Genomic DNA, 115,343 nt, shown 5'->3' with positions numbered 1-115,343 from the left:
GTATCGGGTGATGTAGTCGCGCATCCAGATCTTGATCACGTGCAGGGCTCCGACTTTTTGCACGGGGTCCGCGGCGTGGGGGTCAATGCCAATTCGGCGCATGTGCTGGCCGCTCAGATTGACCATGAAGGCGCCGCCGACGAGGCCCATAGCGAGGATCAGCCGCTCGGCCGAGAGGCCCTCAGCGAGAGCCTTGTCGACCGCAGCCAGCATGGCAGCGTCTGAGTTGAGTGCTCCGAGATGGGTGATGAGGTCGAGCGCTTCCCGAAGCTCGTGTGCTGCGACGGTTGAGCGGTCATCCATGTGAGTCGAGACTACGCCGTGCCGCAGTATTGCAGAGTGTCCCGGAGCGCCGGTTCGGCGCGAGCCTCGGTGAGCGCGTAGGCGCGGATGGTATAGCCGAGCACGTTCTGCGCTCTTTGTTAACCGAACTGACGGATGAGACCGCGTCGCTCAGTTGGACCAACAAGACCAAGCGCTGACTCGATGTCGCACGGGTTGTCCGGATTGTCGAGGATCACGCGACCGTCGACGTGGTCAAGAGCTGCGACGTACCCGTTGAAGGCACCGCCTGGACCCGGCAGTCGTTCTTGAGGCTGGAAGTGCCAATCGGTGTTGGCGACCGTATGGCTGATGTCTTCCCTACGGTTAGGGAGACTGTGTTCGATCATTCCTGAACTATAGATCGTCCGTTCGCTCTCGGGTATCTCTTCCCGGTCGTTACAAGCTAAATCGCACGGACAGACCTCCGACTGTTGGGGCCGGCTGGTCGTTGCCGTGGAGGACTCTCAGGGCGATTTCGCCGTCGTCGCGGAGCCGGAACACTGCGACACCCATTCGTCAGAATCTCCAGGTATGAACGCACCGTGGATCTTGGCTGCATCGACCCCGATCGCTCTGGGTGCCGCGTGGCTTCTGTACCAGCTTGCGGACTTCGAGTCGAAGTCGCTTCGAGTCGTCCATGTCACGCGCCGATGGGCCGCCAGGGTGCTCCTGTTGATCGGACTGCTGTGCCCGCCTGCCGCGACCGCGGCGTTTCTCTGGATCGTCAAACAGGAACAAGATCGAATCATGGTGATCGTCGATCCGATGCTTGAGCACTTGCGCCCGACGACGACTCCGGCCCCGTAGGCAGTTGTCACCTAACGCCGGTTCGTCAGCACCCCACAGCGGGGCGAACGTTCCTGGACACGGCACTAGTCGCTTCCGAAGAGTCCGTCGAAGCGATCGCGGACGTTGCCCGGGAGTTCCTTGAAGAAGTCGACGACCTCGTCGGCCACATCGGCGACCACGTCGAGCACCTCGCTGCCGATGTCCAGGTCGTCGAACTGCGTGTCGAGTTCGCCGAGGTCGGGCAGTTCGACGTCGGCGAGCTCGCTCAGATCGATGTCGGTGACATCGAAGCCACCTGGCAAGCCGACGTCGGTGGGGTCGACGCCGCCCATGTCGATGGCACCGAAGTCGATGTCGGAGAGATCGAACGCGCCGAGGTCGATGGCACCGAAGTCGTCGGCGCTCGGGAGGAGGTCGGCGCACGCAGAGGTGGCGTCGTCGACGACGTCGGATGTGGTGTCGCTGGATCCGGAGAACACGTCGGGAAGCAGTTCGAGGATGCACCGGCCGACGTCGGCGAGGCTGTCGCCGACCGTCGACGCGATCTCGCCGACGGTGTCGGCGACCTCATCGCTCGACGGGATGATGCCCTCGCCGTCATCTCGCTGTTCGGTGGCGTCGAGGGCCGAGGCGTTGGAGGTGAGTTGGATGACCTCGCCCGACGACCGGTTGGACGCCGCCTCGTCCAGCGCCTGCGCCCGGGTGTACGGGATGGCGTCGAGCGAGCCGTCGAGCGCTGCGGCATCACCGAGCTGGGAGCCGACGACCGCTGCGCTGGTCAGACCGACCGCAGCGACGAGGGCGAGTCCGACTCGAAGCCGGATGGTGCTGGCTCGCGTGGTGATGTTCGGTGTGGTGTTCTGGTGTCGGTTGGCGTCGGTCATGGGGGAGTCCTTCCGCACGCAACACAGCGTGACATAAGTACAACCAGGACGCTCCGCGCTTCATTCCGGTCGCGGAATCGTCGAGGACGGGTCGCATGACGCTGCCGACTGCTCCCTCAGCCGCGGCGGGGACCGGTCGATGTCTCGTCAGCCGAGCGGGTAGTCGGGAACGACGACGTCGATGCCGGTCCGGCCTCGTTCGTTCAACCCGGTGAGCAGCCCGATCGACATGGCGATGTCGGTACTGGCCGGCACGCTGAACAGGTCGGGGTGACTGGCCATGACGATCGAATCGGGGACGAGCGCTGGACGATGCTGCGACCTGACGAGCTCTGCTCGCAACGCCTCGACGGCGTCGAGATCGTCGAGCTGGACGACCTCGCGGATGCTGTGGTGGATGCCGCCGTCGATCCGGAACGTCGACCGTTCGAAGTCGATGGCACCCGACGGCAGCAGTTGCAGGAACTGCAGGCGGTGTTGCTCGCCTCGTCGCGTGGCGACCGCGTCGAACCAGTGACCGTTCGAGATCGTGAAACCGCGAAGGTCGTCGGCGAGGGCCGTCGAGACGAAGATCCCGTTCGCCTGGAGGTAGCCGGCTGACAGCACGTCGGTCGGCTCGGCAGCGTCGTCGAGCGCGAACAGGTCGAGCCGGAGCGAGTCGGGGAGGGGCTCCCGCCAGCGTCGGGCGTAGCCACGGTCGCTGTAGATCGACTTCTGGGGCGGGTCGTGAAAGCCGTGCAGCTGTGGATGCGCCCCGGTGACCGCAGGATCGGAGCTCGGGCGGACGAGCACGTAGCCGGCGCCGTGCCACCGCTCCTCGTCGCCGAGGCGAACGTGGCCGAGCAGGTCGACGACGAACCGGCCGGGCTGCAGCTCGCCGGCCACGAGGGCGACGCGCACCGGTCCGGTCGAGGTGGTCGCGTCACCGGTCGACACGGGCAGCCCGGCACTGCTGCGAAGACCGGCGGCGTCGTCGGCGTCGTGGTCGGCGCTGGCCTGGAGATGGGGTTCGAGCCCGGCGAGGACCGCGTCGCTCACCTCTGCACGCCGGAGCGGCCGCAACTCGGTGAGCGCGACGGTCACGTGCTCGCCGTCGATCGGCACCTCGATCGATGCGATCGACGACTGGTCGTCGGTGTCGGCGAGTCGGAGGCGGCTCGGTCGCATCGAGTCGGTCAGTTGTTGTTCGGTGCGAGCAGCTCAAGCACGCGATCGTCGAGCACGCGTTCGCCGCCGGGAGCGACCGGTTGCACGCACACGTGCGTGGCGCCGGCGTCGTAGTGGGCCTGCACCCCCGCCTTCACGCGTTCGTCGTCGCCCCACACGAACACGGCGTCGATGAAGCGCTGGTCGCGGTGTTCGATCTCGTCTTCGGTGAAGCCGAGTCGCTTCCAGTTGTTGCGATAGTTCGGCAGGTTGGCGTAGATCGACAGCTGTGCGAGTGCCGCTTCTCGAGCGAGACCGGCGTCGGTCGTGAGACACACCTTCTGCTCGACGCACAACAGGGCATCGGGCCCGAGGAGCTCACGGGCCATCGCGGTGTGCTCGGGTGTGCTCCAGTACGGGTGTGCCCCGTCGGCGGCGCTCTCGGAGAGCTCGATCATCTTCGGACCGAGCGCGGCGAGCACGACCGGTACCGGGTCGCTCGGTGCCTGGCCGGCGAAGGGTTGCGCGTCCATGGCGGCGAGGTACTCGCGCATCTTCGTGAGCGGCTTCGAGTAGTCGAGCCCGCGGAGCCCCGCCACCATCGGACCGTGGCTGACGCCGAGGCCGAGCATGAAGCGGCCACCGGTCTGCTCGCCGAGCGTGTTCGCGACCTGCTTCATCGGGCCGGGGTGCCGGTGGAAGATGTTGGCGATGCCGGTGGCGAAGTTGAGCGTCGTGGTCTGCGATCCGAGCCACGCGATGTGGGCGAACGGGTCGCGGCCGACCGTGTCGGGAAGCCAGAGGGTCGAGTAGCCGAGGGACTCGACTCGTCCGGCGAACTCGGCGGCTTCGCCGGCTGCCATGCCGTCGGTGAAGTACCAGAGTCCGGTGGTGGTCAGGTCGTCGCGAACGCTCATGGGAAGTGAACGTAGACCAGCTCGGCGCTCGGCCCCGTGCCGACCTCCGAGAAGTCGCGGATCGGCTTCCGTCGGTCGCTCAGCGATCGAACCAGTTGCCCGACACGATCTCGACGAGGTCGAGGCCCCCGCCGTACTCGTACGCCCAGGCTGTCGTGCCGGTGCCGGTGATGACCGACACCCGGTGGTAGCGGCCACCCACCGTGTCCTCGACCTCGTCGAGATGGGCGAGCGCATCGGCGAGCGACGCCTCGTCGAGGGTGTACGTGCGGCCGACGATGGTGCCGCCGGGTGCGGCGTGGTCACCGAAGATCGCGGCCGGGTAGTCGAGGCCGGTGTCGAACACTCGCCCGGTCACCGTGTCGGCGACACCGTCGTCGACGACGAACGGTTCGAGGTGATGCCACCTCACGTCGCCAGGCTGCAGTGTGCCGTACACGAACAGGCGGGTGATGACCTCGCCTGACATGGACGGTTCGACCTGCTCGTGTCGGATCGACGTCACCGGCGGCTACTCCGCGTCGGCGGGTTCGTCAGCCGTCTTGTCGGCGGCGATCTGACGTTGCAGTGACGGTGCGGCGAGCCCGATGACATCACCCTCTGTCGGCAACGGGTCGTTGCGGCAGATGAAGGCCATGCGACCTTCGGTCACGCGGGCGAGGGGGATGAAGAGCTGTTCGTCGAGCGCGGTGTTCATGGTCGGCCCGGCGGGAGCACCGACGACCTTCCAGCCCTGCCGCGACCGCTCGTCGAGCGTGGCGTAGGTGAGTCCGTCGATGCCGATGATCCGCCCGAGGTACTCGTCGGGCACGGCCGACTGGCCGCTGCGCCGCTTGCCGGGCGCCAACTGGAACACCTCACGTCGGCCGAACGCCCGAGCGAACCGACCGGTGGCGAGCGCGTTGACCTCGTCGTTGGAGGTGAGCGCGAGCATTCGGCCGATGCCGCGCAGGTCGAGATCGTGCGTGGCTTCCTCGGCGAGCACACTCATACGTCGCGCGGTCAGGCCACCGGCGATGGCGCGGGTGACGTTGTACGGGTCGGTGTCGATGAGCAGCGTCTTGACGTCACGCTCCTTGAGTTCGAGTGCGAGCCCACGGCCGATCGAGTGCGAGCCGGCGATCAGCACGCCGTCGGCCTGCGCCTCGGCGAGACCGAGCAAGCGAGCAGCCGGACCTGCCAGGAAGCCGTAGACCACGATCGTGCCGATGATGACGAGGAAGACGATCGGCACGATCTTCTCGGAGTCGGCGACCCCCTCTTCCTCGAGTCGGAGCGCGAAGATCGCCGACACGGCGGCGGCGACGATGCCGCGAGGGGCCATGGTCGTGAGGAAGGCTCGTTCTCGCCACGTGAGCGATGTGCGAACGGTCGACACGAGCACGGTGAGCGGCCGGGCGATCAACACGAGCACCGCGAGGAACAGCAGCGACGGAACGAGCACGTCGCGCAGCGCGTCGGCTTCGATGCGAGCGGCGAGCAGGATGAACAACGCCGAGATGAGCAGCGTGCGGAGGCTCTCGTTGAACTCGAGGACCTGTCGGATCGTCGAACTGTCTCGGCGGGCGAGGTAGATGCCGAGCACGGTGACGGCGAGCAGCCCGGACTCTTCCTGGATCTCGTTGGCGGCGACGAAGCTGGCGACCACGAACGCGAACGTGACCGGCACGGCCAACTGGTCGGGGATCAAGAACCGCTGCAACGCCTGGTCGAGGACGAAGGCGGCAGCGAGACCGAAGCCGATGCCGGCGAGCAGTGTGAGTCCGACCGTGCCGAGCAGGCTGAGGACGGCCTCGCCGGCCTCGTCGGCGAGCACCAGTTCGAACGCCACCAGTGCGCCGGTGGCGCCGATCGGGTCGATGAGCACGCCTTCGGCGCGCAGGATCGGACCGGTGGTGCCGGCGGGTCTGACGAAGCGGAGAAGCGGCCCGACGACGGTGGGGCCGGTCACCACGAGCACCGCACCGAGCACGATCGCCGCCTCGTTGGAGATCTCGAAGATCGTCCGGGCGCTGTACCACCCGACGACGAAGGTGATGACCGCGCCGATCGTGATGAGCCGCCGCACCGCGGTGCCCGTGTTGCGGAGCTCGCGCGGCGGGAGGTCGAGACCGCCTTCGAAGAGGATCAGGGCAACGGCGAGCGACACGATCGGGAACAGCGTGTCGCCGAGCAGGTCGTCGGGGTCGAGCACCCCGGTGACCGGGCCGAGCACGAGTCCGGCGATGAGCAGCGCGATGATCGACGGCAACTGCGTGCGCCAAGCGAGCCACTGAGCGAACATGCCCGCTCCGACGATGACAGCGAGCGTCGGGCCGACGGCTGACTCGCCAGCGGCGATGAGCGACAGGGGATTCATACGAGTACCTCCGCCATTCGGGAGGACTTTACAGCCTTGCTGGCGTAGGTGTCGCGTGGCGTGTCAGTCTCCCGCCGAAAGTTCACAGGTCGGGGCGTTCCGAGATCGTTCATTCGCACTTCGTAGGGTCTGGCCCATGAGCTCACGCATCGATCGCGTCACCTTCACGGGCAGCCAGGGCGACCAGTTGGCCGCTCGCCTCGATCTCCCGGCGGGGCCGCCCAAGGCGTTCGCGTTGTTCGCCCACTGTTTCACCTGCGGAAAGGACCTCCGCTCGGTCGGGCGCCTCGCGGTGGCGCTCACCGATGCCGGTTTCGGTGTGCTGCGCTTCGACTTCACCGGGCTGGGGAGCAGCGACGGCGAGTTCGCGAACACGAACTTCAAGTCGAACACCGATGATCTCCTCGCCGCGGTCGGCTGGCTGCGCGAGCACCACCGAGCGCCCCAGGTCCTCGTCGGGCACTCGCTCGGCGGTGCGGCGGTGCTGCACGTCGCCGGCGAGGTCGACGAGGTGCGCGCCGTGGTCACGATCGGCGCTCCGGCCGACACCGAACACCTCGTCGGTCTACTCGACGGGTCGTTGGACGACCTGGCGGAGCGAGGCGAAGCAGAGGTCGACGTGGCGGGACGAAAGTTCACCGTCCGACAGCAGTTCCTCGACGATCTCACCAGGCACGACATCTCGCAGAAGGTGGGGGCGATGCGCAAGCCCCTCCTCGTCCTGCATTCACCGATCGACAACGTCGTCGGCGTCGAGAACGCTGCCGAGATCTTCCAGGCCGCCCGGCACCCGAAGAGCTTCGTGTCGCTCGACGGCGCCGACCACCTGCTGTCCGACCCGCTCGACGCCGAGTTCGCGGCAGCGTCGATCGCCGCGTTCGCGACTCGCTACGTCGAGGATCAGAGCGGTGCCCTCGACGCTCCGGCGGCGACCAACGCGGTGGTGGTGGCCGAGACCTCGCAGGGCCCGTTCCTCAACCATGTCGTCGTCGGTCGCCACCGCCTGCTCGCCGACGAGCCCACGTCGATCGGCGGGTTCGACGCCGGCCCGGCACCGTACGACTTCCTCGGAGCGGCACTGGGGGCTTGCACGTCGATGACGCTGCGCATGTACGCCGACCGCAAGAAGCTGCCGCTCGATCGCGTGTCGGTGGAGGTGAGCCACGACAAGGTGCACGCCGACGACTGTGTCGAATGTGCCGAGAACGAACACCTCGTCGGGCGCACCGGCATGATCGACCGGTTCGAACGAGCGATCGTGCTGGAGGGCGCCGATCTGAGCGACGACGACCGCAAGCGACTGCTGCTCATCGCCGACAAGTGTCCGGTGCATCGCACCCTCGAAGCCAGCAGCGTTATCGCGACCCACCTCGCCACCTGACGCGGCGTCGTCGGTTCGCTCGCCGGGGCGGAGGCGTCCGGAAACAGCGGAAGATGGTCGACGCGATGGCCGGAGCCGGTCGGTGCGGTCAGGCGCGGATCGGCAGGTCGAACTCGGGGCCGAGGTCGTCGAGCGTTCCGCGAGCGAGGCGCACGCGCGCCGCGTTGAGTTCGGCGCACATCAGCGTGGTGATGGCGACGAGGCTGAGCCACGTGACGATGCCGAGCACGAGGGCGAACTGCCCGTAGGTGTCGCCGGCGTTCTCGGTGATGTTCTTCACGATGGTGGTGCCGAAGTGTTGGAGCAGCGTGAAGACTGTGCCGGCGATGAGGGCACCAGGCCACACGTCGCGCCACGTCGGCGACGCCGAGGTGAGGAACCGGTACATCGCCCCGATGACGACGATGTTGATGACCACGGTGCCGGCGATCAGTGCGACGTTGCCGATGATGGGAAGACCCGCCGCGTTGACGATCGTGGCGACCACGATCGAGCCGATCTGCGCTCCGCCGAGGAAGAGGATGCCGAGCAGCGCCCGCCCGCGCAGCACCGGCAGGCCGGCGCGGTCGTCGACGTCGACCTCCCACGTGTCGTCGAGCGCTCCCTGGAGGCCGACGAACGCCTTGGTCGATGACCACAGCGCGCTCAACAGCCCGATGACGAGCGCCCAGACGTTGCCGCTGATGGTGCCTTCGGCCAGGTCGGCGCCGAGGCCCGGGATGTCTTTGAGTGCGCCGTTGACGAGGCGCTCACGCAGTTCGTCGTTGTCTTCGAGGACGAAGCCGAGGATCGTCGTCACGGCGAGGAGCAGCGGGAAGATCGACAGGAACGCGAAGAACGCGAGCAGCGAGGCGTTGCGCCCCGAGAGGTGTCGCCGCCAACCGTCCATCATCTCGGCGAAGACGTCGAAGGGCCGCCAACGTTCACGAAGGGCCATCACTCGATCGCTCGTGGTCCACGCCATGATCAGTTCGTACCCGATCCGAGGCCACTCGTGCCAACCGACGTGCCATCTGTCTGCACGCCGGTGTGGTCGCCGGCGAGGTCGGTGCCGGGTTCGTCGACCAGATTCCAGTCGACCGGATCGCGTCCGAGTTCGGCGAGGAGTGCGTTGGCTCGACTGAACGGGCGGCTCTCGAAGAACCCGTTGCGCGCGGACAGCGGTGACGGGTGAGCCGACTCGATGATGCGATGTCGGCGCGTGTCGATCCGCGCAGCTTTGCGCCGAGCGTGGTTGCCCCACAGCACGAAGACCACCGGGTCGGCGGTGTCGTTGACGACGTCGATGACCTGGTCGGTGAAGGTCTCCCACCCCTTGCCCGAGTGCGAGCCCGCCTGCCCCGCACGAACGGTCAACGACGTGTTCAACAACAGCACGCCTTGCCGGGCCCATCGCTCGAGGTTGCCGTGCGCGGGGACGGGCAGTCCGAGGTCGGCGTGCAGTTCTTTGTGGATGTTGCGCAGCGACGGGGGGATCCGGACGCCGTGACGCACCGAGAACGCGAGCCCGTGGGCCTGCTGTGGGCCGTGGTACGGGTCTTGACCGATGATGACGACCTTCGTCTCGGCGTGCGGCGTGAGACGCAGCGCGGTGAACACGTCGTCGTGTGGCGGATACACGGTGTGTTCACGCCGCTCGGTCGCGACGAACGCCTGGAGTTCGGCCCAGTACGGCTTGTCGAACTCGCTGCGGAGCAGAGGGTTCCAGTCGGTCGTCGTCATGACGAGGCCATTGAACCACGATCGCATGACGGTGGCATCGCGCTTGTCGCCTGTCCGCGCGGTGCCGGGTGGGTCATCGCCCTAGGGTGGAAGTGTGTTCGACGACCTGCCCCGCGCTCCGCTGGCCACGCTGCCGACGCCTCTCGAAACCGCTGCACCGATGCCGAATTCGGCGGCGCGTCTCTGGGTGAAACGCGACGATCTGACCGGACTCGGAGGCGGTGGCAACAAGGCCCGCAAACTCGAATTCCTGTGCGGCGACGCGCTGGAAGCCGGTGCGCGGTCGCTCATCACGGTCGGCGCAGCACAGTCGAATCACTGTCGCATGACCGCAGCGGCCGGTGCGCGTCTCGGACTCGAGGTGCACCTGATCCTGTCGGGTGATGCACCCGAACCGCCGGGTACCGAGACGGGCAATCAACTGCTGTCGAAGATGTTCGGCGCCCAGATGCACTACACGGGCGCGGCCGAGAGTCACTGGGGCCAACTCGAGATCGCTCGCGAAGCGCTGACCGATCAACTCGCCGGGGAAGGACTCGCGCCGTACTCGATCCCCATCGGTGGGAGCACCGCCGTCGGTGGCCTCGGCTACGCGGCCGCGTTCGTCGAACTGATCGACCAGTGTGAAGCAGCAGACCGGATGCCGTCGGCGATCGTGTTCACGTCGTCGAGCGGTGGCACGCACGCCGGGCTCCTCGCCGGGCGTGCCGCACTCATCGCCTCGGGTCGCCTCACGGCCGACACCGCTCCCGACGTCGTGGCGATCGGTGTCGCCAAGGGCGTCGTGATGGGGCTTCCCGACATCGCCGAACTCGCCGACGGCGTGCTCGATCTGATGGGCGTGGCCGCACGGGTCGATCCGAACGACATCGAGGTCGACGGCCGCTGGATCGGCGACGACTATGCCGTGCCGACCGCCGCCGGCGACGCCGCGGTCGAGTGGGCGGCAATGGCCAACGGGCTCCTCGTCGACCGCACCTACTCCGGCAAGGGCCTGTCGGGGCTGCTCGGACTCGCAGCCGAGGGACGCTGGAGCGCCGACGACGACGTCGTGTTCATCCACACCGGTGGTTGGCCGGCACTGTTCGCCTGAGCCGCGAGCCCGGCCGGGTGCGGCGGCTCGACGAAACGAATAGCGTGGTGCCATGAGCGACGAGATTCTCGACGTTGACCTGTTGGCCTTCGAGCAGGGGAGCGGTGCACAGCGCCGAGCCGTGGTCGACGGTGTCACCCGCAGCCTGGCAACCGGCTTCGTCTACACGAGCCACGACGTCCCCGACGACCTGCTCGACACGGCCTACGGCCTGTTGAGGGAGTTCTTCGAGAAGACACCCGACGAGAAGCAGATCGCCGCAGCTCCCGGTTCGAACGGGCAGACCGGGTACACCGGTCTCCTCGTCGAGACGGCGGCGTCGAGCGACAAGCCCGACTGGAAGGAGATGCTCAACTGGGCGACACCGATCGCCTCCGGTCATCCCCTCAAGCGGAACTATCCGGGCTCGTACCCCGACCAGGTCGTTCCCGAAGCCGTCGTCCCCGGCATCACCGAGGTCCTCTACCGCTTCCACGACACCATCGCCGATCTCCAGCGGCGGTTCCTGCGGGTCATCGCCGAGGGCATCGGATGCCACGAGACGTTCTTCGACGACATGGTCAAAGACGGACCGACCCTCACGCGGGCCATCCGCTACCCGGCGATGAGCGAGCTCGACGTGGCGCTCGGCGCCGACGGCGAGCCGGGCCATGTGTGGGCGGCCGCGCACGCCGACATCAACCTCATTACCGCCCTCCCCCGCTCGACGGCTCCCGGCTTGCAGGTGCAGGTCAACGACGAATGGGTCGACGCGATCCCGCCCGACGACGGCGTCATCATCAACACCGGGCTCATGCTCGAACGTCTCACCAACGGCACGATCCCGAGCGGGTGGCACCGTGTGGTGGCCGCTCCGGGCTACGAAGGTGAGCGCTACAGCGTGGTGCAGTTCTGCCACCCGCGTCCGTGGACGGTGCTCGCCCCGGTTCCGACGTGCTGCACGCCCGAGTCGCCGCAGCGCTACTCGGCGATCACCGCCGCCGATGCGCTCGACGAGGTGCTCTACGAGATCAACCTTGTCGAAGCAGCCCGCCGGGTGCAGTGAGGTCGTCCTGCAGCGCGAGTTGCACCCACACCTCGGTCGGCAACTCGACCGGCGTGAACCAGTGAGCGTGACCCACATCGGTGCCGTCGGCACCGGGGCCGTGCGCTGACGCCGGAGTGAAACCGCAACCCTCGTTCGGGTTGACCATCGCGGCCCAGCCGCTGGCGGTGACCTGACCGGTCGAGGTGATGATCCACTCGGAGTCGATCTCGTCGTCGTCGTCGGTCGTCTCGATCGTGACCGGCTCGTGGCCGCTGCCGTTCGGCGGCACCGACCACTGGCCGATGGTGACCGCGCAGCTCTGACGGAACAGCGCGTCGATCATCGGGCCGAACGCATCGATGGGGTTGCCGGCGAGGTCGATCATCGTGAGGCGGATGTGCGGTGCGACCGCGTCGGGGTCGATGACGACGGTCGAGTCGGTGGGCACATCGGCGCGCACGCCGACCGGAAGCGGGTCGGTGTCGCCCATGAACCCGATGATCTGGCCGGCCCGGACCTGCTTGCCGACCTCGGCCAGCGCCGTGAGCCGGAGATGATCGGGGGCGTTGTCGTCGTCGGTGCCGGGGTTGTCGTCGTTGAAGCCGGCGTAGACGTAGCTGATGCCGTCGACGTCGGTGATCGTGACCGAGATCGGAGTGTCGGTGCCCGGCTCGTCGACCACGCTGGTGACGATGCCGTCGGCGACGGCCATGACCGGTTGGAGCTTGACGCCGAACACGATGCCGGGCGCCTGCTCGGTGCAGAGTCCAGCCGCTTCGATGTCGGCTCGGCTCGGTCCGGCGAGTTCTTGACCGTCTCGGCCTTCGACGTCGGCGACTTCGATCTGCTCGGCATCGTCGCACTCGGGGACGGCGGCACGTGACGGACCGAGCACCGGGTACGCGATGGCCGGGATGTCGCCGGTCGGTTCGGGAACGAGCGGTGCCATGCCGGCCTGGCTCTGGGCTTGCTGACCGGTGAGGAGCGGTTCGACGGGCTGGCCCGAGATGAACGCGAAGACACCGAGCCAGCGGGTCTGGTACTCGCGGATGGTGAGGACGTTGCCCGCCGAGGGCAGCGGCACCACGTCCATGCGCCACGGCTCGTACGCGGCGGCGGGCAGGTACCACATGACGGGAATCATCGAGACGTCGTTGTTCCACTGCTCGAGGAACTTGTTGACGTCGAGCGCGGCCCGCTCGTCTTGGATCTCGGGCGGCGCGAGGTAGGCGTGGGCGTACCCCGCGTAGTTGTTCCACGTCGAGCCGATGAACTGATACGCACCGGACGCGTTGCCCTTGTTCGGAGGCAGCGTGTAGATGCCACGAGATTCGAGGTAGCGGATCGTGGCCAGGATGTGCTGGATCTGCTCGGGGTAGACCGTGACACCGCGAGCGGTGGGCGGCACGGTCGTGGCGACCGGTGGGACCGTCGTGGTGGTCGTGGTGCTGGTGGTGGCCACCGGCGGCTCGGTCGTCGTGGTGGTCGTGGTCGTGACCTTGGGGTCGACGACCGGCGGCTCGGTGGTGGCCGGCGCCGTGGTCGTCGTGGTGGTGCTGGTGGTCGTGGTGGTGCTGGTCGTCGTGGTGGTCGTGGTCGACGGCACGGTCGTGGTGGTGGTCGCGGGTTTCGGCACCGTCGTCGTGGTGGTCTCGGGGGCCGCGTCGTCGACGCCGTCGGCGCCGTCGTCAGCGGCCGCGACGAGCGGAATGGCGATGATCGACGAGATCACGGTGGCGGCGGCCACCGTCCAGACGCGCCAAGCAGACGGTGCACGGGAACCTGCGAGGGTCGGAGCGTCGTGGCGGGTCGACATGGTGAATCACAGGGGTATCGGCGCGTTCGGCCCCGAAGTAGAGCCCAAATTCATCCCATCCCTCGTCACAGCGTAGACCAGCGGTGCGGTTCGAACCGAGCGCTCATCCGCTGGTGAGCCGTACATCCAGCGCTACCGTCGTGTCGATGACCGATCATGGCGACGTCGACGCTGGTGGCATCGACCCGAATCGTCCCGACGCCTCCACCGCAGCGGGGGCTGCCGAACACCCGGTGAGCGACAGCGGGCCGCAGAAGCCCCGGACCGATGTGGTCCTCGCGATCGACATCGGTGGCACCAAGTTCGCCGCAGGACTGGTGACCGCCCGCGGCGAGTTGATCGACCGAACCCGAGTCGAGGTCGAGAAGAACGCGCTGCCCGAAGCCCACTTCGACAGCCTCACCGGCATCGTCCGTCAGCTCATGACGCGAGCGCGAGAGCAGCATCACGCACGTATCCGAGCCGTCGGGGTCGGTTCGGCCGGGCCCATCGCACGCAACGTCGAATCGGTGTCGCCGGTCAACATCCCGGCGTGGCGCGAGTTCCCGCTCCGCGCTCGACTCGACGACCTCACGGGGCACGCGGTGTACGGCGACCTCGACGCCAAAGCGCTCGCACTGGCCGAAGGATGGCTCGGCGCCGCACAGGGACACCCGAACTTCTGCGCGATGACCGTGTCGACCGGGGTCGGCGGCGGCATCGTGCTCGACGGCGAACTCCTCGACGGCATGACGGGCAACGCCGGACACATCGGTCACGTCATCGTCGAGCCCAACGGACGCCGTTGCGGATGCGGCGCCCAAGGCTGCCTCGAGGCCGAGGCATCGGGGCTGGCCATCGAAGCGATCACCGGTCGTCCTCCGACCGAACCGACCTACGAGATCATGCAACGCACTGGCACGCTCGTCGGTCGCGCCGCCGCATCGGTCTGCAACTCGCTCGACCTGTCGCTCGTCGTGGTCGGCGGTTCGGTTGCGCTCGGCTTCGCCGCCACCTTCTTCCACGCTGCGCAGGTGTCGCTCGACGAGCACTGCAAACTCACCTACAGCCGCGGTGCACGCATCACGCCGTCGCGGCTCGCCGACTCGGGCCCGCTCATCGGTGCCGGCGCCGTCGGTTGGCGCGGCTTACGGAGAGCGCGCCGCGGGTTGTAGTTTCGGCCGATGGCCCTCATCACGGCATCACACCTCGACCGACAGCACGACGCCGCCGTCATCGACGAGTGGGGAACCACGACGTGGGGCGAACTCGACGACCGCGTCAACCGGCTGATCCATCACCTCCGGAACGCCGGCGTACAACCCGACGACCGCGTCGCGTTGCTCGCCGGCAACCGACGTGAGATCGAAGAGGTCTACCTCGCTTGCTCTCACTCCGGCTTCCACTGCGTACCGATCAACTGGCACTTCGCCGCCGACGAGGTGGCCTACGTGCTCGCCGACTCCGGCGCCACGGCCCTGATCGTGGCGAGCGAATTCGAAGCGCTCGCCGGCGCGGCGCTCGACATCGAACCCGACACGGCGACCACCACCAGACTCGTCATGAGGTCGCTCGACGGTGCCGTCGAGCCCGCCGCGCCCGATCGTACGACACACCGGCTCTCGAGTTACGACGACGCGCTCGCCGCCTCCGACCCGTCCGAACCCGACGGGCAGATGCTCGGCGGTGTGATGTTCTACACGTCCGGCACGACCGGGCGACCCAAGGGCGTCCGGAGCACCAGCTTCCAGATCAACACGCCCGTCGAAGTGCTCCAGTTGATGGCCGGGTCGATGGACAGCCTCGGCATCCCACAGAACGGGCGCACCCTCTTGTGCGGCCCGCAGTACCACTCCGCACAGTGGGCCTACAGCTACCTGCCGCTCATCGCCGGCGTCTCGGTCGTCATGCAGGCGAAGTTCATTCCCGAGCAGACCCTCGCCATGATCGACGAGTACCAGATCACCAACATCCACCTCGTCCCCACGCAGTTCGTCCGTCTGCTCCGAGTCGACGACGCCGCCAAGGAACGCTTCGACGGCAGTTCGCTCGTGGTCGCCGTCCACGGCGCCGCTCCGTGCGCCCCCGAGGTCAAGCGCCAGATGATCGAATGGTGGGGCCCCAAGATCATCGAGTACTACGGCGCCACCGAAGGCGGCATCGTGTCGATGATCAGCGCCGACGAATGGCTCGAACGACCCGGCTCCGTCGGCAAGCCGTCGGAGATGGTCGACGTCAAGATCGTCAACGCGGCAGGCGACGTCGCCGGGCCCAACGAGGAAGGCGTCATCCACGTCAAGAGCGCCATCGGCCAGGACTTCGAGTACCTCAACTCGCCCGAGAAGACCGCCGAAGCGCACACCGAGCCCGGCTACATGACCATGGGCGACATCGGATACATCGACGACGCCGGCTACCTCTTCCTCTCCGACCGCAAGATCGACATGATCATCTCCGGCGGGGTCAACATCTATCCCGCCGAGATCGAAGCGGTACTCGTCACCCACCCGCAGGTGCTCGACGTCGCCGTCTTCGGCGTCCCCAACACCGAGTTCGGCGAAGAGGTCAAAGCCACCGTGCAGCTCGCCGACGGCGTCGACTGGTCCCCCGAGCTCGAAGCCGAACTCGTCGCGATCAGCCGCGAGCACCTCGCCGGCTACAAGCAACCCAAGAGCTTCGACGTGATCGACGTGATGCCCCGCAGCGCCGCCGGCAAGCTGCTCAAGCGCGAACTCCGAGCCCCGTTCTGGGAAGGCAGCGGCCGCAAGATCTGACACTCCGCTCCCGTCACGAGCCCGCTCCGAACACGACGACGCCGGAGAGCGACGAGCATCGCAAACCGCGCTGCGGCGCACAGCAACCGCGATGGAGTCGCGGAACGGCCGCCGGGATGGAATGATGGGGGCATGACGAAGATCAGGTCTCGCGACTCCCGAATGATCCAAGACCGTCGCGGCCAGGGTGGCGGCGGCCGTTCGGGCGGCGGCGGACTCGGAGACCTGCTCGGCGGTGCGCTCAGCGGCGGTGGCGGTGGAGGAGGCGGCCTCGGCGACATCCTCGGTGGCGCGCTCGGCGGAAACCGCGGCGGCCGCTCGGGCGGCGGCGGCCTCAAGCTCGGCGGCGGCGTCATCGGCATCGTCGTGCTGCTCGCCACCCTCTTCCTCCCCAAGCTGCTCGGCGGAGCCTCGGGCACCGCCGCAGGCCTGGGAGGAACATCAGCCCCATCGAGCCAGTCGACCGGTGGCGACGACGACACGTGCAGCAGCGAAGCCGAACAGATCCTGTGCGGCGCCACGATCGACGTCCAGGAGTACTGGATCGAGCAGTACCCCGAGTCGTTCCAAGGCCTCGAATACCCGGTGACCCAGACCGTCTTCTTCTCCGGATTCACCAACACCGGATGCGGACAGGCATCGTCACAGACCGGACCGTTCTACTGTCCGGCCGACAACCTCGTGTACTTCGACCTCGACTTCCTCGCCAAGCTCCAAGCCGACTTCGGCGCCGAAGGCGACCTCGCCGCGCAGTACATCGTCGCCCACGAATACGGCCACCACATCCAGAACGCGCTCGGCATCAACGCCGAGATGCACCGCAAACAGCAGCAGGATCCCCGCAACAAGAACGCCTACTCGGTCGCCCTCGAACTGCAAGCCGACTGCCTCGCCGGCGCATGGGCCAACGACGCGAACGCCCGCAACCAGTTCGACTCCAGCTCCGAGATCGAAGAAGCGCTCAACGCCGCCAACGCCGTCGGCGACGACACGATCCAACAGGCGACGCAAGGACGCGTCGACCCCGAGTCGTGGACACACGGATCAGGCGAACAGCGGATGCGCTGGTTCAACGTCGGCTACAACACCGGCGACCCGAACCAGTGCGACACCTTCAGCGACCCCTTCAATCTGTGATGATTGTCAGCGGCTCGCCGCAAGCTCTCTGCTGAGCACGTCTGGTCGCCGCTGACCCCAGGCTTGGTCGCTGGCGCTCCCGGCGCCGGGCGCGTAGCGGTTCGTTGCTCGGCGCTGCCGCAGCTCGATGTTTGTCGGTGATTCTTCGTAACGATCATCGGCGGCTCCGCAACGATTATCGGCGGCTCTCCGCTGGCTTGCTGCTGGGTGGGTCTGGTCGCCGCCGATCCCAGGCTTGGTCGCTGGCGCTCCCGGCGCCGGGCGCGCAGCGGTTCGTTGCTCGGCGCTGCCGCAGCTCGATGATTGTCGGTGATTCTTCGTAGCGATCATCGGCGGCTCCGCAACGATTATCGGCGGCTCTCCGCTGGCTTGCTGCTGGGTGGGTCTGGCCGCCGCCGATCCCAGGCTTGGTCGCTGGCGCTCCCGGCGCCGGGCCGCGATGATTGTCGGCGGCTCGCCGCTGGTTCTTTGTGGGTAGGTCTTGTCGCTGCTGATCCTGGGTTTGGTCGCTGGGGCTCTCGTCGCCGGGCGCACGTGCGCGTCGTGGGGGTGCTGACGTGGGTTCGCGGTCTGGCAGTACATTCGTCGTGTGACGGTTCGGCTCTCGGTACGTACGGCGATCTGGCGAAGTCAGATCGCCCGGTTCGCCGCATCGATCGACGGTCTCGTCCCCGTCGTCAAAGGCAACGGCTACGGCTTCGGACGACGCCACCTCGCCGACATCGCCGCCGAGTTCAGCGACACCATCGCCGTCGGCACCGTGCACGAACTCGCCGACCTGCCCGACGACCTCGACGTCGTCGTCCTCACCCCGACGCTCACCGCACCTGCCGACGCGACGCCGATCCTCACCGTCGGCCGATCCGAACACATCGCTGCGCTGAGCGGATGGGCCGGACGCGTCATCGTCAAACTCGGCACCGAACTCCGTCGATACGGCGGCGACCTCGCGGTCGTCGACGAGGCCCGCGCCGCCGGGCTCGACGTCATCGGCGTCGCGATGCACCCCCCGATCGCCGGGACCGACGACCAGCGCGTCGAGCAGATCACGACCGCGCTCACCGGAGTCGACCCCGCCCTCGAGGTCTGGGTCAGCCACCTCGCACGAGACGCATACGCCGCGCTGCCCGACTCACACCGCTACCGACTGCGCGTCGGTACCGCGCTCTGGCACGGCGACAAGTCGGCGCTGCACCTCGGTGCCGACGTGCTCAACGTGCGCGCTGTCGAAGCCGGGCAGCCGGCCGGCTATCAGCAAGGGACGGTGCCGGCGTCAGGGCATCTCGTGATGATCGGAGCGGGCACCGCCAACGGGGTCACGCCGCTCGCCGACGGGCGCAGCCCGTTTCACTTCGGACGAACGCGCATGGCCCTGCACGAACCTCCGCACATGCACAGCTCGATGGCCTTCGTTCCCGACGGCGAGCCGCTGCCGGCGATCGGTGACTGGGTCGACGTGCAGCGACCGCTGCACATGACCGCCATCGACGAGTACCGCTGGCTGTGACATGACCGCATCGACGGTCGACCGGGCATCGCCTCCATCGGAGAGCATCGAACGGCTTCCCGGACCCGACGTCGTCCGCGCGTGCGCGCTGATCGGTGTGGTCGTGATGAACTATCACGGCTACCTGATGATCCGCGGCGGCGATCCCGGCACGGGATGGGCAGTCGACCTGTTCAACCCGTGGACCGGCCCGATGGCGACCCGATTCGCCGCAACGTTCGTGCTCATGGCCGGCGTGGGCGTGACCCTCCTGACCCGTCGAGCTGTCGCCGACGGCAGCGCCGACGTCATCCGTGACATGCGATGGCGACTCGTCCGGCGAGGGCTGGTGCTCTACCTCCTCGGTCAACTGCTCGACGTGATCTGGTCGGGCACGATCATCCTCTACTACGGCGCCATGTTCGTCATCGCCGCGCTCCTGTTCACGCTCGCGACGCGATGGGTGGTGGCCGTCGGGGTCGCCGCCGCGCTGGCCGGTTGGGGCATCAACACCTGGGCGCTGCAACGACGCATCGATGGCGAGTCGGTGAGTTGGCTGACCGATCCGGGCGACGATTCGATCCGCCGCTTCGCGTTCGATCTCGCGATCAACGGAACCCATCCACTGCTTCCGTGGCTCGTGTTCTTCTGCGCGGGCATCGTGCTCGGACGACTTCTCGGCGTCGAGCAACTCGACCTGTTGACGATCGGCGTGGGACTCGTGTTGTTCGCCGGCGCCTGGCTGATCGAGACGAGAGCGTCGACGCCGTTCCAGTCGGTGGTGTTGTCGACCGACCCGTTCGACCGCGGCATCGTCTACGCCGCGAGCGCGCTCGGCACGGCACTCGTCGCGTTCGGTGCGATCTCGTGGCTTGTCGCGCGCCTCGGCGGAGCGCTCGGTCCGCTGCGGCGAGCCGGCCAGATGACGTTGACGATCTACATCGCCCACATCCTCGTGTTCAACCTGCTCGTCGACTGGCTCGACTGGATCGAACCGGCCGGCCTCGGTACCGCCCTGACGTTCTCGGTGGCGTTCTGGGTCGTCGCCATCGCGGCGGCAGCGGAGTGGCACCGTCGCTTCGGTCGCGGGCCAGCCGAGCGCGTGTACCGCCATCTCGGCGGCTGAAACCGGTCGCATTCCGCCGACACCGCGGGCGAAACCTCAAACCCGACCAACTGGATCGGGAATTGCGCTCGTAGCGTGGAGGTTGTGCACCACGTGCGGAACTTCTTCAGCTTTCCCGATCCGGTGAACGAGACCTCGGCCCGGCTCGTGGCCGCGGGCGTGGTCGCTCAAGCAGTGCTCTTCCTGGTGCTCCGGGAGGGATGGTTGTTGGTGCCGCTGGCCTACGGATTCGCTGCTCGCGTGCTCACCGGGCCGACGATGTCGCCGCTCGGTCAACTCTCGGTTCGCGTCGTCACACCGCTCGTCGAACGGCGTTTCGGCGTCACGTCGAGGCGAGTGCCCGGCCCGCCGAAGCGGTTCGCCCAGCTCATCGGGCTCGGCTTCTCCGCAGCGGCCGCGATCGCCTGGTTCGCCGGGGCTCCGGTCGTCACCTACGTGCTGCTCGCCGGGCTCGTCGTCGCAGCATCGCTCGAAGCGTTCGCCGCCATCTGCATGGGTTGCATCGTCTACTCGGCGATCTGGGGATGCGACGACTGCGACGACATCAGCGAGCGCCTTGCCGCCGCGGTGAGTCGCGCTCGCGAACCCGTCACGGTCGACTGATCGTCGCGGCGCTCGACGTCGACCGTCGACCGTCGAGCGTTCGAGTCAGATCGGTGTCGGGTCGATCGGTCGCCAGGCTTCGATCTCGTGGACGAGGTCGGCGACGAAGTCGTTGATGAACCGTTCGCCTTCGTTGCCCGATGCCCCTTCGGGGTCGCCGAGCACGCCGGAGGTGCTGACGTTCATCACGCCGTGCGCACGGAGCGCCGGGAGGAGTTGGTCGAGTGGTGTGTCCGGCCCCGCCGTCGCCCGTTCGAGGCGAACGAGTCCCGGGTCGATCGCCAGCATCAGTGAGGTCTCGATGCGTCCGGCGTGCAGGTCGGGTGGGCCGCCGTCGGTGCGCTTCGGCCAACGCGGCGACCACGACAACACCGGCCGACGCTCGTACGTGAGCGTCGCGACCGCCTGTTTCAACGCCGCGTGATTGCCGCCGTGACCGTTGACGAAGACGATGCCGGCTGCCCAATCTGCGCTCCGACCGAGCTCGATCGCCACCTGTGACATGACCTCGGTGCCGATCGACAGCGTGCCCGCGAAGCCCGCATGTTCTCCGGACGCGCTCACCGAGATGGTCGGGCCGAGCATCAGCCCGTCGGTGCGATGAATCGCTCGACCCGCGATCTCCTCGGCGATCAGCGTGTCGGTGTTGAGCGGGAGGTGTGGACCGTGTTGCTCGGTCGACCCGACCGGGATGAGCACGATGGGCGACAGCGTGCCGTCGTCTCCGGCCATCACCGTCGCCGCTTGTCGAACCTCGCCCGAGGTGGCCTCGCCCAATCGCATCGGTGCCAGTCTTGCAGCCAGACCGGCATTCGGGTCGTGTGCACCGCGTTGCCGCCGACGTCACGGCCTCGGCGTGGACCGCGTCGGGCATTCGGACGAGCGACGGCCCGTCCGTAGACTGCGGTCGTGGAGAATCCCTGGTTCAACCCCTGGTTCGAGTCGATCGCCGTGGCGCAGAAGCGCGCCAAGCGGCGCCTGCCGAAGTCGGTGTACGGCGCGCTGATCGCCGGATCCGAGCGCGGACTGACCATGAACGACAACATGTCGGCCTTCGACGAACTCGGTGTCCGGCCGGTCACCGCCGGTCAGTCGGCGAGCCGCGACATGGCAACCGAGGTGATGGGCCAGCCGATCTCGATGCCCGTCCTGATCTCGCCGACCGGCGTGCAAGCCGTGCATCCCGACGGCGAAGTCGCCGTCGCTCGGGCGGCCGCCGCCCGGGGCGTGGCGATGGGGCTGAGCTCGTTCGCATCGAAGCCGATGGCCGAAGTGATCGACGCCAACCCGCAGACGTTCTTCCAGATCTACTGGGCGGGAGGGCGCGACGAGATGGTCGCTCGCCTCGCGCGTGCCAAGGAAGCCGGAGCCGTCGGCGCGATCCTCACGCTCGACTGGTCGTTCGTCCACAGCCGTGACTGGGGCAGCCCGCCGATTCCGGCGAGCATCGACCTGATGACCATGCTTCGGCACGGTCCCGAAGTCGCGCTGCGTCCGCGTTGGCTCCTCGACTGGGTCCGATCCGGTGCACTGCCGGCCCTCGGCGTGCCGAACTTCCCGACCGATCCGAGTGCTCCGGTGCCCGGCTTCTTCGAGGCGTACGGCGTCTGGATGGGCACGCCGCCGCCGACGTGGGACGACATCGCCTGGCTGCGCGAGCAGTGGGATGGTCCGTTCATGGTGAAGGGCATCGCCCGCGCCGACGAAGCCCGCCGAGCGGTCGACGCCGGTGCCACCGCGATCTCCGTGTCGACGCACGGCGGCAACAACCTCGACGGTGCCCCGGCTCCGATTCGCGTGCTGCCCGAAGTGGTCGCCGCGGTCGGCGATCAGGTCGAAGTGCTGATGGACGGTGGCATCCGTCGCGGGAGCGACGTGGTGAAGGCGGTCGCGCTCGGGGCGAAGGCCGTGCTGATCGGACGTGCCTACCTGTGGGGCCTCGCAGCCAACGGGCAGGCGGGTGTCGAGAACGTGCTCGACGTGTTGCGGATGGGCATCGACTCGTACCTGCTCGGCATGGGCAAGTCGTCGATCGCCGAGCTCTCGCCCGACGACCTCGTCATCCCCGACGACTTCAGCCCGCCCCCCGCCGACTGACCGAGCCCCACCGCGCCCCGAAAGGGTGATTTCTGCCCAGGCTGAATGTGTACGCGTGAGGGTGATTTTTGCCCAGGCTCGATGCGGTCGCGTGGGCGTTTGGTTACTGGAGGAGGCCGGGTTCGAGTTCTTGGAGTCGGTTGATCGTCGACACCAGGAGCTTGCGGGTCATCGTCGGTGACTCGTCGAGCAGACCGAAGAACTCGCGGCGAGAGAGCATCTGGAGTTCGAGGTCGGTCTCGGCGCGGACCGTTGCGGTGCGCGTGATGCCGGTGAGGACGGCCATCTCGCCGAGCACGGTGCCGGGGCCGACCGTGGTGACGAGACGACCGCGACGCCAGATCGTCGCCTCGCCGTCGGTGATGATGAACGCCTCGCGCCCGATCTCACCTTCGGTGATCAGCTCGGTTCCGGCCGTGACCGACATCGGTGTCATCCGCTGGCGTACCGACTTGATCTCCTTCTTCGACAGGTCGGCGAAGAGGTCGAGCTCGGCGAGCGTGTCGAGAATGTTGGTGGTCATCTGAGGCTCCTGAGGGTTGCCACCAACGTAGCGCTCGGCGAACAGCGGCCTCGCGAGCCGGCACCCGCGTCAGCCGACGTATCAGAACGTCAGCCGCGAACCCGGAACGTCAGCCCGACAGGTGGGAACGTCAACGTCAGCTGACGAACCAGATGGTGCTGTCGGGCGGGATGACCCCTGGCGTGTGCATCTCGGCGGGCGCCGACGCGAACATCGGGGTCGCGATCTCGAGATGGTCGTCGGTCATGTCGAGCGCGATCGGGGCATCGGTGACGTTGGTGACGACGACGAGGTCGCCGCGGCGCACGGCGACGAGACCCGGACCGAGGTCGACGAGATGTGCGGCAGTTCCCTGCGGCAGCGCGTGCTCTCGGCGGGCGGCGAGCAGTTCGCGGTAGAGCGCGAGCGTCGAGTCGTCGTCGGAGTCGAGTTCGGTGACGGCGAACTGTCCCCACCACGACGGCTGCGGCAACCAGGGTTCGGGGGCCTCGGCCTGGCCATCGGCGACGGCCGAGAAGCCGAACGACGTCGCTTCGTCGGTGGTCCACGGGAGCGGCACCCGGCAACCGTCGCGGCCGAGCCGTTCGCCGTTCGTCTGGAAGAACACCGGATCTTCGCGGCGATCGTCGGGGATGTCGAGCACCTCGGGAAGACCGAGTTCTTCGCCCATGTACAGGTACAACGAGCCGGGCATCGCCATCACCAGGCTGATCATGGCCCTGGCTCGCCGCGTGCCGGTCGTGACGTCGACCGTGCTGTTCTCGGTCTCGAGCGCGTTGTTCGACGCGCTGCTCTCGTCGGCGGCCGTCGCTCGGCCGAGGCGGGTGACGATGCGCTGGACATCGTGGTTGTTGAGCGTCCACGTCGGCGGGGAACCGAGCTCGAGGAGCCGGAGGGTCTCGGTGATGGCGTGCTCGATCGGAGCCTTGACCCACGGGGCCAACAACAGGTCGAACGCGAAGGCGGCGTGGAACTGCTCGGTATTGACGAATCGACCCATGAGGCCGGGGCGATCGGTCATGTAGGCCTCGGCGACCATCATGAGGTCGCGGCCCGGGTGGCGCTGCTCGTACTCGTCGATGGTGTTGCGGAACTGGCGCCACACCGCATGGCCTTCCTCGCGGAACACCGAGTACTCGTTCTCCCAGGTGACCTGAAGGAGCGCCGTGCCTTCGGGGACGGGTGGCTGATCGGGGAGGTCGGGGTGCTTGCCGACAGGGGTGATCGCATCGACACGGAACCCCTCGACGCCGCGGTCGAACCAGAACTCGAGGACGTCGGCGAACATCTCCTGCACGTCGGTGTTGGTGTGGTCGAAGTCGGGCTGGTGGGGAGTGAAGGTTCCGAGATACCACTGCGCGGTGTCGCCGACTCGGTACCACGCAGGACCGCCGAACGCCGCCATCCAGTTGTTGGGCGGCGCACCGTGGGGGTCGTCGCCGAGCGGTTTGCCGTCGCGGAAGTAGAACCGAGCGCGTTCGGGGCTCCCGGGCGCAGCGGCGAGCGCGGCCTGGAACCACTCGTGTTCGTTCGAACAGTGGTTGGGCACCAGATCCATGAGGATCTTGATGCCGTGGTCGCGGGCGTCGGCGAGCAGCGCGTCGAACGTGTCGAGCGTCCCGTACTCCTCGTGGATCGAGTAGTAGTCGGCGACGTCGTAGCCGTGGTCTCGTTGCGGCGACGGGTAGCACGGGTTGAGCCAGATGGCGTCGACGCCGAGGGAGGCGATGTGGTCGAGTCGTCGGCGGATGCCGTCGAGGTCGCCGACGCCGTCACCGTTGCCGTCGGCAAACGAACGTACGTAGACCTGGTACACCACGGCCTCGGACCACCAGTGCTCGGAGTGCTGCGTCATCCGGACAATGTAAACGCTTTCATCGCGAGTCGCCACCCGCCCGATGGGCTCGCTTCAGGTGCGCTCAGGTGTGCCCAGGTGGCCTCAGGTGATCGTGATGCGCAGGCGTTCGTGCTCGTCGTCAGGATCGGCGCTGGTCGCCACGACGATGTCGTACTCGCCGGGCTCGACCTTCCATGCGCCCGATTCCTCGTCCCAGTGGCGGAATGCGGAGCTGCCGAGCTCGATCGAGACGTCGCGACGGGCCTGGGCCGGCAATGACTCCTTGGCCCACGCCTTCAGCTCACGGACGGGCCGTTCGACCGACGGAGCGATCGGGGCGACGTAGCACTGGACCACCGAGGTGGCGTCGCGGTCTGAGGTGTTGGTCAGCGACAGCGAGACGACGATGGGGGAGTCGTCGAGCGACGCCGCGGTGTCGCTCGTGCGTGACGCGGTCGGCGTGCTCCACTCGACCGAGCCGTAGCTCAGCCCGTGTCCGAGCCAGAAGCGCGGCGCGACATCGTTCGCTTCGTAGTGACGATGGCCGATGAAGAGCCCTTCGGCGTAGCGCTGCTGCGGTGGGCGGCCGGCCGAGCGCACCGGCTCGTGGTGTTCGAAGGCCGGCGTGTCGGCAAGGCGCTGGGGGTACGTGATCGGCAAGCGACCCGCCGGGTCGGCGACACCGGTGAGCACGTCGACCATCGCCTCCGCTTGCTCCTGACCGGCGAAGAACGACGTGACGATCGCAGCCGCCGGACGAGGATGATCGTCGGCCGCCCAGTCCATCGAGACCGGGGAGCCGGCGTTGACCACCACGACCGTGTTCGGGTTGGCGGCGACGACCCGCTCGACGAGTTCGTCTTGTCGTCCGGGCAGGCTCATGACTTCGCGGTCGAACCCCTCGGTCTCCCACTCGTCGTTGGTGCCCACCACCACGACGGCGACGTCGGCCTCGGCTGCGGCGGCGACCGCCCGGTCGATGAGATCGCTGGGCTCGGGCGGGCGGACGCCGATGCGCAGTGCTGCGAAGCCGTTCTCGGCGGAGGTCCGCCACTTGACCTCGAGGTGCACCGGCTCACCGGCGCGGCACTCGACGGTGGCGACCGACTCCTCGCTGCCGTACCCGAAGAACTCGCGAGTGCGTGGCAGGAGCATGTCGGGGTCGTCGACGACCACGATCGGGTCACCGTCGCCGGTGCGGGCGGTCATCGTGACCGGACCGGTCGAGACCACGCCGATCTCGTGGGGGCCGTCGATCTCGGGAACGAACGATCCGCTGACGCGGGCGCCGAACGCCGTGGCGTCGATCTCGTCGGGCGTGGTCCCGAAGAAGCGGATCATCGAGCTGGAGGTGACGGTGTCGATGGTGGCCGGTGCGTCCCAGTCGGTGCCGTTGACGTATTCGAGGCGGAGCCCGTCGGCGCCGTCGGGAGTGCGGAGCCGGGCGCTGCGCACGATCGGAGTGAGTCGGTCGATGCGCACCCCCGGCTCGTAGCGGACGTCGGTGTCGGGCCCGACTCGGTCGCTCAACGCGTCGAGGAGCGTCCGGTGGTCGAACGGCGTGAGGCTCGCCGAGCCCCCACCCATCGACCGGTCGATCACCGCGTTGGGGCCGATGACCGCCATCGACGCGAGTCCGTCGAGCGCGACCGGCAGGACCGGGTGGCCGCTCGAATCGATCGGCTCGTTGCGCAGCAGCACGGTGCCGCCGATCGCCGCTCGGCGCGTGAGTGCTCGCTCGGCCGGGTCGTCGATCGACAGTTCGGGCTCGTCACAGTTCCGCTCGTCGGCCTTCGTGCGGTTCATCACACCGAGCAGGTCGCGGACGAGGCCATCGACCGTCTCCTCGGTGACCGATCCGGCCTCGATCGCGGCGAGCAGCCGATCGCCGTACACCCGCACCGGGGCGGGCATCTCGAGGGTCAGTCCGGCGTTGGCGGCTCCGACGGGTTCGTGCACGCCGAACCAGTCCGACACGGCGAACCCGTCGAAGCCCCACTCGCCTCGCAGGATGTCGGTCAGCAGCCGTCGGTTCTGTGCGGCGAACTCACCGGCGACGCGGTTGTACGCGGTCATGATGCCCCACGCGCCGCCTTCCTTCACCGCTCGTTCGAACGGGCGCAGGTAGAGCTCGCGGAGCGGCCGCTCATCGACATCGACGTCGACCGTCATGCGATCGATCTCGGTGTCGTTGCACACGAAGTGCTTGACGGTCACGGCGACGTCGTGACGCTGCACGGCCCGGACGTAGCTCGCTGCGAGTGCGCCCGACAGTTCGGGATCCTCCGAGTAGCACTCGAAGGTGCGGCCGCCGATCGGAGTGCGGTGCAGGTTGACGGTCGGGCCGAGCAGCACGTGGGCGCGTTTGCGGACGGCCTCCCGTCCGAGCAGGTCGCCGATCTCGCCGAGCAGGTCGGGGTCCCACGACGCTCCGAGGGTGATGCCCGCGGGCACCGCCACGCCCGGGGTTCCGGCCGACCCGTGTCCTTCGCCGCGGATCCCGGTGGGACCATCGCTCATCTTGAGCTGTGGAATCCCGGCCTCGGGGAACGCTTTGGTGCGCCAGTTGGTCTCGCCTGCCACGAGCCGACACTTGTCGGCGAGCGAGAGGGCGTTGAGCGCGGCATCGATGTCGATCACGCCGCAGATGATGCCACGGCGGGCGCCAGTTGACGTCCCGGTCACGCCGAGGCATCAAGGTGAGGGCATGAACTTCTCATGGAAGAACACGCCAGCATCCATCCGGACGGCGATGGTTTCGGCCATTCTCGGCTTCGTCGTTCGGTGTTCGTCGACCACGACGAGCAGCCGCAACGGTCGACTGACCGAGTGCAGCTACTTCGACGGAGGCGCTGCCTTCTTCGGCGTCGTCGCCATCATCACCGGTCTCGTCGGCTGCGTCGTGGCGTTCAAGCGAACCGACGACAAGACGTTGATGCTGGTCATCTCGATCGTGTCGGTGGGTGTGGGTGTGCTTCACGTGTTGCGCGGGGTGGGCACTGTGGGTGGTGCTTGCAACTGATCGACGGCGCAGCGGCAACAGCCACACGGGGAAAAGTGGGTGCGGCATCGTCACGATTCTCTCAAGTGCGCCCCGTTCTGTGCCGAAAGCCACTACGTGACCGCAACCGACAACGAACTCGCGTCGCCCCCGCCGCACGGCTCGTCGCCGGACGATCGCACAGCGTCGAAGTCGGCCGACGCGCCGCCGTCGATCATGGACGAGATCGAGGCTCTTGCGGCGCTCGTCGGGGAGACGGAGGAACAGTCGGACTCACCGATCCCCGCTCCGACCGCGTCGATCGCCCGCTCGCGCCCGATGCTGACCACGCCGGTTGCGGATTCGACGCCGGACGAAACGCTCCACGCTCGGGTCGAACCTTCGGTCGTGTCACCCGCGAGCCCGCCCGACGTCGCAGCTCCGACCGACGTCGCGGCCGTCGCCGACGACGGTCTGCTCGCTCCCGCAGTCACTCCGCTCACCATCGAACCGCTGAGCCTCGAACCACTGAGCCTCGACTCGCCGGCGTCCGACCCTGTCGTCGCTGACGCGATCGTCGACCCGGTCGCACCCGATGTCGTGCCGATCGAGCCGGTGCGGACGTTCCCGATCGACGCCGACTCCCCGCTCGCCGACATGCCGGTCGACGCCACGATTCCGATGGATCGCCTCGCCCCGGGCGACGTTCTCGACGGTCTGAGCGTGCCGGCACCGCCTGCACCTCCTGCCCCGCCGAGCGGGTCGTCGAACACGCCCTACCCCTCGGGCGTGCTCTCCGACGCCAGCCGGCTCGTCGTGCTCGACGCGATGCCGGTGGCGGTGTTCCTCATCGACTCGATGGCCACGATTCGCTTCGCGAACCAGCGCACCGCCGACATGTTGGGCCTCACACGCGAGGAGTTCCTCGGGCGCAGCGTCCTCGACTTCGTCAACACCGCCGACATCGATTTCGCCGCCGAACTGTTCAACGTCGGAACGCGGTGGGAATCGCAGATGATGGGACCGAGCCGCATCCGGTACGTCGACTCGAGCGGGCAGTCGCACTGGACCCAGGTGTGGGCGCAGGCGTGCCCGGAAGAACTGGGGATCGAGGGATACATCGTCTCGCTCACCAGCGAGTCGGTGCGCGACGTGCTGGCGACCGCCGTCAGCTCGGTCGCCGCCGACGACACCATCGACCACACGCTCAAGGCGATCGCCCTCTCGGCTCGAGCGCTTCCGCTCGACGGCATCGGTGCCGTGCTCATGCCCGATCCGTCGGCTGGCGATTCGTCGACCGAACTCCGCATGATCGGCGACTGGCCCATCGACGACAAGGCGATCAACGCGCTCGGCACGCCGTGGCGAAAGGCGCTCGAAGAAGGCGTCGCCTGCGACATCGACGACGTCGCCGCCTCCGGGCTCGCACCCGCCGCCCGACAGCTGCTCGGAGAAGCCGGTGTCGCCGCGCTCTTCGTGCGCCCGATCGTCGACGCCAACCGGACCGCGGTCGGAGTCCTCGTGGTGTTCCGCTCCGAGGCCGGCACCGCGAGCCCGAACCAGGAAGACCACCTGATCGATGCCATCCGCCTCGCCGGCATGGCGTTCGGTCAGAAGCGTCGTCGACTCGAACTCGAGACCGCTGCGTTGCGCGACTTTCTCACGGGCGTCGGAAACCGCGCCGCACTCAACGACCGCCTCAAGACCGAGCGGCGTGCCGCCGACGTGCTGTTCATCGACCTCGACCGGTTCAAGGCGGTCAACGACACGTACGGACACGACGTCGGCGATCAGGTCGTCTCGATGGCGGCCGGCCGAATCGAGAACACCGTGCGACGTGACGACCGGGTGTATCGCACCGGCGGCGACGAGTTCGTGGTGCTCTGCGAAGCGAGCGGCGACGACGAAACCGAACGCGTCGTGCTCGCCGAGCGCATCATCGACCGCCTGAAGGAGCCCTTCGCGATCGGTGACGACGACATCCGAATCGGCGCGACGGTCGGCATCGCCGCCGCCGGCGACCGGTCATTGCTCGACACCGTTCGGGCCGCCGATCAGGCGCTCTACGCCGCCAAGGAGCAAGGCGGCGCCGGCTGGGCCCACGACGAGACCTGACCGCGTCGTCGACCTGACCGGCCACATCGTCGCGCGATGGTCGCGCGGTCCGTGTGGTATCGACCGCTCGTCGCGCGAGATTCTCTAGATTGGCTCGAATGGCTGAGACTGTTGGGGTACTCGACCGCGGGCATGTTGCGGTGATCACAGGTGGAGCGAGCGGGATCGGACTCGCTGTCGCCGAGCAGCTCATCGAGCGTGGCATGCGCGTTGTGCTCGCCGACATCGACGAACCGAAGCTGCGCGACGTCGAAGCTCGGCTCACCGAAGCAGGCGCCGACGTCACCGGCGTCATCTGCGACACCGCCGACGAATCATCGGTGACCGACCTCGCCGAGGCGGTGCTGTCGAAGTACGGCGCCGCTCATCTGCTCTTCAACAACGCCGGCATCGCCGGAGTCGGAGATGCCTGGACCGGCGACATGAGCCTCTGGCATCGGGTGGTCGGCATCAACCTCTACGGCGTCGTGCACGGCATCCGCTCGTTCCTGCCGATCATGACCGAGCAGGGCATCGGCCACATCGTCAACACCGCTTCGATCGCCGGGCTCATCGCCGTGCCCGGGCTCGGGCCGTACAACGCCACCAAACACGGAGTCGTCGCGATCAGCGAAGGGCTGTTCATCGAGCTCGGTGTCACCGAGTCGCCGGTCGGGGTGAGCGTGCTCTGCCCCGGCTTCGTCAAGACCGACCTGATGGACGACGAGCCGGCCTCGGTCGAGAGTCCCGTCGGGGCACTCGTCGGTGCGGCGCTCGTCGAGGGCGTCGACGGAGGCATTCCCGCGACCGATGTCGCCACCGCTGTGGTCAGCGCTGTCGACGACGGGCAGTTCTGGATCCTCACGCACGACGACAGTCGTCAACCACCAATCGAACGCATGCAGCGAGCTGCGTCGCAGACCAATCCACCGCTGATCGGGGAGAACTGAACATGGGAACCTCGACGTCGGAATTCGGTGTCAGCAAGCGCGAGTCGCACGACTCGACCGACTTCTACGCGCGCTTCGCGCCGCCCGAGATCAGCGAAGACGACGAGCTCGGCGCACCTGCGCAGCTCGACACGATCCACGTCGGCGACGCGCGTGACATGTCGAAGGTGCCCGACGCGTCGGTCGCCCTCGTCGTCACGTCACCGCCGTACTTCGCCGGCAAGGCGTACGAGACCGCACTGGGCGAGGGCCACATCCCCGCCGACTACGTCGAGTACCTCGAGATGTTGCGGTCGGTGTTCGCCGAGTGCCTGCGCACGCTGCAACCCGGTGGTCGACTCGCGGTGAACGTGGCCAACCTGGGTCGCAAGCCGTACCGCAGTCTCGCCGCCGACGTCACGACGATTCTCCAGGACGACCTGCGGATGTTGCTGCGTGGCGAGGTCATCTGGCAGAAGCAGCGCGGCGCCAGCGGTTCGTGCGCGTGGGGGTCGTATCAGTCTCCCGCCAACCCGGTGCTGCGCGACACGACCGAACGGGTGATCATCGCGAGCAAGGGACGGTTCGACCGCGTCGGTCGCGGCGACGACGGAAGCGGTGGAGACGGGGCCGCCACGATCCCGGGCGACGAGTTCATGGAAGCCACGCTCGACGTGTGGGAGATTCCGGCCGAGAGCGCGACGCGTGTCGGACACCCGGCGCCGTTCCCGGTCGCGCTCGCCGAGCGGTGTCTGCACCTCTTCACGTACGAAGGCGATGTCGTGCTCGACCCGTTCATGGGGTCGGGGACGACCGCGGTCGCAGCGAAGCGGACCGGTCGCAGCTTCATCGGCTACGACACCGAACGTTCCTACGTCCGCCAGGCCATCGAACGCGTCGAGTCGCTCGCTCCCACCGATCTTCCCGACCGGCGGACCGTCAAGGACATGGCTCGCTCGCTGCTCGCCGACTGCGGGTTCGAGACGCTCGACGACAACCCGCGGATCGCTCCCGGCGTCACGGTGAGCGTGCGCGGGCAGCGCGCCGATGGTGTGTCGCAACTCTTCGAGTTCGGTGGCGTGCACACGCCGTCGCGACCCGGCATGACTCGCGTCGAAGCCGTGTGGAAGACGATCGCCAAGGCGTCGATCCTGCGCGAGAGCGGCAGCGGTGAATCGCTCATCGTGCTCACGTCGGGCACGGTTCGCGGCGGCCCGTTGTCGACCGTCACCGGTGAGGGCAAGCCGATCGCCGCGGTCATCGACATGACGCTCGACGACGCCGCCGAGCGTCTGATGGCGGCGGTCGAAGAAGTCCGTTCGCGCGGCTGATGACGCAGCGGCCCGATGTGACGGGTCCGCTCCCCGGAGATTCGCGCGCGCTGACCTCGGTCGCCGTGCAGTTCTTCGTCAACGGTCTGGTCGTCGCGTCGTTCGTCCCGCGCCTTCCCGAGATCCGCGACCGCATCGACGTGTCGACCGGCGTGCTCGGCGTGCTGCTCGCCTGCGGCGGCGTCGCTGGATTCGCCGGGAGCGCCATGGTCGGTCCGCTCATCTCGCGCTTCGGGACGCGTCGCCTCCTCATCGGCGCCGGCGTCGTGTTGGTCGCCGCGCTCGCCGTGGTCGGTCTCGCCACGACACCCGTCGTCTTCCTGGCCGGCCTGCTCTTCCTGTGGTCGAGCGACGTGCTGGTCGACTCGGCGATGAACCTCCAGGGTTCGTGGATCAGCGGCCGCCGACGGGTCCCGGTGATGAACCGCCTGCACGGCTTGTGGAGTCTCGGCACGGTCGTCGGGGGAGTGACGGCCGCCCGCGCCGCCTCGTCGGGCGTGTCACTGCGAACGCACTTGCTCGTCGCCGCGCTCGTGTTCTTCTGTGTACTGGTCTTCGTCGGTCGGGGCCTGTTGGTCGACGACGAACATGCCGGGGAGGACGAGATCGTCGATGGCGGTTCGTCACCGATCCGTCGCCGCACGGGGCCGCTGGTGTTGCTCGCGCTCGGTGGCGCGTGCTCGCTGGTGATGGAGATGACGTCGAGCGACTGGGCGGCATTTCGCCTCAGCGACGACTTCGGCGCCTCGGCCGGTGTCGCCGGTCTCGCGTACGTGGCTTTCACGGCGGGCATGACGCTCGGTCGGTTCGGTGGCGACTGGGCCATCGCGCGATTCGGCCGACAACGGGTGTTCAACACCGCGATCGCGGTCACGCTCGCCGCGCTCGTCACCGCGTCGTTCGCTCCGGATCGTTGGCTCGTCGTCGCGGCGTACGTCGTTGCGGGCCTCGGCATCGCGACACAGTTCCCGAAGCTCTACGACGACGCCGCGAAGCACCGGGGTCGACCCGGGGCCGGGCTCGCTGCGCTCTCGGCCGGGTCGCGTCTCGCGTCGATGACCGCGCCGGCGATCGTCGGCGTTCTCGCAGCGTCGAGTCTGTCGGTGGGATCGGCCACGGCGCTCCTCACGATCCCGGCGGCGCTGGCCTTCATCGCACTCGCCCTCCGCTCGAGGTGATTTCTGCCCAGGCTCGATGTGGTCGCGTGAGGGTGATTTCTGGCCAGGCTCGATGTGTGCGCGTGAGGGTGATTTCTGCCCAGGCTCGATGTGGTCGCGTGGGGGTGATTTTTGCCCAGGCTCGATGTGTACGCGTGGGGTGGTCAGGTGATGGGGGTGACCGAGAGCTCGAAGCGGGGATCGGACCAGCGGTCGACCGCCGCGAGACCGTCGCGGAGGATGGCGGCGGCGAGCGTGCCCTTGGCGGCTTTGGCGAAGTGCCCGCCCGGTTTGCCCGACGGATCGACGAACTCGATCGACACACCCGTCACCCGATCGTCGGGCGTCCACGCCGCCCGGTGTTCCTTCGGAAGCAGGTCGATGATCACGCGCGGTGCCTTGGCGGTGCGCCCCGAAGCGAACTTGTTGAGCGTCTCGGAGAGATCATCACGCCACCAGGTCGACAGCTTGCCGAGCGGGGCCAGATTGGCGCCCATCTTCAGGCGATAGTCGGGGGTCGGGTCGTCGGCGCGGACGAGTCCGAGCAGCCCCGACACGACGACGATCCGGCGTCGTTCCGCCGCCGCGAGCGACGCCGGATCGAGGTGATCCCACACCACGCCCGTGTACCGCTGCCAGGCCGGCAACGTCGGCGCACCGCGCAACGACGCGTTGGCCGACAAGGCCCGGGCGAGGTGATCGCCCTTCACGCCGAGCAGTTTCTCGTTGCCGCCACGGACGGCCGAGAGCGCCTCCGCGACGTCGCGGCGGCGTTCGGCGAGCCCGCGAAACGCTCCCGCGTCCTCTGACCATCCTGTGTCTTTTTGGGATTTTCCGCCTGGCGCCTTGCCTTCTGACGGCGGAAGCAGCAAGATTGGAACACTGTTCGAAAAAGTTTGGGCGAGGCGAACCATCTCGGGGAGTCTGGCGCAACAGCACCAACTTGCAGGAGTTCACATGCAGATCCATCTCGATGCCGAGAAGTGCCAGGGCCACAACCGCTGCTACGCGCTGGCGCCCGAGCTCTTCGACGTCGACGACTACGGCCAAGCCGTGTTGCTCGACGACGGCGAGATCGATCCGAGCCTGCACGACAAGGCACGGCTGGCTGCGGCCAACTGCCCCGAGTACGCGATCACCCTCACCGGTGACTGAGCAAGGACGGACCCCGAATGACCGACACCGTTGACACCGACACGCCCGCAGCGAACGACTCGCCCGCGCCCACCGGAGGTCGTTTCGCGGAACGCGACCCCATCTTCGGCGACTCGCCGGAAGGAACCGACGTCTGGCAGCGCGTTCCCTACAACCCCGACGACTACGGCACGGTCCGTGACTTCGCCAACGACTTCGACCACGCCGACCCCGACTACAACCCCAACGCACCCGAGGTCTGGAAAGACCTGCGCGAGTCGGGGTGTCCGGTCGCCCACTCCGATCGCTACGGCGGCATGTGGGTGCCGATCACGCACGACACCGTGCACGAGGTCGCCTACGACACCGATCACTTCACGAGTCGCGCCGTCGTCGTGTCGGTCGGTCGCCCCGGCGACCTGGCCATGCCCGCCCCGATCGGTGGCGTCCCGCCGATCTCGAGCGACCCACCGTTCCACAACCAGGCTCGCCGACTCCTGCTGCCGCCGTTCGCGCCCAAGCAGATCGAGCCGTGGGAAGACGAGATCCGTTCGCTGTGCAAGCGGCTGCTCGACGACATGGGCGAGATCGTCCCGGGCGAGACCGTCGTCGACGCCGCCGTCCAGTACGCGCAGCACATCCCGGTCAACGTGATCGGTCGCATGCTGGGCTTCCCCGAGAAGGACGAAGCGCTCTTCCGCAAGTTCGTCCACGATGCGCTCGAACGCATCAACGAGGAGCCGGGGACCCGCGACGGCCTCGACGAGCTCGGCAAGTACATCGCCGCACAGATCCAAGATCACCGCGACAACCCGCGTGACGACCTCACGGGCTACCTCATGAACGTCGAACTCGAAGGGCAGAAGCTGTCCGACGAGATCGTCGGCGGCTCCATCATCCTGCTGCTGATCGCCGGAATCGACACGACGTGGTCGGCCATCGGTTCGTCGCTGTGGCACCTCGCCCAGACGCCGGGTGACCGCAAGCGTCTCGTCGACGACCCCGAGGTCATGACGTTCGCGCTCGAAGAGTTCCTCCGTGCGTACGCGCCGGTCACCATGGCGCGCATGGTGGCGAAGGACCACGACTTCCACGGCTGCCCGATGAAGAAAGACGACTGGGTGCTCCTGCCGTTCCCGGCCGCCAACCGCGATCCGAAGCAGTTCGAGGATCCCGACACGTTCGTCATCGATCGTGAAGAGAACCGTCACGCGGCGTTCGGCCTCGGCATCCACCGATGCCTCGGCTCGAACCTCGCGCGCCTGGAGTTGCGTGTGGCGATCGAGGAGTTCATCGCTCGGTTCCCGAACTTCGAACTCGCCGGCGAGGTCTCCTGGTCGGTCGGCCAGATCCGTGGGCCGCGCGTGTTGCCCGTCCGCATCACCGAATAGGTTCGGCGCCGATGAGCGCGGCCGAACGGTGGGAACAACAGCTGAGCGAGTGGGCACTGCCCGCGCACGTCCTCGAACAGGCTGCGGCCTCGCCGTGGGAGCACGACACGCGCCGCTTCGAGGTCGACGACACGCTCGACCGTGACGTGCTGTCGGCAACCGTCGCTCGATCGGTGCTGCCGCGCACGGGCGGCTCGGTGCTCGACATCGGCTGCGGCGGGGGACGGGCGGCGATGTCGCTCGTCCCGCCGGCGGAGCGAGTGATCGGCGTCGATCAGAGCTCGGCGATGCTGGCTGCGTTCACGACCGCCGCGTCGGCCGCCGGTGCTCGCTCGATGACCATCGAAGGCAGCTGGCCCGAGGTGGCGATCGACACGCCCGTCGCCGACGTCGTCACCTGCCATCACGTCGCCTACAACGTTCCTGAGATCGAACCGTTCATCGGAGCGCTCACCGGTCGAGCGCGGTTGGCGGTCGTGCTCGTCCTCCCGACCGTGCACCCGCAGTCGGCCTGGTCGCCGGCGTGGAAGCACTTCTGGGATCTCGACCGACCCACCGGCCCGACGTCCGACGACTTCGCCGCGGTGCTGGCCGAGATGGGCATCGACGCCGAGCGTTGGGAGATGCCGCGTCCGCCACTGGCCGCGGCGGCGACCGACCCGGCGGAACAGGTGCGCGCCGGGCTGCGCCGCCTGTGTCTCGGGCCCGATCGCGCCGACGAACTCGCCCGGTACCTCGACGAGTTCGAGCCGCAGTGGTCCGACGTCCACACCGTCTTCCGCTGGCCCGGCGACGCTCCGACCTGATCTCGCTGCACCGAACAGCCGACACCGTTCCCACGGTTCTCTTACCTTGGTCGGCAAGACTGGGACCATGACGGGCTCGGTGCTGATCGCAGAAGACGACCGCGCGGTTCGCGAGTCGCTGCTGCGCGCGTTGCAGCTCGAGGGGTACGACGCCCGTGCCGTCAGCAACGGCGCCGAGGCCCTCGATGCGATCCGATCCGAGCGACCCGCTGCGCTGCTGCTCGACGTGTCGATGCCGATGATCGACGGCCTCACGGTGTGTCGCGTGCTCCGATCCGAAGGCGACCGACTCCCGGTGTTGATGCTCACCGCTCGCACCGAGACCGCGGACCGAGTCGCCGGTCTCGACGCCGGCGCCGATGACTATCTCCCGAAGCCGTACGACCTCGACGAGCTCCTCGCTCGACTCCGTGCGCTGCTGCGACGCTCGTCGTACGCAGACTCCACCGAGGCGTCGGAGCTCGTGGTCGGCGACCTCCGGCTCGACGTGCGCGGTCGCCGAGCGTTTCGCGGTGATCGTGAGATGGAGCTGTCGAAGACGGAGTTCGATCTCCTCGAACTGTTGGCGAGCAACGTCGGCATCGTGCTCGACCATTCACTGATCTACGAGCGCATCTGGAACTACGACTTCGGCCCCGACTCGAAGAATCTGGCGGTGTACATCGGCTACCTCCGTCGTAAGACCGAAGCCGACGGCGAGGAACGGATGGTGCACACCGTGCGCGGCGTCGGCTACACGCTCCGAGCAGCCACGTGACGCTCCGCTGGAAGATCGCGCTCTCGCTGGCGGCGGTCGGTGTGGTGATGACCGCGCTCGTCGGCGTGTTCACCTATCGATCTGCGAGCGGTCGGCTCATCGACGAGATCGACCGGTCGATCGATCAGGCCGGTCAAGTGCTCGCGGTCAGCAACGAGCGGTTGCCGCAGCGGCGCGAGGTGTTCGACGTGTACTCGTTCCGCCGAGTGAACCTGCGCGGCGAGGTGGCGATGACGACCTTCGACGACGGCGTGCCCGTCGACGACGCGGTGATCGCGAGTGTGGCCGGCCAATTCGGCCTCGTGTCGAAAGACACCGTCGTGGCCGACGACGGTGAGCGCTACCGCCTGCACACCACCGGTCTCAGCATCGGTGTGATCCAGGTGGGGCGCTCGCTCGAGGAGGTCGACGCCGTGCTCGCCGACCTGCGGCGTCGCACGCTGCTGCTCAGCGCAGTGGCGGCGGCGATCTCGGCATTGGCCGGGTGGCTGATCGCTTCGCGCATGGCCGCGCCGCTTCGGCGGCTCGCGTCGTCGGCCGATCAGGTCCGCACTTCCGGTCGGCTCGACGTCGTCCTGCCAGAAGCCGAGGGTTCGTCGAACGACGAGGTGGGACAACTGAGTCGAGCCTTCGCGTCGATGCTCGGTGCGTTGGCGAGCTCGAAGGCCGACCAGGAGCGGCTGGTGCAAGATGCCGGTCACGAGCTCCGCACTCCGCTCACGAGTCTGCGCACCAATCTGGCGGTGATGCGCCGCCACCAGCAGATGCCCGACGAGATGCGCACCGAGATCCTCGACGACCTCGATGGCGAGGTCAGCGAGCTCACCGACCTGGTCAACGAACTGGTCACGGTCGCATCCGGTGATCTGGTGACCCAGCCTGCCGAGCGTCTCGACCTGGCGGCGCTGGTCTCGTCGGTCGGCGAACGGGTCGGTCGGCGCCGTCAACGTCAGGTCGTGGTGACCGGAGCGTCGGGCTCGTTCGTGTCGATCCCGCGCGCTGGGCTCGATCGAGCGGTGTCGAATCTGATCGAGAACGCGTGCAAGTTCGACACGTCGGGTGGCCCGATCGAGGTCGATGTTTCGGTGGCGGGCGACACGGCAGCGGTGCGTGTGAGCGACCGCGGGCCGGGCGTGCCCAGCGACGAGTTCGACAAGATCTTCGACCGCTTTCATCGGACCGACGCGACCCGTTCGATGCCGGGTTCGGGGCTCGGGCTGTCGATCGTCCGCGATGTGGTCACCGCACACGGCGGGTCGGTCGCGGCGACGAACCGGCCCGGTGGCGGAGCGATCATCGGCTTCGACCTGCCCCTCGTCGACTGATCGGCGAGTCACACGAGCGCCGCGCTCGTGCGTTCTGACCGAACTCTCACCTTCGTCCGGAGCCGGTCTCACCTGCGTTCGGCATCGTCGTGTGTGCGGAAGCGGCATCACGCCGCCGCCGTCCACTCATCAACTTCTCACCAGATGGAGCAACACATGACGAACGAACGCACGCCACGCCGAACCGGTCTCGCCGTCGGCCTCTCCGCCGGACTCATCAGCGGCGCCGCGGCCGGCATCGTCCTCGGCGTTCCCGGACTCACGTCCGCCGCATCCGACGACACCGCCATCGCCGCCTTGCAGGAGACCGATGGCGAACCGACCGATCCGGTCGACGAGACGTCGACCGAATCAGGCGACCAGGTCCGCGGCGATCGCCTCCGCGCGCAGCTCGATGCACTCGTCGACGAGGGGACGATCACCGCCGAGCAGGCCGATGCCGTCGCCGAACACCTGGTCGAGCAGGCCGCGGATCGCCTCGGTGAACGGGGTGAACGAGGCCGACGGCTTCGCGGTCAGCGCATCGAATGGCTGCGCGGGCAGTCGGAGGTGGTGACCGAACTCCTCGGTGTCGACGCCGAGACGCTCCGCACCGAACTGGCCGACGGAGCGACGCTGGCCGACATCGCGGAGGAGAACGGCGTGTCGACCGACGAGCTCGTCGACGCACTCGTCACCCAGGCGATGGAACGCGTCGACGCGGCGGTCGAGGCCGGCCGCATCGACCAGGACGTGGTCGACGAACGGCTCGACGACCTCGAGGCTCGCATCACCGAGCGCGTCACCACCCCTCGCGGCGACCGCTGAGCCCTCCGACCGGACGGTTTGTCTCAGAGACAAACCGTCCGGTTGGGTCGTAGCCTCGCAGCGTGATCTGCGTTGATGTGTCGGACGTGCGCCTGGCGCAACCCGACAAGGTCCTGTTCGACGGACTCGACGTCACCATCTCCCGCGGTGATCGAGTCGCGGTCGTCGGGGTCAACGGCTCCGGCAAGACCACGCTGCTCCGCATCCTCACCGGTGACCTCCAACCCGATTCGGGCGAGGTGCGGTTCGGTCGCGGAGCCCGGATCACCATGCTCGAGCAAGACCCCGTCCTGCCGCCGGGCACTGTGGCGGAGTACCTCGGTGACGGCTGGGAGGTCGCTGCGGTCGCCACGTCGCTCGGCGTGCAGCCGCTGTTCGACCGACGGACCGACGAACTCTCGGGTGGCCAGGCGAAGCGAGTCGCCCTCGCGAAGATGCTCGCCGACAACAGCGGCGGCGCGTCGGGAGCGGCGGAGAACGCGCACGACATGATCGTGCTCGACGAGCCGACCAACCACCTCGACCTCGAAGCCATCGAGTGGCTCGAGTCGCGATTGGTGTCGATGTCGGCGGCGCTGGTCTTGGTCACGCACGACCGTCATGCGCTCGATCGCCTGACCACCAAGGTCGGTCCGAGCAAGGTCGTCGAACTCGATCACGGCCGGTGTTTCGTGCACCAGGCCGAGGCCGGGACGAGTGCCTATGCCACCTATCTCGATGCACGAGCCGAGCGGGTCGAGCGCGAGGAGAAGGAAGAGTCGACGCGCAAGATCCTCGCTCGCAAAGAGCTTGCTTGGTTGCGTCGTGGCGCCCCGGCCCGCACCGCGAAACCGAAGGCCCGCCTCCGCACGGCGTCCGAGATCGTGTCGGGGGGACCGCGCGATCTGGGTGTGCGCGGCAACGACCTCGAACTCGGCGCTGGAACCACCCGGCTCGGCAACCAGGTCGTCGAGTTGATCGACGTCGGGCAACGCTTTGGAGACGGGGACGCGGCCACCACGATCTTCCAGGGCGTCGACCTCGTGATCGAGCCGGGCTCGCGCCTCGCCGTCGTCGGACCGAACGGGTCGGGCAAGACGACGTTGCTCGACATCGTCGCCGGCCGTCGCGAGCCCGCGATGGGGACGGTCAAGGTCGGCAAGACCGCGGTCGTGGGCTACGCCGACCAGCACGCTGCGTCGCTCGACCCCGACATCACCGTCCGTCAGATGGTCGCAGGCCCGCTGCGCGAGCCCGACCACGAGGACAAGGCGCTGCTCGAGAAGTTCTGGTTCGACGCCACGGCACAGTACGCCCCGACCCGGATGCTGTCGGGTGGTGAGAAGCGGCGCCTCCAGTTGGTGATGGTGCTCGCTCAGAAGCCGAACCTGCTGATCCTCGACGAGCCGACGAACGACCTCGACCTCGACACCCTTCGTTCGCTCGAGGAGTTCCTCGACGACTGGCCCGGCGCCGTCGTCCTGGCGAGCCACGACCGCGCCTTCCTCGACCGCGTCGCCGATCACGTGCTCGCCATCGAACCCGGTGGATCGATGCGGCGAGTGCCCGGCGGTGTCTCCGGGTGGCTGTCCGAGCGGGCCGCTCTGTCCGGAAAGCCGAAGGCCTCGGCTCCTCGGTCGGCGTCGCCGGACTCGACGAAACGTGCGACGAAGGGGAAACCGAAGCAAGCCTCGTCGGGCCCGAGCCCATCGACGATCGGGCGGAAGTTGCGCGAGACCGAGCAGGCGATGGTGAAGGCACAGAAGCGAGTCGACAGCTTGAACGAAGAGTTGGCTGCGGCCACCGACCACACCGTGCTCGCCGAGCGCGGTGCCGTTCTCGTCGAGGCACAAGCAGCACTCGACGAACTGGAAGCCACCTGGCTCGAGCTGGCAGAACTCGCCGACAGCTGAACCCGCGCAGCGTCGCGATGCTGCTCGCGGTCGGTCGCGGACGGGCCGATCGGGACGTGAATAATCACCGATGACGTCGACCGCCGTGGCGTATTTTGATGCGATGAACGTGAAGCACATTGCCGCCGTGTCGTGCGCCGCCATGTTGATCGTGTCGTCGTGTGGATCCGACGAGGGGAGCGCCAGCGAGTCGAACCTCGAAGAGTTCTGCGAGATGATCCGGACCGCCGACGAACAGGACGACGTCGACCTCGGCGACGACTTCGACGCCGGCATCGCCCAACTCGAGGAAATCCGTGACGCTGCGCCGTCGGCGGTGCGCGACGACATCGACGTGCTGATCGGCAAGTTCCAGGAGATGGAAGATCTCGAAGCCGCGAGCACCGGTGACGACGAAGCTGACTTCGCTGCTGCGTTCGAGATCATTCTCGACCCGGAGTTCATCGCGGCGTCCGAACGCCTCGAGCAGTTCGGGGTCGACGAGTGCGGCCTCCCGCCGTCGGACGACGACGGGTTCTCGATCACCGAGAGCGACGACGATGCCGACAGCGGTCCGGTCGAGGCGCCGGTCTCGGAGGATGGTCTGATCACCGAAGCCGCCAACGTGCCCGACCCGCTGTTCGATCCGTTCTTCGACGACGACGTCGTCGACCCGGCAGTGGTGAGCATCGACGGAGCCCAGTACTTCCTCGACGTCAACCACACCGATGCGCCGTGGCGGACTCGCCTCGGGTCGTGGTCGAACGGCAACAGCGAGTTCGGTGTCGGCGGCGTCGACATCACCGAGCCCGAAGCGCTGGAGATCTGCGCAGCGATGCAGACGTATCTGTCGTCGCTCGACTTCTCGGGCGCGATCGTCGTCAACTCGTACTCGCAGGACGACGACGGGAGCTTCGGCCCCGAAACGCAGGTGCTCTCCGGCACCGCCGCCGACGGCTGCTGACACCAACCCGCTCAGGGCGATTTCTGCCCAGGCCAAATGTGGTCGCCTGAGGGTGATTCTTGCCCAGGCCAAATGTGGTCGCGTGAGGGTGATTTCTGCCCAGGCTCGATGTGGTCGCGTGAGGGTGATTTCTGCCCAGGCCAAATGTGGTCGCGTGGGGGTGATTCTTGCCCAGGCTCGATGTGGTCGCTTGGGGGTGTTTTTTGGCCAGGCCAGATGTGGTCGTGTGGGGGTGATTTTTGGCCAGGCTCGATGTGGTCGCTTGGGTAGGGTCGGACTGGTGGGGGACGAGGGTGCGGTCGTGCGGCGGGATCTGCTGGCGTACTACGACGACGAGGCGGCGACGGGCGCGCGGCGGCCGGTCTCGGGGTATCGCGTCGAGCTGCGTGATCGCTTCGTCGAACTGCTCGTCGGTGAGGGCCGTCGGTCGGTGCTCGACATCGGTGCCGGACCCGGCTCCGATGCGGCAGGGTTCACCGATGCCGGCATCGCCTACCGCGGCGTCGACCTCGCTCCGGCGAACGCGGCCCTCGCGAAGCGATCGGGACACGACGTGCTCGCGGCATCGCTGTTCGATCTCCCGTTTCCTCCCGACCTCTTCGACGCCGGTTGGTCGATGAGCACGATGATGCACGTGCCCGACGGCGAAGCGGTCGACGCGCTCCGCGAGATCGTCCGGCCCCTGGTGTCGGGCGCTCCGTTGGCGGTCGGGTCGTGGGGTGGATCGCTCGGTGAAATCGTCAGCACGAAGCACGACGACGAGTCGCGGCGCCGGCTGTTCTGCCTGCGAACGTGGGAACAGAATCGGGAACTGCTCGAGGAAGTCGGCACGATCGAGCACCACGAGGTCTGGGAAACGGGTGCTCCCGGCTGGGAGTACCAGTTCGCGATCGTGCGGGTCGCCTGAACCGCTCCGCTCCCCACACCGCTCCGCGTAGGTGAGACCGTTCAGCGCGGGTGCGCATTCGTGCCGCCGAGTTCGCGCACGGGAGCAGGCACGTCGGCAGGAACGCGGAGATCGCTCGCGGGGATCGGGTCACCCCACGTCGAGGTGAGCGGCACGACCCCGGCCCAGTGCGGCCCGTCCATGTCGGCCTCGTCGTCGACCGGATCACCGTCGCGCACCTTCGCCGACGCCTCGACCAGCGGTACCGCGAGCACCAGCGTCTTCTTGACGTCGACCTCGCTCGGCGGTCGCGCGGTGTCCCAGATCGGAGCGACGTGGTCGTTGATGACGCGGAGCGCAGCGAGCTTGGCGTCGGGCTCGCGGATGGCTGTCGCCGTCCCTCTCACCACCACCGAGCGGTAGTTCATCGAGTTGTGGAACGGCGTGCGGGCGACGACGAGTCCGTCGACGATCGTGACGGTCAGGCAGATGTCGAGCGACTCGCCGGCTCGCATCATCGCGTTCGCCACCGCTCCGTGGATCAGGATCTCGTGCTCGCCATCAGCCACCTCGCGGAGCCCGTAGGCCATCGGCAGCACGATCGGTCCGTCGTCGGTGGTGACGCCGACGTGGGCGATCACGCCTGCGTCGAGAATGGAGCGAACGCGCTCCATCTCGTACACGGCTCGGTTGGCGCCGCGGCGGACGGTGGTGCGCGAGGACGGGGCAGCGGCGTCGGTCATGCGGCGAACGTACTGGGTGCGCCCGAGGCGGATCGCCGGGATTTTGCACGTCTCGACTGAGGTGCGGGCACCCTTGACACGGCTCGCGCACGCCGACAGGATGCGCGTATGGACGTCATCTGGTTGCTCGGCCGCATTCTCTTCGGTGCACTCTTCATCGGTTCCGGAATCGGACACTTCGCCGAGGCCGATTCGTCGGCTGCCCATGCTGCGACCAAGAACGTCCCGCAACCGAAGAACGCCGTGCTGCTGTCGGGTGCCGGCTTTCTGCTCGGCGGCTTGTCGATCATCCTCGGCGTCTTCGGCGACCTCGGCGCGCTGGCGATCATCTTGACGCTGCTGCCGACGACGTTCCTGTTCCACCGGTTCTGGAAAGAGCCCGATCCGATGGTCAAGCAGGTGGAGATGTCGCATTTCATGAAGAACCTGTCGCTCATGGGCGGAGCGCTCGTGTTGTTCTCGTTCTTCGCACGCGAGTACTCCGGCGACTTCCTCGCCTACACGATGACCGACGGCTTCTTCGCGTTCTGACCGGCGAACAGCGATCGACGCTGCGGGGCGGTCGAGCGCCTGTGGTGCGTCGATCGAGCGGCGGTCACCGGTCGGGCTGGAGTACCCCCGTCGTAGAGTGGTCGGCGACATGAATGATGAGCAGCTGTTCGCCGACGTCCCTCACCCGGCGGAGTCGGGCGCCGAGCCCCCACCGCCCGAGGCGTTCGTCGACGACAGCGAGGCGCCTGCTGCGCACAGCCCGTTCGGCGACGTCGGTGCCGCAGCGACGGGGCCGTCGCCGTTCGCCGAAGGCCTCAACCCCGACCAGCTCGACGCGGTCGTGCACGACAACGGTCCGCTGCTCGTGGTGGCCGGTGCCGGGTCGGGTAAGACGCGGGTTCTGACGCACCGGATCGCGCACCTCATCCACACCGGTGTCCACCCGTCGAAGATCCTCGCGATCACGTTCACCAACAAGGCCGCTTCCGAGATGCGTGAGCGCGTCTACGAACTCGTCGGCCCGGTGGTGAAGACGATGTGGGTGTCGACGTTCCACTCGGCGTGCGTTCGTATCCTGCGCGCCAACGCCGAGGCGATCGGCTACCCGCGACAGTTCTCGATCTACGACTCGGCCGACTCGAACCGGCTCACGTCGTACGTGATCCGCGATCTGGGTCTCGACTCGAAGCGCTTCACGCCGCGCGGTGTGCACGGCATCATCTCGCTCAAGAAGAACGAGTTGATCAGCCCCGAGACCATGGCGACCGAAGCCGACAACATCTTCGATCGCAAGCACGCCGAGGTGTACGCCGAGTACCAGGCCCGGTTGCTCAAGGCGGGTGCGATGGACTTCGACGACCTGCTGATGAACGTCGTGAAGCTCTTCGCCGATCACGGCAACATCCTCGAGCACTACCGAGAGCGCTTCGCGCACATCCTCGTCGACGAGTACCAAGACACGAACCAGGCGCAGAACGAGATCGCGCTGCAGCTCGCCGGAGGCCACCAGAACATCTGCGTGGTCGGCGACCAGGATCAGTCGGTGTACCGCTTCCGTGGCGCCGACTTCCGCAACATCATCCAGTTCGAGGAGGCGTTCCCCGACGTCACCACGATCGTGCTCGACCAGAACTACCGCTCGACGCAGACGATCCTCGACGCGGCCAACGCGGTCATCGACAACAACCAGGAACGCAAACCGAAGGCGCTCTGGACCGACGCGGGTGCGGGCGATCGGATCACCCGCTATCACGCCGAAGACGAAGGCGACGAGGCCACGTTCATCGCCACCACGGCGCGACAACTGCACGAGCAAGACGCCATCAACTGGCGCGACATCGCGGTGCTGTACCGCACCAACGCGCAGAGCCGCGTGCTCGAAGAGTCGTTCATGCGCGTCGGCGTGCCGTACAAGGTGGTCGGCGGCACGCGGTTCTACGACCGTCGCGAGGTCAAAGATGCCATGGCCTACCTGCGTGCCACGGTCAACCCGCTCGACGAGGTGTCGATCAAACGGGTGCTCAACACGCCCAAGCGCGGGGTGGGCGATGCGAGTGTCGACAAACTCGATGCGTTCGCCGCCGCCGAGTCGATTCCGTTCATCGAAGCGCTCCGGCGCAACGACGAAGCGGGCGTGGCCGGCAAGGCGGTGCGCGGCATCGCGCAGTTCGTCGAGCTACTCGACCAGCTGACCGCCACGGCGGCAGACGATTCGCTCGGCCCGGGCGATGTGCTGCAGTCGGCGCTCGAAGGGTCGGGCTACCTGGCCGAACTCGAAGCCGAAGACACGATCGAGGCACACACCCGCATCGAGAACCTCGGCGAGCTGGTCGGGTCGGCTCGCGAGTTCACCGTGATCGACGAGTTCATGGAGCAGGTGTCGCTCGTCGCCGACACCGACCAGCTCGACGACGACGATCAGGTGGTGCTCATGACGCTCCACTCGGCGAAGGGCCTCGAGTTTCCGGTCGTCTTCCTCGCCGGCGTCGAGGAAGGCGTGTTCCCGCACATCCGGTCGCTCACCGAACCGGTCGAGATGGAGGAGGAGCGCCGGCTCGCGTACGTCGGCATCACCCGTGCGATGCAGCGGCTGTACATGTCGCACGCGTGGAGCCGCCAGCTGTTCGGCTCGACGCAGTACAACCCACCGTCGCGCTTCTTCGACGAGATCCCGGCCGAACTGATCGAGTCGAAGGGCAACGTGTCGGGAAGGTCGTCGTACGGACGCCAGAGCTATCGCAACCGCGATGCCGGGTACAGCTCCGGGTACGACAGCGGCGCCGCGGTGCCGGCGTACAAACGGGCGCGACACGACGACGACACCGGCGGGATCGACATCAACGCCGACATCAAGGAAGAGCAGGAGCGGCACAAGGACCGCGTGGTCGATGCTGCGATGCGAGCCGGGAAGAAGGTGACCGAGCCCGCCAACAGCCAAGAGCTCGGGTTGGCGACCGGCGACACCGTCGAGCACCCGGCGTTCGGTTCGGGCACGATCATCGCGATCGATGGCGAAGGCGACAAGACCGAAGCGGTCATCAACTTCTCCGGCGGCGTCGGGTTGAAACACCTGAGCCTCGCCTGGGCCCCGCTCAAGAAGGTCTGACGCCGAGCGAACGCTGACCGGCCCACGATCCGGTCACCGTTCCATCGCTGTTCCGCTGTTTTGCAGCGGAGGGTGCTACTGTTTTACAGCGAAAGGTGGTTGTCATGGACGTGTCCCCGTTTCCTCACCACGGACCACTCGAACCCGGCCAGTTGCCGGCACAGACCGATCTGGTCGACGACCTGGTGCAACGCGTCACCGAGCGCCGCGTCACCGCGCTGTTGGGCCCGCGCCGATACGGCAAGACCACGGCATTGCGCGCCGTGGCCGACCGCCTCGACGACACCACCACGACGGTGTGGCTCGATCTGTACGCGCTCGCGTCGTGGTCGGATCTCGCCGATCGGCTCGACCGGTCGCTGGCTGCCATCGGGGGTGCCGGGTCACCGTCGCTGCACGAATTGGCGGCGCGGATCAACCTGCCGCTCGGCCTGCTCGCGATCGAACTCCGCAAGCCCGCCGATCAGCGACCCGACCCGATCCTGCTCGTGCAAGCACAACTCGATCTGCTGATCGAGGCGTCTCGCACCAGGTCGATCGTGTTGGTGATCGACGAATTCTCGGGCGTCGTGGGGGTCGAGGGCGCGGCGGCGAAGCTGCGCACCGGATTGCAGCACCACTTCCAGGAGATCGGGCTGCTCTTCGCCGGGTCGGAACCGTCGACGATGCAGATGCTGTTCACCGATCGCGCCGAACCGTTCTACGCTCAGGCCGACCTCATCGAAGCTCCGGCGCTCGACCTGGCGACCATCGATTCCCTGGTGCGCGGAGGGTTCGACGACACCGGGCGGTCGGCCGGCTCGATCGCCGCGAGCATCGCCGAGTTCACCGGCGGGCACCCGCATCGCGTGATGGAACTGGCCGACGCGATCTGGCGCCGGGTGGAAGAGGGCGGCACCGCGTCGGAGGCCGACGTGGCGTTGGCGATCTCCGACGTGATGGCCGCGACCGATGCCGGGATGGAGCGGCTCTTCTCGTCGTTCCGCTCGGCCGAGCAACTGGTGTTGCGGCTCGTCGCTCAGGGGGAGACCTTGTTCGGCGCGTACGCCGGGTCGATGGGCTTGTCGAACGGCGGAGCCCAGCACGCCCGAGCTGCGCTGGTCGACCGCGGGCACATCCGCCGGGTCGGTTCGAGGATCGAGATCGTCGACCCCGTCGTGGCCGAGTGGATCCGTCGCCGCTTCGGCTGACCCGACCGGCTCCCGACTGCGCTCGAATGTGGGGCGACCAGCTCGTGGCGTGGCAGAATGTCGGTGTGAAGGCAGCAATTCTGGTCGAGAGTCTGACGGGCAACACGTGGAAGGCGGCGGAGAAGACCGCCGACCTGCTCGCGCAGGAGCGGTGGAGCATCACCGGCCTGTCGAAGGTGAAGCAGCCCGACCTCACCTCGATCCAGGAGGCCGATCTCGTCCTCATCGGCACGTGGGTGCACGGTGCGTTCGTGTTCGGTCAGGCGCCGTGGGCGATCAACAACATCGCCAACCTCCCGGCCATGCGCGGCAAGAAGGCGGCAGCGTTCTGCACCTTCGCACTGCACCCCGGCAAGGCGCTCGATCGTCTGACCATGGCCGTCGGCGACACCGGCGCGTACGTGGTGGGCGGCCTGGCCATCAGCCGGAGCAAGCTCGACGAGCACAGCGAGATCTTCGCCGAGCGTCTCGTCGGTTCGCTCACCACGGCCTGAGTCTGGTTCGCTGCGTCTGCAGCGCGCCGAAGCGCTATTCGGAGAAGGCGCGCAGGTCGAGATAGAGGGTGCGTTCGTCTTCGACCACGGGCCGCACCTCTTCGGTCGGCGGTGACAGTTCGGTCACGTCGAGTTCGGCGCCGTCGCAGTCGATGAACGTCGCCGTGCCGCGAACCTGCGTGACCGGACAGTCGGGCCGGCCGGGTGGGAAGGCGTAGTAGAGCCGCCAGCCGACGGCTGGGTCGTCGCCTTCGTGATCGACGACCAACGAGCGTTCGCCGCTGATGGTCGACAGTTCGTTGAACAGCAACGGCCCCTCCTCGGCGACGTCGCTCGCCCGGCCGGTGACCGAGCCGAGGTCGAGTCGCCGTGGTGCGAGCAGATCGGACGGTTCGCTGTTGCCGCTCGACAGGTACGAGGCGACGCCCCAGGTGAACAGTCCGGCGACGACGAAGAACAAGATGCCGCCGAGCACGGGCACGACGGCGCGAGCGAACGGCGTACGAAGCCGGGCGGGACGGTCGACCTGTGGTGCCACGATCACAGTCTGCCGCCGTCTCGTCGGGTGTCGGACATCAGGCGCGCTGCGGTGGAGCGTGGCCTCGGTGGGACGAGACGACGGCGACGTGACGCTGGGCTCGAACCGGCCATGATTCGCGACGGAGTTGGAGCGATCAGGGGTGCGTTGCGTAGGGTCTGTGGCGTGGAGCGCCCGTACCGAATCGTTGTCGCAAAACCAGGCCTCGATGGGCACGACCGTGGGGCGAAGACCATCACGCGTGCACTTCGTGACCATGGCTTCGAAGTGATCTACACCGGTCTGCATCAGACCCCCGAGCAGATCGCCGAGACCGTGCTGCAGGAAGACGCCGACGGTGTCGGCCTGTCGCTGCTGTCGGGTGCCCACCTGACACTGTTCCCGCGGGTGATGGAAGAACTGCGCACGCGTGACCTCGACGACGTCATGGTGTTCGGTGGGGGCGTCATCCCCGACGCCGACGTCGCCGTGCTCAAAGAGCAGGGCGTCGCCGAGATCTTCGGCCCCGGCTCGTCGCTGCGCGACATCGGCGTCTGGCTCGAAGCCGCGCTCGACGCACGCGAAAACGCCTGAGACGCGCTCCGGGAGTTCATCGCCGCCGCGGTGAATCCAGGCGTCTCGACGACCGCGAGTGGTCGTTGCGGCGACCCGAGTGAGACAGCGCCCTTCGGTGGCCGTTCTTCGGCCGCGTGTCGGCGGTCACGCGCGAATGCCGGCGATCGCAGATCGTTGCGTCCGCGGGTTGGGGAGACGTCGTCGACAGCGCCTAGTCTCGACTTCTGTTCGATCGACGCCGAGTTCGTCTCGGCAGAAAGCAGTACCCGACGTGGATCTCTTCGAGTATCAGGGCAAGCAGTACTTCGCCCGCTATGACATTCCCGTGAGCCCCGGTGGGCCCGCCGACACCGTCGACGAGGCCGTCGCCGCCGCCAACGCAGCCGGCTACCCGGTGGTCGTCAAGGCGCAGGTGCAGGTCGGTGGACGCGGCAAGGCCGGCGGCATCAAGCTCGCCGACAACGAGGCCGAAGCTCGCCAGCACGCCGAAGCGATTCTCGGCATGGACATCAAGGGCCACGTCGTCAAGCGCGTCTGGGTCGAGAACGCCTCCGACATCGAAGAGGAGTACTACGTCTCGTTCACCCTCGACCGCGCCGAGAAGAAGCATCTGATGATGCTGTCTCGCGAAGGTGGCGTCGAGATCGAAGTGGTCGCCGAAGAGAACCCCGACGCGATCATCAAGTTGCACATCGACCCGGTCGACGGACTGTCGGCCGACGTCGCTCGCCAGGCGTGCATCGACGCGAACCTGCCCGAGCGTGCGATCGACGGCGCGACCGACATCATCGTCAAGCTGTACCGCTGCTACACCGAGGGCGACTGCGACCTCGCCGAGATCAACCCGCTGATCCTCAAGCCGACGGGCGAAGTGCACGCCCTCGACGCCAAGGTCACGCTCGACGGCAACGCCGAGTACCGCCACCCCGAGTGGGAAGCCTTCAAGGGCCTCACCGAGATGGACGAGCGCGAGAAGATGGCGGCCGAGAAAGACCTCCAGTACATCGGCCTCGACGGAACCGTCGGCATCATCGCCAACGGCGCCGGTCTCGCCATGTCGACGCTCGACGTCGTCAACCAGGTCGGTGGCTCCGCCGCCAACTTCCTCGACATCGGCGGCGGCGCCAACGCCGACGTCATGGCCGGAGCCCTCGAAGTGATCAACTTCGACGAAAACGTCAAGTCGATCTTCATCAACATCTTCGGTGGCATCACCCGCGGCGAAGAAGTCGCCAAGGGCATCGTCGAGGCGCTGAACCGCGTCGAGCTGAAGGCACCGATCGTGATCCGCCTCGACGGCACCAACGCCGAAGAGGGTCGCCAGATCCTCCTCGACGCCGGCATCCCCGAATCGAAGCTCCGCTCGGAGCCGACCATGCTCGCAGCCGCCAAGACCGTCGTCGGCCTCGCCAACGCCTGAGCCCAGACTTCAGAACGCAGAGAGAGACAGCAACATGGCAATTTTCGTCAACGAGAACACCAAGGTCCTGGTTCAGGGACTCACCGGCGGGCAGGGCAAGTACCACGGCCGCCGCAACCGTGACTACGGCACGCAGATCGTCGGCGGCGTCACGCCCGGCAAGGGCGGCCAAGACGTCGACGGCATCCCGATCTTCAACTCGGTCGCCGAGGCCGTCGAGGCCACGGGCGCCGATGCGTCGTTCGCCGCCGTGCCGCCGAAGTTCGCTTCGGACGCGATCATCGAAGCTGCCGAAGCCGGCATCGGCTTCGTGGTCTGCATCACCGAGGGCATTCCGGCACAGGACGAGGCGCTCACCTTCAACCGACTGGTGCGCGAGTTCCCCAACACCCGGCTGCTCGGCCCGAACTGCCCCGGCATCATCAGCCCGGGCAAGTGCAACATCGGCATCACCGCCGGTGAGATCGCTCAGGAGCCCACGGCCGACGGACCCAACGTGGGCATCGTCAGCCGCTCGGGCACGCTCACGTACCAGGCGCTGTACGAGCTCAAGCAGCTCGGCATCGGCGTGTCGACGTGTGTCGGCATCGGCGGCGACCCGGTTCCGGGAACGAACTTCATCGACTGTCTCGCCGAGTTCCAGAACGACCCGGAGACGCACGCGATCATGATGCTCGGTGAGATCGGTGGCTCGGCCGAGGAAGAAGCTGCCGAGTTCATCCAGGCCAACGTCACCAAGCCGATGAGCGCCTACATCGCCGGGGTCACCGCCCCGGCCGGCAAGAAGATGGGCCACGCCGGCGCCATCGTGTCGGGTGGCAAGGGCACCGCTCAGGGCAAGATGGACGCACTCGCTGCGGCCGGTGTGAAGGTCGGTCTCAACCCGACCGAAGCCGGTGAACTGATGGGCGAGATCGTCAAGTCGCTCTGACATCGACTCGTTCGAGATCCGCACGTCCGCACCCGTCGAGGGGGTGGCGTGCGGATTTCGTCGTTTTCGGGCGTGTGTTCGCGTGATCGCTGCACGAGACTCGGTGGATGACATCGACGCTCGAGTTCACGACGATCACATCGGACGGGGCGGCTCATCGAGTCGCGGAGCTCGGCACCGGACCGGCGGTGGTCCTGATCCACGGGTTCCCCGACACGCCGATGTCGTGGGAGCACACGGCGCGCCAGGTGGCCGACCTCGGGTTTCGCGCGGTCGTTCCGTACCTGCGTGGGTACCACCCCGACACGATCATCGAGGGGCGCGGCTACGGGCGCGCCGAAACGGGCGCCGATGTCATCGGTCTGCTCGATGCGCTCGACATCGAACGGGCGACGCTCGTCGGCCACGACTTCGGTGCGTCGCTGGTGTGGAACGCGCTCGGTCTCGCTCCCGAGCGGGTCGACGGTGTCGTGCCGATCGCGATCCCGCATCCGAGCACGCTGAAGCCGTCGCCCGGCTTCATCTGGATGGCGCGCCACTTCATCAACTTCAAGGTTCCGGGTGCGTTGGGTCGGATGCAGCGGAACGACTTCGCGTATCTCGATCGGCTCTACGAACGGTGGTCGCCGTCGTGGTCGGGCGCTGAGCAGGCAGCGGCCGTGGCACGAGCGAAGGAGGCGTTCGGAGACGAACGCGTCGCTCGCGAAGTGGTCGAGCGATACAAGGACGTCCGGCCGGAGAAGTCGTCGGCGGCAACCGGTTCGATTCCGACTCGGGCCCTGCTCGTCGCTGGATCCGATGACTTCGGTGGCGACCTCGCTCCGTATCGACGGTCGGTCGAGTTGTTCGCCGAGCCGTCCTCGCTGTTCGTCGCCGAGGGTGCCGGCCACTGGCCGCATCGCGAGCGGTCGGACGAGTTCGATCAGGCGCTCGCCGAGTTCCTCGCCGCGACGTGATGCAGCGCGGGCCGCGCATCGACTGGGAGCACGAATCGGGCTGAACGTGCTGCGGTGGTGAAGGCGACGATCAGGCCGCCTTCACCACCGGGGTGTTCAGGAGCGTCGAGCCGAGAGGATCGCGCCACCGCCGAACGCCAGCATCGCGAGGCCGAGCAGCAGCATCGGCAACGTCTGCGACGAGTCGGAGCCGGTCGAGGGCAGCAACCGCGTCATGGTCGTCGTCGGAGCGACCGTCGTCGTGGTCGTCGTGGTGGTGGTCGTTGTTGTCGTGGTGGTGGTGGTGGTCGTCGTGGGTTGTTGCGCCAGGTCGTCGACCGTGATCACGCCGGACGCCGTTTGCGATCGATCGATTCCGAAATCGGCGCCCGTGCCGATGATCTCGGTCGCTCCGACGTCGGACAGTGTGACCGCCGCCGAGGCTTCGTAGCCGTCGGGTCCGTCGACGCCGAACGTGTACTCGCCGATCGCGAGGACGAACTCGGCCGAGGCGTTGCCGGTGCCGGGTTCGGGGTCGACACCCGATGCGACGACCGCGCCGCTCGGGTCGAACACTTCGATCGTGAAGTCGGCGCCGGTGGCGGTGCCGGCCCCGTCGTTGATCACCTCGATGTCGGCGCTGACCGTCTGCGTGAGGTAGTCGTTGGTGAGCGTGCACAGCGTGTCGTCGCGATCGTCGCTGCTGTGGGTGAAGTCGAAGCTCGGTGACGGGAGGATCTCGGAGTCGAAGACGTCGAACGACGACTGGCACACGAGCAATCCGGCGTCGTAGCCGTACTCGGGAAGGATCTCGCCGATGGTGTACGCACCTGCGCTGAGCGGCACGGCCGCACAGATGTCGTCGTCGATCAGTTGGTCGGCGCCCGCTTGGAGCGCGGGAACGAACTCGAACGAGCACTGTGCGTCGTCGGGGTCGACGATGGCCGGGGTGATCGGGACGAGCGCGCCGGTGTCGTCGTAGATCTCGAGGGTGAAGTCGGACGAACTCGCGCCGTCCGGCGCGTTGGTGATGAGCTTGTCGATGTAGAGCATCGGCTTCGTGACGATGTCGACGTTGCAATCCCATCGGTCGGCCGTGTTGTACTGGATCACAGCCCCAGGGAACTCGGTGGTGTCGAGCATCTCCGGGGGTTGTGTCCCGTTGTCGTTGTAGCAGGAGACGCCGACCACCTCGTAGGCATCGTCGAGCCCGCCGACACCGATGACGTAGTTCTGGCCGGGGGTGAGATTCCCGGGCACGTAATGGCATATGCGGTGCGCACCGGACCCGTACTCCGAGCACCCGGGAACCAGGGTTCCGGAGTCATCGGCGGTGGCTGGTTCGACGAACAGCTCGAGCTCGAGTGCGTCACCCACGGCGGCCGGGTCCGCTCCGTTCAACACGCGGTAGTCGACCTCGATGCCTTCGCCGGTGCCTGCTTCAACCACTGTTGCAACGGCCAGACCGGCGCAGAGGCCGAGTGCTGCGGCGCACAGCGATGCGAATCGTTTCATGGTTTCCTCCCGATGACGTTCTACGTTGCTCCGACTTTCGAACTTACTCGACGTCGACGCGGCCGCGATCAGAATTGGTGCTGGCCCGATCGCGGTCGTTCGCGAGGGTCACCGCTGGACGTTCGTCAGGACGTGCCGACGGTCTGGATCTCGTCGACGTCGTAGGCGAACGTCTCGGTTCGGGTGTAGGGCCCGATGTCGCCCGAGCCGCTCGACGAGGTGTACGGAATCGACCACGTGGTGCCGATCTCGAGTTGGTAGGGAGCGTCGTCGAACGATGACTGGGAGTAGGTGTGGCCGCAGATCGGTGAGGCGGCGGCGTTGTCGATCTCGCTGTCGGGGATCGGGTCGCCCGTTCCGGTGCAGACGATCGGTGGGCTGCCGTCGCCCATCGTGAACGTGACCGACGTGTGGCGCGGGCTGACCGTCACCCAGTGGGGTCCGGCCTCGGCGGTGATGTTCGGTATCGGGTCCTGCGGTGCGATCGCCATCCACATGCCGAGGTTGACGACGCCGCCGACGTCGACCGGTGGGTTGATGTCGGGGATCGGTGCCTCGATGCGCGCTTCGACGATGTCTTCGAGGCTGAAGAGGAGTTCGTCTTCGTCGGTGGTGTCGGCGATGAACCGGACGAAGAATCCGGTGCCCGGGCACGTCGCGGAGAACGCGCGATGCGGTTTCTCCTCGCCGAGTTCGGTCGAGGTGATCGTCGACGGTTGCGCTCGTCGTCGCGCTTCGGCTTCGGCCGCCACTCGGCGGCGCTCGACCTCGGCGTCGAGTTCTTCGCTCGCTCGCCGATGTGCCTCGACCTCTTCCTCGGTCGGCTCGCGATCGGTCGGGAGTTCGGGGACCTCGGGAAGCGGAGGAGGTTCGCGTTCGTCGACGAGGTCGAAGAAGTCTTCGTACTCACCGGTCGTCATGTGCCGCCAGGTGCAGGTCGGCCCGCCTCCGCCACCCACCGTGAAGATCACGCCGTTGTATCCCACCCGCGCCTCGATGTCCCCCTCCGTGTCCACCGTCGGCTCAGGCTGCGGCTGCTGATCGGGGTTGGCGCCACCAATCTCAGCAAGTGTGGTCGCGGGCGCCGATACGAGAACCAAAGTGATTCCTACGGCGGTAGCGAACCTTCGGCTCAACACGACGTCTCGTTCTCGATCCGAGTCAGTGTCTCGCCATCCGTTAGCTTCCACGTGTCACCGTCGAGCGTCACTAGGTTTTCGGATGTGTACACGACGACCGTGTCGTTCTCGATCTGCTCGGCACCCGTACTGTCGACTCGGAAGGTCAGCCCGGCATCCACACGACACGTGAGAATGCTCGCCGAACTCGCTGACGATTCCAGGACTGCCGTGACCTTGTACTCCGACTGAATCTCCGGATTCGGTCGAGCAACAAGTCCTTCCGAAGCGAGACGTTCGTAGATCGCAGTGACAGTCGCTAGGGCCGGGCCTGCGAAGAAGTCTGAGAGTCGTTGTACCGACTCTTCGCTAGTCGGATTGCCGCCACCGGCGATGAGGGCTTGCTCGCCTTCGTTGAGGTCGGCCTCGATCTCGGCGCGGAGGTCGTCGAGGGTCGTGGTCGTCGGAGCGGGCTCCGTGGTGGTCGTGGTGGTCGTGGTGGACGAGGTCGTGGTCGGCGGTTCGGTCACTTCGGGCGCCTCCGTCGACGCGGGACCGGCGTCGGTCGTCGGGGGAGCGGTGATCGGCTCGGCCGACTCCAGGGGCGACGCCGGCGTCGGGCCGTCGGAGCCGGAGCACGCGACGGTGGCCGTGGCGACGCCGAGTAGCAGCGTGACGGCACGGGCCCAACGACCGGTCATCGGGTGGACAGTATCAGTCTCCGGCATGCTCCATCAGTGGGTCGCCAACCGCTCGAAAGGGAAACGGTCGACCCGCTCCGTTCGAAGTTGATGACATCGCTCCCGGAGCGACGTCGTCAACTTTGCGGAGAACGCGGCGTGGACCGGGGTCAGGTGCCCTCGCCCGGAGCCTCCGATCGTCAGGCGGGCTCGTCGGTGCGGGTGAAGAACTCGGCGATCTTGGCGGTCAAGATCGCGAAGACCGAGATGCCCACGATCATCGTGAACGCGGCGATGATCCGGCCGACGCCCGTGATGGGAGCGATGTCGCCGTACCCGACCGTGGTGATCGTCGCGAGCGACCACCACAGCGCGTCGTAGAACGACTCCAAGCGACCGTCGACGCCGACGTCTTCGGCGAGCGTGAAGCCGACCGCTCCGCTCAGCCACGTCATCGCGGCCATCGTGAGCGCGAACGACGTCGCCCGCTCGCGCAGCACGCGCCGGCCCTCGCGTGATGCCATCCCGGCGATGGCGATCACCCGAACGACCGCTCCGACCACGCGCACCATGCGGGCGGCGCGCGCTGCTCGCAGCACGCCGATCGACGCGAGCGACGGAAGGAACACCAGCGCTTGAGAGATCGTCAGCGCGAGCTCGAGCCACTCCTTTCGGAAGTAGGTGCGGCGATCGGGTGAGAGCCACAGACCGACGAAGTAGTCGAGCGCGAACGCGACGAGGACGACGACGTTGACCCCGTCGATCAACCACTGGTCGTGTCGCGGGAGTTCGTCGCGCTGCGTCTCCAACAGCAGGATCGGCAGGCTGCCGATCGCGATCGCCGACAGGGCACCCCCGGTGACCGAACGCCACCGGCGAAGGCGTGGGTCGTCGAGGTGCGCGGGGACGTCCGTCGTGCTCATGCCACCGAAGGTACCGAGCCGCCACGAGCCGATCTTTCCCATCTCGGCGCGTGACGACCCACTGGCTGCAGGGACACGAACGTGCCCGCGAATCACGAAACGAGGAACCCGAAATGGCACTGCACGAACGCGACATCCACGCCGACGACGACGATCCCGCCCAGCCGCCGTGGTCAGCGCCGATCGATCACGACGTCTTCACCGACGGCTGTCCGGCATGCGAGGCGGCGCGAGCGGCCATCTCGATGGAGTTCGACCTGCGTCAGTGCAGCCTTCGCCTGTGGGTTGCCGGCTGGTCGCCGATCGAACTGCTTGACGAGGTCGTGCGGACCACCGGGCTCGCGAGGTCGCGCGACTTCATGGTGCAGGTGCTGCTGGTCGACGACTCCCACCGAAGCGACCAGGCTCGAACGCCGGAGTGGACGGCACGGATCGACGCGCTCAGGGCGATGACCGGTATCTCCGACGTCGCCGACGGATGGTTCGTCCGGTGGGCGGTCGCGAATCGATGCTCCGTCGAGTCGGAGTGCATCGCCAACGGCACGCTGCGAACGCTCTACGACCTGCTCGATCCACAGGTCGCTGCATGATGTCGAATCGCATCGCCGCCGCCGGCGCGAACGGTGTCGGTCACCGTTCGCGCCGCCGGTGCGATTCGATCAGTCCGCCGGTTCGATGATGCAGGGGCCGCCGTCGCAGGTGTCGATCACGGCGCCGTCGGGTGACAGGAACGCAGCGATCTGATCGACGGCCGATTGGGCGACGCGCACGTCGCCGTGCGGATCGGTGCCCTCACGTGGCGGGGTGTTGGTGATCGGGGGCAGCGGTGTGCCCGAGTCGAACGTCACGACCGCCGAGCCGTCATACGGGAACGACTCGATGCGCTCGACTCCCCAGAACGGCTCGACGTCGGTCGACCGTGCCTCGGCCCATCCGGGAGCGACCGCCGCGCCCATCGTTCGGGCCATCACGTCCATCGCGACGTTGGCCACCTGATGGTCGCCGAGCGCACCCTGCAGGAGTCCGAACTTCGGACCGGAGTTGGCGATCGATTCGGCGTCGGCGCCGAAGTAGCTGACGTAGCCGTTGCCCTCACCGCGATCCCACAGCATCTGGATCAGCAACAACACCTTCGCCTGATCGAGCTTGTCGGGGAACTCCGGATCGAGCACCGCTTGGTACGTGTCGAAATCGATGCTCCGATTCAGCAGCGTCGAGTAGTTGACGCCGGGAACGCCGAACACGCCGCGGTCCCAGTCGGGCGAGATCGCCGTCGAGACCGGCCCCATGATGCCGCCCTGCGAGATCCCGTAGTAGTAGATCTCGTCGGTGTCGATGAGCGGCGCACCGTCGGCGCTGAACGCCGGATCCGACACGAGTCCATCGGGGTGGATCATCAGTCGCCCGAGGAACGTCGTGTTGAGATGCCCTTGGAGCAGTCGGTCGGCGAACGTCGAGAAGTTCGACGGGCTCTGCAACGACGCGACCGCGTTGCCGACGTCGTCTTCGGCCATGCCGATCAACGGGGTGCCGCAGACGACGTAGTTGTGGTCTCGAGCCAGCTTCGTCGGACCCGACGACGTTGCCTGGCGCTCGGAGCCGAGGAGGCCGTGGCCGTAGACGAGTGCCGCACCCGGTTCGGCGGCGGAGGTCGTGTCGGTCACCTGGCAACGGAAGGGAGCCGTCCAGGTGCCGTTCATCGTCGGGAGGTCTGACCCGTCGACGAGGTTCAAGCCGTTGCCGGCCGTGCCGTCGCCTTCGAGGTAGAGCGGCACGTCGTAGGTGCCCTCGATGATGGTTCGACCGCCCTCGACGTCGTCTTCGACCGTGTTGATCGTGAATGCCGGTGCGTTCTCGCCGAGTTGACCGAAGGCGTCGTCACGCATGAACACGAGCGGACCGGTCAGGTTCTCGCTGGAGATGACGGTGAAGTCCCAGGCGATGGTCAGTTCGTCGCGAGCAACGCCGGCGGCTTCGAGGTCGGTGAACACCGCTTCCATGTGGTCGCGGCGCTCCTCGATTTCGGGCACGCCGGTGTCGAGGCGGTCACGGTACGCACGGAACACGTCGGTGGGTTCGATCGGGTTGCCGTCGGCGTCGACCGCGTTGCGGATGCCGACGACGATGCGGTGGCCGTTGGTGTAGTTGACCGCGGGTCGGATGAACAGACCCTGGCTCGCCGGATCGGTCGCGTTGGCGTCGAGTTCGGCCCAGTGCGGCCAGCGTTCGCCGGTCGTGGCGTCGACGACGACGCTGCCGGAGCCGTCGGCGACCGACTGCGCGATGTCGGTGATCGGGGGAAGCGCTGACGCCTCGACGTCGATGCCTGGCATGAGCAGCAGCGCGGCGCTCCCAGGGCTGAAGCCGTCGTTCCGGTTCTGCCGGGCGGGGTCGGTGGCGATTCCCGAGGCGCTCACCGGCGTGCTCGATGCCGCAAGCGCGACGCGACGCCCGGTCGGTGCGGTGGCGTCGGCGACGGTGAGGCCGTCGGAGGGGAACGGCAACAGGCAGTCGAGTCCGAGCGGCTCACATCCGGGGACCGGCTCGGACTCGAGTTCGATCGTTCCGGCGAAGCCGTCGTCGTCGACCGGGGGATCGGTCGCGGGCGGGTCGGTGGCCGGGGGATCGGTGGCCGGCGGCTCGTCGGTCGTCGGTGGGTCGGTCGCGGCGGGTGTCGACTCGACGGGCGCCGACTCCGCCGACGACTCGTTGTCGTCGCTGCCACCGCTGCATGCGGCGGCGATTAGCGCGGTGGTGACGAGGATGGCAGCTCGTTTCATCTCCCAAGCGTGGCAGAGCGGCTCGTCGCGGATCGACACGGCGTTCTGATCCGTGTTCGCGGGAGGCGCTCGCCGGGTGTTCCGCGTTCGCCGGGTCGGCGTGCGCAACACCACTCGTTCCGTGCGTTTCGGCGACACATGACCGATCGGGCAACATGGCGCATGGAATTCGACCTCGAACAGACCGATGCACTCCTCGCCACGACCAGGGCGGTGCGCAAGCGCCTCGATCTCGAACGTGAGGTGCCCGACGACGTGCTCCTCGAGTGCTTGCAGTTGGCGGTCCAGGCGCCGACCGGATCGAACCAGCAGGGCTGGCGATGGATGGTGGTGCGCGACGCCGCGAAGAAGCAGGCGTTGCAGGATCTCTACAACGAGGCGGGTGGCGAGTACCTCGCGTCGGCGGCCGCGTCGGCCGACGGCGGCACGCAGCAGGGCCGCGTCATCGACTCGGCGAACTACCTCGCGCAGAACCTGGCGAAGGTGCCGGTGCTCGTCATCCCGATGATCATCGGGCGGCTTCCCGACGCCACCACCAACTCGGCGGCCGGTCTGATGGGATCGATCATGCCGGCGATGTGGAGCTTCCAGCTCGCGCTGCGCAGCCGCGGACTCGGCTCGTGTCTGACCACCCTGCACCTCGCGAAAGAACAGGAAGCCGCCGAGCTGCTCGGCATTCCCGATCACATGACGCAGGCCGGTCTGCTGCCGGTCGCCTACACCAAGGGCACCGACTTCAAGCCGGCGCAGCGCAGCGACGTCGCCGAGATCACCTACCTCGACACCTACAAGAACCCCATCAAATCCTGACGTAGAACCCGCCTCCTGAGCGCCGCCGAGGATGATTTCCGCCCAGGCAAATTGTCGTCGCGTGAGGATGATTTCTGCCCAGGCCAAATGTGGTCGCGTGGGGGTGATTTCTGGCCAGGCCAAATGTGGTCGCGTGAGGATGATTTCTGCCCAGGCCAAATGTGGTCGCGTGGGGGTGATTTTTGGCCAGGCCAAATGTGGTCGCGTGGGGGTGATTTCTGGCCAGGCCAAATGTGGTCGCGTGGGGGTGATTTTTGGCCAGGCTCGATGTGGTCTTCGGGGTGAGTGACGCAGGGGTTTCGGGGAGCACCTACGGTGTCGCCGATGAGTGCACCGGGATCCGCCGCATGGAATCGCACGTCGGTCATCGGGACGCTCGCTGCGCTCGCGATCGGCGCCGCGCTGGCGTTCGCCGGGAGTCAGGGGTCGGTCGAGATCGGTGGTCTCGCGGTGTTCGCCCTCGGCGGCATCATCGCCTACGGGGTCAACCTCGTTGCGTTCGTGCCGTCGTACCTCGCGAAGACCGAGAAGTTCTACGACGCCACGGGAAGCATCACCTACCTGTCGGTCACCGCGATCACCCTCGCGGTCAGCGACGACATCGACGCCAGAGCCGTCATCGTCGCGGCGATGGTCGCGGTGTGGGCGGTCCGGCTCGGTTCGTTTCTGTTCGCCCGCATCCGCCGTGACGGGTCCGACGGTCGCTTCGACACGATCCGCGGCGACTTCCGGCGGTTCCTGATGACCTGGATGCTCCAGGGACTCTGGGTGTTCCTCACGCTCGCCGCCGCGCTCGCGATCATCACGAGCGACGACCGAGAAGACCTCGGCATCATCGCCGTCGTCGGCATCGTCGTGTGGGTCGCCGGGTTCGCCATCGAGGTCGTCGCCGACGCGCAGAAGTCGGCGTTTCGAGCAGACCCGGCCAACGACGGCCGCTTCATCACCACCGGCCTGTGGGCGTGGTCTCGCCATCCGAACTACTTCGGCGAGATCACGCTGTGGGCCGGCATCGCGATCATGGCGCTGCCGGTGTTGTCGGGATGGCGCTGGGTCGCGCTGATCTCGCCCGTCTTCGTGTACATCCTGCTCACCAGAGTCAGCGGCGTGCCGCTGCTGGAGTATCGGGCCAAGAAGCGATGGGGCGACGAACCCGAGTTCCAGTCGTACACCGAGCACACCCCGGTGCTGTTCCCGAAGCCGCCGAAGACGCACTGAGGTCGATGCGGTGACCGCCAGCGACGCTCGGCGAACGTTCCGTCGGTTCCGCGTCGTGGCGTGGATCTTCCGGTTCGTGCGACCGATCTTCGCGAAGGTCGACATCCACTATCGAGGAGATCGGCCGTCGAGCGGGCCGATGATCTTCGTCGCCAACCACAACAGCTTCTTCGACATCCCGGTCGGTCTCGAGTTCTTCCTCCGGCTCGGGATCGCCCCGCAGATCGCCGTGCACCGCCGGTTCTTTTCGAACCGGATCGTGGGTGCTGCGTTGCGCTACGTCGGTGCCGTGCCGGTCGAAGCGGGGACGGGGGACCAGTGGCTGGCCGGAGCCGTTGCCGAACTCGACGCCGGTCGAGCCGTCGCACTGATGCCCGAAGGCAGGATCACCGAGGAGAACACCACGGTCGGTCGGCTCCGCAGCGGGGTCGTCCGCCTCGCGGCGCAGACCGATGCACCGGTGTGGCCGATCGGCGTGCTCGGCACCGACGAGGTCTGGCCGCTCGGTCGGCCGATACCTCGCCTGCGGATTCGACGGCCCACCATCGTCGTCAACGTCGGTGTGCCGATGACCACCGACGGCACCACACCCGACGCGTTCATCGACGAACTCGCCGCCGCCGTCGACGAGTTGATCGGCGATCACGCAACTCGGCCGGCGCGATAGCCGGCCCGTCGCCGACACGGGAGGCGGCACCGGTCCGGTCATCGATGGTGGGGAAGACCCCACCATCGGACACCGGGAGCCAGGATCGACCAGCGCCGATGGGGCGTTCATCGTGGAGCCATGAACGCACGACTCCCCGGTCCCGACACGTCGACAGCACTCCCACCGCCATCATCGAACCCGCCACCGGCCCCGAACCCCGGAGCACCGACGGAGCCTCGCCTCGTGCGACCCCGAGACGGTCGCCGCCTCGGTGGTGTGTGCGCCGGGATCGCCGACAAGTACGGCTGGAGTCGCACCACCGTGCGGGCGTTGGCACTCCTCAGCATCCTGCTGCCCGGCCCGCAGGTGATCGCGTACGCCGTGGCGTGGTTCGTCGTGCCCGACGAGACCGACGGGCGTCCCGTCGTGGCGGTCGACGTCGACAAGGCCACCGGCGACATCGCTCGGCTGGTGAAGCGCTGATCGGTCGACGACGCGTTCGGCGGAGCGCCTGACGCTGCGACAGACTGCAGGCGTGCAGTACATCAATGGTGAGTGGCTCGACGGTGCATCGACGTTCGCGGTGACGAACCCGGCGACGGGGGAGGAGATCGGACGGGTCGCCGATGGCGGCGTGGCCGAGGCGACGGCTGCAGTCGACGCGGCACACGACGCGTTCGACGGGTGGGCCGGACTCACCGCGTATCAGCGCGCCGAACATCTCTACGCGGCGTGGCGACTGATGACCGACCGGGCCGGCGATCTCGCCGACCTGATGACCACCGAGCAGGGCAAGCCGATCAAAGCCGCGCGCAACGAAGTGAAGTACGCCTCCGACTTCCTGCTCTGGTACGCCGAGGAGGCGAAGCGGGTCTACGGCGAGACGATTCCGTCGGCACGGTCCGATCAACGCTTCATGGTGATGCGCCAACCCGTCGGCGTGTGCGCGGCGGTGACGCCGTGGAACTATCCGATCTCGATGCTCACCCGCAAGCTCGGGCCGGCACTGGCGGCCGGCTGCACGATGGTGCTCAAGCCGGCGGAGCAGACGCCGCTGTGTGCCAAGGCGGTGTTCGAGATCTTCGACGAGATCGGCCTCCCGCCCGGCGTGGTCAACATGGTCAACGCCTCCGACCCGGTGCCGATCGGCAACACCTGGCTCGCCGACGACCGCGTCCGCAAGCTCTCGTTCACCGGCTCGACCGAGGTCGGCAAGCAGCTCGCTGCCGGCGCGGCGAGCAGCGTCAAGCGGGTGTCGATGGAGCTCGGTGGCCACGCGCCGTTCATCGTGTTCGACGACGCCGACCCCGTCCACGCGGCCAAGGGCGCGGCGATGGTCAAGTTCCTCAACACCGGGCAGGCGTGCATCTCGCCGAACCGCATCTACGTCCAGCGTTCGATCGCCGAGCCGTTCCTCGAGACGCTCGCCGACCGAGTGTCGAAGATGAAGGCCGGATCGGGATTCGGCGACGGTGTGTCGATCGGACCGCTCGTCGACGAGCCGAGCATCGACAAGGTTGCTCGTCAGGTGAACGACGCTCGCGACAAGGGCGCCCGAGTCGTCGTCGGCGGTGAACGCCTCACGGCCGACGGTCTCGACGCCGGCAACTTCTTCGCACCGACCGTGCTCGCCGACGTCACGGCCGACATGGCCATCCACTCCGAGGAGACGTTCGGGCCCGTCGCGCCGGTCATCGTGTTCGATGACGACGACGACATCCTCGCCAAGGCGAACGACACCGCGTACGGACTCGCGGCGTACATCTACACCAACGACATCTCCCGCGCGTGGCGCACCGCCGAGGGCTTGCGCTTCGGCATCATCGGGATCAACGACATCAACCCCACCTCGTCGGCGGCTCCGTTCGGCGGTGTCAAGGAATCGGGCATCGGTCGCGAGGGCGGCCACGTCGGCCTCGACGAGTACCTCGACACGAAACTCGTCGGCTGGTCGGTGTAGCCAGCATTCGGTGTAGCCAGCGGGCGGCAGCGCCGCTCCCCACCGACGTGCTGCTCCGAGCCGAGTCGGCGGAATCTGCATCACTACCGTTCGATGCAGACCACCAGGGGAGCAACATGATCATCATCACCGCGACGTTGTCGTTCGAGACCGAGGCCGATCGCGACAACGCCGTCGCACTCACCGCCGACGTCCAGAAGGCCACACGTGACGACGAGCCGGGCTGTCTCGCATACTGCTTCGCCGCCGACCCGGCCGCGCCGACGCACGTCCAGGTGTACGAACTCTGGACCGATCCCGAGAATTTGCGGGCCCACTTCGATCACCCGAACTACGCCAAGATGGTCGACGTGCTCCGCAACTGCGGTGGGTTCGTGCACTCCGAGAACCGCCTGTACGCAGCGGAGGATCGCGGCCCGGTCTACGACCACAACGGCTTCCGCTTCGACGCCGTCGCCGACACGGGAGACTGACCGTGAGCGGCGTCTTCGATCTGCACGCCCACGTCGTGCTCGGGGACGCGTTCGGCGCAGCCGGGAAGTACGGACCGTTCCACGGCGACGATGCCGAAGGACGCGAGTACTTCCGCGTCGGCGAGTACGAGATGAAGCCGATCCCGTACCGCCGTAGCCTGTTCATGAACGTCGACCTGCGGCTCGAAGCGATGGATCGCGTGGGCATCGAGCGGCAGATGCTCTCGCCCAATCCGCTCACCCTGTTCGGCAAGATCGAAGCGAGCCCGGCCGTCGACTTCGCTCGGGCGACCAACGACGCGATGGCCGCCATCGTGGCGCCGCACCCGAGTCGCCTGGTCGGCGCCGCGCAGGTCGCGCTGCAGGATCCCGACGCCGCGTGCGCCGAGTTGGAGCGAGCGGTCGACCAACTCGGTCTGGTCGCGGCGTACATCGGCACCGACTACGGCGTGGCGCTCGACGACCCGAGCCTCGACGACTTCTACCGAACCGTCGTCGCACGCGACGTGCCGCTGTTCATCCACGGCGTCACCAACGATGGCGTGGGCCCGGCGCCCGACCAACGTCTGCATCGCTTCGGCCTCGACCTGATCCTCGGTTACACGTACGAGGAGACGATGGCGGTGGCCTCGCTCGTCCTCGGCGGCGTGTTGGAGCGACACCCCGACCTCGACGTGTGCGTGTCGCACGGTGGTGGTGCGATCGCGTTCCTGGCGCAGCGGTTCGACTCGATGGCCTCGTTCCGGGGTCGCGACTCCGACTTCGCCGCCGACCTCCGTCGACTCTGGTTCGACTCGCACCTCGAGCCAGGCCGAGCACGCGACCTCGTCGTCGACACCGTCGGCGTCGATCGGATGGTCTACGGCACCAACTTCGGCGGGTGGGACACACCGGAGCAGACCGACGAGTTCGACGCCGGGCTCACACGCAACGCAGAACGACTGCTCCGACTGGAGGCCACGACATGAGCGGCACGCTGATCACCAACGCCCGACTCTTCGTCGGCGTCGACGAGACGGTCATCGCCGACGGCGCGGTGCTGATCGAGGGCGACCGAATCGTGTGGTCCGGGCCGACCGCCGACGCTCCCGACGACCCCGATGTCGACGGCGACGTCGAACGCGTCGACGTCGCCGGCAGGTTCGTCATGCCCGGCATGACCGAGTCGCACGTGCACCTGTCGTATTCGAACGCTCACCCGAGCCAACTCGACAAGCAACCCGTCCCCATCGCCATGCTCGACGCCGTCGACAACGCCGCCGAGCTGCTGCGGATGGGCTTCACGTCGGCGATCAGTTTCGGGTCGGCGCAAGGGATCGACGTGCACCTGCGCGACGCCATCGACTCGGGTCGTGTCGCCGGGCCGCGCCTGTTGGCGTCGGATCGAGACATCGGCTCGACGGGCAGCAACGCCGACAACAAGGAGCCGGCGAGCGAAGGCCGCAAGCGGATCGCCGACGGACCGTGGGCGGTCCGCGCCGCGGTGCGCGAGGTGGCCAAGTCGGGGGCCGACGTCGTGAAGATCTTCCTCGACGGCGAGGAGCTCTCTGCGCATGCTGCGCCGGGCGTGATCAGCTACACCGACGAGGAAGTCGAAGCGGCGTGCACCGAAGCGCACGCACGTGGTCTCCGGGTGGCGTGTCATGCGCGGTCGGCCGAGGCGGTGAAGCAAGCGGTGCGATTCGGCGTCGACTTCATCGGCCATGCCAACTTCCTCGACGACGAAGCGGTCGAGATGCTCGCTGCTGCCCGGGATCGCATCATCGTCGGCCCCGGCATCGCGTGGGAGATCCAACTCCTGAACCGTGGTCACGAGATCGGGCTGAGCCGCGCTGCGATGGTGGCCCGTGGCTACCAACGCGAAGTCGACGAAACCGTGAGCGCGGTGAAGCGACTTCGCGAGGTCCGCGTTCCGCTGACCATCGGCGGCGACTATGGACTCTCGATTACGCCGCACGGCACGAACGCGACCGACCTGCAGTACTTCGTCGAGCTGTTCGAGATGGGCCACGCCGAGGCGCTGCTGTGTGCCACTAGAGATGGCGGCAAGGGCTTCGACCCGGCGGGCATGGTGGGCACGCTCGAAGCCGAGACGTTTGCCGATCTCGTCGTGGTCGACGGCGACCCGACGGGCGATGTGACGGTGCTGCAAGACCCCGACCGCATCGTGGGCGTGATGAAGGCCGGCGCCTGGCACCACCGCCACCTCTGAACCTGGTTATTTCCATCCGGGATGGAAATAACCAGGTCGCGGCACCGTGACCTGGGGTGGGAGTGCGGGTCTGACGTGACGTCCGACACGCTTCGTGTCGAAGGGCACTCTCGTGAGTGACTAGGTTCTGAGCCAGTGCCCAGCTTCGCCGGGTGCTCATACATCACATCCTTGGGGGAATTCGATGATCCATCGCCGTAGTCGACGCGTTGCAGCCGTTCTGATCTCGGGAGCGCTCGTCGCCGCCGCGTGCGGCGGGGACGACGGGGACGAACCCGAGGCAGAATCGACACCGACCGAGGTCGAGGCAGAGCCGGAGGCGACCGACGCCGACGAACCCGCGACGTCCGACGAACCCGAAACCGGCGGCGACGATCCACCGCCCAGCACGGCCGCTCCGCTCGAAGACGCCGATCAGATCACCAGCGAAGGCGAAGGCAGCGACGACGCCTCGCTCGAGCCGGTCCCCGGCGGCGAGATCACGTGGGGGCTCACCAACGACGGCACTGGCTTCGACACGACCGGCGCCGTCGCGCCGGGTTCGATCCGCATCATCTCGGCGCTCAACGACTCGCTCGCCGGTCTCGACATCGAAGGCAACTGGGTGCCCAACCTGGCACAGAGCATCGAGCCGAACGACGACTACACGGTCTGGACCATCACCACCCGGCCCGGTGTCGTCTTCCACGACGGCGAACCCGTCGACGGCCCGGCGGTGGCTGCCAACCTCAACGCCTTCAAGGCCAGCCCGACCGCCGGGTTCTCGTTCGCTCCGGTCACGTCGATCACGGCGGTCGACGACAGCACCGTCGAGATCGTCATGTCGTCGCCGTGGGCGCAGTTCCCGCAGTCGCTCGTCAGCCAAGCCGGCTGGATGGTGTCGCCGTCCACGATCGGCACCAACGACACGTTCATCGGAACCGGCCCATTCATGCTCGAGAGCTGGACACCGGGCGACGGCGCCCGAATCGTCAAGAACCCGAACTACTGGCGAGCCGACGAAGGGTTGCCGTACCTCGATGCGGTCAACTTCAAGTTCCTGCCCGACCAGACCGTGCGGCGTCAGGCGTTCGATGCCGGCGACCTGCAGGGCTACCTGAGCCCGGGTGACGAAGACATCGTCGACTTCCTCGAAGACGACGACGTCGACGTGTGGATCGGCACGGCCGGCGCCAACGAGTACCTCTGGCTGCTCAACACCACGGCGCCACCGTTCGACGACATCCGCGTCCGCCGCGCGATGGCCCACGCGATCGACAAGCAGTTCATCATCGACAACTTCCGGTCCGGGCTCACGACGCCTGCCAACGGCCCGTGGAACCCGTCGTCGAAGTTCTACTCGGAGAACGACTACCCGCAGTTCGACCCGGCCGCCGCGCAAGCGCTCGTCGACGAGTACGAGGCCGAGGTCGGCCCCATCGAGTTCGAACTCTCGATCGAGCCGAACCCGTCGGTGATCGAGGTCGCCGAAGTGATGATGTCGTTCCTCGCCGACGTGGGTATCGAAGGCTCGCTCAAGGAGATCGGTCAGGGCCAGTCGGCCATCACCGCCCTCCAAGACGACTACCAGGCGTTCTCGTGGTTCCAGTTCGGTGCGCCCGACCCCGACCGCGAGTACACCTTCTTCCACTCGAGCGGCGGTCTGCTCAACTGGTCGAACCTCGTCAGCGCCGACATCGATGCCGGCTTCGACAAGGGCCGGGTGAACGTCGACGAAGACATCCGTCGCGAAGGCTACGCGCAGGTCCTCAAGGCGCTCGGCGACGAGGTGCCGATGCTCTGGGTCGATCACCTCAACGGCGTCGAGGCCGTCGTGACGATCCCCGAACTGCACGGCATCGGCGTGTCGCTGACGCTGCCCGACGGCAGCCCGGCGCTGGCGATGACCGACGGAGCGTTCTTCGCCTGGACGGGTGCGTGGATCGAACAGTGACGGTTCCAACCGGTCCGCCGTCGGGCTGTTCGGAGGTCTAGCGCATGATGTACATCAAGCGCGTCGTGCGCTTGGTCTTCGTCTTCCTCGTCGTCACGTTCTTCACGTTCTGGCTGCTCGACCAAGGCAAGAGTGACCTGCTCGCCGCCAAGGCCGGGCTCAACGCGACGCCGGAGAACGTCGCCCAGATCAAGACCGAACTGGGGCTCGACGGTTCGTTCGTGTCGCGCTACCTCGAGTGGCTCGGCAACGCGCTGACCTTCGACTTCGGCGACTCGATCGTCACCAACGGGTTCAGCAGTTGGGAGTTGATCCGAGAGTCACTGCCCAAGACGCTCGAACTCATGGTGCTCGCCGAGATCATCGCGATCACGATCGCAGTGCCGTTGGCCATCGCGTCGGCTCGCCGACCGGGGAGTTGGATCGACAAGTGGTCGTCGTCGGGCGCGTTCGGCCTGCTGGCGCTCCCGTCGTTCGTGCTCGGCATCTACCTGTCGTTCGTGTTCGGCGTGAAGCTGGGCTGGTTCCCGACGATCGTCGACGACCTGCCCGGCCTCAACGACGATCCGTTCGACAACCTGCGCCAGATGCTCCTGCCCTCGGTCACGCTCGGCCTCAACCTCGTGGCCGTCTACCTCCGTCTGCTTCGAAGCGATCTGATCGAGACGTTGCAGGAGGACTACGTCATGCTCGCCCAGGCACGCGGTCTGAGCGAGCGTCGCATCATGTGGCGCCACGTGCTGCGCCCGTCGTCGCTCAACTTCACCACCGCCGTGGGGCTCAACGTCGCCGGCCTCGTCGGTGGCGCCTTCATCGTCGAGGTGCTGTTCGGCATCAACGGCATGGGTCGCCTGGTCATCCAGCGCGTGGTGTTGCAGGACTTCGAAGTCGTCGCCGCCGTCGTTGCACTGCTCACGGTCGCGTACGTCACGCTGAACTTCCTCGTCGACATCCTGTACTCGATCCTCGATCCGAGAATTCGCCATGGCGCTCGTTGAACCGGGCCCGACCGGCGTCGGGACGGCGAGTGACGCGGCCGTGGCAGCGTCGACCGGCACCGAGATCGGGAGCCCTGGCACGCCGGTCGATCAGCGGCCGAAGGCGCCACGTCGGTCGCTCGGTGTGGTGTTCTACCTGTCGGCGTCGTGGATCGCCCTGCTCGTGTTCTTCGCGCTGTTCCGCGATCTGCTGCCGCTGCGTGACCCCGAGGCGCTCGGCATCCGCACCCGCGAGGTCATGGCGTTCGAAGGGCCGGGACTCAACGCCTGGTTCGGCGGCGACGGGAGCGGACGTGATCTGTTCGCCCGTGTCGTCCAGGGTGCCCGGCCGGCGCTCATCCTCGGTCTCACCGTCACGATCTGCGGTGGTCTGTTGGGCACGATGGTCGGTATCACCGCCGGATACCTGAAGGGCAAGGTCGACGCGGTCACGTCGATCCTCATCGACATCGCGCTCGCATTCCCCGGCCTGGTGCTGCTCATCGCGGTGCGGGCCACGTTCGGCAACTCGATGACGGTGTTCATCGTGTTGTTCAGCCTCACGAGCATCCCGGCCTACGCCCGCATCGTGCGCGGTGCGACCTTCGCGCTCGCTGAGCGGGAGTTCGTCGACGCGGCATCGGGCATGGGCGCGACGAAGCGACGGATCCTCGTCCGTGAGCTCGCCCCCAACATCGCGCTGCCGGTGCTGTCGTTCGCGTTCATCGGGTTCGCGCTCGTCATCGTCGCCGAGGGCGGCCTCGCGTTCATCGGCTTGTCGCTCGACCAGGTCACCTGGGGGCAACTCATCGCCGAGGGCGCCGGCGACATCAGCAACCACGGCCACGTTGCGCTGATCCCGTCCACGGTGATGTTCCTCACGATCCTCGCGTTCAACCTCGTCGGCGACGGACTCCGTTCGCTGTGGGCGCCTCGCGAGGTCGCCACCCAACGACGCCTGCGCGTGGCGGGCGAGCATCGGTCGAGCACCACCTCGGCGGCGTTGCACGTCGCCGATCTGCACACCACGCTGCACACGCCGGCCGGCGACGTTCGCGCCGTCGACGGTGTGTCGCTCTCGGTGCAGCCTGGCGAGGCGCTCGGCGTGGTCGGCGAGTCAGGGTCGGGCAAGACCATGGTGCTGCGGTCGATCGTCGGCGCGTTCGCGCTCGCCGACGTCACCCGCTCGGGAACGGTCGAGGTCGACGGCGTCGACATGCTGCGATCCGCCCCCGATGAGATCAAGCATGCGCTCGGCACCAAGATCGGCATGGTGTCGCAGAATCCGTTGACGGCGCTCAACCCGGTCCGCCGCATCGAGACCCAGATCGTCGAACCGATGATGGTGCACCGCGACATGACCCGTGCCGCGGCGCGTGAACGTGCGCTCGACCTGCTGCGTCAGGTCGGCATCCCGGCGCCCGAGCGTCGGCTTCGCGAGTACCCGCATCAACTGTCGGGAGGCATGCGGCAACGCGTGACGATCGCGATCGCGCTGGCCAACGAGCCGGGGCTGCTGCTCGCCGACGAGCCGACCACCGCGCTCGACGTGACCGTGCAAGACCAGATCCTCACGCTCCTGTCGGGGCTCCAGCGCGAGCGGAACATGGCGATGGTGCTCGTCACCCACGACCTCGCCGTGGTGAAGGGTTTCACCGACCGGGTCGCCATCGTCTACGCCGGCGAGGTCATCGAGTCGGGCCCGACCGACGAGATCTTCGTCGACCCGAAGCACCGCTACACCGTTGCGCTGATGCAGTCGATGCCCAATCTCGAACTGCCCAGCCACTCTGCGCTCACCACGATCGAAGGGCGGCCGCCGTCGTTGATCGACCCGCCGGCCGGGTGCCGGTTCTCACCACGTTGCTCTGCCGCGCAAGACATCTGCTCCACCGAGGCGCCGGTACGGAGTGGTGATGACCATCACTGGTTCCGCTGCCACTTCCCGGCCGACGTGACCCAGGTGGCGGCACCGACTCGGCGAGAGGACGACTGATGGCAGGCTCCGGAAACGCCCATCTGCGAGACGAGGCCGTGCTTCGTGTCGTCGATCTCGTCGTCGAGTTCCCGGCGAAGAAGAAGCAGGTGGTCCACGCGGTGTCGGGCGTGAGCTTCGACCTCGACCGTGGCGAGACGCTCGGGATCGTGGGCGAGTCGGGCTGCGGCAAGACCACGACCGGTCGAGCGGTGATGCACCTCGAGCACGCGTCGAGCGGTCAGATCGAACTGAACGGCGTCGACCTCGCCAGCACGTCGGGTGAACAGCTTCGCCAGGCTCGGCGAGCGATGCAGATGATCTTCCAGGATCCGGTGTCGTCGCTCAACCCGAGTCGCCGCGTGAAAGACATCGTGCGCGAGGGACTCGAGATCTGGGGTACGAAGACCGGTGCGTTCCGCGAGGGGTGGGTCGAAGACATCATGGAGTCGGTCGGCCTGGGTGACCCGAGCGTCGGCGAGCGTCGACCACACGAGTTCTCCGGCGGCCAGTGTCAACGCATCTGCATCGCCCGCGCGCTCGTGATGGATCCCGACGTGCTGATCCTCGACGAGCCGGTCTCGGCGCTCGACGTGTCGGTGCAGGCGCAGATCCTCAACCTGCTCGAGAGTCTGAAGACCAAGTTCGGGCTCACCATGTTGTTCATCAGCCATGACCTGGCGGTGGTGAAGAACATCTCCGATCGGGTGATGGTGATGTATCTCGGCAAGGTGTGTGAGGTCGCCGAGACCGACCTGCTCTACGACAACCCCACGCATCCCTACACGCGGGCGTTGCTCGCGTCGATTCCCGGGCACACGCTCGATCTGCCGCCGGCCAGCGAGCTGATCAGCGGTGAGCTCCCGTCGCCGCTCGACCCGCCGTCGGGCTGTCGGTTCCGCACACGCTGCCCGCGGGCGACCGAGCGGTGTGCCGCCGAAGAACCGGTCCTCGAAGAGATCGAGCCCGGTCACTGGATCGCCTGCCACCACCCCTGACCCCACCGGCTTGTTTCCCTCGGACCAGGTCGAAAAGAAACAAGCGGATGTTTCCCTTGGACCGGGTCGAAAAGAAACAAGCGGATGCCGACGGGGCGGCCCAATCGTCGTACGGTTGGGGCATGCGTATCTGGCGACTGCAGGAGTTGGGATTTCCGGGCGAGAGCCTGAAGCTGGTCGAGGAGGAGCCGCCGACACCCGGTCCGGGACAAGTGCTCATCGACATCGAGGCCGTGGGTCTCGCGTTCCCCGACGTGCTGCAGTGCCGAGGGATGTACCAGGTGAAGACCGGGCCGGGTCACACGCCGGGCGGCGAGTGCTGCGGCACGGTGGCGGCGCTCGGTGAGGGCGTCACCAACGTCGAAGTCGGCCAGCGCGTCGCGTTCCTCGGCAACGGCGGACTGGCCGAACAGGTCGTGCACTCGGCCAACGGCGTGTTCGTCGTGCCCGACGGCGTGTCACCCGAGGTCGCCGCGGCAATCCCGATCAACTACTGCACCACCCTGTACGCGTTGCAAGACCGCGCCAAACTGCAGGCCGGAGAAACGGTGCTGATCACCGGCGCGGCCGGCGGAACCGGAACGGCGTGCATCCAGCTCGCCAAGGCCATGGGAGCCCGCACGATCGCCGTTGCCGGTGGGAAGACCAAGGTCGAGCTGCTCGAGGAGATCGGTGCCGACGTCGTGATCGATCACCAGGAGACGCCCGACTGGGTCGATCTCGTTCGCGAGGCGAGCGGCGGTGGCGTCGACGTCGCCTACGACCCGGTGGGCGGCGACACGTTCCACCAGGTTCGTCGTTGCATGGGCTGGGACAGCCGCCTGCTCGTGATCGGTTTCGTCGCCGGCATCCCCGAGGTCAAGACCAACCACGCACTGTTGAAGAGCTACTCGATCGTCGGCGTGCACTGGGGAGCGTCGCTCGCCAAGTACCCCGACTCGGTCGGCGAGCAGATGCGCACGCTGCTCGACATGGCCGCAGCCGGAACGATCGCTCCGCCGCTCTACCCGCCGTATCCGTTCGACCAGGCCGCCACGGCGCTCCAAGACATCGCCGATCGCAAGGTGCACGGCAAGGTCGTCACCGTTCTCTGATCAACGGGCCGCGAGGTCATCGAGGCGAGCGACGGTCTCGCCGTCGTCGATCTCGCCGGTCGGTACGAATCCACGCTGGAGGTAGAGCGGCGCAGGGGAGCCAGGCCCCTCCACGTAGCTGACGTCGAGCCCTGCCGCGCCTTGTGCGCGGGCGTGCTCGATCGCCGCTTCGAGGGCTCTCGAGCCGATGCCACGGCGCTGGTGCGCTCGGTCGACGAGCAGCCGCCACAGGTACGGAAACGGGTGGTGTTCGGTGCGCTCGGCCATCATGAGGAAGCCGACCGGTTCGCCGTCGGCAACGATGCCGCGGAGCCACGGCACCACCGGATGCCCCTCGTGCGGCGCCGGAAACAGCGCGTCGCCGTACGACTTCGACACCGACGACACGAAGCGACGTTGGCTGTGATGGGTGACGAGCCGGCTGATCTCGTCTGCGTTGTGGTGGGTGATCTCGACCAACTCGACCGTGCCCGGCGACGACAGATCGCGCGACCGCCACGAGCGACGGTCGTCGGCGGTCATGCCGAACAACCAGTCGTCGGTGTTGTCGTCGCCGACCCAGTACGAGTTGCGGGTATGACCTTCGAAGCGCATGCCGATGCGCTCGAGCACGACGACCGACGCGAGGTTCTCGGGGTGGGTCATGCCGCTCACCCGTGACACGCCGACGTCGTCGACGAGCCAATCCGCGAGCGCAGCGGCGGCTCGGTCGCGATGCCTCGTCCCCACACCGATCGGTCGATCGTGTACCCGATCTCGGCCGACCTGGCGTCGAACGTGAGATGGAGCGCGAGGTCACCGATCACGTCGCCGGTCGAGCGATCGCAGACGGCAGCCATCCACCACTCGTCGGACTGCGGGCCGTCGACCGCGGCGAACGACTCGCACATCGACTCGGCCCGCTCGCGCGGAAACGGCAGCGACCAACTCTGGAATTCAGCGGTGGTGGGGTCGTTGCGACGCCGCCACAAGCTGTCGGCATCGGCGGGGCCCATCGCCCGGATGCTCAGGCGTTCGGTGACGAGTCCGGGGAATACGGGCATACCCCCAGGTTGGCATCAGACGGAGGCGGTGTCGGCCTGGATTCCGTCGAGATCGCAGAACGAGCGTGAACGCACTGCCATGTCGACCCGCGCCTGCGGTGCGACGAGACCCTGCGGTGCGACCAGGCCCTGCGGCTGCTCGATGATCTCGACGGGCCAGCAGGTGCCCGACTCGAGGTTCTCGAGCGCGTGGTTGGCGTTGGCGACTTCGACGCAGAGTCGTGTGGGGACACTGCCGAACACGGCGATCGGGTCGACGAAGAAGCCGGTCGGATCGTCCCAGACCTCCCACACGCCACCGGCGGTCGAGAGCGCTCCGGGCCCGTTCGGTGTGCCGGCCTGGACCGGCTCGTACTCGTCGGAGAAGAAGTGCAAGTGGTTGGCCGCCGTGCTGAGCTCTTCACCGGCGTTGCCGAACGAGAACGAAGCACGGAGTTCGGTGCCGTCGTAGGTGACGCTGTTGATGCAGGCCCATCGATTGAAGCTCTGCATCTCGTCGGTGCAGAGCTCGTCGGGGAGCAACACGGTGATCTGGTCGACGACGTCGACGATGCCGTCGACACCGGCGGCGGCGCTCACCGCGGCGGCTGCCGAAGCCTCGTCGGTCTGGCCGATGAGCGTGGCCACCGAGTTGGTGACGCTCGACTGGACGTCGGGGCTCACCGCCACGACGGCTGCAGCGACGTTGGCGGTGAGCGTTTCGTCGTCGATGACCACCGGCTCCTCGGGCGGCACCGTGGTGTCGGGAACCGACTCCTCGACCGGGGCGAGCGTCGTGTCGGGAACCGATTCTTCGACCGGGGCGACCGTGGTGTCGGGGGCCACCGTGTTGGCGACGGTCGTGTCGGTCGCGTCGTCATCGCTGTCGCCACCACCGCCGAGCACGACGAAGGCGCCGATGCCGATCACGAGGACCGCCACGATCGCGCCGATGACGAGCGGCAGTTTCGACGACCCGGACCCTCCGGCCTGAGCTGCAGCGGGGGCACCGCCCGGAGGCGGTGCGCTCGGGGCCATCGGCGGCGCGGCGGGGGCGGTGGGCATGGCTGCGGCAGCGGCCGCCTCGTTGGGCACCGGCGGAGTCGGAGCAGGCTGCGCCGGCATCGGTTGCGTCGGCTCGGTGTGCACGGGCTGCTGCTCGGTGGGAGGCAGGGTGGGGGCTCCCGCGCCGGCGACCTCGTCGGCCGGGACGATCAGTGGTGCGGCGGCGGCTGCCGAGGCCGCTGTGAGCGCGTCACCCGATCCGCTGGTCGGTGCACTGGCGGCGCCCGACGCGGCCCCGCTGGCGAACGCTGCCGCGCCGAGGGCGACGGCGTGCTTCGGGTCAGCGTCGACGGCGACGGGGCGACCGAGTTCGGACGACACCATCTGGCTGATCAGCGGGATGCGGCTCGAACCGCCCACGAGCAGCACCTTCGACACGTCGGCGGCGGTGATGTCGGCCGACTCGATCGCCCGGTGCATCGCCGCGATGCTGTCGGCGAGCGATGGGCGGATCAGCGCCTCGAACTCGCTGCGGGTGATGCGCACCTCGGTGGTGAGGTTGGGGAGCAGCACGGGGATGGTCGCGTCGGTGTCGGACGACAGCGCGATCTTGGCCTCGACGCACTCGTCGCGCAGGCGGGCGACACCGCTCATCACCATCGGGTCCTCGGGGTCGAGCTCCTGGAGCTTGCCGTCGAGTGCGCGGTTGACGTGGGCGAACACGGCAGCGTCGAAGTCGATGCCACCCATGCGTTCGATGCCTTCGGGACGTCCGATGATCTCGAACCCGCTCTCGGTGCGGCGGAGCACGGCGGCGTCGAAGGTGCCACCGCCGAGGTCGTACACGGCGACGATCTCGCCGGGCTCGACTCGCTCCTGGGTGGCGTACGACACCGCAGCTGCCTCGGGCTCGGTGAGGTAGTCGACGCGGTCGCTGGGGATGCCGGCGATGCGCACGGCCTGCTGGAGGAGGTCGATCTTGTACGGACCCCAGTTGGCGGGATGGGTGATGGCGATGCGATCGGGGGCCCCACCCTCGCGTTGCGCGATGTCGCCGAGCGTCTTGGTGAGGAGCCGTGCCATCAACTGTTCGGCCGAGTACGGAGCGCCTCCCACGATGATGGGGGTGGTGTCGCCGAGTCGACGCTTGAACTCGCGTGCGACGCGCTCGGGCTCGTTGAGCGCTCGGCGGACCGCGGCTTCACCGGTCAGTTCGGTCTCGTCTTCACGCAACAGCACCACCGACGGCATCGCCGCGGTCTGGCTGCCCAGGGAGAAGATGTTGCTCCGCCCGTCGCGGTGCACCGCGGCAGCGGTGAACGTGGTTCCGAGATCGATACCTACCTGATAGCTCACGCGTGATTCCTGTCGTTGTTCGGCCACCATGCGGCGGCGAATTGCCATGTTATGTGTGTGCCGTCAACGGAGCGCATCGAGCCGGCGACGGCTCGATGAACGGGCTCCGGCCCCGCCCTGTCGATCGGATCGGGGATCGAATGGGGATGTCCCCCATTGCTCGTCGGCGGCGTCGCACTACCGTCGAGGACGTGACCTTGAGACGTGCGATACGCGACCTGCTTGCCGGCGGCGACGGCGCCGCGCTCGCCGACGTGCCTGCCGACGAGGTCGCCCAGGCGCTGACGAACTACGCCGACACGGCGTCGCTCGCCGAGGCCGATGCGCTCGCTCCGATCGTGACGCGAGCGAGTCACGTGCCCTTCGACGCCGACGTCGATGGCGACCTCGGTGCACCGCTGCTCGATGTTCATGCCGAACTCGCCTCGCTCGATCCGGTGCAGCCAGCGTCCGTCGACGACGGCGAGGTCGCCGACCCGGTCGACGGCATCGACGGAGCACCGTCGGGAAACGGACGAGGGGTCGACGAGCACGGCCCGGACGCGGACGACGGCACCGGCGAGCATGACGACATCGACGGAGGTGACGACCAGGCCGACACCTCCGACGTCGATCCCGACGGATGGTTCGACGAGCAGACGTCGTCGGCGTCGGCGAGCGACGGCCAGAGCGGCACCACGTTCGCCGGCGACGCGCCGACGGCCGACGAAGCGATGGCATTCGGCACCGGCACGGCAGGCGTCGACTCGGCAGGCGTCGACGGCAGCGGCGACACGCTCGACGCGATGCTCCACGCGACGTCGGCAAACAGCCACGACATGATCGATCCGGCCGGTTTCGAGCAGGCCGAATTCGAGGTCGACTCGATCAACGAACTCCCCATCGACGCCGCCGACCAGGGCATCGCCATCGACGGCGAGATCGAGGTCGACGACGGCCCGCTCGACGATTCGTTCGGCGACGTCGACTTCGACGTGTAGCGAACGGGCGGCGGCGTACGGGTCGTCATCATCCGGTGCCGGCGATGATGCCTTCGAGGCTGCGGATGGCGACCCGGATGGCGGTGGCGAGATCGTGCGTCGTCAGCGGGTTCTCGGCGAGGCGCTGCCATCGGCCGAGCTGCTCTCCAGCCGCCGTGGCGACGTCGGCCGACGGACCGTCGAGCCCGAGGCGCTGCCACGGGGCTGTGCCCGATACGCCGAGCAGCCGCTCGAGGTCGGCCAACTGTGCGGCCGGACCGGTGACCCAGCCGCTGCGCAGCGCGGCCATGGTGTTCATCTCGTTGAACTGGTGAGCGCTCGACATGATGCGTTCGAGTTCGCCCTCGAGCTCGGTCACCCCCGGCCGGCCGGAGTGCTCGTGGCAGAGCCGCTCGATCGCCAGGAGGCTCGAACGAGCCTTGAGTACGTCGGCGCGATCGACGAACAGGCTCGACAACACCGCCCGGAGTCGGTCGAGTCCCGACATCGCGAGCAGTGCGTCGGACAACGACGTGCTCGACGTCGCTCGTCCCGACGAGATCAGTTCGAGCGCGGCACGGATGCCGAACAGCCCGAATCGGCCCAGCAGACGCTCGCGCTCGATCGACGTCAGCGGTGTCTCCGGCCGACCTTCGATGAACCGGTCGGTCGACAGCAGGAGACGGTCGAGGTCGTCGAGCTTGTCGGCGAGTTGGGACAGCTCGCGATACTCCGCCTCGGTCAGCGTCTCGGCCGACTCGGCCAGCAACCCGGCCACCGGAACGATCATCTGCACGAGGCGACGCAGACGTGTGTCGTCGCCGAGCCGAGCGGCGATACGCGCGGCCGACTCCATAGAGTCCGGACGACCCGCCCCGATCTCGTCGGCGCGCGACAGCACGGCGATCGCGTTGACCGGGTTGGGGCTGGCGACCGAGTCGTCGTGGAACGCTTCGAGCAGGCGCAGGTCGGACGCGTGGATGTGCTTCATCAGATAGAGCACAGCGTCGGCCGGGGTCTCGGAGTCGTCGGGGTCGAGGAACTCGAACGCTCGCGTCGACACGCCCTGCGTCAGCGAATCGACGCCGGGGGTGTCGATGAGGGTCAGCGTGCGCAGGCCTCCCGACGGCCACGTCACGTCGAGACGGTCGACGCCGGTGGCGTCGCGGCCCCCCAGGTCGATGTCGATCGCGCCGTCGTCTCGGCTGAATCGGGCCTGGACGGGCGGGCTGCCGTCGGCCGGATGCAACATGACCTGGTAGGTGTGGCCGTCGCGGTACCAGGTGACGACCTTCGTGCACTCGCCGGTGTCGGTCGGAGCGAGCAGTTCACCGACGAGCGCGTTGAGCAGCGTCGATTTGCCCGCCTTGACCTTGCCGGCGATGGCCACCCGCAGGGGTTCGTCGAGGCGTTCGGTCAGGCGTCGGATCTCGTCGGCCGGCGGGCCGCCGTCGAACACGGTGTTCGCCCGGTCGAGCAGTTGGCGTGCGTCGTCGACGAGGCTCATGCGTTCGCCCCCTTCGTGTCGGCGCCGGGACTCGACAGCGCTTCGACTCGGTCACGCAATCGCCCGAGTCGTTCGAGCTCGGCGGTCACGTCGCGGATGCGGGCCGCCCGTTCGCGCTCGTCGGTTGCGGCGGCCTGGTTCGCCGCGGTGAGCGCTTCGGTCGTGGAGCGGTGCAACTCCTCGGCTCGGGCCGAGTAGAAGTCGCGGATCTGGCGTTGCGTTCGGCGCAGCGTGTCACGGCTGTCTTTGTTGACCTGGAACGACACCTCGTCGCTGTAACGGCGCACCAGGTTCTTCGCCTGCGCCTTGCGCTGCGTCTGCTGGCGCTCCTTCTCGTCCTTCAAGCCCTTGCGGCCCATGGCGAGACCGATGCCGACGGCAACCGGACCGAGCGGAATGCCGACCATGCCGCCGATCATCGTGAACATCAAGACACCGGTGTACGAACCGCGCAGCATCGTCATGCCCTTGGCGGCGTGCGACGACTCCTCTGCCTCGAGGCTCGTGTCGGTCGCGACACGTCCGAGCGCCGACACCGGATTCTGGATGTCGAGTTGGTGGAGCACGTCGCCGCCGGCGAACGCGAAGTGCTCGGCGACGGCGCGGCTCAACTCGAGCGACCGATCGGTGAGGAATCGATAGTTGCCGACGACCTCGAACGACATGCGATTGCTCAACCAGGGCTCGAACTCGGCCCACATCTCGAGCGGATCGGTGTGCTCGATCGACGCGTCGGCCTCGGCGAGCACGTTGCGAACGCGCTGACGGAAGTCGTGATCGACATCGCTCGTGAGGTCGGCCACGCCGTCGTTCAAGGTGGTGCTCCACCGGGCGGCTTGGCCGCGAAGCTGCTCCGACTGGTTCTTCGCTTCTTGCAGCTGTCGGGTCAGCTCCGCTTGCGCTGCCGGGTCCTGCAGCGCTGCGAGTTCGGCTTCGAACTGTGAGCTCAGTTGATTGGTCACCGCGAGCAGGTCGCTGCGAGCGGCTCGTTGCTCGCGATCGCTGGCACCGCCGACGACGTCGTCGACGAGTGCCGAGATCACCGCCGGAAAGCCCGACTCTTCGTTGAGTTCGCGGTCGTCGCGGCGGATCGCCTCGACCCGGAGGGTGGACGACACCGGCAGAATCGCGAGGTCGTGCCCAGCCCGTCGAAGGTGCCCCTTGTTGAGCTCGAGCACCCGTCGCCATGCCGGGTAGAAGTCGGTCTTCGTCATGACGCACAACACCGTGGGACACATCTCGAGCGCCTGCTCGAGGAAGTCCATCTCGGCTCGTGTGTACTCCTGCGACGCGTCGCTGAGGAAGATCGTCGCGTCGGCGACCGACAGCGCGCCGAGAGCTGCCGCCGCATGCGCCGAACCGAGCCCACCGACACCCGGCGTGTCGACCAGGACCAGACCATCGGCGAGCAACTTGCGCGGCAGTTGGACGTCGACGCCTTTGACGACGACCGTCGGATCGCTCGCTCGCTCGGTCGCGAAGTCGGCGATCCTGTCGAAGTCGATCGGCTGGCGATCGATCGGCGGTGGCTCGTCGTCGGAGCGGGTCGCGTCGGCTGCTTGGGTGAGCGCCCACGCAGCGCGCTCGTCGCCGAAGCGGACCGACGTGGGCACGGCCGTTGCGATGTCGTCGTCGACCGGGCAGACCATCGAATTGAGCAAGGCGTTGATGAACGAACTCTTGCCCTGCTTGAACTCGCCGACGACGACCACGTTGACGGTGGGCTCGACCAGCTTGCGGCGGGTCTCCTTCAAGCGAGCGGCGAGATCGTCACGCCCGTACGCCTCCGACGCCATGACCCCTTGATCGAGCGCAGCGATGGCTGCATCGCTCGCCGTGTTGCTGGATGTCGATTCGTTCATCTGGTGCTCGTGTCGTTGCTGGATCGGCGGGGTTCGGGTGCTTCGGAGCAGACTAGGCATCTGCGCGAGCGAGGTTCAGGCCTGCTCGATACGGCGCCGGCGTCGACTCGGTCGACACGCGGGGAACACCCCGGGGAGATCCCGGGGTGTTCCTGACGTCGACTCGGCGGGCGTTCGGCCCGTCGACTCCGGTCCGTCATCGAGGCGTTCAGTCCTCGATCATGTCGTCCATCGGGGCCTCGTCGACCGGGACGGGCACCTCGGCGTGCTCGACCATCGGCGCCGGCTCGTCGTAGGTGACGACCTCTTCAGGCGGTGCCTCGTACGCCATCGGCTCGGGCTGAGCCTCCTCGTACGCCATCTCGGCGGGAGGGGCCATCTCGACGGCCGGCTCCATCTCGACCTTCATCTGGTCGCCTTCGCCGTAGTGATCGTCGGCCTTCATCTCGTCGTGAGCGTCGGGCTCGTTGTACTTGGCGGCGTCGGCGTGCACCGGGTCGGGCTGATGGCCGTTGCCGTAGTCGTTGTCGACGTACTCGTCCTTCTCGACGTATTCGTCCTTCTGGTCGTACTTGTCCTTCTCGACGTACTCGTCCTTCTGGTCGTACTTGGGGTCGTGCTCGTCGTACTTGGGGTCCTGCTTGTGGTCATCCATGGGGTCGACCTCTTTGTAGGTCCCGTCGTAGTCCTTGTCGGCGTCTTCGTACTGGTCCTTCTCGACGTACTCGTCCTTCTGGTCGTGCTCGTCTTTCTGGTCGTACTTGGGGTCGTGCTCGTCGTACTTGGGGTCCTGCTTGTGGTCGTCCATGGGGTCGACCTCTCGGTAGGTGCCGTCGTAGTCCTTGTCGGCGTCCTCGTACTGGTCCTTCTCGACGTACTCGTCCTTCTCGACGTGCTCGTCTTTCTGGTCGTACTTGGGGTCGTGCTCGTCGTACTTGGGGTCCTGCTTGTGGTCGTCCATCGGGTCGACTTCTTTGTAGGTCCCGTCGTAGTCCTTGCCGGCGTCTTCGTACTCGTCCTTGTGAGCTTCCTCGTAGCGGTCCTTCATCGGGTCGGCGTCGACCGGCTCGTACATCGGCTTGATCTCGGTGATCAGGTCGGAGTAGTCGTCCTCCGGGCACAGTCGGGGGTACGGGTCGGCGTAGTCACGGGTCTCGCAGAGGCGGTCGGCGATCTCCGGCTGGTCCTTGTAGACCTCGGTCACGCAGTTGCTGATGCTGTAGGTGACGCACTCCTCGGTGATCTCGCAGTCGGGCGTCCACTTGTCGGGGGCGTACTCCTCGGCCGGCGTGGCGCCTTCCTTCGGTGTGGCCTTGTAGTACTCGTCGACCTTCTCGACCTCCACCTCCTTCGGGTACTCGGTCTCGTACTTCGGCTGCTCCTTCGGAGGGACCGGGTCACGATCCATGGGCGGCTCGTGATCGTCGCGAACCGGCGGGCGGTCGTGGGCGTCCTGCACCGGCCGGTCGATCTTCGGATCGCCGTCGTACTCGTCGGCCTTGTACTCGTCGGCCTTGTACTCGTCGACCTTGTAGCCGTCGTTCTGCTCGGCGATTCGCTCCTCCTTCGGGTACGGAACCCGGATCGTTGGGGCCGGCTGGTACATCGCATCGGCGACGTGCGGTGCGACCTCGGCCTGGGCGACCGAGTAGTCGACGACGTGCTTCATGTCGACCTGGGCGTAGTCGGCGTCGTGGCCCATCTTCTCGCCGAGGTACCGCTGCGGGTCGTCGGCGTACTGGCGTGCCTCCTGCGGATCCCGGAAGAGGCCGGTGAGGACGTTGCACAGCTGTTCTTGGATGTCGATCTTGCTCATTGTTCGCTCCTGTGAGTGGTGGTGATGTTCGTGGTGTGGTTCTTGTTCTGCCGGCCTCGACCGGACTGAGACCCAGTATGAAGACCGCCCGTCAACGGGGCGTCGGTGCAATCCCCCATCTCGATGGGGGCGACTAGGGGATGATGAACGGAGGCGCTCAAGGCTCACTCAATCGATGCCGACCGCCCCGGAACATCAGGTCATCTCGCGAATGGTGGCCAGCATCTCGGCTCGTGTGCCGGCACCCAGACGCTGGCGGATCCGAGCCACGTGATGCTCGACGGTCTTGGCCGAGATGAACAGTTGTGCACCGATGTCTTTGTAGGTGCGCCCGTCGGCGACGAGGCGGGCGACATCTGCCTCCCGCTCCGACAGACCGGCGGCGATCAGGCCGTCGGCGGTCTCGACGGGATCGGTGACGAGATTGCGGGCCCGTTCGAGCAGGCCACGGGCGACGGCCGCGTCGCCGTGATCGAGTGCCGCTTGGCCGAGCAGTCGCGATGCCTCCCACGCGTCGTCGACGGCCACCAACCGATCGACGGCGTCGTCGACGGCCGCGAGATCGATCCCCGCGCCATCACCCTCGCTGGCGCGCACGGTGGCGATCTGTCCCCACGCTCGCCCGGCGGCGATGCGTGCCGTACTTCGCCGATCGCCGTCCCGCAGCGCGGCGAGCTCGCCGGCATGTTCAGCCACCGCGGTCCAGTCGTCGGTGGCGATCGCGAGGTGCAGACGCAACCAGCACGACGTCGCAGCGCCCGGCCCGTCGGCGGGAAGCTGCCGCAGTTGTTCGACGAGGCGCTCGGCCGCAGGGTCGACGCGACGCAGATCGCCCAGTCGCGCCCCGGCGCACAAGACCTCGAGGAGCGGGTCGGCGAGCACCCACGACACCGGCTGGCCGACGAGTAGCGGCTCGCACTGTTGCCACGCACTACGCAGACGAGCGGTGTCCCCCGAGCGGCGAGCGATCGAGGCGTCGATGGCGGCGAGGAGGAAACGGTCGCGCAGTGCCCAGTCGAGATCGGCACCGTGTCGGACGAGGTCGAGCGCCTCGGAGAACTCGTTCAGGGCGATGCCGGCGAGCGCTGCGATCAACCGGTGGCAGCGTTGCTCACCGTCGCCTGACGCGTTGGTGTCGATCGCGTGCAACGCCCACGATCGGGCCGTGCGTGCATCGCCGGCGCCGAGTGCGACCAACGCCCCGACCGCTGCCGGCGACCAGCCGAGCGGTTGAGCGAAATCGAGTGCATGCGCCCGTTCCACGGCGTCGGCCCCGATCGCCATGGCCACGTCCGATGCACCACGGGCGTGTTCGAGCATCATCACGCGGAGCTGGTCGGCGATGTCTCGATCGGCCGGATGCTCGCGCACGTCGTCGATGTCAGCGGCGAACGCTCGGGCGAGCGCTGCGAACCCGCTGTTGTCGGTTGCCGCAGCCTCGCTCCATCGCATCGAGCGCATGTCGATGCCGAATCGGAGCTCGGTGACCTCGGCATCGCGAGACGTCGCCAGCGCGCTGACGACGAGCCGCTCGGCATCGGGGTGCCCGAGGCGGAACGCGGCGGCGGCCCGGCGGGCGACATCGGTACTGGTGAGGTCGATCTGCGCTCGGACGTCGGCCGACGCTGCGACGCCCGCGTCGGCGACCAGCGCGCCGAGCGCTTGCCGGTCGGTGCGCGTGAGGTCATGACGCAACGCGGTCGTGACCACGCCGAGCGGGCGATCGTCGGCGACCAAGCCGCTCGCGCGGAGCCGACGCTCGGCGTCGTCGCGCAGGGGCAGCACGGCGGCGACGGCGTCGTCCAGGCGGAGGCCGAGTGCCATCAACTGGAGCAGTTGCACGACGTCGTGGCCCGATTGGCGGGCGAGCCGGACCACGGCGTCGACCACGGCGGCCGGTACGTCGTCGGAGTCACCCGACCACTGATGATCGACGCAGAGCCGGGTCAGCGCGGGGGAGCCGCTGGTGAACCGCAGGAGTGCGTCGGTCGGAACGTCGGTGACCGGGCCATCGCGCTGCACGTCGGCGACCTCGTCGGTGTTCATCGGGCCGAGGTGGACGGCCGGGTCACGAGCGGTCAGCGCGCTGGCGAGCCGTTGTAGCGGGGAGCTGTCGGGCCATGGTGCGAGTGCCGCGCACACCGCCGCATCGGCCGATCGCGACACCAGCGCATCGACGACGTCGTCGTGCAGCCAGTGTGCGTCGTCGACGGCGAGCGCGACGGCGTGCTCGATCGTGGAGAGCGCCTCGCTGCGAGACCGTTCGCTCGCCGCCGACGTGGGATCGGCGTAGTGCTCGAACGAGCCGCGGATCCACGCAACCGGCCCGTCGACGTGGCGGACGGCGTCGTCTGCCCACGTTCGGGCGTGCGTGGTTCGGCCGGTGCCTCCGTGGCCGACCACGAGGAGTCGTTCGGACCAACGTGGCATCGCGCGCAGAACCTAGTTGAGCCGTTTCGCTCGATGCCCCGAGAATGGCGCGCCCGCCGACGTCGTCGGGCGTGCGTCCCGTTCGCGTGCGCACCGAGGCCGGCGTGCGGTGTGCGGCCGGTGCCGGTCGTGCTTTGCGCAGCGCTGCCCGCTCCGTACGATCGGACGGATGGAACTGGCTGACTGCACGATCTTCACCGAACCACAGCAGGGGGCGAGCTACGACGACCTGCTGGCGGTGGCGCTCCGGGCCGAATCGCTCGGTTTCGGGGCCTTCTTCCGTTCCGACCACTACCTCGCGATGGGTGGTGGTGACGGTCTGCCCGGGCCGACCGACGCCTGGATCACGCTCGCCGGTCTCGCTCGCGACACCTCGACGATTCGCCTCGGGACGCTCGTGTCGTCGGCGACGTTCCGCCATCCGGGCCCGTTCGCGATCAGCGTCGCCCAGGTCGACCAGATGTCGGGCGGGCGCGTCGATTTCGGGTTCGGTGCCGGGTGGTTCACCGAGGAGCACGAGGCGTACGGCATCCCGTTCCCGGAGTTGGGGGAGCGCTTCGACCGTCTCGAGGAGCAGTTCGACGTGATCACCGGGCTGTGGAACACGCCGGTCGGGGAGACGTTCAGCTACGACGGTGCGATCTATCAGGTGACCGATTCGCCGGCGCTGACCAAGCCGGTCCAGTCACCGATGCCGATCATCGTCGGCGGTGGTGGACCGAAGCGCACCCCGCGCCTCGCGGCGAAGCACGCGACCGAGTTCAACACCCCGTTCGTGCCGATCAGCTTCTTCACCGAACAGTGCGAGCGGGTGCGCGACGCCTGCCGTGAGATCGATCGCGACCCCGCCACGATGACGTTCTCGGCGGCGCTCGTTGCCTGTGTGGGCGACGACGCCGAGTTCGCCCGGCGGGCTGCGGCGATCGGACGCGAGCCCGACGATCTGCGCGAGAACGGCGCTGCTGGCTCGCCCGACGAGGTGCGGGCAACACTCGCCGCGTGGCGTGATGCCGGAGCCGAGCGTTTCCATCTCCAGATCCTCGACCTCGCCGACCTCGATCACCTCGACGCTCTCGCCGACGCCATCCGCAGCGTCTGACCACCAGCGGCAACTCACCCCGAGGGTGATTTCTGCCCAGGCTCAATGTGGTCGCGTGAGGGTGATATGTGCCCAGGCTCGATGTGGTCGCGTGGGGGTGATTTCTGCCCAGGCTCGATGTGTACGCGTGAGGGTGATTTCTGCCCAGGCCAGATGTCGTCGCGTGGGGGTGATTTTTGGCCAGGCTCGTTGTGGTCGTGTGGGGGTTCAGGTGGGGCGGTTGCAGGTGTGGCCGTCGCGTTCGAGGAGGCGCATCACCTTTGCTGCTGACGCTTCGATTCGGTCGGCGGCGATCCGACCGTCGGCGACCGCGGCGACCAGCGCATCGATGACGGCACTGGTCTGCGAGGTCTGGGTGAAGATGACGATGTCGATGCCGGCCGCCACGGCGAGAACTGACGCCTCCGGCTCGGCGAGGCCGACGGCGTTCATGCCCAGTGCGTCGGTGATCAGCAGTGCATCGCCGTAGCCCATCTCGTTGCGCAGATGGTCGATGGCTTCCGGACTCCGCGTGGCGGGCACGCCGTTGGTGAGGCCCGGCACGGTCAGGTGTCCGATCATCACCGCCAGATCGTGCGTCGCCACACGGCCGACGAGATCGCGGTACGGCTGAAGATCCCAGCGCTCGATGTCGGCGAACGACGGCGTCACACCAGCCGTGATGTGCGTGTCGCCCGATGCTGCGCCGTGTCCGGGGAAGTGTTTGACGACTGCGAGCAGATCAGCCGCCGCCCAGCCGTCGATGTACGCCGCTGCGTAGGCCGACACGGCCGCTGGCTCGCCGACGAAGAAGCGCGACGGTTGGAGCGGGACCTCGCCGGCGTTGGGCTCGACGTCGACCACCGGACCGAGCACCATGTCGACGCCGGTGGCACGCACGGCCGCCGCGTGCTCCGCGATCAGATCGGCAGCCTCGGCGGGCAGCATCGAGGTCGACACCTGCCGTTGCGACGGGAGCTCGCCGACGAGCCGGAGTCGTTGAACGTCGCCCCCTTCTTCGTCGGTCGCGACGATGAGCCCGTGGCGGCTGGCGTCCTCGAGCGACGCGAGTCGTTGCGTGAGTTCGTCGGACGTCCAACCGTCGGGACGCATCAGCAGCACGCCGCCGATGCCGGTGTCGGTGACGATGCGTTGCGCGTCGGCCCACGACGAGCTGTACACCGACGGCCACACGAGCAGCGCCGCCTGCTCACGCGTGGTCAGCGAGTCCACGCAGGATCCCGGAACCGAGACGGGCGGGGCCGGCATCGTGGTCGAGGTGATCGGGCTGGTCGTGACGCTGGGCGCGACCGTGGTGGTCGTGACCGTGGTTGGCGTGACAGTGCTGAGCGTGGTCGTGCTGTGAGCGGTGGTCGATGGCGAACTCGTGCTCGGCCCGGCGGTGGGCGTTGCGACGGTCGGGGCTGGAGCGGCGGTGGTGCTCAGCCCTGTGGCCGTGGCGCCGGCGCCGTCATCGGAACCCGACCCGCAGGCTGCGGCGAGGCCGATGCTCACGACGGCGAGTGCCACCGCGCCGGTCGACCTGTTCCGTGCGCCCATGCAGCGAGGATACGACGCGAGCGTGTCGAGGTTCCGCGAGCTGACCGGTCGGATGGAGCATCATGGGGCCAGACGATGGCGGCCCCATGGCAGCGGGCCGTCGCCAACACGATGGAGACGTAGATGACCGACTCAGCAGACAGCTCCGCGGTGGGTTCGACCGACGCGACGTCGTTCCAGCCGGGCGAACACGTCGGCTTGATCACACCGCGATCGTTGGGACTGATCGCGAAGGACAACGCGTCGACGCGCGCTCAGCTGTGGAGTCTCGTGTCGGCGGATGCACCGCTCGACGACGTTCTCGACGAGCTCTCTCGCAACGGCATCAAGAACCTGCCCGACTTCGGGTTGGTGCAGGTCGAGGACGAGTGCGTGCGCATCGTCACCCGTGGGGCGGTCGTCGTGACCGTGACCACCAACGACGGGTCCGAGCGTTCGATCGACCCGGCCGACGTTCGCACGTGGATCGAGGAGACGGCTGGTGACGTCGCAGCGGTGTCGATGACACTGTCGGGCGATGGCAGCGGTGCCGACGCCGGGCTGAACGCCGAGGGCGGGTTCTTCGTCGTCGCCGGCTCCGTTCCCGCATCGTCGCTGAGCCGCCGCTTCGACACCCTGACTGCGCCCGAGCCGGAGCCGGAGCCCGAACCCGAGCCGGAACCCGAGCCGGAACCAGAGCCCGAGCCCGAGCTAGAACCGGAGCCAGAGCCCGAGCCAGAGCCCGAGGCGGAACCGGAGCCCGAGGCGGAACCGGAGCCCGAGCCAGAGCCCGAGCCCGAGCCGGAACCAGAGGCGGAGTCGGAGCCCGAGGTGGAACCGGAACCCGAGGTGGAACCGGAACCCGAGCCCGAGCCGGAACTGGAACCGGAGCCCGAGCAGGAGTCGGAGCTCCCCGACGACGCGGTGATCGCCGACCTCGAAGCGTCGTTCGCCGAGCCAGTATCCGACGAGCAGGACAGCGCTCCGATGCTCGATCTCGACGCACCGACCGACGAGAGCACGACCGACGAGAGCACGACCGACGACAGCGGCACCACGGACGACAGCACGACCGACGACGAGCCCGAGCCCGACGAACCGGAGCGCGAGCGACGCATCCACGCGATCCTCTCGTTCGGCAACGGCGAACGGATCCCGGTCGACCGGAGCGTGCTCATCGGCCGTAACCCGAAGATCACCGGCCAGGTCGACGAGCTGCCGCGCATCATGAAGTACGACGGCCCCGGCCAAGGTCTCTCGCGAACCCACGCCGAGATCCGGATCGAGGGCGGACAGCTCGTCGTCGAAGACATGCAGTCGACCAACGGCACCGAAGTCCAGCTGCCGGGTGCCAAGCGCGAGCGCATCGAGTCGGGACGCCCCGTCGCGATCGTCTACGGCACGGTGATGGTGTTCGGCGACGAACTCGTCTGCGACGTCGAGGCTCCCGACTGACCGACCTGGTTATTTCCATCCGGGATGGAAATAACCAGGTTCGTCAGGGGTGTCGCTCGGCAGCGACGCCGTGGTACGGGCGGCCCGCGGCGGTGAACTCCTCGACGAGCGTGAAGAACTCCGGTCCGAACGGGTCACCGCCGCGCAACGGCATCGATGCCCGGCGGATCGTCCAGTCGTGCGGCGCGAGCTCGCACGCCCGCTCGAAGTTCCGTTCGGCTCCCGCCTCGTCCCCGGCGTCGCGCAGACGAAGGGCGATCCGGAAGTGCAGTCGGGCGGCCTCTTCGTCGTCGGTCAGGTCGCCGACCGCTGTCTTCGCGTCGGCTTCGGTCATCATCGTCTCGCCGTCGACGACCCACCGTCGGATCACCTCGATCTGCTGTGACGAATCGATGCCCGTGAAGTCCTTGAACGTGTCGGTGGCATACGCGTTCCAGTTCGGCTGCACGATCCGATCGTCCTCGTCGATCAGCAACACGGTCGGCACGTTGGAGATCGCGTACAGCTCGGTGAGGAGATGGTCGGCGTCGATCAGCACTGGGTAGGTGATGCCATCCATGAATTCACGGATCTTGTCGACCGCTTCGTCGATGGCCACCGCGATCACCTGGAAGTCGTGATCGGCGAGTTCTTCTTGGAGTACCTGCCAACCTGGCAGGTCGAAGATGCAACCTCACCAACTGGAGAAGGCGACGAGCAGTTTCTTCTTCGAACGATGGTCGGAGAGCGAATGTGAGGTGCCCTCGAGGTCGGGCAGCGTGAAGTCGGGTGCCCGGAGATCGTGGAGCGCGCCGCGGCGTCGTTCGCGCGGCGCACCGATGGCGACGAGTCCGGACGCGTCGTCGTGGACGGCAGGGCGGTCGAGCAGGGCCGCAACGGCGGTCACGTCGATGTGGCCGTCGGACTCGATGGCACCGCGATCGGGCACGATCACGCAGCGGTCGTCCTGGCACAGACCTTCGGGTTTGAGGGTCCATCCGAGGGTGTCGGTGAGCTCGTCGGGGCCGATCATCGGGCCGTGGTCGAGCATGACCAGATCGTTTGCTTGTGCCATTCCTGCAAACTACTCAAGCCGGTCGTGATGGCGCGCACGCGCCGTTATGGTGCCGCGGTGAACGGGTCGACGACGCAACGAACCGAGCGGTCGGTGATCGCATTCCTCGCATTCATCGGCATCTTGATGGCGTTCGGTGTCGATGCGGCGCTGCCGGCGTTCGACGAGTTGAGTGAGAGTTTCGACCTCGAGGCCCGCAACCTGAGCCCGGCCATCACCGGCACCGTGTACTTCGTCGGCATGGCGCTCGGCCAGGTCGTGTACGGCGTGCTCGGCGACCGGTTCGGCCGACGGCCGATCCTGCTCATCGGCATCGGGGTGTATGCGCTCGGCGCGTTGGTGTCGGCGATCGCGCCGAACCTCGAAGTGCTGTTGGCGGCCCGATTCGTGTGGGGGCTCGGTGCATCGGCCCCGACGGTGCTGCGGATGGCGATCGCCCGAGACCTGTTCGACGGCGACCGGATGGCTCGCGTCGTGTCGACCGTCGCCGCGGTCTTCCTGCTCGGTCCGATCATCGTCCCCATCGCCGGTGAAGGCATCCTGCTCGTCGGGTCGTGGCGGCTCGTGTTCGGCGCAGCGCTCGTGCTCGCGTCGATCGCGTTCGTGTGGACGCTGCGCTTCGGTGAGACGCTCGCCGACGAGCATCGGCGCACGCTTCGCTTCGGACCGTTCGTCGAGGCGCTCGAGGCCGTTGTGCGGACGTCGTCGACGCGCTGGTCGATCCTGTCGATGGCGTTCTTCACCGGATCGTTCTTCGTCTGGCTCGGAAGCGCGCAGGTGATCCTCGACCAGGTGTACGACCGCGACTCGCAGTTCACGATCTTCTTCGGGCTCTCCGGTGTGGGTATGGCGATCGCCCTCATGTCGAACGGGCGACTCATCGACCGCTTCGGCATCCGCTATCTCGCCGTGCGCGCGAGCGTCGCGTTCGTCGTCGTGGCCGCCATCGGAACGATCGCGGCCGTCGCAGCCGATGGCGTGCCGTCGCTGTGGGTGTGGTTCGGTTGGGCGTGCGTCGCCAACGCGCTCAACATGATCCTCGGCCCGATGAGTTCGGCGATCGCGATGGAACCGATGGGCGACAAAGCCGGAATGGCCAGTGCACTTCTCGGTCTGACACAGCTCGGTGGCGGTGCGATTCTGGCGGCAATCGTCGACGCAAGAATCGATGCAACGGTCACCCCGATGGTGGTCGGTGCTCTGGTGTATGGAGCCGCTGGGCTCGGCTGCATGGTTCTCGCTGTGCGGTCGCCGGTCACGGACTGAAGTCGTCGAAGACCTCGACAAAACCCCTGGTAGTGCCACTGGTGGTGGCCGCCCGTCACACCCGGTCGACAATTTGCACGTTTGAGCCAAAACGTCCGGAACATGCCGGAAAAGTCCCTCAAGGAATCGTCTGGATGACCCGAATGAGGGCCGTGCTGCTGCTCGCAGCCGGTCATTTGAAGAGGTCGTTCACACATGCAATCCAGGTCGATCAATCGAGTCGTCGCCGTCGCGATCATTGCGGTGGTCGTGCTCGGCGCGACGGCCTCGATCGGTTGGACGCTGGGAGTGTTGCGGCCGGCCGACGACGAACTGCTGCCGCTCGTGTTGCGCGTCGCGATCGTGTTCTTCACCGTCGAGGCGACGCGGATGTTCGTCCACGTGATGATCGGCGCGTCGTTCTATCGACCCGCCGAGCAGTTGCAGGGATCGGGGTTCGCTCCGTTGACCTCCGTGGTCATCCCCGCGTGGAACGAGGAGGTCGGCCTCGGCAAGACGATCGATTCGGTGCTCGCCAGCGACTACGCCAACCTCGAGATCATCATCGTCAACGACGGCTCGACCGACCGCACTGCGGAGGTCGCGCAGCGGTATGTCGACGAGAACCCCGGGCGAGTGTTCTTGGTCAACCAGGAGAACGCCGGCAAAGGGGCGGCGCTGAACTCCGGGGTCATGCACGGCTTCGGACAGATCATCGTCAACGTCGACGCCGACTCGGCGGTCGAGCCCGAAGCGATCGGCAACCTCGTGAAACCATTCGCCTCGAAGCGCGTCGACGCGGTGGTCGGCCGCATCGTGATCGGCAACACCAAGAAGTTCGTCGGCAAGTCGCAGGCCTTCGAGTACATGTTCGGGTTCCACCTTCGCCGTGCGCAGTCGGTCTTCAACACGATCTTCATCCTGTCCGGCGCCATGTGCGCGTACCGCCGCTCGGCGTGGCAGCAGACCCACGGCTTTCGCGACTTCAGCAAGACCGAGGACATGGACTTCTCGCTGCAGCTCCGTGACGCCGGGCTGGGACTCGTGTACGCCGACGACGCGGTCTGCATCACCGAAGGAGCGGCCGACCTCTCGGGGCTGCGCAACCAGCGACGTCGGTGGCGGTTCGGTGCGTTCTTCTGTTTCGGTGCGCACCGCCGGCTCTTCCTCGATCGTCGACGCGGGAACCGATCGCTCGGGTTCTACGAACTGCCGTCGTCGTTGCTCGGGTACGTCCAGATCCTGCTGTACCCGCTCGTGTTCGCGGTGGCGTTCATCCTGCCGATCCACACCGGCCAGTACCTCTACTTCTACCTCGTGTTGCTGTCGGTGCCGGCCAACTTCGCGGTCGTGTTCTACGCGTCGGGGACGCTCAGGAAGTACGCCAAGTATCTGCCGGTGCTCATCGTGCTGATGTGCGTGACGATGGCCGTCGAGCACCTGATGATGTGGTCGGCGCTGGCCCGCTACCTCACCGGCAACGACGTCTCGTGGACCAACTGGACGCGCCAAGGCGTCGACGGCGAGAGCGGTGTCGATCGGGTGGCCGTGCCGGGCGTTCCGGCGATGACCCTCGCCGAGCAGATGGACGCTCGGATGGTCCGTGGCCTCCGCGAGATCCTCGACCGCACCGAACCTCCGGTGTTCGTCGAACCGCCGACCGTCACCGCAGCCGATGCGGAACAGGACCCGACGGGCGAGCACGAGCGCGTGCTCGAACCGGCATGACCTCGATGTCTGCCACCGAACGTGTGCCGCGTCTCGTCAGACGGAACCGACGACGTCGACGGTCAGGTCGGTCGATTGCGACACGAACAAGCAGACGGTGCCGTCGATCGAGAGCGGAGCGAGCACCTCGTTGCCGCCGTTGATGCTCCCCGTGTTCGGTGTGGCGGTGAAGTTCAGGCTGCTCGCCGTCGGTCTCGTCGTTCCGCACGGCCACGCGGTCAGGTAGCCGACCCCGCTCGGGTTGACCGCCGTGATGTTGAGCACGGCCGCCGACGCGTTGTTCTCGACGCCGGCCCGACCGGCGACGTCGAGTTCGATCTCGTCGCCCGACGAGAGCGCCGCACCGAGTTCGAACTCGCCGTCGACCGTCGACTGCCCCGGTCGCGTCTCGAGGAGTCGTGCAGGTGACTCCACCGCGTACGTGGTCGACGGGTCGATCGAGCCGACGAGGTCGACGGTCAGATCGGTGGTGGCCGAGACGAACAGACAGACCTTGCCGTCGTCGTCGAGCGGAGCGATGACCTCATTGCCTCGGTTGACCGAGCGTCCGTCGGGGAGCGTCGAGAAGTTGAGGCTGCTGGCGAGCGGGCGAATCGGGTCGCACGGATACGCCGTGAGGTAGCCGACGCCGGTCGGGTCGACGGCGGCGATGTACAACACAGCAGCGCCCGCGGTGCCCGACACGCCGGCCCGGCCTCGGATCTGGAGTTCGACCTCGGTGCCGCCCTCGATCGGCGCGCTGAGGTCGTTCTGGCCGTCGAAGGTGGTCATGCCGGCACGCGAGTCGAGGACCCGTGACGGTGTCGTCGCCCGGTAGCCGCCGCGAGCCGTGCCGTAGGCGGTGACGTCGACGGTCAGATCGGTGGGCGACGAGGAGTAGATGCACGCCGTGCCGGTCGACGACAGTGCGACGATCGTTTCGTTGCCGAGGGTGATCGGTGCGGTACCGGCCGGCCCGGCGTAGTTGAGGCTCGCCGCGAGCGGGCGTTCGGTGTCGCAAGCGTGAGCGGTGAGATAGCCGTTGGCCGACGGCCGCACGGCGGTGAGGTTGAGTACGGCGAAGGTGGCGTCGTCGGGAACACCGGCTCGCCCGGTCACCTGCACCGTCACGTCGGTGCCGCCGGTGATCGGGCCGCCCCCGGCACCGAGGCCGTCGATCGTCGGTTGGCCGGTTCGCGTGTCGAACAGCCGTGCCGGAGTGACGGGCTCGACGACTGGAACCACGTCGGCCTGCGACGCATCCAGCGGCGCGCCGGCGTCGACCACCACCGGTGTCGGTGTCGTCGGGAGCGCCCCGGCCTGCCCGATGCCGTTGTCGCCCCAGCACGTCACCGACGAGTCGACGCGGCGAGCGCATGTCGTGTCGAAGTTCGCCGAGATCTGGACGACATTGCTCACTCCGGGCACCTGGACCGGGTTGATGTGCATGTCGCCCGACGGTTGCCCGACCTGCCGCGTCTGGTTGTCACCCCAGCAGTGGACATCGCCGGTGGTCAGCAGGACGCAGGTGTGCGAATTCCCGGCCACCACCTGGATCGGGTCGGCCGGAAGGCCTGCCAACTGTTGCTTGGTCGTGTGGCTCGTGGTGGTTCCGATGCCGAGTTGGCCCTCGCTGTTGTCGCCCCAGCACCACACGTCGGCAGCGCCGTCGATGGCGCACGTGTGACTGCCGCCGGTCGCGATCGATGCCGGCACGAGCACGCCGGGGAACACCATCGTCGGTTGGTCGTCCGTCGTGCCGTTGCCGAGCTCGCCGTGGTTGTTCCTTCCCCAGCAACCCACCATCGACGTGATCGCATTGATGACGCGAGCGCACGCATGACCGTTGCCGGCGTCGAGCGTGTCGACGGTGGTCGTGGTGGGTCCCGATTCGACCTCGACGGGTGATGACGAGTCCACGAACGCAGCGTCGTTGCCGAGTTGTCCGTCGGCGTCGGTGCCCCAGCAGTACGCCGTCGACCCGGTGGAGGCGCACGAGAAACTCGCACCGACGGCGATGTCGACCACGCCGCTCACACCGTCGACCCTCACGGGGGGAACGACGCTGTCCTCGACGGTGAACTCCCCGAGCGGAGGCACGCCGATCTCGCCGACGGTGTTGAAGCCCCAGCAGAGCACGTCGCCAGACGTGTCGACCGCGCAGTTGTGGGTGAACTGCGTGGCGACCTGTCCGATGTCGACCAAGCCGTCGACGACCCGGGGTCCGCTGAAGTCGAAAGGCGCGGGCGCGAGCACGTCGAATCCGGCGCACAGGACGGTGGCGTCGACCGACACGGCACAGGTGGCGAGCCCAGCCGACACGTCGGTCGCCGCCAGGTCGGGAAACTCGAACCCCGGGCCGAGCCGTGACGTCGGCTCGAACTGCAACTGTCCGTCGAGGTTGGTCCCCCAACAGCGGACGATCGCGTCGGCGGATCGGGCGCACGCGTGGGCGGGAGCGACGTGGAGATCGACGACGTCGACGAGGTCTGGCACCCGCATCGGCAGCGCCGAGTCGCCGACCGGTTGGGTGACGGCGAGTACCAGCGGTTCGCCCGCCCCCCAGCAGTACACGCCGGCGTCGGGTGTGATGGCGCAGGCATCGGCGGCGACCGCGACGTCGAGCGCCGATCCGAGTGCAACCTCGACGAACTCTGGGTTCGGTTCATCCGACCCGTCGCCGAGCGGGCCGGTACCGGCGCACATGGCGGCGTGGTCGACGGTGATCACACAGATGGCCTGATGTCCGACGGCGACGGAACGAACCTCGAGCGAGGGAGCGACGTCGGTCGGTCGAGTCTCGTCGACATCACCCGGCAGTCCGGCGCCCCAGCACGACAGTTCCCCGGTGAGGCGCACCGAGCAGGTGGCCGTGCCTCCGGCGCTGATCGTGGCGGCATCCGTGAGGAACTGGGCCGACACCGGCACGTTCGACGTCGTCGTCGTACCATTGCCGAGTTGACCCAGGCCGTTCTGGCCCCAGCACGCGACGGTCCCGTCGGAACCGAGCGCACACGCATGAGCGCCCCCGACCTCGATGGCGACGGCGTCGACGATGCCGATGGGGTCGACGGGAACGGTCGTGAACGGCACGGCCAGACCGGCGCCGAGTTGGCCGTCGTCGTTGTCACCCCAGCAGGCGACCGTGCCATCGGAACGAAGCGCGCACGTCGTGTTGATCATCGCGTCGATGGCGACGACGTCGGTGAGCCCGCTCACGAGCTGCGGAGTCGGCGAGGAGATCGTCGTGTTGTTGCCGAGTTGGCCGACGTCGTTGCGTCCCCAGCACGCGACCGTCTGATCGGCACGGATCGCGCAGTGGTGGTACGCCCCGCCGGCGAGCGACGCCGACGGCACGGGAGCGAGTGCCGCCGTCGCCGTGGGCGCGGGTGCGGCGGCCGACGTGATGACGAGCATCGATGCGATCAGGCAGAGCGTGAGGACGGCACGGACACGGTGAGACGTTGGCGCGGATCTCATGCATTCACATTCGCGCGATCGCCGAACGCCCGTCGACGAATATTTCGAAGGGGCGAGGCCGCCTCGCCGAATCCCCAGCGACGACGGGCCCGCGCCCTCGCAGCGTTCGATGCGTTCGTTGCCGAACGGGCGGCGGGTCAGCGTCGAGGTCGGCGGCCCGTGCGCTGTCGGCGCGACGCGCCCTCGGGCTTCGGCTGGGGGAGTGGGAGTTCGGTCTCGGTGGCGAGGTTCGGTGTGGGCGTCACCGTGTTCGGGAAACCCATGGCGTCGACGAAGAGTTCTTGAAACCGTGGCTCGGTCGCCGTTTCGATCTTCTCGACGTCGCGGACGGTCGCCTCGATCTCGTCACGTTGCCGTGCCGACAGCAACGCCCGCACCGCGCCGGCCCCGGCAGCGTTGCCGACCGCACTGACGCGGTCGACCGGCGTGTCGGGAACGATCCCGAGGACCTTCGCGTACAGCGGGTCGATGTGGGCGCCGAATGCGCCGGCGAGGCGAACCGACCCGATCGCTCCTGCGTCGACGCCACCGGCGTGTTCGCACAGCAGATCGATGCCCGCCCGCAAGGCGGCCTTGGCGAGTTGGATCGCCCGCACGTCGTCTTGGGTGACGTTGATCGACGCTGCGGTGCCGTCCTCGGTGTCGGCATCGCCGAACAGCCGGTACGAGAACGTCCGGCCGTCGGCGAAGACTCGCGGCGTCTTGGCGGGCCCGTCGGAGCGGATCGTGCCGTCGACGTCGATGAGTCCGGCGAGGAACATCTCGCCCATCACCTCGATGATCCCCGATCCGCAGATGCCCGAGATGTCGAGCGACGCCGTGTCGGCAGCGAAGCCGGGATCGTCGGACCAGAGATCGCTGCCGATCACCTTCACGCGCGGTTCGAGCGTGGTGCGGTCGATGCGAACCCGCTCGATGGCCCCGGCGGTGGCGCGCATGCCCGCGCTGATCTGTGCGCCTTCGAACGCCGGGCCGGTCGGTGACGAGGCTGCGAGCAGATGCTCGGCGTTGCCGAACACGATCTCGGCGTTGGTGCCGATGTCGACGAGGAGTTGCACCTCGGTGCTGCGATGGGGTCCCTCGGAGAGGATCGCCCCGGCGGTGTCGGCGCCGACGTGGCCGGCGATGCAGGGAAGCAGGTACACCGACGCGTTCGTGGCGTCGATGTCGAGGTGGGCCGCGGTCGTGTCGACTGCGGCATCGGTCGCCAGCAGGAAGGGTGCCTGCCCGAGGGGCGTCGGGTCGATGCCCAGGATCACGTGATGCATGATCGGGTTGCCGACGAGGGTGATGTCGAGCACGTCGGCTCGGGTCAGCCCGGCGTCGGTGACGAGGTCGCCGATCATCGCGTCGAGCGCGGTGCGGATCGCGTTGGTGAGTTCGACCTCCCCACCGGGATTCATCATCACGTACGAGACGCGTGACATGAGATCGTCGCCGAACCGGATCTGCGGGTTCATCACACCGTTCGTGGCCAGGATCTCACCGGTCGCCAGGTCGACGAGGTGCCCTGCGACGGTGGTGGAGCCGACGTCGATCGCGACGCCGACGGCGCGGTCGACGTACCCGCCGAAGACCGCCGTGATGGTCTCGCCGCGCCGTACGGCGACCGTGACCGTGTTGCCACCCCGCTTGGCGGCGGGCGCCAACTGTGGCAGCACACGCGGTTCGACCGTGGAGGGCCGGACGCCGAAGTCACGTTCGATCAGGTGCTGGATCTGATGCGCGAGGCTCCCGAGCTCATCGCCGAGTTCGGCCTTCGGGAGTTCGACGTAGTGGAGCTTGACGATCGGGTCGATCTCGAAGCCACTCGCATCGACCGACTTGCGCACGACCTGCTTGTGCACCTGGCTGGCAGCCGGGATCTCGACGACGAGGTCGCCGCACACATGCGCCGCGCACCCGAGTCGTTGGTCGCCGACGATCGGGCGCCGGCCGGTGTAGTCGGCCTCGGTGCTCGTCCAGTCGCTGATCGAGTCGGGGGTCGAGTCGATCTGCCACTTGTCGAAGTGCCCCATCGACGGCACGATCTGGCAGCGTCCGCACAGGCCGCGCCCTCCGCAGGTCGAGTCGAGGTCGGCGCCCGCGTGGCGTGCAGCGTCGAGCACGGTGGTGCCATCGGCGACCGTCGCCGACAGGCCCGACGGCGAGAACACGACCCGATGCTGTTCACCCACGCTCTCGCCCCCGGAATCGATCGTCGGTGACGTCGTGCCGAGGCGTCACGCCCGCAGCCCGGTTCTGCCCCGGGAATCGGTCGTGGATGACGGATCGGCGGGGCAGAACGGTGGCGCGGCGGTTTTGCCCCGGGAGGGCGTCGTGAATGACGAATTGGAGGGGCAAAACGTGCATGAGGGTCAGGCGCCTTCGACGCGGGCGCGGCGTCCGCCGCGTCGTCGGGGTGCGCCACCGGCCGCGGCCCCGTCGGCGGCGCTGCCGCCTTCGCGGTTCTCGGCGATCCACGCGCCGCAGTCCTGGTCGTGGCCGGCGAGCACGTCGGCCGCCTTGACCGCAGCCTTCACCTCTGGGTGCAGCGGGCTCATGATGGCCGAGGTCATCCCGTTGGCGATCGCCATCGCGAGGAATGTGCCGGTGATGACGTTGCGGTTCGGGAGGCCGAACGAGACGTTGGAGGCGCCACATGTCGTGTTGACCTTCAACTCGGTCTGCAGGCGGCGCAGGAGTCGGAACACCTGCTGTCCGGCCTGGCCGACGGCGCCGATCGGCATCACCAGTGGGTCGACGACGACGTCGGACGAGGGGATGCCATGGTCGGCGGCACGGTTGACGATCTTGCGGGCGACTTCGAAGCGGACGTCGGGATCTTCCGAGATGCCGGTCTCGTCGTTGGAGATGGCCACGACAGCAGCGCCGTACTTCTTGACGAGCGGGAGCACGCGCTCCATCTGCTCGTCTTCACCCGTCACCGAGTTGATGAGCGGCTTGCCCTGATACACGGCACACCCGGCTTCGAGCGCTTCGACGATCGACGAGTCGATCGACAGCGGGACGTCGGTGACCGATTGGACGAGTTCGATCGCCTTGGCGAGCAGCGCCGGTTCGTCGGCGAGCGGGATGCCGGCGTTGACGTCGAGCATCTGCGCGCCGGCCTCGACCTGCGCGAGTGCGTCGGCGATCACGCGGTCGAAGTTGCCCTCTTTCATCTCGGCGGCGAGCAGCTTGCGTCCGGTCGGGTTGATGCGCTCGCCGATCATGACGAAGGGTCGGTCGAAGCCGATGACGACTTCCTTCGTGGCGGAGCTGATGATGGTGTCGGTCATGTCGGGTCGCTTTCGGAGGCGGAATCGGAATGGGGCGTCGCGGGGTCGGGGATCGCGGAATCAGGAACGGCGGCGTCGGCTGCGGTCGCGCGTCCGTCACCAGATGATGGTTCGAGACCGCCGTTGGCGACCAATGCCTCCAGGCGCTGGCGGGGGTACTCGCCTTCGAGTTCGGCGCAGCGCTGGTCGAGTTGTGCGGCGAGATCGCCTGCGGCGGCAGGTTGCGAAGCGGTTCGCCATTCCTGCACGTAGTCGTTGGTGGTCGTGAGTCCGGCGATCGCGGCAGCGCGGTCGATCGCGTGCTGGAAGCGAGCGTGCAACAACACCTTGTGCTGTTCGTCGCCGGAGCGCGCGGTGAGTTGGGCCGGGATGTCGCGCCACGAGATGGTCGACACCGTCGAGCCGCCACCGCGTCGCCGGCCGCCGCGTCGAGTGGTCTGGCGTTCGCGCAGTGCCCCCTGGTCGGGGCCGAGGTCGGGGCCGGGTCCGTCGGGGACGGCGCTTGCGGCGGACGGCGCGACCTCGCTGCTCGGCTCGGTGCTGGTTTCGGTGTCGTCGGTCGACGTCATGGGTCTCTCTTCGGGGTGTTGCTCGGCGATGCTCACCATCGTGGTCTCGAGTTCTCCGTATCCGGTCGGCTCGACGATCAACGAGAGCCCCAGCCGGGCGGCGGCGGCTTCGGCTCGTTCGACGAGCGACGGGTCGTCGGTCTGCGCGAGGTAGACGAGTCGGGTGTAGTTGCCGAAGTACATGGGCAGGAGTTCTGGATGCTGCTCGATGCCGAGCCCCTGCCAGACGAGGCGGTCGAAGTGCTTGACGAGGAAGTCGGTGAGGTAGAACGAGCCGATCTCGTGGTCTTGCAACTCGTCGAACCGGGGAGCGGTCGCGAAGAACTGGTAGCAGTGGGCGCCGGCGAGCATCTCGACGCCTTCCTCGTCGCAGACCTGCGCGAGCAGCCCGCCGGTGCCGCAGTCCGCGTAGCCGATGAAGATCTGGTCGAAGCGTGTGCCGGGTTCGGCGTCGCCGCCGACGACCTGGACGTCGCCGTCGAGGAGTTCGTCATCGTGAAGCGTGGTGTCGAGTGTGGTGTCGAGTGTGGCGTCGACGACGCCTCGGACCGATCCACCCGCGCGGGCGCGTCGGATGCGGGCGCGCACGGCATCGGGGATCTCCTGCGGACGGTTGTGGAGCGCCGCCGGAAGGCACTCGACCGTGACGCGTTCGAGGCCGTGCTGGCGCACGATCGCCTTCATCTCGTGGGCGAGCGCCCCGCAGGCGATCACCAGCGTGCGCGGCCGAACCGCCGTAGTGGCGACCGGAGCGTCGTTCATCAGACCGGGACGGACGGTCCGGGCGGCTCGGCGGCACCGCGGCGTGCCAGCACCAACGACTTCGCCATCTCCGAGGCGACGGCGGCGTCGCGGCAGTAGGCGTCGGCGCCGATCGCCTCGCTGAACTCCTCGTTGAGCGGTGCGCCGCCGACGAGGATGATCTGCTCGTCGCGTCGACCCTGCTCGGTGAGCGTGTCGATGACGACCTTCATGTACGGCATCGTGGTCGTGAGCAGCGCCGACATGCCGAGGATGTCGGGCTTGTGTTCGTCGATCGCGGCGAGGAACTCGTCGACGTCGGTGTTGATGCCGAGGTCGAAGACTTCGAAACCTGCACCTTCGAGCATCATCGCGACGAGGTTCTTGCCGATGTCGTGGATGTCGCCCTTGACCGTGCCGATCACGACCTTGCCGACCGATTCGACGCCGGTCTCGGCGAGCAGGGGACGAAGGATCTCCATGCCCGCCTTCATGGCGTTGGCGGCGAGCAGCACTTCGGGGACGAACAAGATGCCGTCGCGGAAGTCGATGCCGACGATGCGCATGCCTTCGACCAGTGCCTCGTTGAGGACCTTCTCGGCGCTCCATCCGCGGTCGAGCAGGATGGTGGTGCCTTCGGCGATCTCTTCTTTCAACCCGTCGTACAGGTCGTCGTGCATCTGGAGCGTGAGGTCTTCGTCGCTCAGTGTGGCGAGATCGATCTCGTCGATGTCACCGTTGTCATCACTCATTCGTGACTCCCAGAGGAAGGGGTGGACGACCGTGACGATTCACGACGCGCGCCCACCGGGCGGTAGTGTCGTTCCACCATGCGGAACCGTACCGCACTGTGAAACACATCGCCAGACCCCTCTGGGTCGACCCCTCTGGGAGGCGTGTGTCTGCAGACTACCCGACAAAGCCGCGGCCTCGCCGTGCGCGGCCGCCAGACACGGGCGGCGACCAACGAGGTGAACAGCCATGGCAGGTGTGCAATCGATCGAGCGAGCGTTCGCCATCCTGCGGGTTCTCGCCCTCGGCCCGGCCGGCGTGACCGAGATCGCGGACCGCGCCGACCTTCCGAAATCGACGGTGTCGAGACTCTTGACAGCCCTCGAATCGGAGGGTGCGGTGGAGCAGGTGGACGACGGCGCCGACTACGTGGTCGGCGAATCGCTCCGCACGCTCGGCGGCTCGTCGGGCCCTCGCGCCACGCTCCGATCGGTGATCCGGCCCTTCCTCGAAGCGTTGTCGGCGGCGACCGGAGGCAGCGCCGGATTCGTCGTTCGCCGAGATCGGGAGGTCTACTGCGCCGACGACGTCGCCGAGCGTGCGGAGTTGGTGCGGGTGTCGAAGCAGACCGGGCACTCGTTCCCGTTGCACGCGACGGCCAGCGGTCTCGCGCTGCTCGCCACGCTCGACCCGGCCGACGTCGACGAGTACGGCGCGGCGACGTTCACACGAACCCGCGGGTCGGCGCCGAACGATCTCGAGCGGCTGCGCGAGCGCCTCGCCCGGATCGGTCCGTCGGGTGTGGTGGTGTCGAACGAGGAGCTCGACCCCGGCGTGAACGCGCTGGCCGTTGCGTTCCGAGGCCCGAGCGGCACGTACGAGGGCGCGCTGTACGTGCAGGGTCCGGCGTTCCGATTCCCGGTCGACGGCGATCAGGCCCGAGTCGAGCGGTTGCTGGTCGAGGCCGCCACGGCGATCTCCGAGCGCTTCGATGCTCACTGAGTGCGCGAGCCCTGCCCCAGGTCGTTACTCTCGAACTCGGACAGCGTGAGCAATGGCCGACGTCGATGGCTCGACCGGGGGGTTGTACGACGTGGGGGAGGTGAGATGGGAGAAGTGACCGAACGGCGCGCCGACGTCGTCGCGCGACTCGTCGACCGACTCGGCTCGGCGGAGCGCCCCACCTCCGTGGTGCTTCGAGGGCCCGCCGGCATCGGCAAGTCCCACCTCGCCGCGGCCGTTGCCGCCCGGCTCGCCGAACGCGGCCTGCCCGTGCGCCGCGCTGCGGGTGGCGAAGCTCAGCGCCAACTCGGTTTCGGTGCGCTGCTCCATCTGCTCCCCGCCGACGCCGCCCCGGTCTCGGTCGAGTTCGAGCTCGTCCAGCGGTTGCGATCGGCGCTCATCTCCCAGGCGCACACCGCCGTGCTGGTCGTCGACGACATCGCGCTGCTCGACGATCGATCGGCGGGTCTGATCGAAGGGGTGTTGCTGCACGGCGACGTGGTCGTGGTGGCGACCGAGCGCACGCCGCTGTCGGGTGCGCCCACCGAACACGCACTGTCGGCAGTGCTTCGGTCGACCGCAGAGTTCGTCGACGTGCCCGCCATGAGCTCCGCGGAGCTCGCCGAACTGTTGCTCGACTGGGCGGGCCCCGGCGAGATCGGGTCGGTGCGCCGACTCTGCGAGATGGCGCGCGGCAACCCGCTGGTGTTGCGCGAACTGCTCACCTCGGCGCGGTCGACCGGCGGGATGAGCGAGCGTGGCGGCCTCTGGTATCTCGACGGGTTCCGCGCCTCGGGGCACTCGCTCGAACGTCTCGTCAGCGAACATCTCGACCGCCTCGACGAACACGCCTGGGAGCTGATGCGCTGCCTCGCCGTCGCAGGCACGCTCCCGCGCCACCTGGCGGCGCGAATCGACGTCGAGTCGCTCGAGCGACTCGAACGTGACGGTCTGCTGCGCGGTGACCCGACCACGATCGGTCATCCGTTGTACGCCGAGGTCATCGTCGATTCGCTGTCGGCCGAGCAGGTCCGCCGCGTCTGCTCCAAGCTCGTCGCCTCCATCGGCCCGCACGACGATGTCGACGCCGCTCGCCTCGGGTCGTGGTTGCTGCGCGCCGATCACGGCATCGACGACACCGTGGCCCGTCGCGGCGTCGCACTCGCGCTCGCCCGCTGGGAGAACGATCTGGCCCGCCGGTTGATCGAGGCGATCGCCGAGCCCACCGTCGACGATCGCGTGCAGCTCATCTGGGCCCACGCGAACGCTGGTGAGATCGATCAGGCCGCCGAGGCGGCCGAGGCGGCCGTCGACTCGTCGTCGACCGATCACGAGCGCGTCCACGCCGAACTCGCGCGAGCGGAACTGTGGGCGCTGCAGATGAACCGCAGCCGTGAGGCGTACGCCGCGCTCGCCGACCTGCGTGCTCGGCTCTCCGACGCGACGCTCGTCGCGCAGGTCGACGGCGCCACGGCGCTGTACTCACAGATGACCGGCAACAGCGCGTTGGCGAGCGTGGCGGGAGCGTCGGCATCGGCCGCCGCAGAGGTCGACGACGACGAGTCGCGGCTCGCCGTGTTGATGGCCGACGCGTTCGGCAAGGTCTTCTCGGGTGCCTTCGACGCGGCGCGTTCGTCGATCGAGGCGGGGCTCGCGCTGGCCGAACAGCGCGCCGAGCGACATCAGTGGGTTCGCTTGAAGATCGCCGACGCGCTCCGCGCGTTCCTGTCCGGCGAGCTCGCGCTGTGCCGGTCGGTCGTCGACGAAGCACTCGACCTCGCCGACGTGTCGGGGGTGCGACCCGCGCACGTCGTGTGGCTCGGGCTGGCCAGCCAGGTGGCGCAGGTCGACGGCGACTACGACCTCGCCGAACGACGGGCTCGCGAGGCGGTGCGCGCCGGCGACCACGTCGACGACTTCGGCTCCGCCGGGTTCGCGCGGGGCGATCTCGACGCACTGCTCATCGAACTCGGTCGAGCGGTGCGACTCGATTCGGCCTCGTCGAAGATCGGTCGCGCACGCGGGCAGATCCGCCTCGCGCCGTCCGCCGAGGCCGACCAGCTCGCAGCCGAGCTCGCCGCCACGACCGCCGAGGCCGGCTACGTGTTGTGGGGGCCGTGGATCGCACGTGAAGCAGTGCGTCGTGGGCCGTCGCCACGCTGTGCCGAACTGCTCGCGACGTGGGCCGACGAGCACGACGGCCCGGTGGTGCGAGCGCTCAGCGAGCACGCGTCGGGTCTGGTGGAGGCCGACGCCGAACGCGTGGGCAACGCCGCCCGCTCACTCGAACAGGCGGGCTATCGGATGCCGTCGCTGGAGGCGTTCGTCGCGTCGTTCGAGCTGGCGCTGGAACAGGGCGACGACTCACCGATGCTGCGCCGTCGCATCCTTGCGACGAGAGCGCTCGTCGACGGCGTCGTCCCGTGCCTGCCACCGATGTTGGCCGAGCGATACGACGCCGTGTGCGAAGCCGCCGGCATGCCGACCGACCGTCAGATCGAGATCGCGCGGCTCGCCGCGGCCGGCAAGGCCAGCAAGGAGATCGCCGCCGAACTCGTCGTGTCGGCGCGCACGGTCGACAACCACCTGGCCGCGGTCTACAAGAAACTCGGCGTCAACAGCCGCGACGGGCTCGCCGATCTGCTCGCCTGACGCGACAGCGCCCGAGGCCATCGGCCTCGGGCACTGCGCTCGTTCGCCGCTGCGAGCTCGAAGGGGGAGGAAGCGAGCTCGCGTCGAGCGAAGGGTGGGACACGCGGTGTGTCCCATGCGATCGACGCCGCCGGGGGAGCGGGTCGATCGGTGGCGTCAGACGATGTATCCCGACACGTCGACGATGACGTTGGCGCCCGAGCCGCCGAGGTAGACCTTGATCGCCCCGGCATCGTTCGGACGCACGGTGAGACTGTTGGTCGCCCGGTTGGCCGGACCGCTCCACGTGACCGACGCCGCCAGCGGCCGATCGCCGTCGGCGGTGTCGCCGTTGAAGGCGGTCATGTAGCCGATGCCCTCGGTGTCGGCCACCGAGATGTTGATCAACGCGGCCGATGCGCCGGCGGGCACGTCGGTGAACTCGGTGAGATCGATCGCGACCGTGCCGTCGGCGGCGATCTTGCCCTTGTCGCCGTTGGCGGGTGCTTCGCCGGGCCGTGAGTCCCACGCTCGTTGCGGGTTCTCGAAGAGCACCTGCTGCGTCAACTGCACGAAGCTGTTGCCCGTCGCGTTGTTGTAGTAGAGCTTGCCGCGCCCGTCGGCGAACAGTTCGCCGAGTTGGTGGTCGTCGTCGGTCGGCGGGCCGACCACCTTGTCGGCCTCGGCCGTGCCCTCGGCGTCGTTGTCGACCTGGATGAGCCGGACCTGAGCCTTGCCCGCACCGCCCTGGAACTCGCCGCCGTAGCCGCCGACGGAGATGCCGCCGATGCCGGCGCCGACGCCCTGATGGCGTCCCCAGGTTGCTGCCACCGTGTTGGTGCCTTCGCCGTTGGCGCCCTTCGCGTCGGCCGGCGTGTCGCCGGCGACCGAGTGGCCGCCGCCGTTGGTGAGCCCGAACACCGCGTGCGAGCCGTTGGTCCCTTCGGCGACGACGCCTTCGACGCCGCGCGCCGAACCGGCGATCGGGACGACGTCGGTGGTGGTGTTGACGCCGCCGATGCCGGCGCCGAGACCGGCGTGGCGTCCCCAGGTGGCGGCGACGGTGTTCGAACCCGTGCCGTCGGGGCTCGTGGCCTCTGCGGGGGTGTCGCCGGCGATCGAGTGGCCGCCGCCGTTGGTCTTGCCGTAGACGGCGTGGGAGCCGTTGGTCGGGGAGGTGACCACTCCTTCGACGGCTCGAGCGGGACCGGCGAGCGGCGAGGTGGTGGCGACGTTGACGCCACCCACACCCGCGCCCTGACCGGCGTGGCGTCCCCAGGTGGCGGCGACCGTGTTGGGCGCACTGGCCGGCGTGTCACCCGCGACCGAGTGGCCCGTTCCGTTCGTCACACCGCGAATCGCGTGGGAACCGTTGTCGGCAGGCAGTACTTCGCCGACGACGGCCTCGTTGCCGGCGGTGCCTGGCGCGCCGCCGTTGGACTCGTTGTTCTGGTAGGTCGTGACGGAGCCGGTGTAGGTGGCGCCGTCGGCGGCGGACGCCGACTTCGACCCCACGATCGCTGCCGCACCGGCGATGCCGGCTCCGGTCAGGAACTTGCGTCGGCGCCGTCCGGCGGAGCCGTCGGGCGCGTCGATGTCGGCGTCCGGGCCCGTCTCGTGGTCGGTGATCTCGTCGTGCAGGTCGGTCATACGTACCTCTCCTCGTTGGCCGTCGCGAATGTCGACGGTTGGAGAGGAGTTCGTCGTCGAGCGGCTCCTGGATCACCGTCACATCGAGAAACTTCGGAAAATGTCGTGCGTCGGCGAGGCGCACGACTCCGGCGCGTGACATGCGGCCAGGAATACGTTCGTCGAGTTTGGGAAGGAATTCACGAGCCCTGGTATCTTCGGGGCTCGTATGTCGGACTTTCTCCGCGATTACCTGAACGTCATCTGGTTCGGGGCGACCGCTCTCGTAGTCGGTGGGCTCCTGCTCGGACTCGCTGCTGCGGTACGCCCGACGAGCCCCTCGGCCGAGAAGTACATCGCGTACGAATCGGGCGTCGATCCGGTCGGAATGGGCTGGTCGCAGAGCCAGGTTCGCTACTACGTGTTCGCCCTGCTCTTCGTCATCTTCGACGTCGAAGCCGTGTTCCTGTTCCCGTGGGCGATCTCGGTCGAGCGATACGGCACCTTCGGACTCGTCGTGATGCTCGTCTTCATGTTCTTGTTGCTCGACGGTCTGTTCTATGCGTGGAAGCGCGGATTGCTGCGTTGGGTCTGACCGGATGGCGCTGAAGTTCGAAACGGAGTTGATCTGACATGGGTCTCGTAGACAAGGGCCGGATGCCGGCACCGCTGACGAAGCTGTTCAACATGAGCCGCTCGTACAGCCTGTGGGTGTACCAGTGGGGCCTCGCCTGCTGCGCCATCGAAATGGGTGCCGCGTTCGGTTCGCCGCGCTACGACGTGATGCGCCTCGGCGTCATCCCGCTGCCCGCGAGCCCGCGCCAGGCCGACTTCGTGTGCGTGTCGGGCACGGTCACCGACAAGATGGCCCCCGCCGTGAAGCGCCTCTGGGAGCAGATGCCCGAGCCGAAGTACGCCATCTCGATGGGCTCGTGCGCCAACTGCGGCGGCCCGTACTGGGACAGCTACTCGGTCACCAAGGGCGTCGATCAGATCATCCCGATCGACGTGTACGTGCCGGGCTGCCCGCCGCGCCCCGAAGCACTGCTCGAAGGTGTCGTGCTGCTGCAGCAGCGGATCAAGAACGAAGACATGCAGGCCAAGTGGAAGGGCGACGAGTTCACCACCCTCCAGGCCACGCGCGAAGCCGAGCGCGGCCAGTTGAGCGCAGGGGAGCCCACCGGGCAGACCACCCACGACATCTCGACCGACCCGCAGCCGATTCCCGAGCGCGACCGCCCGGAACCGATCGTGGTGGGCGGTGGCCCCATTGAGTGACACCGAGACCCCCTCGACCGACGAGGCGCCCCAGGCGCTGCCCGGCGACGGACTGCGCGAAGGCATCGTCGACGACCTGCGCAACCGCATCGGCGCATCGCTGATCGACTCGCACATCGTGCCCAACACCGATCTCACGGTCCGTGTGGCCACCGACGCCTGGGCCGAAACGGCCGCGGCGTTGAAGACCGCCGGGTTCACCTGGTTCAGCTTCCTCTCGGCCATCGACTGGATGCCGTCGCCGTATGGCAACGGCGAGAACGACCCGACGGTCGAGCGAGCACCGATCGACATGACGATCACCCAGGGCACCTGTGGCGGCGAGACCCGCATGCAGGTCTTCGCTCGCCTGACCGATCTCGACCGTCACGTCGGCATCACCATCAAGGCCGACGTGCCCGACGATGCGCCGGTCGTCGATTCGTGGACTCGCTCGTTCGCCGGTGCGAACTGGCACGAGCGCGAGTGCCACGAGATGTTCGGGATCGGCTTCAACGGCCACCCCGACCTGCGCAACATGTACCTGCCTGGCGACTTCGAAGGACACCCGTTGAAGAAGGACTTCCCGCTGCTCGCCCGCATGGTCAAGCCGTGGCCGGGCATCGTCGACGTCGAACCGATGCCCGAACAGCCCGAACCTGCGCAAGACGCCGCGGAAGGCGGTGAGTCCTGATGGCTCCGACTCTGAGCGACCGCCAGCAACTGTCGTACATCGCCTCGCAGGCCGCCGACGCGCGCCTCAACGTCGAACTCGAGACCGAGGGCATGACCCTCAACATCGGCCCGCAGCACCCGGCCACTCACGGCACGCTGCGCATCATCGCTCGCCTCGACGGCGAGCAGGTCGTGTGGGCCGAACCGTCGGCCGGCTACATGCACCGCGGCTACGAGAAGCTCACCGAGGTCCGTACGTTCCCGCAGGTCACCACGCTGATCAACCGGATCGACTGGCTCGGCAGCTTCGCCAACGAAGTGCCGTTCATCCTCGCCGCCGAACAGTTGATGGAGATCGAAGCGCCGCCGCGTGCGCAGGTCATCCGCACCATCCTGTTCGAGCTGTCGCGCATCGCCAACGTGTCGCTGTTCCTCGGCGACCTCGGCGTGCAGATGGGCGCGATCACCCCGGTGTTCCTCGCCTTCCGTGACCGCGAGTACGTCCTCAACCTCATCGAGGGCGCCACGGGCGGACGCTTCCACCCAAACTTCGACCGCATCGGTGGCCTCAAAGACGACCTGCCGAAGGGCTGGATCGACGAGACCAAGCAGGTCATGAAGAAGCTCATCGCGTTCTGCGACGAGATCGAAGACCTGCTGTTCGGCAACGAGATCTTCCAGAGCCGTATGCGCGGCATCGGCGTGATCCCCGCCGACATCGCCAAGGAGTACGGCCTGTCGGGCGCCAACCTGCGTGCCTCGGGCGTCGACTACGACCTCCGGCGCGACAACCCGGTCGGGCTCGCCTGGGACAAGGCCGACTGGAAGGTCTGGACGCACCCCGACGGTGACTCGTGGGCACGCTGCTGGATCCGCCTCCAGGAGACCCGCGAATCGTGCAAGATCGTGCAGCAGCTCGTCGAGCAGATTCCGGCCGGTCCGATCATGACCAAGGTGCCGCGCATCATCAAGGTTCCGGAGGGTGAGGCGTACGTCTCCACCGAGAACCCGCTCGGTGAGATGGGCTACTACGTGGTGTCGAAGGGTGATCTCGGACCCTTCCGCGTCAAGATCCGCTCGGCCAGCTTCAACAACATCAGCGTCACGCCGTGGGTCCTGAAGGGTGTCTACGTGCCCGACATCATCACGATCCTTGCCAGCCTCTACTTCATCCTCGGAGACATCGACCGGTGATTGGTCTTCTCGCAACCGACTACGACTTCGCGTACTGGACGCAGTCCATCTTCCGCGTCGTCGGTGGGCTCGTCGCGGTGCTGCTCCCTGCGGGCGGCATCGTGTACCTGTTCCTGTTCAAGATGATGTCGTTCATGCAGAGCCGTCTCGGCCCCATGGAAGCGGGCCCGTACGGCTCGATGCAGCTGCTCGCCGAAGTCGGCAAGTGGATGCAGAAGGAAGACATCGCTCCCGACAACGCCGACAAGCCGATCTTCAAGATCGCGCCGCTGATCGTCCTGATGTCGACGTTCCTCCTGATCGCCGTCGTGCCGTTCGGCCCCGACGCGTTCTTCACCGACTTCGACGCCGGAGTGTTCTACTTCCTCGCCGTCGGTTCGGTCAGCGTGCTCGGCATCCTCGTCGCCGGCTGGGCGAGTGCCAACAAATACTCGCTCCTCGGTGGTCTGCGCGCCGCCGGTCAGCTCATCGCCTACGAACTCCCGATGGTGCTCGCCACGCTCGGTGTCGTCATCCAGGCCGGTTCGATGAACCTCAACCGGATCGTCGAAGTCCAGAACACCGGCGAGATCTTCGGCATCGGGTTCCTCGGCAACCCGTTCATCCTGACCCAGGGCGTCGGCTTCCTGATCTTCATGATCGCCGTGCAGGCCGAACTCACGCAGTCGCCGTTCGACATGCCGATCGCCGAGTCCGAGCTCGTATCGGGCTACATGACCGAGTACACCGGCTTCCGGTTCCTCATCTTCTTCATCGCCGAGTTCGCCACGGCCGGCGTGTTCGCCTTCATCGCCTCGGTGCTCTTCCTCGGCGGTTGGGGCGTGCCGTTCGAGTGGTTCGGCTGGGACAACCTCGACGAGGTCGCCTGGTGGATGAACCTCGTCGGCCCGGTGATCCTCGCCACGAAGATGTTCGTCCTCGTCGGCATCATCATGTGGGTGCGCTTCAGCTACCCACGTTTCCGTGAAGATCAACTCCAGACCTTCGCCTGGAAGTTCCTCATTCCGCTGTCGCTCGCCAACATCGCCGTGACGGCAATTCTCAAGGTGGCTGTGTAATGCCCAAAGTTCCTGGACTGCTCAAGGGATTGGGCGTCACCGCGAAGACGCTCGGACGCACCGTCAAAGACGGCGCGAACACCGTGCAGTACCCGCACGAAAAAGAAGCGCCGCCCATCCGGGCGCGCGGCGTCATCGCCCTCCACGAAGACAACTGCACCGCCTGCATGCTGTGCTCGCGTAGCTGCCCCGACTGGTGCATCTACATCGAAGGCCACAAGCAGTTGGCGCCTCCACGCCGTGCCGGTGGCAAGCCGCGTCAGGTCAACCACCTCGACCGGTTCGACATCGACTACGCGCTGTGCATGTACTGCGGTATCTGCGTCGAGGTGTGCCCGTTCGACGCACTGTTCTGGAGCCCGGAGTACGAGTACTCCGAGCCGAAGATCGCCGATCTGCTCCACGACAAGTCGAAGCTCGGCGAGTGGATGGAAACCGTGCCAGAGGCACCCGAACTCGAAGCCGGAGCCGGCAAATGATGCTCGCTGCTGACGGCATCAACGTCGCCCAGAACATCGGCTTCGGCATCATCGCCGCGGTCATGATCTTCTCGGCGCTCTGTGTCGTGTCGACCAAGAACGTGGTGCACGCCGCGCTGTGGCTGGTCATGGTGCTCGCCGGCGTCGCCGCGCAGTACATCCTGGCGGCCGCCGAGTTCGTCGCCGTGTCGCAGGTGATGGTCTACATCGGTGCGGTCATGGTGCTCTTCCTGTTCGGCATCATGCTCACGCGCGCCCAGATCGGCTCCGAAGAGGGGCTCAACAACTCGACGTGGGCGCTCGGCATCCCGGTCGGCGTGGTGCTGTTCGGCCTGCTCGCCTGGGTGGTGCTCGACTTCACCGACGACAACGTCATCGCCGAGCCCGCCGGCCCGGCACCCACGCAGGCCATCGCCGACCAGGTCCTGTCGCCGTATCTCATCCCGTTCTTCGGGATGACCTTCGTCCTGCTCGCCGCCGCCGTCGGCGCCATCGTCCTGGCACGGAAAGACTGAGGGGTCTGACGCAACATGCTGCAAGCCAACTTCCTGCTCCTCGCCGCGGTCCTCTTCTGCATCGGGGTCTACGGCGTCATCGCCCGTCGCAACGCGGTGATGGTGCTGATGTCGATCGAGCTCATCTTGAACTCGGTCAACCTCAACTTCATCGCCTTCGCGCTCATGAACCAGAACATCGACGGTCACGTGTTCGCGCTGTTCGTCATCGCGATCGCCGCTGCCGAAGTCGGCGTGGGCCTCGCGATGGTGCTGCTGATCTACCGCAACCGCAAGTCGATCGCCCTCGACGAACTCTCGGAAATGAAGGGCTGACGTGCACAACATTTCACTCCGCGTAGAAGAATCCGAGCAGTTGCAGGGTGCGCTCCACCTGAGCTCGGGCTGGTTCCTCGAGAACCTGTGGCTCGTGGCGCTCATCCCGGCGATCGGGTTCGCGCTCATCATGGGCTTCGGCAAGAAGATGCCGCTCAAGGGTTCCGAGTTCGGTCTCGCCTCGATGGTCGGTTCGCTCGTGGTCGCCACGGGTGCCGCCATCCAGTGGATGAACCGTGTCGACTCGGCGTCCGATCACGGCGAGCACTCGCTCGGCCTGGTCCAGACCTTCGGTCGGTCGGTGCCTCGTGCCTCCGAAGGCGGCGAGGTCGAACCGTTCATCGAACCGGTCGTCAACACCTGGGTCTGGTGGCAGAACTCCGGCCTCGAGTTCGGCATCGGTTCGTTCGGTGACGGCCTCTCGATCCTCCTGCTGTGGCTGGTGGCGTTCATCTCGCTGCTGGTGCAGATCTTCAGCCTCGACTACGTGCGCGGCGACCGCCGCTACACGCAGTTCTTCGGCGCACTCACGCTGTTCTCGGCCGGCATGTTGGTCATGGTCATGTCGGAGAACATGGTCCAGATCATCCTCGGCTGGGAGATCATGGGCCTCTGCTCGTTCATGCTCATCGGCCACTGGTGGGAAGACAAGTACAACAGCCACTCGGCGCTGAAGGCCTTCTTCACCGTTCGTGTCGGCGACGTCGGACTGCTCGTCGGTACCGCCGTCATCTTCTTCGGCGCCAACCAGTGGGCGGTCGACAACCTCGACTCCAACGGCTTCAACATCCCCGCCATCCAGGCCTGGGCGCTGTCGGGTGAAGGTTCGCCCACACTGCTGCTGGTCGGAGCGAGCGCGCTGTTCATCGCCTGCATCGGCAAGTCGGGTCAGTTCCCGCTCCACACCTGGCTGCCCGACGCCATGGCCGGGCCCACCCCGGTGTCGTCGCTGCTCCACTCCTCGACCATGGTCGTGGCCGGCGTCTTCCTCGTCGCCCGCATCTACCCCGTGTTCTGGGAGGGCTTCAACATCGGCAACGGTGGCCTCTCGTTCATCGCGATCATCGGTGCCATCACGAT

At 67.5% G+C, this 115,343-nt stretch carries 100 protein-coding genes (2 of these 100 only partly in view); 63 read left to right on the top strand and 37 right to left on the bottom strand.

Annotated elements, in window-relative coordinates:
* Positions 1-303 carry the 5' portion of a hypothetical protein gene (locus tag YM304_RS18330; protein ID WP_015443218.1) on the bottom strand. It extends 63 nt beyond the left edge of the window, so 303 of the gene's 366 nt are visible here — the first part of the coding sequence; the start codon lies at positions 301-303; the stop codon falls past the left edge of the window.
* A 552-nt stretch (positions 304-855) separates the two neighbouring features.
* Between YM304_RS18330 and YM304_RS18325 the strand changes: the two genes are divergently transcribed.
* Entirely contained in the window at positions 856-1,131 is a 276-nt protein-coding gene (locus tag YM304_RS18325) for a hypothetical protein (RefSeq protein ID WP_041298432.1), read from the top strand.
* Between the two features lie 65 nt (positions 1,132-1,196).
* On the opposite strand, the gene YM304_RS18320 is transcribed toward YM304_RS18325, so the two are convergent.
* The 5 genes from YM304_RS18320 to YM304_RS18300 form a co-directional block, all read right to left on the bottom strand.
* Positions 1,197-1,997 carry a hypothetical protein gene (locus YM304_RS18320; RefSeq protein WP_015443215.1) on the bottom strand — a complete coding sequence of 267 codons (801 nt, stop codon included), beginning with the start codon at positions 1,995-1,997 and terminating at the stop codon, positions 1,197-1,199.
* 147 nt (positions 1,998-2,144) lie between these two features.
* Positions 2,145-3,164, bottom strand: coding sequence for a hypothetical protein (locus YM304_RS18315; RefSeq protein WP_015443214.1), 1,020 nt, complete (start codon positions 3,162-3,164; stop codon positions 2,145-2,147).
* 8 nt (positions 3,165-3,172) lie between these two features.
* Positions 3,173-4,060, bottom strand: a complete 888-nt coding sequence (locus tag YM304_RS18310) for a TIGR03620 family F420-dependent LLM class oxidoreductase (protein WP_015443213.1) — start codon at positions 4,058-4,060, stop codon at positions 3,173-3,175.
* A 79-nt stretch (positions 4,061-4,139) separates the two neighbouring features.
* The gene (locus YM304_RS18305; RefSeq protein ID WP_154723542.1) at positions 4,140-4,529 is read right to left on the bottom strand and encodes a gamma-glutamylcyclotransferase family protein; all 390 of its coding nucleotides are present in this window, start codon (positions 4,527-4,529) and stop codon (positions 4,140-4,142) included.
* A gap of 42 nt (positions 4,530-4,571) precedes the next feature.
* Positions 4,572-6,419 (bottom strand): cation:proton antiporter, encoded by a 1,848-nt coding sequence (locus tag YM304_RS18300; RefSeq protein WP_015443211.1) that lies wholly within the window; start codon positions 6,417-6,419, stop codon positions 4,572-4,574.
* Between the two features lie 136 nt (positions 6,420-6,555).
* On the opposite strand from YM304_RS18300, the gene YM304_RS18295 reads away from it, so the two are divergent.
* Complete coding sequence (locus YM304_RS18295; RefSeq protein ID WP_015443210.1) at positions 6,556-7,800, top strand: bifunctional alpha/beta hydrolase/OsmC family protein; 1,245 nt, start codon at positions 6,556-6,558, stop codon at positions 7,798-7,800.
* Positions 7,801-7,888: 88 nt separating this feature from the next.
* Here YM304_RS18295 and YM304_RS18290 read toward each other — a convergent pair whose 3' ends face one another.
* Together YM304_RS18290 and ung are read right to left on the bottom strand one after the other, a co-directional pair.
* Entirely contained in the window at positions 7,889-8,764 is an 876-nt protein-coding gene (locus tag YM304_RS18290) for a YihY/virulence factor BrkB family protein (protein ID WP_015443209.1), read from the bottom strand.
* Between the two features lie 2 nt (positions 8,765-8,766).
* A complete protein-coding gene (gene ung / locus YM304_RS18285) occupies positions 8,767-9,549 on the bottom strand; it encodes a uracil-DNA glycosylase (protein ID WP_015443208.1) in 783 nt (260 codons plus the stop codon).
* A gap of 67 nt (positions 9,550-9,616) precedes the next feature.
* Here ung and YM304_RS18280 point away from each other — a divergent pair, with 67 nt between their 5' ends.
* Positions 9,617-10,615 (top strand): 1-aminocyclopropane-1-carboxylate deaminase/D-cysteine desulfhydrase, encoded by a 999-nt coding sequence (locus YM304_RS18280; RefSeq protein ID WP_015443207.1) that lies wholly within the window; start codon positions 9,617-9,619, stop codon positions 10,613-10,615.
* Between the two features lie 52 nt (positions 10,616-10,667).
* Complete coding sequence (locus YM304_RS18275) at positions 10,668-11,660, top strand: isopenicillin N synthase family dioxygenase (protein ID WP_015443206.1); 993 nt, start codon at positions 10,668-10,670, stop codon at positions 11,658-11,660.
* Here the strand turns inward: YM304_RS18275 and YM304_RS18270 are convergent.
* A complete protein-coding gene (locus tag YM304_RS18270) occupies positions 11,626-13,389 on the bottom strand; it encodes a M23 family metallopeptidase (RefSeq protein ID WP_015443205.1) in 1,764 nt (587 codons plus the stop codon). The genes YM304_RS18275 and YM304_RS18270 overlap by 35 nt on opposite strands.
* A 215-nt stretch (positions 13,390-13,604) precedes the next feature.
* On the opposite strand from YM304_RS18270, the gene YM304_RS23085 reads away from it, so the two are divergent.
* The 6 genes from YM304_RS23085 to YM304_RS18240 all read left to right on the top strand — a co-directional run bounded on the left by YM304_RS23085 (position 13,605) and on the right by YM304_RS18240 (position 20,563).
* Positions 13,605-14,612: an ROK family protein gene (locus tag YM304_RS23085; protein ID WP_154723540.1), complete on the top strand. Its 1,008-nt coding sequence runs from the start codon at positions 13,605-13,607 to the stop codon at positions 14,610-14,612.
* Between the two features lie 9 nt (positions 14,613-14,621).
* Positions 14,622-16,211: an AMP-binding protein gene (locus tag YM304_RS18260; RefSeq protein ID WP_015443203.1), complete on the top strand. Its 1,590-nt coding sequence runs from the start codon at positions 14,622-14,624 to the stop codon at positions 16,209-16,211.
* Between the two features lie 132 nt (positions 16,212-16,343).
* Complete coding sequence (gene ypfJ / locus YM304_RS18255) at positions 16,344-17,348, top strand: KPN_02809 family neutral zinc metallopeptidase (protein WP_083908460.1); 1,005 nt, start codon at positions 16,344-16,346, stop codon at positions 17,346-17,348.
* A gap of 589 nt (positions 17,349-17,937) precedes the next feature.
* Positions 17,938-18,855: an alanine racemase gene (locus YM304_RS18250; protein WP_015443201.1), complete on the top strand. Its 918-nt coding sequence runs from the start codon at positions 17,938-17,940 to the stop codon at positions 18,853-18,855.
* A gap of 1 nt (position 18,856) precedes the next feature.
* A complete protein-coding gene (locus YM304_RS18245; protein ID WP_015443200.1) occupies positions 18,857-19,960 on the top strand; it encodes a DUF418 domain-containing protein in 1,104 nt (367 codons plus the stop codon).
* Between the two features lie 93 nt (positions 19,961-20,053).
* Positions 20,054-20,563 (top strand): DUF4395 domain-containing protein, encoded by a 510-nt coding sequence (locus YM304_RS18240; protein ID WP_070105384.1) that lies wholly within the window; start codon positions 20,054-20,056, stop codon positions 20,561-20,563.
* A gap of 45 nt (positions 20,564-20,608) precedes the next feature.
* On the opposite strand, the gene mftE is transcribed toward YM304_RS18240, so the two are convergent.
* Positions 20,609-21,346, bottom strand: coding sequence for a mycofactocin biosynthesis peptidyl-dipeptidase MftE (gene mftE / locus YM304_RS18235; protein ID WP_015443198.1), 738 nt, complete (start codon positions 21,344-21,346; stop codon positions 20,609-20,611).
* Positions 21,347-21,472: 126 nt separating this feature from the next.
* On the opposite strand from mftE, the gene mftD reads away from it, so the two are divergent.
* Entirely contained in the window at positions 21,473-22,660 is a 1,188-nt protein-coding gene (gene mftD / locus YM304_RS18230) for a pre-mycofactocin synthase MftD (protein ID WP_015443197.1), read from the top strand.
* A 103-nt stretch (positions 22,661-22,763) separates the two neighbouring features.
* Here the strand turns inward: mftD and YM304_RS23080 are convergent, their stop codons facing one another.
* The 3 genes from YM304_RS23080 to YM304_RS18215 form a co-directional block, all read right to left on the bottom strand.
* Complete coding sequence (locus YM304_RS23080) at positions 22,764-23,183, bottom strand: cyclic nucleotide-binding domain-containing protein (RefSeq protein WP_015443196.1); 420 nt, start codon at positions 23,181-23,183, stop codon at positions 22,764-22,766.
* 136 nt (positions 23,184-23,319) lie between these two features.
* Positions 23,320-25,038 (bottom strand): alpha-amylase family glycosyl hydrolase, encoded by a 1,719-nt coding sequence (locus YM304_RS18220; protein WP_041298431.1) that lies wholly within the window; start codon positions 25,036-25,038, stop codon positions 23,320-23,322.
* A gap of 84 nt (positions 25,039-25,122) precedes the next feature.
* On the bottom strand, positions 25,123-27,660 hold the full coding sequence (locus YM304_RS18215) for a beta-glucosidase family protein (RefSeq protein WP_051071496.1): 2,538 nt from the start codon (positions 27,658-27,660) through the stop codon (positions 25,123-25,125).
* Positions 27,661-27,727: 67 nt separating this feature from the next.
* Here YM304_RS18215 and YM304_RS18210 point away from each other — a divergent pair, with 67 nt between their 5' ends.
* From YM304_RS18210 to YM304_RS18190, 5 genes are all read left to right on the top strand, one after another.
* Positions 27,728-28,042, top strand: a complete 315-nt coding sequence (locus YM304_RS18210) for a hypothetical protein (protein WP_015443193.1) — start codon at positions 27,728-27,730, stop codon at positions 28,040-28,042.
* 96 nt (positions 28,043-28,138) lie between these two features.
* Entirely contained in the window at positions 28,139-30,115 is a 1,977-nt protein-coding gene (locus tag YM304_RS23075) for a GGDEF domain-containing protein (RefSeq protein WP_015443192.1), read from the top strand.
* A 98-nt stretch (positions 30,116-30,213) separates the two neighbouring features.
* Positions 30,214-31,044, top strand: coding sequence for an SDR family NAD(P)-dependent oxidoreductase (locus tag YM304_RS18200; protein ID WP_015443191.1), 831 nt, complete (start codon positions 30,214-30,216; stop codon positions 31,042-31,044).
* A gap of 2 nt (positions 31,045-31,046) precedes the next feature.
* Positions 31,047-32,354, top strand: a complete 1,308-nt coding sequence (locus tag YM304_RS18195) for a DNA-methyltransferase (RefSeq protein WP_015443190.1) — start codon at positions 31,047-31,049, stop codon at positions 32,352-32,354.
* On the top strand, positions 32,354-33,532 hold the full coding sequence (locus YM304_RS18190) for an MFS transporter (protein ID WP_015443189.1): 1,179 nt from the start codon (positions 32,354-32,356) through the stop codon (positions 33,530-33,532). The genes YM304_RS18195 and YM304_RS18190 overlap by 1 nt, the downstream gene beginning before the upstream one ends.
* Positions 33,533-33,675: 143 nt before the next feature.
* Here YM304_RS18190 and YM304_RS23070 read toward each other — a convergent pair whose 3' ends face one another.
* On the bottom strand, positions 33,676-34,425 hold the full coding sequence (locus YM304_RS23070; RefSeq protein WP_015443188.1) for a YaaA family protein: 750 nt from the start codon (positions 34,423-34,425) through the stop codon (positions 33,676-33,678).
* 43 nt (positions 34,426-34,468) lie between these two features.
* Here YM304_RS23070 and YM304_RS18180 point away from each other — a divergent pair, with 43 nt between their 5' ends.
* The 9 genes from YM304_RS18180 to YM304_RS24895 all read left to right on the top strand — a co-directional run bounded on the left by YM304_RS18180 (position 34,469) and on the right by YM304_RS24895 (position 43,473).
* A complete protein-coding gene (locus YM304_RS18180) occupies positions 34,469-34,666 on the top strand; it encodes a ferredoxin (protein ID WP_015443187.1) in 198 nt (65 codons plus the stop codon).
* A 17-nt stretch (positions 34,667-34,683) separates the two neighbouring features.
* Positions 34,684-36,036 (top strand): cytochrome P450, encoded by a 1,353-nt coding sequence (locus tag YM304_RS18175; RefSeq protein WP_015443186.1) that lies wholly within the window; start codon positions 34,684-34,686, stop codon positions 36,034-36,036.
* 11 nt (positions 36,037-36,047) lie between these two features.
* Entirely contained in the window at positions 36,048-36,842 is a 795-nt protein-coding gene (locus YM304_RS18170) for a class I SAM-dependent methyltransferase (RefSeq protein WP_015443185.1), read from the top strand.
* Positions 36,843-36,909: 67 nt separating this feature from the next.
* Entirely contained in the window at positions 36,910-37,599 is a 690-nt protein-coding gene (locus YM304_RS18165; protein WP_015443184.1) for a response regulator transcription factor, read from the top strand.
* Entirely contained in the window at positions 37,596-38,924 is a 1,329-nt protein-coding gene (locus YM304_RS18160; protein ID WP_015443183.1) for a sensor histidine kinase, read from the top strand. Before YM304_RS18165 ends, YM304_RS18160 begins: the two co-directional genes overlap by 4 nt.
* Before the next feature lie 156 nt (positions 38,925-39,080).
* Positions 39,081-39,731 (top strand): hypothetical protein, encoded by a 651-nt coding sequence (locus YM304_RS18155; RefSeq protein ID WP_154723538.1) that lies wholly within the window; start codon positions 39,081-39,083, stop codon positions 39,729-39,731.
* A gap of 62 nt (positions 39,732-39,793) precedes the next feature.
* A complete protein-coding gene (locus YM304_RS18150; RefSeq protein WP_015443181.1) occupies positions 39,794-41,623 on the top strand; it encodes an ABC-F family ATP-binding cassette domain-containing protein in 1,830 nt (609 codons plus the stop codon).
* Between the two features lie 103 nt (positions 41,624-41,726).
* Complete coding sequence (locus YM304_RS24900; RefSeq protein ID WP_041298429.1) at positions 41,727-42,566, top strand: hypothetical protein; 840 nt, start codon at positions 41,727-41,729, stop codon at positions 42,564-42,566.
* Between the two features lie 280 nt (positions 42,567-42,846).
* Positions 42,847-43,473: a class I SAM-dependent methyltransferase gene (locus YM304_RS24895; RefSeq protein WP_015443179.1), complete on the top strand. Its 627-nt coding sequence runs from the start codon at positions 42,847-42,849 to the stop codon at positions 43,471-43,473.
* Between the two features lie 41 nt (positions 43,474-43,514).
* Here YM304_RS24895 and YM304_RS18135 read toward each other — a convergent pair whose 3' ends face one another.
* Positions 43,515-44,195: a pyridoxamine 5'-phosphate oxidase family protein gene (locus YM304_RS18135; RefSeq protein ID WP_015443178.1), complete on the bottom strand. Its 681-nt coding sequence runs from the start codon at positions 44,193-44,195 to the stop codon at positions 43,515-43,517.
* A gap of 108 nt (positions 44,196-44,303) precedes the next feature.
* On the opposite strand from YM304_RS18135, the gene YM304_RS18130 reads away from it, so the two are divergent.
* The 4 genes from YM304_RS18130 (at position 44,304) to YM304_RS18115 (ending at position 48,976) form a co-directional block, all read left to right on the top strand.
* Positions 44,304-44,726: a DoxX family protein gene (locus tag YM304_RS18130; RefSeq protein ID WP_015443177.1), complete on the top strand. Its 423-nt coding sequence runs from the start codon at positions 44,304-44,306 to the stop codon at positions 44,724-44,726.
* 109 nt (positions 44,727-44,835) lie between these two features.
* Positions 44,836-47,292: a DNA helicase PcrA gene (pcrA, locus tag YM304_RS18125; RefSeq protein ID WP_015443176.1), complete on the top strand. Its 2,457-nt coding sequence runs from the start codon at positions 44,836-44,838 to the stop codon at positions 47,290-47,292.
* A gap of 104 nt (positions 47,293-47,396) precedes the next feature.
* The gene (locus tag YM304_RS18120; RefSeq protein ID WP_015443175.1) at positions 47,397-48,482 is read left to right on the top strand and encodes an ATP-binding protein; all 1,086 of its coding nucleotides are present in this window, start codon (positions 47,397-47,399) and stop codon (positions 48,480-48,482) included.
* 65 nt (positions 48,483-48,547) lie between these two features.
* Positions 48,548-48,976, top strand: coding sequence for a flavodoxin family protein (locus tag YM304_RS18115; protein ID WP_154723535.1), 429 nt, complete (start codon positions 48,548-48,550; stop codon positions 48,974-48,976).
* A 34-nt stretch (positions 48,977-49,010) separates the two neighbouring features.
* Here YM304_RS18115 and YM304_RS18110 read toward each other — a convergent pair whose 3' ends face one another.
* Positions 49,011-49,514 carry a hypothetical protein gene (locus YM304_RS18110; protein WP_154723534.1) on the bottom strand — a complete coding sequence of 168 codons (504 nt, stop codon included), beginning with the start codon at positions 49,512-49,514 and terminating at the stop codon, positions 49,011-49,013.
* A 111-nt stretch (positions 49,515-49,625) separates the two neighbouring features.
* On the opposite strand from YM304_RS18110, the gene YM304_RS18105 reads away from it, so the two are divergent.
* The 4 genes from YM304_RS18105 (at position 49,626) to YM304_RS18090 (ending at position 53,376) form a co-directional block, all read left to right on the top strand.
* Positions 49,626-50,087: a cobalamin B12-binding domain-containing protein gene (locus YM304_RS18105; protein WP_051071492.1), complete on the top strand. Its 462-nt coding sequence runs from the start codon at positions 49,626-49,628 to the stop codon at positions 50,085-50,087.
* Positions 50,088-50,340: 253 nt separating this feature from the next.
* Entirely contained in the window at positions 50,341-51,489 is a 1,149-nt protein-coding gene (gene sucC / locus YM304_RS18100) for an ADP-forming succinate--CoA ligase subunit beta (RefSeq protein WP_015443171.1), read from the top strand.
* A 34-nt stretch (positions 51,490-51,523) separates the two neighbouring features.
* Positions 51,524-52,420, top strand: coding sequence for a succinate--CoA ligase subunit alpha (sucD, locus tag YM304_RS18095; RefSeq protein WP_015443170.1), 897 nt, complete (start codon positions 51,524-51,526; stop codon positions 52,418-52,420).
* A gap of 107 nt (positions 52,421-52,527) precedes the next feature.
* Positions 52,528-53,376 carry an alpha/beta fold hydrolase gene (locus YM304_RS18090; protein ID WP_015443169.1) on the top strand — a complete coding sequence of 283 codons (849 nt, stop codon included), beginning with the start codon at positions 52,528-52,530 and terminating at the stop codon, positions 53,374-53,376.
* A 96-nt stretch (positions 53,377-53,472) separates the two neighbouring features.
* Here the strand turns inward: YM304_RS18090 and YM304_RS25315 are convergent, their stop codons facing one another.
* The 4 genes from YM304_RS25315 to YM304_RS23065 form a co-directional block, all read right to left on the bottom strand.
* Complete coding sequence (locus YM304_RS25315; RefSeq protein ID WP_015443168.1) at positions 53,473-54,870, bottom strand: hypothetical protein; 1,398 nt, start codon at positions 54,868-54,870, stop codon at positions 53,473-53,475.
* Between the two features lie 125 nt (positions 54,871-54,995).
* Positions 54,996-55,886 (bottom strand): hypothetical protein, encoded by an 891-nt coding sequence (locus YM304_RS18080; RefSeq protein WP_015443167.1) that lies wholly within the window; start codon positions 55,884-55,886, stop codon positions 54,996-54,998.
* A 116-nt stretch (positions 55,887-56,002) separates the two neighbouring features.
* Positions 56,003-56,689, bottom strand: a complete 687-nt coding sequence (locus YM304_RS25125; RefSeq protein WP_015443166.1) for an NAD(P)H-binding domain containing protein — start codon at positions 56,687-56,689, stop codon at positions 56,003-56,005.
* 179 nt (positions 56,690-56,868) lie between these two features.
* Entirely contained in the window at positions 56,869-57,591 is a 723-nt protein-coding gene (locus YM304_RS23065) for a potassium channel family protein (RefSeq protein ID WP_015443165.1), read from the bottom strand.
* Between the two features lie 113 nt (positions 57,592-57,704).
* On the opposite strand from YM304_RS23065, the gene YM304_RS18065 reads away from it, so the two are divergent.
* Positions 57,705-58,181: a hypothetical protein gene (locus YM304_RS18065; protein WP_015443164.1), complete on the top strand. Its 477-nt coding sequence runs from the start codon at positions 57,705-57,707 to the stop codon at positions 58,179-58,181.
* A 69-nt stretch (positions 58,182-58,250) separates the two neighbouring features.
* On the opposite strand, the gene YM304_RS18060 is transcribed toward YM304_RS18065, so the two are convergent.
* Entirely contained in the window at positions 58,251-60,371 is a 2,121-nt protein-coding gene (locus YM304_RS18060; protein ID WP_015443163.1) for a hypothetical protein, read from the bottom strand.
* 162 nt (positions 60,372-60,533) lie between these two features.
* On the opposite strand from YM304_RS18060, the gene YM304_RS18055 reads away from it, so the two are divergent.
* The 13 genes from YM304_RS18055 to YM304_RS17995 all read left to right on the top strand — a co-directional run bounded on the left by YM304_RS18055 (position 60,534) and on the right by YM304_RS17995 (position 74,670).
* Complete coding sequence (locus YM304_RS18055; protein ID WP_015443162.1) at positions 60,534-61,181, top strand: nitroreductase family protein; 648 nt, start codon at positions 60,534-60,536, stop codon at positions 61,179-61,181.
* 324 nt (positions 61,182-61,505) lie between these two features.
* Positions 61,506-62,399, top strand: a complete 894-nt coding sequence (locus tag YM304_RS18050) for a DUF1295 domain-containing protein (protein WP_015443161.1) — start codon at positions 61,506-61,508, stop codon at positions 62,397-62,399.
* 10 nt (positions 62,400-62,409) lie between these two features.
* The gene (locus tag YM304_RS23060; protein ID WP_015443160.1) at positions 62,410-63,066 is read left to right on the top strand and encodes a lysophospholipid acyltransferase family protein; all 657 of its coding nucleotides are present in this window, start codon (positions 62,410-62,412) and stop codon (positions 63,064-63,066) included.
* A 120-nt stretch (positions 63,067-63,186) separates the two neighbouring features.
* Positions 63,187-63,531 (top strand): PspC domain-containing protein, encoded by a 345-nt coding sequence (locus YM304_RS18040; RefSeq protein WP_154723533.1) that lies wholly within the window; start codon positions 63,187-63,189, stop codon positions 63,529-63,531.
* A gap of 52 nt (positions 63,532-63,583) precedes the next feature.
* Entirely contained in the window at positions 63,584-65,008 is a 1,425-nt protein-coding gene (locus YM304_RS18035) for an NAD-dependent succinate-semialdehyde dehydrogenase (protein WP_015443158.1), read from the top strand.
* A gap of 116 nt (positions 65,009-65,124) precedes the next feature.
* Positions 65,125-65,481 (top strand): putative quinol monooxygenase, encoded by a 357-nt coding sequence (locus YM304_RS18030; RefSeq protein ID WP_041298424.1) that lies wholly within the window; start codon positions 65,125-65,127, stop codon positions 65,479-65,481.
* Between the two features lie 2 nt (positions 65,482-65,483).
* Positions 65,484-66,449 (top strand): amidohydrolase family protein, encoded by a 966-nt coding sequence (locus tag YM304_RS18025; RefSeq protein ID WP_015443156.1) that lies wholly within the window; start codon positions 65,484-65,486, stop codon positions 66,447-66,449.
* Positions 66,446-67,693 (top strand): metal-dependent hydrolase family protein, encoded by a 1,248-nt coding sequence (locus tag YM304_RS18020; protein WP_015443155.1) that lies wholly within the window; start codon positions 66,446-66,448, stop codon positions 67,691-67,693. The genes YM304_RS18025 and YM304_RS18020 overlap by 4 nt, the downstream gene beginning before the upstream one ends.
* Positions 67,694-67,877: 184 nt before the next feature.
* Positions 67,878-69,626, top strand: coding sequence for an ABC transporter substrate-binding protein (locus YM304_RS18015; RefSeq protein WP_015443154.1), 1,749 nt, complete (start codon positions 67,878-67,880; stop codon positions 69,624-69,626).
* A gap of 44 nt (positions 69,627-69,670) precedes the next feature.
* The gene (locus YM304_RS18010; protein WP_015443153.1) at positions 69,671-70,624 is read left to right on the top strand and encodes an ABC transporter permease; all 954 of its coding nucleotides are present in this window, start codon (positions 69,671-69,673) and stop codon (positions 70,622-70,624) included.
* Positions 70,611-72,599, top strand: coding sequence for a dipeptide/oligopeptide/nickel ABC transporter permease/ATP-binding protein (locus tag YM304_RS18005; protein WP_041298423.1), 1,989 nt, complete (start codon positions 70,611-70,613; stop codon positions 72,597-72,599). Before YM304_RS18010 ends, YM304_RS18005 begins: the two co-directional genes overlap by 14 nt.
* Complete coding sequence (locus tag YM304_RS18000; protein ID WP_015443151.1) at positions 72,599-73,576, top strand: ABC transporter ATP-binding protein; 978 nt, start codon at positions 72,599-72,601, stop codon at positions 73,574-73,576. Before YM304_RS18005 ends, YM304_RS18000 begins: the two co-directional genes overlap by 1 nt.
* A gap of 122 nt (positions 73,577-73,698) precedes the next feature.
* A complete protein-coding gene (locus YM304_RS17995; RefSeq protein ID WP_015443150.1) occupies positions 73,699-74,670 on the top strand; it encodes an NADPH:quinone oxidoreductase family protein in 972 nt (323 codons plus the stop codon).
* Here YM304_RS17995 and YM304_RS17990 read toward each other — a convergent pair whose 3' ends face one another.
* The 3 genes from YM304_RS17990 to YM304_RS25120 are packed head-to-tail and all read right to left on the bottom strand — an operon-like array spanning position 74,671 to position 78,101.
* Complete coding sequence (locus YM304_RS17990; RefSeq protein WP_015443149.1) at positions 74,671-75,315, bottom strand: GNAT family N-acetyltransferase; 645 nt, start codon at positions 75,313-75,315, stop codon at positions 74,671-74,673.
* Between the two features lie 5 nt (positions 75,316-75,320).
* The gene (locus YM304_RS17985) at positions 75,321-75,713 is read right to left on the bottom strand and encodes a GNAT family N-acetyltransferase (protein WP_015443148.1); all 393 of its coding nucleotides are present in this window, start codon (positions 75,711-75,713) and stop codon (positions 75,321-75,323) included.
* Between the two features lie 15 nt (positions 75,714-75,728).
* Positions 75,729-78,101, bottom strand: coding sequence for an Hsp70 family protein (locus YM304_RS25120; RefSeq protein ID WP_162142108.1), 2,373 nt, complete (start codon positions 78,099-78,101; stop codon positions 75,729-75,731).
* Between the two features lie 143 nt (positions 78,102-78,244).
* Between YM304_RS25120 and YM304_RS17975 the strand changes: the two genes are divergently transcribed.
* Positions 78,245-79,033, top strand: coding sequence for a hypothetical protein (locus YM304_RS17975; RefSeq protein WP_015443146.1), 789 nt, complete (start codon positions 78,245-78,247; stop codon positions 79,031-79,033).
* A gap of 28 nt (positions 79,034-79,061) precedes the next feature.
* Here YM304_RS17975 and YM304_RS17970 read toward each other — a convergent pair whose 3' ends face one another.
* The 4 genes from YM304_RS17970 to YM304_RS23050 all read right to left on the bottom strand — a co-directional run bounded on the left by YM304_RS17970 (position 79,062) and on the right by YM304_RS23050 (position 86,627).
* Positions 79,062-80,519: a dynamin family protein gene (locus tag YM304_RS17970; protein WP_015443145.1), complete on the bottom strand. Its 1,458-nt coding sequence runs from the start codon at positions 80,517-80,519 to the stop codon at positions 79,062-79,064.
* The gene (locus YM304_RS17965) at positions 80,516-82,381 is read right to left on the bottom strand and encodes a dynamin family protein (protein ID WP_015443144.1); all 1,866 of its coding nucleotides are present in this window, start codon (positions 82,379-82,381) and stop codon (positions 80,516-80,518) included. Before YM304_RS17965 ends, YM304_RS17970 begins: the two co-directional genes overlap by 4 nt.
* A 208-nt stretch (positions 82,382-82,589) precedes the next feature.
* Positions 82,590-84,197 (bottom strand): hypothetical protein, encoded by a 1,608-nt coding sequence (locus YM304_RS17960; protein ID WP_015443143.1) that lies wholly within the window; start codon positions 84,195-84,197, stop codon positions 82,590-82,592.
* Positions 84,198-84,392: 195 nt separating this feature from the next.
* Positions 84,393-86,627: a helix-turn-helix domain-containing protein gene (locus tag YM304_RS23050; protein ID WP_015443142.1), complete on the bottom strand. Its 2,235-nt coding sequence runs from the start codon at positions 86,625-86,627 to the stop codon at positions 84,393-84,395.
* 169 nt (positions 86,628-86,796) lie between these two features.
* On the opposite strand from YM304_RS23050, the gene YM304_RS17950 reads away from it, so the two are divergent.
* Positions 86,797-87,726, top strand: a complete 930-nt coding sequence (locus YM304_RS17950) for an LLM class F420-dependent oxidoreductase (protein WP_015443141.1) — start codon at positions 86,797-86,799, stop codon at positions 87,724-87,726.
* A 207-nt stretch (positions 87,727-87,933) separates the two neighbouring features.
* Here YM304_RS17950 and YM304_RS17945 read toward each other — a convergent pair whose 3' ends face one another.
* Positions 87,934-89,265 (bottom strand): glycoside hydrolase family 3 N-terminal domain-containing protein, encoded by a 1,332-nt coding sequence (locus YM304_RS17945; protein ID WP_015443140.1) that lies wholly within the window; start codon positions 89,263-89,265, stop codon positions 87,934-87,936.
* 123 nt (positions 89,266-89,388) lie between these two features.
* Here YM304_RS17945 and YM304_RS24300 point away from each other — a divergent pair, with 123 nt between their 5' ends.
* Entirely contained in the window at positions 89,389-90,699 is a 1,311-nt protein-coding gene (locus YM304_RS24300; protein WP_015443139.1) for an FHA domain-containing protein, read from the top strand.
* A 43-nt stretch (positions 90,700-90,742) separates the two neighbouring features.
* Here YM304_RS24300 and YM304_RS17935 read toward each other — a convergent pair whose 3' ends face one another.
* Both YM304_RS17935 and YM304_RS17930 read right to left on the bottom strand, forming a co-directional pair.
* Complete coding sequence (locus YM304_RS17935; RefSeq protein WP_231897607.1) at positions 90,743-91,297, bottom strand: thioredoxin family protein; 555 nt, start codon at positions 91,295-91,297, stop codon at positions 90,743-90,745.
* 75 nt (positions 91,298-91,372) lie between these two features.
* Positions 91,373-91,729 (bottom strand): peroxiredoxin family protein, encoded by a 357-nt coding sequence (locus YM304_RS17930; RefSeq protein ID WP_015443137.1) that lies wholly within the window; start codon positions 91,727-91,729, stop codon positions 91,373-91,375.
* Here YM304_RS17930 and YM304_RS17925 point away from each other — a divergent pair.
* Complete coding sequence (locus YM304_RS17925; protein WP_231897606.1) at positions 91,718-93,019, top strand: Bcr/CflA family efflux MFS transporter; 1,302 nt, start codon at positions 91,718-91,720, stop codon at positions 93,017-93,019. The genes YM304_RS17930 and YM304_RS17925 overlap by 12 nt on opposite strands.
* Before the next feature lie 195 nt (positions 93,020-93,214).
* Positions 93,215-94,726: a glycosyltransferase gene (locus YM304_RS23045; RefSeq protein WP_015443135.1), complete on the top strand. Its 1,512-nt coding sequence runs from the start codon at positions 93,215-93,217 to the stop codon at positions 94,724-94,726.
* Positions 94,727-94,762: 36 nt separating this feature from the next.
* Here the strand turns inward: YM304_RS23045 and YM304_RS23040 are convergent, their stop codons facing one another.
* The 5 genes from YM304_RS23040 to YM304_RS17890 form a co-directional block, all read right to left on the bottom strand.
* Entirely contained in the window at positions 94,763-98,185 is a 3,423-nt protein-coding gene (locus tag YM304_RS23040) for an RCC1 domain-containing protein (RefSeq protein ID WP_015443134.1), read from the bottom strand.
* A gap of 137 nt (positions 98,186-98,322) precedes the next feature.
* Positions 98,323-100,341 (bottom strand): ASKHA domain-containing protein, encoded by a 2,019-nt coding sequence (locus YM304_RS17910; protein ID WP_197536902.1) that lies wholly within the window; start codon positions 100,339-100,341, stop codon positions 98,323-98,325.
* 201 nt (positions 100,342-100,542) lie between these two features.
* Entirely contained in the window at positions 100,543-101,466 is a 924-nt protein-coding gene (locus tag YM304_RS17900) for a dihydropteroate synthase (RefSeq protein ID WP_015443132.1), read from the bottom strand.
* The gene (locus tag YM304_RS24885; protein WP_015443131.1) at positions 101,463-102,797 is read right to left on the bottom strand and encodes a virulence factor; all 1,335 of its coding nucleotides are present in this window, start codon (positions 102,795-102,797) and stop codon (positions 101,463-101,465) included. The genes YM304_RS17900 and YM304_RS24885 overlap by 4 nt, the downstream gene beginning before the upstream one ends.
* Positions 102,797-103,528: a corrinoid protein gene (locus tag YM304_RS17890; RefSeq protein ID WP_015443130.1), complete on the bottom strand. Its 732-nt coding sequence runs from the start codon at positions 103,526-103,528 to the stop codon at positions 102,797-102,799. Before YM304_RS17890 ends, YM304_RS24885 begins: the two co-directional genes overlap by 1 nt.
* 229 nt (positions 103,529-103,757) lie before the next feature.
* On the opposite strand from YM304_RS17890, the gene YM304_RS17885 reads away from it, so the two are divergent.
* Together YM304_RS17885 and YM304_RS17880 are read left to right on the top strand one after the other, a co-directional pair.
* Entirely contained in the window at positions 103,758-104,510 is a 753-nt protein-coding gene (locus YM304_RS17885; protein ID WP_015443129.1) for an IclR family transcriptional regulator, read from the top strand.
* A 105-nt stretch (positions 104,511-104,615) separates the two neighbouring features.
* On the top strand, positions 104,616-107,162 hold the full coding sequence (locus YM304_RS17880) for a helix-turn-helix transcriptional regulator (RefSeq protein ID WP_015443128.1): 2,547 nt from the start codon (positions 104,616-104,618) through the stop codon (positions 107,160-107,162).
* A gap of 156 nt (positions 107,163-107,318) precedes the next feature.
* On the opposite strand, the gene YM304_RS17875 is transcribed toward YM304_RS17880, so the two are convergent.
* Positions 107,319-108,791 (bottom strand): hypothetical protein, encoded by a 1,473-nt coding sequence (locus YM304_RS17875; RefSeq protein ID WP_015443127.1) that lies wholly within the window; start codon positions 108,789-108,791, stop codon positions 107,319-107,321.
* Positions 108,792-108,999: 208 nt separating this feature from the next.
* On the opposite strand from YM304_RS17875, the gene YM304_RS17870 reads away from it, so the two are divergent.
* The 9 genes in view from YM304_RS17870 to YM304_RS23025 are tightly spaced (at most 38 nt apart) and all read left to right on the top strand, a layout consistent with a single transcriptional unit that may run on beyond the window.
* Positions 109,000-109,365 (top strand): NADH-quinone oxidoreductase subunit A, encoded by a 366-nt coding sequence (locus tag YM304_RS17870; RefSeq protein WP_015443126.1) that lies wholly within the window; start codon positions 109,000-109,002, stop codon positions 109,363-109,365.
* Between the two features lie 38 nt (positions 109,366-109,403).
* Complete coding sequence (locus YM304_RS17865; protein WP_015443125.1) at positions 109,404-110,048, top strand: NADH-quinone oxidoreductase subunit B; 645 nt, start codon at positions 109,404-109,406, stop codon at positions 110,046-110,048.
* Positions 110,032-110,721: an NADH-quinone oxidoreductase subunit C gene (locus YM304_RS23030; RefSeq protein WP_083908451.1), complete on the top strand. Its 690-nt coding sequence runs from the start codon at positions 110,032-110,034 to the stop codon at positions 110,719-110,721. The genes YM304_RS17865 and YM304_RS23030 overlap by 17 nt, the downstream gene beginning before the upstream one ends.
* Positions 110,721-111,896 (top strand): NADH-quinone oxidoreductase subunit D, encoded by a 1,176-nt coding sequence (locus YM304_RS17860; RefSeq protein ID WP_015443123.1) that lies wholly within the window; start codon positions 110,721-110,723, stop codon positions 111,894-111,896. Before YM304_RS23030 ends, YM304_RS17860 begins: the two co-directional genes overlap by 1 nt.
* Positions 111,893-112,954 carry a complex I subunit 1/NuoH family protein gene (locus tag YM304_RS17855; protein WP_015443122.1) on the top strand — a complete coding sequence of 354 codons (1,062 nt, stop codon included), beginning with the start codon at positions 111,893-111,895 and terminating at the stop codon, positions 112,952-112,954. Before YM304_RS17860 ends, YM304_RS17855 begins: the two co-directional genes overlap by 4 nt.
* Complete coding sequence (locus YM304_RS17850) at positions 112,954-113,433, top strand: 4Fe-4S binding protein (RefSeq protein WP_015443121.1); 480 nt, start codon at positions 112,954-112,956, stop codon at positions 113,431-113,433. Before YM304_RS17855 ends, YM304_RS17850 begins: the two co-directional genes overlap by 1 nt.
* Complete coding sequence (locus YM304_RS17845) at positions 113,430-113,948, top strand: NADH-quinone oxidoreductase subunit J family protein (protein ID WP_015443120.1); 519 nt, start codon at positions 113,430-113,432, stop codon at positions 113,946-113,948. Before YM304_RS17850 ends, YM304_RS17845 begins: the two co-directional genes overlap by 4 nt.
* Before the next feature lie 15 nt (positions 113,949-113,963).
* Positions 113,964-114,263, top strand: coding sequence for an NADH-quinone oxidoreductase subunit NuoK (gene nuoK, locus YM304_RS17840; protein WP_015443119.1), 300 nt, complete (start codon positions 113,964-113,966; stop codon positions 114,261-114,263).
* Between the two features lies 1 nt (position 114,264).
* Positions 114,265-115,343, top strand: the 5' portion of a protein-coding gene (locus tag YM304_RS23025) for an NADH-quinone oxidoreductase subunit 5 family protein (protein ID WP_015443118.1). The gene runs 1,516 nt beyond the window's last position; only the first 1,079 of its 2,595 coding nucleotides appear in the window; the start codon lies at positions 114,265-114,267; the stop codon falls past the right edge of the window.

The organism is Ilumatobacter coccineus YM16-304 (assembly GCF_000348785.1).
Classification (GTDB): Bacteria; Actinomycetota; Acidimicrobiia; order Acidimicrobiales; family Ilumatobacteraceae; genus Ilumatobacter_A; species Ilumatobacter_A coccineus.
This window is presented reverse-complemented; position numbering and strand designations above follow the sequence as displayed.

What these genes read in the sequence shown, in the direction of transcription:
- YM304_RS17950 (WP_015443141.1), top strand. Translation starts at nt 86,797, where the DNA reads ATGGAACTGGCTGACTGCACGATCTTCACCGAACCACAGCAGGGGGCG.
- nuoK (WP_015443119.1), top strand. Translation starts at nt 113,964, where the DNA reads ATGCTGCAAGCCAACTTCCTGCTCCTCGCCGCGGTCCTCTTCTGCATC.
- YM304_RS24300 (WP_015443139.1), top strand. Translation starts at nt 89,389, where the DNA reads ATGACCGACTCAGCAGACAGCTCCGCGGTGGGTTCGACCGACGCGACG.
- YM304_RS18190 (WP_015443189.1), top strand. Translation starts at nt 32,354, where the DNA reads ATGACGCAGCGGCCCGATGTGACGGGTCCGCTCCCCGGAGATTCGCGC.
- YM304_RS18050 (WP_015443161.1), top strand. Translation starts at nt 61,506, where the DNA reads ATGAGTGCACCGGGATCCGCCGCATGGAATCGCACGTCGGTCATCGGG.
- YM304_RS18260 (WP_015443203.1), top strand. Translation starts at nt 14,622, where the DNA reads ATGGCCCTCATCACGGCATCACACCTCGACCGACAGCACGACGCCGCC.
- YM304_RS18290 (WP_015443209.1), bottom strand. Translation starts at nt 8,764, where the DNA reads ATGGCGTGGACCACGAGCGATCGAGTGATGGCCCTTCGTGAACGTTGG.
- YM304_RS18120 (WP_015443175.1), top strand. Translation starts at nt 47,397, where the DNA reads ATGGACGTGTCCCCGTTTCCTCACCACGGACCACTCGAACCCGGCCAG.
- YM304_RS18000 (WP_015443151.1), top strand. Translation starts at nt 72,599, where the DNA reads ATGGCAGGCTCCGGAAACGCCCATCTGCGAGACGAGGCCGTGCTTCGT.
- YM304_RS17885 (WP_015443129.1), top strand. Translation starts at nt 103,758, where the DNA reads ATGGCAGGTGTGCAATCGATCGAGCGAGCGTTCGCCATCCTGCGGGTT.
- YM304_RS17870 (WP_015443126.1), top strand. Translation starts at nt 109,000, where the DNA reads ATGTCGGACTTTCTCCGCGATTACCTGAACGTCATCTGGTTCGGGGCG.
- YM304_RS17970 (WP_015443145.1), bottom strand. Translation starts at nt 80,519, where the DNA reads ATGAGCCTCGTCGACGACGCACGCCAACTGCTCGACCGGGCGAACACC.
- YM304_RS17900 (WP_015443132.1), bottom strand. Translation starts at nt 101,466, where the DNA reads ATGACCGACACCATCATCAGCTCCGCCACGAAGGAAGTCGTCATCGGC.
- YM304_RS18065 (WP_015443164.1), top strand. Translation starts at nt 57,705, where the DNA reads ATGGCACTGCACGAACGCGACATCCACGCCGACGACGACGATCCCGCC.
- YM304_RS18305 (WP_154723542.1), bottom strand. Translation starts at nt 4,529, where the DNA reads ATGTCAGGCGAGGTCATCACCCGCCTGTTCGTGTACGGCACACTGCAG.
- sucD (WP_015443170.1), top strand. Translation starts at nt 51,524, where the DNA reads ATGGCAATTTTCGTCAACGAGAACACCAAGGTCCTGGTTCAGGGACTC.
- YM304_RS17985 (WP_015443148.1), bottom strand. Translation starts at nt 75,713, where the DNA reads ATGCCCGTATTCCCCGGACTCGTCACCGAACGCCTGAGCATCCGGGCG.
- YM304_RS18315 (WP_015443214.1), bottom strand. Translation starts at nt 3,164, where the DNA reads ATGCGACCGAGCCGCCTCCGACTCGCCGACACCGACGACCAGTCGTCG.
- YM304_RS17995 (WP_015443150.1), top strand. Translation starts at nt 73,699, where the DNA reads ATGCGTATCTGGCGACTGCAGGAGTTGGGATTTCCGGGCGAGAGCCTG.
- YM304_RS18005 (WP_041298423.1), top strand. Translation starts at nt 70,611, where the DNA reads ATGGCGCTCGTTGAACCGGGCCCGACCGGCGTCGGGACGGCGAGTGAC.
- YM304_RS23070 (WP_015443188.1), bottom strand. Translation starts at nt 34,425, where the DNA reads ATGGTTCGCCTCGCCCAAACTTTTTCGAACAGTGTTCCAATCTTGCTG.
- YM304_RS18180 (WP_015443187.1), top strand. Translation starts at nt 34,469, where the DNA reads ATGCAGATCCATCTCGATGCCGAGAAGTGCCAGGGCCACAACCGCTGC.
- ypfJ (WP_083908460.1), top strand. Translation starts at nt 16,344, where the DNA reads ATGACGAAGATCAGGTCTCGCGACTCCCGAATGATCCAAGACCGTCGC.
- YM304_RS18245 (WP_015443200.1), top strand. Translation starts at nt 18,857, where the DNA reads ATGACCGCATCGACGGTCGACCGGGCATCGCCTCCATCGGAGAGCATC.
- YM304_RS23045 (WP_015443135.1), top strand. Translation starts at nt 93,215, where the DNA reads ATGCAATCCAGGTCGATCAATCGAGTCGTCGCCGTCGCGATCATTGCG.
- YM304_RS18030 (WP_041298424.1), top strand. Translation starts at nt 65,125, where the DNA reads ATGATCATCATCACCGCGACGTTGTCGTTCGAGACCGAGGCCGATCGC.
- YM304_RS17865 (WP_015443125.1), top strand. Translation starts at nt 109,404, where the DNA reads ATGGGTCTCGTAGACAAGGGCCGGATGCCGGCACCGCTGACGAAGCTG.
- YM304_RS18200 (WP_015443191.1), top strand. Translation starts at nt 30,214, where the DNA reads ATGGCTGAGACTGTTGGGGTACTCGACCGCGGGCATGTTGCGGTGATC.
- YM304_RS25315 (WP_015443168.1), bottom strand. Translation starts at nt 54,870, where the DNA reads ATGAAACGATTCGCATCGCTGTGCGCCGCAGCACTCGGCCTCTGCGCC.
- YM304_RS18275 (WP_015443206.1), top strand. Translation starts at nt 10,668, where the DNA reads ATGAGCGACGAGATTCTCGACGTTGACCTGTTGGCCTTCGAGCAGGGG.
- YM304_RS18155 (WP_154723538.1), top strand. Translation starts at nt 39,081, where the DNA reads ATGACGAACGAACGCACGCCACGCCGAACCGGTCTCGCCGTCGGCCTC.
- ung (WP_015443208.1), bottom strand. Translation starts at nt 9,549, where the DNA reads ATGCGATCGTGGTTCAATGGCCTCGTCATGACGACGACCGACTGGAAC.
- YM304_RS18300 (WP_015443211.1), bottom strand. Translation starts at nt 6,419, where the DNA reads ATGAATCCCCTGTCGCTCATCGCCGCTGGCGAGTCAGCCGTCGGCCCG.
- YM304_RS18195 (WP_015443190.1), top strand. Translation starts at nt 31,047, where the DNA reads ATGGGAACCTCGACGTCGGAATTCGGTGTCAGCAAGCGCGAGTCGCAC.
- YM304_RS25125 (WP_015443166.1), bottom strand. Translation starts at nt 56,689, where the DNA reads ATGACCGGTCGTTGGGCCCGTGCCGTCACGCTGCTACTCGGCGTCGCC.
- YM304_RS23080 (WP_015443196.1), bottom strand. Translation starts at nt 23,183, where the DNA reads ATGACCACCAACATTCTCGACACGCTCGCCGAGCTCGACCTCTTCGCC.
- YM304_RS18020 (WP_015443155.1), top strand. Translation starts at nt 66,446, where the DNA reads ATGAGCGGCACGCTGATCACCAACGCCCGACTCTTCGTCGGCGTCGAC.
- YM304_RS18090 (WP_015443169.1), top strand. Translation starts at nt 52,528, where the DNA reads ATGACATCGACGCTCGAGTTCACGACGATCACATCGGACGGGGCGGCT.
- YM304_RS17850 (WP_015443121.1), top strand. Translation starts at nt 112,954, where the DNA reads ATGCCCAAAGTTCCTGGACTGCTCAAGGGATTGGGCGTCACCGCGAAG.
- YM304_RS17860 (WP_015443123.1), top strand. Translation starts at nt 110,721, where the DNA reads ATGGCTCCGACTCTGAGCGACCGCCAGCAACTGTCGTACATCGCCTCG.
- YM304_RS18210 (WP_015443193.1), top strand. Translation starts at nt 27,728, where the DNA reads ATGAACTTCTCATGGAAGAACACGCCAGCATCCATCCGGACGGCGATG.
- YM304_RS24885 (WP_015443131.1), bottom strand. Translation starts at nt 102,797, where the DNA reads ATGAACGACGCTCCGGTCGCCACTACGGCGGTTCGGCCGCGCACGCTG.
- YM304_RS18015 (WP_015443154.1), top strand. Translation starts at nt 67,878, where the DNA reads ATGATCCATCGCCGTAGTCGACGCGTTGCAGCCGTTCTGATCTCGGGA.
- YM304_RS18130 (WP_015443177.1), top strand. Translation starts at nt 44,304, where the DNA reads ATGGACGTCATCTGGTTGCTCGGCCGCATTCTCTTCGGTGCACTCTTC.
- YM304_RS23085 (WP_154723540.1), top strand. Translation starts at nt 13,605, where the DNA reads ATGACCGATCATGGCGACGTCGACGCTGGTGGCATCGACCCGAATCGT.
- YM304_RS25120 (WP_162142108.1), bottom strand. Translation starts at nt 78,101, where the DNA reads ATGGCAATTCGCCGCCGCATGGTGGCCGAACAACGACAGGAATCACGC.
- mftE (WP_015443198.1), bottom strand. Translation starts at nt 21,346, where the DNA reads ATGCGATTGGGCGAGGCCACCTCGGGCGAGGTTCGACAAGCGGCGACG.
- YM304_RS17965 (WP_015443144.1), bottom strand. Translation starts at nt 82,381, where the DNA reads ATGAACGAATCGACATCCAGCAACACGGCGAGCGATGCAGCCATCGCT.
- YM304_RS18060 (WP_015443163.1), bottom strand. Translation starts at nt 60,371, where the DNA reads ATGAAACGAGCTGCCATCCTCGTCACCACCGCGCTAATCGCCGCCGCA.
- YM304_RS17875 (WP_015443127.1), bottom strand. Translation starts at nt 108,791, where the DNA reads ATGACCGACCTGCACGACGAGATCACCGACCACGAGACGGGCCCGGAC.
- YM304_RS24900 (WP_041298429.1), top strand. Translation starts at nt 41,727, where the DNA reads ATGAACGTGAAGCACATTGCCGCCGTGTCGTGCGCCGCCATGTTGATC.
- YM304_RS18165 (WP_015443184.1), top strand. Translation starts at nt 36,910, where the DNA reads ATGACGGGCTCGGTGCTGATCGCAGAAGACGACCGCGCGGTTCGCGAG.
- pcrA (WP_015443176.1), top strand. Translation starts at nt 44,836, where the DNA reads ATGAATGATGAGCAGCTGTTCGCCGACGTCCCTCACCCGGCGGAGTCG.
- YM304_RS17990 (WP_015443149.1), bottom strand. Translation starts at nt 75,315, where the DNA reads ATGACCCACCCCGAGAACCTCGCGTCGGTCGTCGTGCTCGAGCGCATC.
- YM304_RS18170 (WP_015443185.1), top strand. Translation starts at nt 36,048, where the DNA reads ATGAGCGCGGCCGAACGGTGGGAACAACAGCTGAGCGAGTGGGCACTG.
- YM304_RS18325 (WP_041298432.1), top strand. Translation starts at nt 856, where the DNA reads ATGAACGCACCGTGGATCTTGGCTGCATCGACCCCGATCGCTCTGGGT.
- YM304_RS17890 (WP_015443130.1), bottom strand. Translation starts at nt 103,528, where the DNA reads ATGAGTGATGACAACGGTGACATCGACGAGATCGATCTCGCCACACTG.
- YM304_RS23050 (WP_015443142.1), bottom strand. Translation starts at nt 86,627, where the DNA reads ATGCCACGTTGGTCCGAACGACTCCTCGTGGTCGGCCACGGAGGCACC.
- YM304_RS18055 (WP_015443162.1), top strand. Translation starts at nt 60,534, where the DNA reads ATGGAATTCGACCTCGAACAGACCGATGCACTCCTCGCCACGACCAGG.
- YM304_RS17880 (WP_015443128.1), top strand. Translation starts at nt 104,616, where the DNA reads ATGGGAGAAGTGACCGAACGGCGCGCCGACGTCGTCGCGCGACTCGTC.
- YM304_RS18310 (WP_015443213.1), bottom strand. Translation starts at nt 4,060, where the DNA reads ATGAGCGTTCGCGACGACCTGACCACCACCGGACTCTGGTACTTCACC.
- YM304_RS18010 (WP_015443153.1), top strand. Translation starts at nt 69,671, where the DNA reads ATGATGTACATCAAGCGCGTCGTGCGCTTGGTCTTCGTCTTCCTCGTC.
- YM304_RS18320 (WP_015443215.1), bottom strand. Translation starts at nt 1,997, where the DNA reads ATGACCGACGCCAACCGACACCAGAACACCACACCGAACATCACCACG.
- YM304_RS18220 (WP_041298431.1), bottom strand. Translation starts at nt 25,038, where the DNA reads ATGACGCAGCACTCCGAGCACTGGTGGTCCGAGGCCGTGGTGTACCAG.
- YM304_RS23040 (WP_015443134.1), bottom strand. Translation starts at nt 98,185, where the DNA reads ATGAGATCCGCGCCAACGTCTCACCGTGTCCGTGCCGTCCTCACGCTC.
- YM304_RS17930 (WP_015443137.1), bottom strand. Translation starts at nt 91,729, where the DNA reads ATGCTCGACCACGGCCCGATGATCGGCCCCGACGAGCTCACCGACACC.
- YM304_RS17945 (WP_015443140.1), bottom strand. Translation starts at nt 89,265, where the DNA reads ATGGGCGCACGGAACAGGTCGACCGGCGCGGTGGCACTCGCCGTCGTG.
- YM304_RS18040 (WP_154723533.1), top strand. Translation starts at nt 63,187, where the DNA reads ATGAACGCACGACTCCCCGGTCCCGACACGTCGACAGCACTCCCACCG.
- YM304_RS18175 (WP_015443186.1), top strand. Translation starts at nt 34,684, where the DNA reads ATGACCGACACCGTTGACACCGACACGCCCGCAGCGAACGACTCGCCC.
- YM304_RS18135 (WP_015443178.1), bottom strand. Translation starts at nt 44,195, where the DNA reads ATGACCGACGCCGCTGCCCCGTCCTCGCGCACCACCGTCCGCCGCGGC.
- YM304_RS23065 (WP_015443165.1), bottom strand. Translation starts at nt 57,591, where the DNA reads ATGAGCACGACGGACGTCCCCGCGCACCTCGACGACCCACGCCTTCGC.
- YM304_RS17960 (WP_015443143.1), bottom strand. Translation starts at nt 84,197, where the DNA reads ATGAGCAAGATCGACATCCAAGAACAGCTGTGCAACGTCCTCACCGGC.
- YM304_RS17845 (WP_015443120.1), top strand. Translation starts at nt 113,430, where the DNA reads ATGATGCTCGCTGCTGACGGCATCAACGTCGCCCAGAACATCGGCTTC.
- YM304_RS18295 (WP_015443210.1), top strand. Translation starts at nt 6,556, where the DNA reads ATGAGCTCACGCATCGATCGCGTCACCTTCACGGGCAGCCAGGGCGAC.
- YM304_RS18105 (WP_051071492.1), top strand. Translation starts at nt 49,626, where the DNA reads ATGATTCGCGACGGAGTTGGAGCGATCAGGGGTGCGTTGCGTAGGGTC.